The following is a 112355-nucleotide window of genomic DNA, read 5'->3' on the forward strand; positions in this document are numbered from 1 at the left end:
GGATCCCACCGGAGATTCTCCACAGCAGCAGAGAACTCGAAATGGAACGACAACACACGAGGGGGAAGGTGTGCAGACCGGACGGTTACATCCGGCCGATTAAAGCTGCAAGATAAAAGCGGCTCGCCGGTTGAACACCAAGCCATTGACATGGCTTACGTTCAACCGTGCCGGTCAGTCGAGCTGAGTGCCGCAATCGAGCTTTTTGTCAGCAAAGTCAAAGGCGATTTCGGCACTGATCGTAGTCTAGCGAACTCCGGCGAAGAACTCGGTTGAGCTACGCGCGAGTGCAGGATCTGCGACTCGGAGTGTGGGTTGACCGATCAATCGTGTTGCGCCGTCGTATCTCGGAGCCTTGGCCGATGCAGCCTGCATCAGCCCGGCATAGCCGGCAAGATGCGTCTCGGGATGTGCGCCGGTACGGTAGAATACAGCTGCTGGCGGCGCGTGCCCGGCAAAGGGACGATCGTCGCGGACATAGGTCCACACCCAGCCGGTGCGCGTCTTGTCCTTGGCGAGAACTGGCACCGTGGTGTCGTCGGCATGGATGCGCTCACCTGCGAGCAGGTGCACCTTGATCGCATCGACCAGCGGCATCAAGGTCGCAGCCGCTGCACCGAGCCAGTCGGCGAGCGTGGAGACGTCGAGCGCCACACCCTCATGCGCAAAGGTCGTGCTCTGTCGGGTGAGCGGCAGGTGCGGCCCGTATTTGGCGAACAGGATGTGCGCCAGCAGGCGCGGTCCCGCGCGTCCGCGCGCGATCGGATGGAACGGTGCCGGCGGCTGCGTGATCGCCTCGCAGGCGCGGCAGGAGAACTTCTCACGGACATGCTGGATCACCTTCCACTGCCGTGGCACGAGCTCCAGCGTCTCGCTCACGTCCTCGCGGATCTTGCGCAGCCTGTCGCCGCCGCAGCACGGGCAATAGGCCGGCGCAGGATGCACGATGCGCTCGCGCGGCAAGTGCTCGGGCAACGGCCGCCGTGCCGGGCGCCGCCGCTCGAACGGACGTACGTCGACCCTCTCGGCCTTGGCCCGCTCGGCTGCCATCTGCGCCGCAGCCTCATCCTCGGCCTCCTCGAGATCGGCGAGTTCGAGCTCGAGCTGCTCGAGCACCGACGCGCGCTCCGACGACGGCCCGTACAGCTCGTGCCTGAGCTTGGCGATCGTGAACTTCATCTGCTCGATCAGCAGCGCCCGGGCACGGACCTCGGCTTCCAGATTGCGCGCCTTGGCTTCTGCCGCGAGTTGGGCCGTCGTCGCCTCGGTGAGCGCGGCCTGGCCAGCGAGCACCAGCGCCTTCAGCGTCGCGACATCATCGGGGAGTGAATCGGCTGTGATCATCGCAGGAGATGGAATCACAGCTCCGTCCTGCGTGCATCAGCCTCGTCACGTTCAAGCGCTCAGCCAACGGCTTCCGGCCGCCACGTCCGCTGCGGATGACGCCAGTCGATACCTTCGAGCAGATAGCCGAGCTGTGCCGGCGTGATCGCCACCGCTCCATCCACGGGCTGTGGCCAGATGAATCGGCCGCGCTCCAGCCGCTTGGCGAACAGGCACATGCCCTGGCCGTCGTGCCACAGCATCTTGATCAGCCCGCCGCTGCGGCCACGGAACACGAACAGATGGCCGCCATGCGGATCGCGATTCAGCGTCTCCTGGACCAGCAGCGCAAGACCGTCGAAGCTCTTGCGCATGTCGGTATGGCCGGTCGCCAGCCAGACCTGGGTGCCGGAGAGGATCGGGATCGTCATCGCGAGCCCGCCCGAAGCGCCGCGATCACCGCCGTCACCGTCGCGGCATCCGCCGCGTCGCTGATCCGGATCTTCGCCTCCGCCCCGATCTCGACCTCGATCAGCCCCTGCGTACGGGCAGCCGGCGCGTGCGGATCGGCAGTGATCGTCACGGCGGCAAAGCCGGGCGGCGGCGTCTCCTTCCCGCACAGCTGCTGGCGCCAGCGGAACACTTGGCTGGAATGCACCCCGAACGCTCGCGCCACTCGTAGGATCGTCGCGCCCGGCTGAAGCGCTGCAGCAACGACACGCTCCTTGTCGGCCCGCGACCAATGCCGCCGTCGCCGCTCCGACGTGATCACTTCCACTTCCGCTTTGGCCATAGGACTAGTTCCGGGACTAGTCCTATGGCTTCAACAAGCGTCAGCTCCGGCGCAAGGCGGCCGTCGCCGGGGACTCACGATGAACTCACAGATTCAAATGCGGAGACGTGCCCCTTCGCAGACAGCCGGCACCTTGACCTGAGTTGCCGGCAGCGGCTGATATCGCCCATCTGTGCGGAGCGCGCTTGTTTGCCAACCGGCAAAATAGCCGCTGTGCCTCAATGGAGGAGAAAACTGCACGCATTCCAGCTAAGAGGAAAGCTTGGTCAGCTTCTGCAGGCAGCGCAGCTCCCGCGGCGGCTCGAGTGGCGGCTTGATGGACGGCCAGACCGCATTCGACACCTCGGCAACGTAGATGTCTCCGTGAGAATCGACCGCAACACCATGCGGTGCGATGAACTGACCGGGCGCTTCGCCGGCATGCAAATGGCCGAGCCGGACGACAGTCCCGCCACGGTTGTCGACGATGGTCACGCGGGGTCCGAGATTCGGAGCATTCTTGTTGACAGGAAGCGAGGGGCCGAGCTCACCAACGTAGCAGAGCTGCTTCTTTCCCGGCGGCATGTAAAGTCCGCATGGGCGATGGAGATTGTTCCATTGAGTCTCGTAGCGACCGTTCGCATCGAACACTTGGATTCGGTGATTCTCCCGATCCGCAACATAGACCCATCCCTCCGCGTCGCAGCAGATGTTGTGCACGATGTTGAACTGACCCGGGTCGCTGCCGGATTCTCCCCATGACATGAGGTGTTTCCCCGATGGCGAGAACTTGTGGCAGCATGCGTTGCCGTAGCCGTCGGACACGTAGATGTCGCCGTTCGGCGAGTGAGCCGTGTGCGTACAACGATGGAACGGCTCTCCACTCATGTAAGGGGACGGCCGCATCGGAATTCCGATCGTGAGCATAACCTTCCCATCCAACGTGCACTGTCTGATGGTATGATCGCCGTCGTCGGTCAGGAAAATCGTGTCGTCCGGTCCCATGTGCAGCCCATGCGGACGCGAGAACAGGCCTTCACCCCAGGACCGGAGAAACCGGCCGTCCTGATCATAGACGATCACGGGATGCGCGCCGCGGTTGAAGACGTAGACGTGATCCTTCTGGTCGACGCCGACCGCGGCTACGTCGCCATAAGACCAGCCGTCCGGCAGTTCGCCCCACCCCTCGGTGACCATGTAGCGGAAATCGCCGCTGCCCAGGATGACTGACATTCGGTGCTTCCTCCATTGATATGCGTTCCCGGCTGCTATTTGCGTTCGGCCACCAAGGCCTGGCCGGCCGTTACGCCGCCATCGACCACCACGGTCTGCCCTGTCACATAGGAAGCCATGGGAGAGCAGAGCCAGAGAACAGCCTGTGCGATCTCGTCCGGTTGTCCGATCCGGCCGAGTGGCGCGCGTGATCCGCGAGCGCTCAGTTGCTCCTCGGTCGGGTAGATGCTCCTGAGCATCGGCGTGTCCGTGCTGCCAGGGCTCACTGCGTTGACCCGAATGCCGCGGCGCGCGTATTGAAGTGCGGCCGACTTGCTGAGGCCGATGACGCCATGTTTGGTTGCGCTGTAAATGGCACTCTGGGCGTGTCCGATATGCCCCGCGACCGATGCGCAATTGACGATCGCGCCACCGCCTGACTCCAGCATCGCGCGAATCTCATGCTTGGTGCAAAGCCATGTTCCGCGCAGATTGGTCCCGACGACCTGATCGAAATTGTCGCTATCGTCCTCGTGCAGCGGAACGAAATTGCCGAACGTGCCTGCGTTGTTGAACGCAGCGTCCAGCCGACCAAACCGGCGGACGGTCATGTCGACGAGACGCGCGACGCTCTGCTCGTCTCGCACGTCGGTCGGCACGATCATCGTTTGATCTGGCGGTAGCGCGGCCAACGCCTGTTCGCAGGAGCCGGTCTGCCGTCCCGCCAGGACGACACGAGCTCCGCAGGCCGCGAATGCCAGCGCGGCGGCGCGGCCGATGCCTTGGCTGGCGCCGGTGACGATGATGACCTTGCCGCCCAACCCGTAGTCCGCTGATGGGCCGGCGACCCGCTCGGCCGTCGTCGTTCGTTCCGTGGTCGTCCAGTTCATATGAACAGCCCCCCATTGATGTCGATCACCGTCCCGGTGGTGTAACCCGCCTCATGCGAACACAGATGGATCACAACGGCAGCTGCCTCGTCCACAGTGCCCAGTCGCCCGATCGGAATGCGTTCGGTAATCGCTCGCCGCCGTTCAGGGCTATGCTTCGCCCAGGCTGCCTGGATGCGGTCGGTGGCGATCGGGCCGTGCGCGACTGCATTGACGCAGACGCCGTCGGGGGCAAGCTCATAGGCCGTTTGCTTGGTGAGCCCGATGACGGCCGCCTTTGCCGCGACATAGGCGGCGTTGCTGAAGTAGGAGTAGGTGCGGCCGGCGATCGATGCAAAGTTGACGATGCGACCCCACCGTCGCTGACGCATCGCTGGCGCACATAGACGCGTCATGGTGAAGGCGCTCGTCAGATTGTGTCTCATCGAGGTCTCCAGGTACGTTTCATCGAGGTCCGCAAGCAGGATGGAGTTCGCATCTCCTCCGACGGCATTCACGAGGATGTCCGGACGCTGTGCGTCCGAGAGACATTGGATGGCGTCGCTGACGGCTGCGATATCGGTGACGTCGATCGGCAGGCACGCGGCACGGTGATCGCCGATTTGACGGCGAATGGAGTTGAGTGCGGTCGTGTCCTTGTCGACCAGCAGGAGCCGCGCTCCCGCATCTGCAAGGCGGCGCGCGACCTCTGCGCCGATGCCGGCGCCCGCACCGGTGACCAGGGCCATTTTGTGTTCGATCAACGATGTCGTCATCCCCGAGCCTCAGCGTTCCAAGTTGTGACGCGCCGTTCTGCCTCGACGAGAGCGGAACGAGGTGTTGTCGCGACATGCGAAAAGGCGTGCCTTGCGTGCGCCCACAACGCCGGTCCCGGAACGAGACCGTGTCCGTGGCCATACAGTGGCGGCGCAAGATAGGTTTTGCGATCGATCGGGAAGGGTGGGATCGTCGTGTCGCGAGGAAACCATTCGTCTGCGCGCCCAACCTCGCACGCGCTGGCGTTGCGTAGCGATGTCGCGAGCGCGCGTCCCGCGGCCCAGAGCGGACCATGTTCGCCAACCTGGACGCCGATCTGATAGCCGAGGCCGGAATGAAACGCCGTATCGGCCAGGCCTGCCGCTCGAAGTGGGCCACCACATTTCGACACGCGGATATTGACGAGGTCGCAGGCGCGCTGGTCGATCGCCGTGGCGAGATCGTTCTCGTCCACGAATGATTCATCCAGCATCAAAGGGATCCTAGCCTCTTCGCGCAATTGCCGGAGGCCCGCCCAGTCCCTGGGCCGCAGCGGTTCCTCGAGCCATGCCACGCCATGACCCTGCAACTGCCGGCAGGCGGCAATCGCCTGTGGCAGGGTCCAAGCCGCGTTCACATCCACCGAAAGCGAGATCGATGGCGCAATCAGGTCGCGAAACCGTCTCACGCGTTCCACTGCCTGATCGCCATCCGCTCCGACTTTCAGCTTGACGTGCTTGATGCCGTTCGCGAGCGCAAACTCGCGCGCGACCATCTCCTCCGGAGAGGTCGAGAGGTCGACGACCAGAGCGGCTGAAACGGCGCAAGGCACGGGTCGTAACATGTCTTCGCCGAGGCCCGCGGCGTGCAATGCAGAAGCCATCGGTCGGCCGTGGAGTCGGCAGGCCACGTCGAGAAGGGCGGTCTCCAAGGCGCAGGCTGCAGCGGGCGACAGCCGACCACCGACGGATAGCATCTTCGGCAGCGCCAGAGCCTTCAGGCTTGCGACGACGGTCTGAAGCGAACGCCAGTCGATCTGCGCATCGAGTTCGTTCAATGCGCAAGAGGCGAGGGCCTTCAGAACGGTCGCGGTGGTTTCGCCAGTGACATAGGGACGAGGAGCTGCTTCGCCATAGCCGGTTACGCCATCGACGTCGACGCAGACAAGAATGCCGTCGCTCTCGTGGCGTGCCATGGTTGCATGAACGAATGTCCGGCGCATCGGCATCGCAATCGCGTAGACGTCCATCAATTGTATCATTGCATCCGTCCGATCTGCTGAGATCAGGACATTGCCAAACTGCGAAGCGAAGGTCGTTTTAGAATTTCTAGAACCGGGACAGGAAATCTAAATTGACGCTTTGCGCGAGCCGTCAGTATCAATCCCTGCGAGACGGCGGTGATCTACAAATGAAGATAGGTCGGACATCATGCAGGACCTCTCCACAGAACAGAGTCGAGTTTCCCGCATCCAGCATGGTGGAACGGCCGGCGTCCGAACGACGAGCGTCGGAGGCGCCGCCGACGACGTGAGCCGCATGGCCCGCTTTTGCGCACAGAGTGAGGCGGCGCTCGATCGTCAGCGCCTGATCTGTCAATCTCCGCATGCGACCGTTGGGACCGTCTTCCACGATGTGTTGCGCGAACTGACTGGAACGGCATTCGAGCGGGAGCACGCGCTCGCAGGTGTGTGCAGCTTCGATGAATTCAGGCGGGCAGTGCCGATCCGCAGTTACGGCCAGCTCAGGGGGTATATCGATCGACAGCTTGCCCGAGAGCGAAAGGTACTGACGCGGGACGATCCCTATGCGTTCCTGAAGACGTCAGGAACCACCGGCCAAGCAAAGCTGGTTCCGACGACACGGCATTGGCGGCTCGCCTATCGCGGACCGGCGCTTTACGCGCAATGGGGCCTCTATTTCAGGATGCTCCGGCTCGATACGCCGAAGGTTGAGAACGTGCTGGATCTGTCATGGGAGCCGCAGACGGCGAGGCAGAGCATTCATGGATTTCCCGTCTACAGCATTACACAGCGGCCGGAGCCGCTCGGGGAATCCGACTGGTTGCCGCCATGGTACGGCGCGCCCTGGTTCTCATGCGAGAGCGATCCCGACGGATATGCCGAGCGGCTCTATCAGCGGCTGTGCATGCAGGCATTCTGTGACGTGCGGCTGATTGTTTCGGTGAACCCGAGCAAGATCATCATGTTGGCAGAGACGTTGCGGCAATTCGCAACGCGGCTGATCCGTGACGTCAGGGGCAGCGCCTCGGCTGCGGGCGGCCAGGACCTCGCGCGCCGCCTGGAAGGGCAGCTCAAATTGCGCGGCGGTGAGTTGCTTCTCTCGGATCTGTGGCCCAATCTGTCGCTCATCGTCTGCTGGAACAGCGCGTCGGCGCAACTCTACGAGAATTGGCTTGATCGCCTGGTCCCCGATGCCACGCGGCTTCCCTTCAGCACGACGGGCACCGAAGGCATCGTTACGCTCCCGGTCGACATGCACCGCAGTGCCGGCCCTCTCGCGGTGACCCAGGGACTCTACGAGTTCGTTCCGGTCGATGATATTTTGGAGAACGTCGCTCCATCGGAAAGTGCCGAAACGCTGACTTTCGAGGAACTGGAGGTCGGGCGCTGCTACAGGCTCGTGATGACCCAGGCCAACGGTCTCTATCGGTATGACGTCGGCGACGTGTATCGCGTCGTGGGCTGGGTTGGGGCGGTGCCAAGGCTCGAATTCATCGGAAGAAGCGGCGCATGTAGTTCGTTCACCGGCGAAAAGTTGACCGAAGCTGATGTGTTCTCGGCGGTGTCGCGTACGATCGAATCTGGGTCGGCCGGGACGCCGAACTTCTGCTGCTTCCCGGTCTGGGGCACGCCGCCTCACTACGCTGTCGCGCTCGAGTGGTCGCCGAAGCTCGAGCTGATGCAAGCGACACTGGCAACGCGCATCGATGCAGCGCTCAGCAGGGTCAATCTGGAATATGCCGACAAGCTGTCCAGCGGCCGGCTGGCGCCGCTGACGATAGTCAAGCTGGTCCCCGGCGCCTTCGCCAGGCTTGCCGAGCACAAGATCAGCGGTGGAGTGGCTTCGGCGCAGGTCAAGCATCATTGGCTTCAGCGCGACGCCTCGGGGCTGAAGATCCTTCGCGATATTGGCATGCTGCTCGACGGGGCAGGCTCGTTCATCCCGTCATCGACGTGAATCGATCCATAGATGGAGTTGGCCACCATGACCGTATCAGGTTCGCGCACGCCTGCGCTCGACGCAGCCGACGTCGCTCGCTTCCAAGAGCAGGGATATCTGGTTGTCCGAGGTGTTCTGGATGAGGCGGATTTCGTTCCCGTGAGACGTGAGTACGACGAGCTGCTGCGGGAGCGAGTCAGGACATGGCGCGCAAAGGGACTGTTCTCGGGCGGTGAGGATCATGGCGGGCTGCCGTTCCAGGAGCACCTCAGGCGGCTGGTCGAGCTTCCGGGATTTCCGCTTACGCTGCTTGCCGAGCTCGATATCACGTTGCCGCACATGCCGTTCTCGTTCATCCAGGATGACAGCGAGTTTCATGTCGGCCCCGGCGTGTTGTCGCTACTCCAGAATCCGAAGGTGTTGGATGTCGTCGAGTGCATTCTCGGATCCGAGATCAACGCAAGCCCGAATCAGCATTGCCGGATCAAGCTGCCGGCGCGAGAGGTCCAGCAGTTCGGCGGCCGGAAGGGCGAGACGATCTACGCGCCGACCCTCTGGCACCAGGACGCGATGGGCCAGCTCCCGCAGTCGAACGAAACGACCGTGCTGACGGTCTGGATTCCGACGACCGACGTCGACGAGGAAAACGGATGCCTGGCGGTCGTGGGAGGCGAGCACAATGACGACACGTTGCTGCCTTGGCCGATGGATGCCGCGCTGATCGATCGCCTTGAGAGGAACAGCATCCCGTTGCCGGTCAAGTTCGGCGATATCGTGCTGTTGCACAAGAAGGCGCCGCATGGCTCCAGGTTGAACAAGACGGCACAGGTGCGCTGGAGCTTCGACTTCCGCTACTACCCGGCGCATCAACCGACCGATCGGCCGTGGTTCCCGAATATCCGCGTGCGCAGCAAGGCAGATCCCGGTTCTGCTGTGGTCGACGCAGGAGCATGGCGGAAATCCTGGGAGGATGCCCGCGCGATGCTTGCGGGTCAGAAGCTGCCGCTACCAGGGCGGCGTGAGTTCGCACAGGTCGTCGCGGACGGAATGATTCGGCGGTGGGAGGCCGGCGAATATCCGAGCTTTCCAGTGAAGGACGTTGCCGCAGCTTCGACTCCCGCAGCCTGAGGCGTCTGAGATGGAGGGGACGGCGATCAAGTGGATACGGGCGGTGGATGGCACCGAGCTTGCCCTACATTACTGGGCGCCTGCCGAGCCCCGAGCTGCCCTGTTCTACATCCACGGCATCCAGAGCCATGCCGGATGGTTGTTCGAGACCGGGCCGCAACTGGCGGCCAGGGACGTGGCAGTTGTCGCGCTGGACCGTCGCGGATCGGGACGGAGTGGCGGCGAGCGTGGTCACGTCGCCACGCTCGAGCTTCTGCTGTCGGACTATCTGATGGGTATAAAGGCCGCGCGGGAAGTGGTGCCGGATGCGCCGCTGGCGGTGCTGGGCCAGAGCCTGGGCGGCAGCGTTCTCGCTGGATTATGCACCAGTGGGCAGTTGCGCGCGGAGGCATTGATTTTCTGCGCGCCGGCACTGGGGCAGCAGCGGGCTCGCCATGATCCGGAGAAGCTCGGCCGCTTCCGCGCGTGCAGAGGTCTTGGCCGAGTCGCGGTCACGCTCAAGGACGAGGACTACACGGAGGAGGAGGTCTATCTGCGCTTCATGTCGGCGGATGCCCTGATGCTTCGCGAGGTTACGGACAGCACGCGGTCGACGCTGGTGCATCTCGAAGACGCATACGCGGAGACCGGAGCGACGCTGAGGGTACCCACGTTCCTCGCGGCGCCGGAGCGTGATCCGATCATCGATCTCGCCGTTGCGCGCCGTTGGCTCGGCAGGCTGATCGGGCCCTATCGTGAAACGGTGTTCGCAACGAGGCATCACTATATCGAGTTCAGCCGGCAACAAGAGAGCTATTGGGACTGGCTTGCGGCTTGCGCGATTCCAGTCGAGGAGTTGCAGAGATGACCGACGGAGGACATCTTGCCGTATCCGGGTCGCCTCTGCACGATCGCCGCGTCGACATCGCCGTTCCGGATTGCGGCGGCAACCCGGTCATTGAAGCAGCTTTCCGGCGACACCTGCAGGGGCAGGCCGGCGTGCTCATACATCACGACCGTCCGGAGGACGCCGATGCGCTGGCACGGCGGATCGGCGACGTGACAACGGTGCTCCAGTTCTTCTCGGCGCGCCCGCTGTCTGCCGGGGTGCTCGAGGCGTCGTCGGCCAAGCGGATCATTGTGGCGGGCCCGATCGGCGCGAGCGTCGATCTCGATGCGGCCGGACGCAGGAACATGGCGGTGTACGAGACCCCCGGGCTGGCGTCAGCCTCGGTTGCCGAGTACACGATCGCGCTGGCGCTCGCCATTGGCAGGCGGATGACGGATGGGTGCCTGGAGCTGAGATCCGGACGATGGCATGCGAGCTTCGGCCGAGGGCTGTTCGGCAAGACGGTCGGTATCGTCGGGCTGGGCCGCGTCGGCGGCCGTGTCGCTGAACTGTGTAAGGCGTTCTCCGCGCGGGTTGTCGCCTGGAGTCCGTCGCTGACGGATGGACGAGCCGCGGAACTAGGTGTCCGGCGAACAGAGCTGGACGAGCTCGCAGCCAGCAGTGACGTGATCAGTCTGCATATGAGATTGAGCCCGACGACCAAAGGCCTGTTCGATGCGCGATTGATCGATCTGATGCGACCCACGGCGTTTCTGATCAACACCGCCCGCGCCGGTCTCGTGGATGGGGAAGCATTGCGGCAGGCGTTGAACGCGCGTCGGATCGCCGGTGCGGCACTCGACGTTTTTGAGGATGAGCCGATCGGACCGGGATCGCCCTGGCTCCAGACCGACAACGTCCTGCTGTCGCCGCACATGGCATGGATGAGCGAGGAGGCGCTGGAGGCGTTTGTCGGTGCCGCGGTCGATTTTGCCATTCGTGGAGACGACTCGCGTGTCCGTCGTGTTGTCTGAGCCGGCGCAAGCCCGAGTAGCTGGCGCCACGGTGTTCGTCGGCAGCGACCGGGTTCTCGGCGACACCTTGGACCACGCGGCCGCAGCCTTGGGAGCGGCAGGTTGCAATGTTATCCGCGGCCACGCCGAACCGCCGCCACACCGCACGCGCTACGCGCTTTCGACCGCCCGACGATACTTCGAGGCGGCATCAGTGCTCCTGATCAGCTCGCGGACCATCATCGACGCGGCGATGCTCGAGGTCGCGCCTCGGCTACACGCTGTTGTCTTTGCCTCGATAGGCACGGATTCGATCGATCTGCCGGCGGCGACCGATCGCGGCATCATCGTCGCAAACGGCGCGACGGCCGAAAACGTCGAAAGCCTGGCGGAGGCAACCGTGATGCTCATTGCGGCTCTCCTGCTGGACCTGCCGCGCAAGCAGCGCCAGTTCGCGTTGCGGTCCGCCCGTGCGCGGGCGGATGAACTGTCGGCGCGCATGGTGTCCGGCAAGACCATCGGGCTGATCGGGTTCGGCCGCATCGCGCGCTCCGTCACGCGACGGTTGCAAGGCTGGGGCACCGAGATTCTGGCTTATGACAGACATCCGGATGAGACGCCGGTCGCCGGCGTGCGTTTCGTCGAGCTTGACGAACTGCTGGCGCGCAGCGACGTCGTCAGCGTTCACTTGCCGCTGACCGCCGAGACGCGCGGGCTGCTCGGAGCTGCGGAGTTCGCGCGCATGAAGCGCGAGGCCTGCGTCATCAACACCTCGCGCGGTGGCATCGTCGACGAGGCGGCGTTGGCGCAGGCGCTTTCCGCCGGACGGATCGCTGGCGCGGCCATCGACGTCTTTGAGACGGAGCCTCCCCCTGTGGATCATCCGCTTCGCGGGCTGGAGAATGTCATCCTCACCGAGCATACGGTCGGCTGTACGCGGGAGCTGTTCGCCTCGCTCGCGCCGACCGCGGTTGAGAACGTCATGCGCGTGATCCAGGGGCGGGATCCGCTGCACATCCGCAATCCGGCCGCGCTGCTCCGCTGGCGCGAACGATTTCGGCGCCAGTCGGCGCAGCAGGCCTGGCCTGGCGGCGACACGAATCTGCAGTACGGGACAGGGGAGTACCGATGACCGCGATGCCGTCGAAGATTGCGGGCCGCACCGACGCGCTCGCCGAGGACACGGAGGTCGTCCTCATTCGTCAAACCGGGGGACCGGAGGTGCTCTCCGTGGAGCAGTCGAGGCTCGATCCGCCAGGGCCGGGCCAGGTGAGATTGCGGCAGACCGCCATCGGCCTGAACTATGTCGATACTTACTACCGCACCGGGCTCTACAAGACGCCGCTGCCCAGCGGCATCGGCTTCGAAGCCGCGGGGATCGTCGAATGCCTCGGAGAAGGGGTGGCCGGTCTGCGGCCCGGAGATCGCGTCGTCTACGCGATTGCAAGCCTGGGCGCCTACGCCCGACTGCGCAACGTTCCCGCTGAGCGGCTGGTGAAGGTGCCCGATGACATCACCGATCATCAAGCCGCCGCCATCGCGCTTCAGGGCATGACCGCGCACTATCTGCTTCGGCGCGCCTATTCCGTGCAGCCCGGCGACACGATCCTGGTGCACGCTGCCGCCGGCGGTGTCGGTCTCATTCTCTGCCAGTGGGCGGCAAGTCTCGGTGCGACCGTCATTGGAACCGTAGGCACGGAAGAGAAGGCCGAGCTCGCGCGCGCCAACGGATGCACCCATACGATCCTGTATCGGAGCGAGAATCTGGTCGAGCGTGTCTGCGACCTCACCAAGGGTGCGAAGCTACGCGTCGTTTACGACTCGGTTGGCCGCGATACTTTCGTGAGCTCGATGGATTGCCTTCAGCCGTTCGGGCTGCTGGTCTCGTTCGGCCAATCCTCCGGGGCGATCGGGCCCTTCGAGACGCGAATTCTCGCCGAAAAGGGCTCGCTATACCTGACGCGGCCGACGCTTTGGACGTACATCGCACGTCGCGAGGATCTCGTGGCGTCTGCTTCGGAGCTGATGGCTGCCGTCTCGCGAGGAACCATCAAGCCGAGGATCAGCCAGACCCTTCCCTTGATGGAGGCGGCCCAGGCGCACCGTGATCTTCACAGCCGCAAGACGGTCGGAAAGACGCTTCTCATCCCCTGAGCAGCATCTGCCGCGGCCCTTGCCGGATGATCGGCTATTTCCTGTCCATGGCACGGGCCTGGGCGGCAACGATGAGCACGCCGATCACGACCAGCAGGCCGCCGGCCGACTGAATCGGCGACATCCTCTCGTCCAGCCCTAGATATCCTGAAACGACGGTGGCCACAGGGCCGAGGGCGCTGATCATCGCGACGCGGCTTGCGCCGATCCGGCGCAGCGCCTCGGCCATCATGAAGACCGGCATCACGGTACTGAACAGCGCCATGCAGAGGGCGAGCAGGTAGACCCGGGTGGGCAGCACGAGCGCGCTCAGCGGGCGGAGTGCCATGAACTGAACGATGCAATACACGCTGGCCGTGGTCGTGGCATAGGCCGTGAAGCGTATCGAACCGAGCCTCGGCACGACTTCGCCGCTTCCAACGAGATAGACCGAGAAACTCACCGCGCTCAGCATGACGAGCAGCGCACCGAGCCAGAAATTTTCACTGCTCTTGTCGAGCTGCCCCGAAAGAACCAGCGCGACACCGATATATGTAATCGCCAGCGCGATCAGCTCGCGCCGGGTAATCGGCTTCCTGAGGACGACCGAGGAGATCACCACCACGATGGTCGGATACACGAACAGGATCAGCCGGCCGACGCCGGCGGCGACATATTGCAGCCCGATCATGTCGAGGAAGCTTGACAGATAGTAGCCGACGAAGCCCAGGGCGGCGAGCGCCATCGCGTCGTGTGCGGTGATTGACGGAAGCGTCCGGCCGCCGGAAGGCCCCCGATACAGGACAACCGCAATGACGAAGAAGGGCAGTGAGAAGATCATTCTCAGGGCCAGCAGCGTCACAGGATCGCTCATGTCCTCATAGGCGAGCTTGACGAATATCGCGCGAAGGGAAAACGCCACCGCCCCGATCGCCGCCAGCGCTACGCCGACAATATTGTGTGTCCTGGACACGGTCGTCGTTGACGCGCCGGGGCCGAGCGCCTCCGGCGCAGGCCCGAGCGGCCGCGAGATTGCGAGGTCATGTCTTTCGGAGATTCCGGCCATAGTCCGTCTCACTGACTCCCAGGTGGCGGCAGGATGATGAGCCCTGCCGGAGAGCGCCAACGCTTTTTAGGCAAGGCACCCTTCGCGTTCGACGAAGGTCCGCCGGCCGCTACGGCGAGACATCGGACATCGAAGATCACTCACGCCCAGGAGGGATTTACGGTCTCTTTCGACCTTGACCGGGGTGTGGTGGGTCAGGCTTACTTACGGTAGTGCCGCGCACTGGCTGCGCGGGGGGCGGAGATCGTCGGGAGGATCGCTCATGGCCCACGGGAATTGAAGGACTGATGCGACAAATCAACAATCTCATCCGGCGTATCGATCTGACGTCGCTCCAGCTCTTCGTCGCGGTGTGCGAGGAGGGGACGCTGACGCGCGCGGCGTCGCGGGAAAACATTGCCATGAGCGCGGTGAGCAAGCGCCTTGCGGAGCTTGAAGAGGCGCTTGGAACCGACCTCTTTGTCCGGCACTCCAAGGGCATGATGCTGGCTCCCGCCGGGGAATCCCTGCTGCATCACGCGCGATCGATGCTGACGAGCGTCGAGAAGATGGGCGCGGAGCTCGACGAATACCGCATGGGCATCAGGGGCCACATCCGGATGCTCGCGAACGTATCGGCCATCGTCGAATTCCTTCCCGACGACCTGCCGGCCTTCTTCGCGACCCACAGTCTGGTCAAGATCCACCTTGAGGAAAGACTGAGTGCGGGTGTCGTCAAGGCCGTCGAGGAAGGGTATGCGGAAGTGGGCATCTGTGTGTCCACGACCAACAGCCGTGACCTGTTTGCGCGTCCCTATCGCAGCGACCGGCTTGCGCTGGCGGTGCCGCAAGATCATCCGCTGGCCGATCGGGCATCGATCGATTTCGTGGAAAGCCTGGATTTTGATCATATCGGCTTTCACGCCGATAGCGCGATCTACACCCGTTCGCGCGCGGCAGCCGCGGAGGCTGGAAAGGCGGTCAATCTGCGGATCAACGTACCGAGCTTTGATGCCATTTGTCGGATGGTGCAGTGTGGCCTGGGTGTCGGGTTGATCCCGGATCGGGCATTCGAAGTGCTGGCTTCGGGCATGGGCATCAAGGCGATTCCGCTCAGGGACGACTGGGCCTATCGGGAATTGAAGATCGTGACCCGCGATCCCGCCGGGCTCTCGACCGTGACCAAGATGCTCGTTGAGCATCTGGCGCAATCGGGCGGCAATCGCGCGCCTGCGTCAACGGCGGCAGCTTCGGTGTCGGCGCCGAGCCCCCGCCACGGTCGATGACGCGGCGGGGACATCATCGTTGGTCCAGCCTGACCGTCGGGGCGGTCCGGCGAAGCCAGATCGCCGCGACGAGCGGGCCGAGCAGGCCCATGAAGAGCGACAGCGCGACAATGACCGTGCCGGCGCCGTAACGGCCGGCGAATACGCTGACCAGGAGGCCGGCGAGAGGTTGGGACAGGTTGTTCAGCATGATGATCAGGCCCGTCGTCTTGCCGAGATCTTCCCGGGGAATGATCTTCATGCGCAGGCTGCGAATGAAGACACTGAACATCTTGTCGAAACCGACAACGAGAACGAAGCCGAGCGCGTAGACGTGGGCGTGGGAAGCCAGTCCGGAGACGGCGCCGCCGGCAAAGATCATCGCATAGCTGATGACGCCCAAGACCTGCAGGGACGCAGGCGCATGCGCGGTGGCGAACAAGATGACCACGGTCGCGATCGCGCCTGCGGCCTGAAGAACGGCATAGTAGGAGTCTGTTTCTCCGTGGACACCGGTCACCATTGCCGCTGACGTTGCGAGGGTCACGCCAATGATGAGGTTGACGGCGGCTGCGAGAAGGACGGTCTCGACCAGGCCCGGTCGTCCGATGACGTGCCGAAGTGCGGTTTTCAGCGGCAGTGTCCAGCCGCTTGGCGCCGGCGTCGGTTCGGCCAATGTCGGCCGGACGAATCGCTGCCAGATGATCATGGCGCCGTCAGCCGCCATGAACAGGGCGGTCGTCGAGATCACCACGTATTCCCAGGACCATAGCTTGAGAAGACCGGCGGCGACCAGCGGCCCGAGCACCATGCCGAGCTGATCGGCAATCTGGGTGTAGGAGGCGACCTTCTCGAACCTGTGCCGATGAAAGACTTGAGGCAGCAGAACCTCGCGCGCCATCAGCCCCTGCGTCGTCAGAACGCCGCAGGCCACAGATATCCCGATCAGCCAGCCGATTCCGCCGAAGCCCGCGTAGGCGATCATGCCTGCGAAGCAGGCCACGGCACGAAGCTGCTGACTAATGTGCAACAGCGCCAAAGGGGATTTTCGATCGCACAGCACCCCGCAGATCGGAAACGACAAATAGCGCGGCAATGTCTCGAGCAGGAATGCCGCTCCCGACCAGGCGACGCTGCCGGTCAACTGGAAGATGACGAGCGGGACCAGAAACAGAAGGATCTGGTCCGCGAGCCGTGAGAGGAAGAGAGAGTAGAAGAAGGCTTGATGCTTCAGTTCCAACGAGCAACCCCAACCAGCTGATGAACCGCCTTAGTAAGACGATCCGCTGTCGGCGTCGAGATTGTGCTGCTCGTGACCGGCAAGGGGCGGATTGAACACGCTCACCAGCACCAGATCCTGCGTCGGGCCGCCGCGCAGATAGTGTTCGTCATGTTCGTTGAGAACATAGATGCTGCCCGGGCGGAGCCGATACACATTGCCTTGCATGTCCTCGACTTCACCTTCCCCCGCGATGCAATAGCATGCTTCCAGGTGAGATCGGTATTGCAACCTTGATACTGTGCCGGCGCGAACCACGGTATGGCATACGGCGAAACCCATTCCATCGCTCGCCGTCAATAGCCGGTGGCTCGTGCCATTTCCCCACTCGACGAACCGGCCTGTTTTTTCGACTTCTTCGAGATCGCGTACAAACATGTTTCCTCAGTCATTTTGCACAACACGACGTGTAACGGAATTCTCCTACCATGAGCTGCGACTCTTTGTTATAAAAACTCATCCAGAGGTTGCGGGAGCTTCCGAGTGTGCCTTTTCCATCACTATATTGAACGCAGTGTTCGAGACTGCCCAGAGAAGATCGCGGTGAAGATCGATGGCGCGTGCGCGACCTATCGCGAGCTGGATGATATCGGCAATCAGGTCGCCGGTCGTCTCGTCGATGACGGCATCCGTGCTGGAGACAGGGTCGCGATCTATGGCGTGATTTCCATCCGTTTGCTCGGTGTTGTTCTCGGCATCTTCAAGGCCGGTGCAGTCCTCGTGGGAGTTCATCACACCTTCGGGCTCCGAAAGCTGATGTTCGAGCTTCGGGACTCCGGTGCTTGTGCGGTGATCACCGATCGGGCGGCCGAATTGCGGGAGCGCCAGTTAGATTATACAATCTATAGTTGTAACGATGATTTTTCTGCTGCCGTGCCAGAACGCGACTGCTCGTTTTTCCGGGAGGTGCGGGAAGAGGATATTTCAGTCATCTTCTATACGTCGGGCTCGACGTCGCGCCCGAAGGGCGTCGCCGTCAATCACAAGAATATGATTGCGGCGTTCGAATCGGTGACCGGCTATCTCAGGAACACGTCCGAGGATGTGGTTCTGAGCTATTCGACCTTGGGCTCCGACTACGGCTTCTATAATGTGATGATGCCGCTCATGTTCGGAGGGACCGCGCTCGTCGAGCGCGCGTTGCCGGACGATCCCGATGAGATCATCGATCTCATCGATGCCCACGGCGTGACTGGGCTGCAGGTGTTTCCTCCCTTCATCTTCCATCTGTTAAAGGCGAGCGCGCTGGGAAGGCGCGCGCCGAGATCGCTGCGTTATATCTCCACGAGCGGGCAGGCCCTGCCGGTGAAGCATATCCGCCGCTTGCGAGAGGCGTGGCCGGGCGTCCAGATCTTCTCGAATTATGGGCTCACGGAGTGCAAGCGCGTCTCGTTTCTGCCGCCCGACGAGATCGATCAACGGCCGCAGTCGGTCGGCCGGGCCATTCCCGGCGTGCGGACCTATCTGTTTGCCGAGGATCGCTCCCTCGTGACCGAGCCGGGGCAGGTCGGCGAGCTCGGTGTTGCCGGCGACCTGCTGATGCAGAAATATTGGAACATGCCGGACGAAACCTCCGCCCGAATGATTGAGGGGGCGGCCGGTGAAGCTCGGGTGTTCCTGACGGGCGACCTATTCCGCGTCGATGGCCAGGGGTATCTCTACTACGTCGCAAGGAAGGACGACGCTTTTGCGCGGAGCGGGTTCAAGGTCAATCCGCGAGAGATCGAGCAATTGCTGATGGCCCACCCCGCGGTTTCGGAAGCGGCTGTAGTCCCCGTCGCCGACGAATCCGTCGGACATCTCCCCAAGGCATTGATCGTTGCGGAGCAGGCGACGTCCATCACGAGCCACGAACTGGTCGAGTACTGCACGATGCATCTCGATTGGCACATGGTGCCCGCCTTCGTGGAGTTCGTACCGGCGCTGCCGCGGACCGCGTCGGGAAAGACCGCGACCCGCGCATTGTCCTGATCCCCATCCTCATCCTCATTCTCATCCTCGGCCCAGCATCAGTGGAGGTCTTCGGGCATGACCAATCGACCTGCGACCGACGTCGACGCCTATCTTCAGCAATCTTCGATGATCAGATTGGCGCAGCAATTCGAGCAGTTGGCGACCGGAGCGGCACAGGTGCCGCGGCAGCCAGTGCTGACGCGGATCCGCAACCGGATAGCGGATACCGACGTGCTGGAGTATCACGACCGGCTGGTACCGAAGGCGGGACCACTGTTCTCGCATTTCCTCGCCAGCATTCCAGGCATCCTCGAGGAAGTGTCGCGCGTGGGCGTGGCGCTGAGCCGTCTGTCGAGGCAGCGGGCCGAAAGCAGCGGTCGGCCCTGCCTGCTTTATGAGATCGATGCCTTCGACGGTTCCAACGGACGCACGCTTGCTGCGTTTTCCGGCGGCGCGGTCAAGACACTGACTTGTTCTCCGAACAGGGCGAACGAAGAGCATTTTGAGCGCTTTGCCGATCCGGCCCTGTCGAGATTCATTCCGACGTCGTTCCTCAAGCTCGACGGGGACGTACTTCGCACGCTGGTGGACGACGAGGATTTCCATGGCGGCTTTGACTATATCTACGAAACGGCCGCCTTTCAGTTTTACGGCAAGGACCGCGATTTCCAGATCGAGCAGGGCTGTCGCATGCTCAGGGACGACGGGCTGGTCTTCTTTCTCGAAAAGCTCGATCACACCGACCGCCTCGAGTACGAACGACGGGAGCGCGTCAAGGACGAGCAGCACAAGGCGCACTATTTTACGCCCGAAGAGATCGAGTGGAAACGGCAGCAGATGCTGCTGCGCATGTATGAGGGCGAGGTTCTCCTCGACGAGCTCGTGAGCTCGATTGGACGACACTTCTCGCACTGCTATCTGTTGTGGAATAGCACGAATTTCTACGAGTTCGTCGCCTCGAACGACGGGCAGCGCATCGAGGAGTTCGTCCGCCTTCTCGGCCCGCCCTTGATTGAAGATCAGTTCGTCTTCGAGCGGCCAATGTTGCGAAAGGTGCTGGAGCGTGCGCATGGATAGGCTGGACGGGACGGTCTATTGGGGAGCGGACCAGCCGTCGCTCGCGACGCTCTATGCGAGCGTCGAGGCGTTGTTGCCACGATGGCACAAACGTGCGGAGGAAGCCCGCAGGCTTGGGAAGCTGCCGCGCGAGTCCGTCGATGAGCTGTTCGACGCCGGATTGCTTCAGCTCGCGATGCCGAAGCGTTTCGGCGGCCTTGAATTGGATTGGCCTGTCCTTGCAGAAGTTGCAAGGCTCGCGGCGCGCGCGTGCCCTTCGACAGCATGGATCGTGGGCCTCGTTGGAGGACACATTCAGATCGTATCGCGATTTCCAGCGGAGGCGTTGAACGCGGTCTTCCGCGGCGGAGCTCGTCAACTTGTCACGACAGGATCGGCGACGGCGGCCGGCGGAATATCGCGGGACGGTGGCGCATATCGGGTCGATGGTCGCTGGCGGCTCGGCTCCGGCGTGGACTATGCGACATGGGTGATCGTGTCCGGCTCATGCCTGCATCCGTCTCGACGCGACGCCCGGACGGTTATGGCGCTGCTGCCAGCCATCGACATCGAGATCGGCGATGATTGGCAGGCCATTGGAATGGCAGGGACCGGGTCGCGCGACATCATTATCCGCGATCGTTCGCTTTCAGAAAGCTGGGCGCAGCCGCTGGACAATGTTCTCGGGCGTTCGGCGGAACGCGGCGGTCACTACTTGCAGTCGGTTTCTCTTATTCCCTATCTGACCAGCGTGATCGTCGGTCCTCTGCTCGGCTGTGCGGAGGGAGCGGTGGCGGCGGGACTTGCGATCATGCGAGAGCGGCATGGACGGCAGCCAAACGGGAACCAATGGGCGTTTGCCATGCGCGCCGGCGAGATCATCGCCGATATCGAATGCGCACGGCTTTTGTATCGCAGCATTTTATCGAGACTGCATGAGGCGGGCTGCAACGGCCGCGATCTCTCCGATAGAGACTACGCAGCGATCAAGCGCGACCGGGCCAGGCTGACCCGCTTATGCATGAACGCCGTGCAACAGCTGATGTCCCAGCTTGGAACTTCCGTCATCGCGCAGACGCACCCGGTGCAGCGCCACTGGTGCGATCTCCAGGTCATGGCTGCACACATGGATGTGAATTGGGATCGCGCGATGGCGGACTACGGCACGGCTCTTCTTGTGCAGCTCTGAAAACAAGTGATTGAATAGCGCCGTTGACCTAGGGATGGGATCGCCGGATGTATTTCTTGATCGCCTCCATCGTTTCGATACCTTCATTTACGATCCAGTCGCGAAAGCGTGCGATCTCGGGGCGCCGCGCGGCGGTGTCCTGACAGACCAGATAGTAGGACATTGGATTCGAGAGGCGCGCCGCAAATGGCGCCATCAGTCGTCCTGATGCGAGTGCAGAGATGACCAGCGGCGTTCGGCCGATGGCAAGTCCCAACCCATATTCGGCCATCTCGAGCGCGAGCGCAGAATTTTCGCAATGAAATCCTGAAGTGGTATCGAAATCCTCGAGTCCGGCCTCGACCTGCCAAGCTTGCCAGTCCGTCGGCCGAACGATGGTATGGACCAGTGAATGGCGACGAAGCAGGTCTGATCCAGCAGGAAGTGCGGCTTCGCGAAACAGGGTGGGCGAGCAAACGGGGAACAGCTCTTCGTTCATCACGAACGTCGAATGGAGCCCCGGCCAGGATCCGTAGCCTAGCCGCAAGGCGACGTCGATATCCTCTCTCGTAAAATCGACCAGGCGGAACGACGTTGAGACGGCGACGGCGATATCCGGAAACTGTTGCCGAAAGCCGATCAACCTCGGCGCCAGCCATCTCTGTGCGACGGTCGCCAGAAAGCTGGTTCTAAGTTTCAACGCGCTATGCGACGTCAGCCCTGTGACTGCCGACGAAATATCTGAAAATGTTCGGCAAAGTACGGGAAAGAGTTGCTGGCCGTTTTCTGTCAACTCTACGCCGCGGCCAACGCGGCGGATCAGGCGACGACCAAGTGCGTCTTCCAGAATCTTGAGCTGCTGCGTCACCGCAGCTGGCGTTACGCAGAGCTCGTCGGCTGCTTTCGTGACACTGAGGTTGCGAGCTGCTGCTTCGAAGGCGCGAAGCGCGTTCAACGGGGGGAGGCGAGGGCGCATCTGCCAGACCATTCCGAGAAGGCTCGTCCAAAACTCAACGCAGATCGAAAGCCCGCTGCAGAAACGGGCTCTATTGCTTGGCTCTAGCGATGGGCGCCAGCGTTGACTCACGGTTCAGTTTCCGTTGGAGTCCATTGTACGGCGAGTGCCCTCACCTTTCAATTGTGTGGTAATAGAATACAATCTTAAGATGGAATCAAGAGTTTCAAGTGAGGTGGCTTCATAAGACGCCAGTTTTGTTTTCGCGAGCTGCGCTGCCGTGGCCGATGCGCCTGTCCATCTGATCAAGGCGTATTGTTTCCTTCCAACAAACATCTGTTTCGGATCGATGCCCTCCGCGGCAAGGGCCGCCGCGGCTTCGAACAAGTGATGGAAGCCGCGGTTGGGGTGCTGGTGGTGTCGACGATTGCGAAGATCCGTCGCGCCTATTTTGTTCATGGTCAACCGGTCAAGGCGATCTGCCGCGAGCTTGGCGTATCGTGCAAAGTAGTACGCGAGGTCATCGGTTCCGAGGCAACGAAGTCCGATACGAGCGAGAGACGCAGCCGCTTCCGAAGATGAGCCTCTGGAGTGACGAGCTTGACCGGTTTCTGGTGAACGGCTGTTCGCCCCGGTGCGGCGCGTCACGGTGAAGGCGCGGATCGCTAGGCACAAGGGCCGGGCGTCCAGGTCAGCGCCCCTGGCGGCGCATCTCACCTATCTCAAGAGGGACGGGGTCACTCGCGATGGCCAGCCGGCACGGATGTTCGACGCCGCGGGCGATCAGGCGAATGAGGCTGCGTTCGAGGCGCTGGGCAGGGGTGACCGGCATCATTTCCGGTTCATTGTCTCTCCCTAGGACGCAGCCGACATGGAGAACCTCAGAGCGTTTACCCGCGATTTGATGCGGCAGATGGAGGCCGATCTCGCGACCAGGCTTGAGAGTCGGGTCTCTGGGGAATTGGTCTCCTCGGCTGACAACGCTTGTCCAAATTATCCTGGGATCAAGCGAGCCGATGTTCGTAGCTTATAGGCCAGGGCGCTCGGTTCTCTACAAGGATCCGTACGCTGAGGTCTTGGCAAGCAAGCATCCGGCACTCGGACGGGTGACCTGCCAATCATGCGCGGTTTCCTCCCTTGGAGGCTTTCGGGCGCAAGCCGCCCGCATATTCCACACCGTCACCGCTGCGGCCGGCATCCGCAATCCTTCACAAGAGCTGACGTCCCGCGGGACATCGGGAGCACAAGGTCTGGCTATTCGCATGCGTTATTTTCGATGGCCGCGCTCATTCGTGCCGAATCCTGAGCTACGATCCGAAAAGCTCAGGCGGGGCCTTCTCCTTCAAGGCTCCGCCGATATGCTTGTCGAGAAGCTTGGCGGCGCCTTCGAGCGAGCCCTTCTCCAGCAGATCGATGATGGCTAGGTGCTCGCCTGGTTGCCGCCATACCCGATCGCGGTCGAGCGTCTGACGGTATTCGATCAGGCGCCGCAATTCGTTCTGACGGGCGACGGTCTGGGCCAAGAACCTGTTACCCGACATAAGGGCGAGCGCCTCGTGGAAGTCGCTGTTCGACTTGAACAGCTCAACTTGGCCAAGCGTCTTGAACCCCGCGCTATGGAGAAATTCCTGCCGCTTGCGCTGCTCCGAAAGGACGGGACGATCGAGCTTGAAGGTCGAGGATCGCAAGCCTTGAGGCTCTAGGAGATTGAGGCCGGGCTGATTAACCTCACACTCGACAACATCCAAGCCCTGGCCGTCGCGCTAGGCGTTGAGCCCTCTGATGCTTGTGGCATCTATGGCACGGCATTTGAGATGGTTCCGCGCCTTCCCCGTGAGCGTGGGTGTGATCCGAGGCCGTCACTCTGGCAGGCCTTCGAGGTCGTCCCAGCCGAGCCCCACCTTTGGAGGGTGCGGGCGCCGCCAAAAATTCTCATTTGAAATCAAGGCGCCTTAAAAGTAGGTAGGGGGCCATAAGTCATTGATCTTGCTCTTGGCTTTCTCCCCTGTCGTACCCACCATCGAGTGCTGCGTGTGATTTGCCGTAATAGTGATCGCAGTACTGAAGGGGGTGTCGCTCCGCTTGTTTCCCCGGTTGGCAGCTTGAGAGGAGGCGGGCGGTCCATCGGGTCGGAGCAGCTATTTGAACTTCTCCGGCCAAAGCCCTGGTGCGATCGACTAGCTCTGCCGGGAGCTGCCAATGCTGTTGACGGGCGCAGATGTCGTTGCAGCGAATTGCTCAGGTGCAAGCCGAAGCTGGCCACCGGTTGACCACCGAAACCCCGTGAACAAACGGCGATAAAGGACGTCAATCGCGAGCAAACTTCATTGTTTTTGTTGATCTTTTCGCATGCTACTCGGGACGCAGGGGTCGCAGGTTCGAATCCTGCCGCTCCGACCATTTTTTCAGGCGCCTAGCTTTTCATCTCCCGAGAAGCGCAACGAAATCACACGGCGCCACCCTGCACCATCCGGCTATTCGTGAGCATTTCGCCGCGGCAGACGACAGCGCTTCATCAAGCGTCCAATTCCTCCGGCTTCCGGTAAAGCGTGCGCAGGCTGATGCCGAGGGGGTTTGCAAGCGATTCTCGATTGCCGCGATGCGTCAACAGGGCGGTCCGAAGCGCTCGCGCCTCGCGCTCCTTCGATGACGGCGGGTTCTCACCGACAGCAGGCGCCAGCTTTGTTGCGGTTCGCTGCACCCGGTCGCGTCCCTCAATGTTCGGCGATCGCAGCGTCAGAGCACGCTCGATCGTCGCGGCTGAGATGACATCGTCATCGCAGAGCAGGGCCGCGCGCTCCAACACGTTGCGCAACTCGCGAACATTGCCCGGCAAGGCGTCGCCCTCGAGCCGCTCGGGTGCCGGCTGGGACAAGGTGAGCCTTCGCTCCGGCGCCACGCGGGCAAGCAGCGCTGCGGCGAGAAGCGGTAGATCAGCGGCGCGCTCGCGCAATGCTGGCAGAAGGATCGGAAAGGTCGACAGTCGGTCGTAGAGATCGTTTCTCGACAATGCGCGACGCATGCGCGCGATCAATTCCGTGGACCAGCAGAGCGCGATCAGGAAGGCCGGTGCGCGACCATTCCGATCAGCGCAGAGCGGCCGTGATGGCCGCTGCCTTCGCTGAGCTCCGTCTCGTATTCGCGCAGTTCGATGATCTCCAACTCACGGAACGCCTCTCGGAGCATGGTTTCCGTATAGAGGTGCGAGAGGGCGGAAGGGCCGCCCGTCTTGTACTCCAACTGCTTGGGCGTATAGCCCTGCAGGATCAGCGTCCCGCCCGGCTTCAGGCTTGCGATCATGCGCGCGAACAGCCGTTTCCTCAAATCTGGGGCGGCGAACTGCACAAAAATCGCTGCGATGCCGTCATACGCCGCGCTTGGCCACGCGAAGCCGTCGCAATCGGCAAGCTGGTAGTTCACGCTCACTCCGGCTGACGCGGCAAGTTTGCTTGCTTTCGCCAGACCCACCTCCGAGATGTCGAAGGCGTCGACCTGAAATCTCTGCCGGGCGAGCCAGACGCTGTTGCGGCCTTCTCCGTCGGCGACGCAGAGAATGCGACTGCGGTACGGGAACGTGCCGACATGGCGGCGCAGCCATTGATTGGGTTCGGTTCCGAAAACGAAATCATCGCCTTCGAATCGTCGGTTCCAGCGGCCGGCGCCGGTGTCTGGCGGTACGTTCGTGACCATCGGCGGTCCCACTTTGAAGATGACAAGCGTGTTTGCTGGCAGCCGCAAGGAGCTTGCGAGCTCCTCGGTATCAGCCTGCGAACCCTTGATCGCAAGTTAGGTGAACTGGAAGCCGGATCGTAGTTCATCAGCCCGTCAGACGCGGCAGGCGCGTGAGCAGGGGACGATCGCTCCGGCGGCTCGATACCGTCTCGCACGAACCGCGCTGGGACAGGCTCGACCGCCTGTTTGTTATCGTCTCGCCAAAGTGATAGCAACACGGGGCGGCCTTGCGGCATGGCGCCGTGGCCGCCGATGTAACGGACCGAATTGGTCGATTGAGGAATATGCGGACGAATATGGCAACCAAGCGCGCACGCAGCAGGTCTTCGCTCGAGCCTGACGCGTTGCTCGAGAAGGCTCACAAGGCAAGCGAATTCCTCAAGGCGCTGTCGCACGAAGCGCGGCTTGCCATTCTGTGTCTGCTGCTTGACGGAGAGAAGTCCGTCAGCAGCATTGAGGATTCGCTGCAGCTCCGCCAGCCGACGGTGTCGCAGCAACTTGCCCGGCTGCGCGCGGACGATCTCGTCAAGGTGCGCCGGGACGGCAGGAACGTGTATTATTCGGTCTCGCGGCCGGAAGTGATCGAGGTCATGTCCGCTCTCTATCGCGCTTTCTGCTAAGTGGTGCTGATGGAGTCTCGCTGCCCGCGGAGATCGTCCGTCAGGCGGAGCCGGGGACGGCGGCGACTGTGTTTCCTGCGGTCACTCGATCGATGAACCCGGCTGCCGCGGCTATCACCGCGGAGGTCGCCTGTTGGTGGGGCGCATGTCCACAGCCTTCCAGCACGCAGGTCTCGATCCGGGCTGGCACGAGGGCGCGGAGCGTCTCAAGCTGAATATGCGTGAAGAACTCGTCTTCGCTGCCCTGAACAGCCAGCACCGGGGCGCGAACCCGTCCAACGTAGGGCTTGATCCCCCAGTCGCGCGCTTCTTCCCCAGTCCAAGCATCGACCAGCCGGCCAAAAAGATGATCGGTTCTGCTGCCATGATACCGTGCGAGCCGCGCCCTCAGGTCGCCGTGCTCGAAGTCCCTGATCTGGGCTGCGATGCCGTCAACCGTCCGCTGTTCGCGGAAGAGGTGAGGGGCGATCGCGACGACCCCGCTGACCTCATCGGGAAACGCGCCGGCAAACGTCAACGCGATCGCAGCACCGTCGGAGTGTCCGACCAGGATCGGGCGCCGCGCTCCGGTCGTCCGTAGCACTTCGGGCAGGGCATCCAGAGCCTCGGCGAGCAGATATTGCCGCGAATGGGGCGGCTCGAGCGGCTCCGAGTCACCCGAGCCCCAGCGGTCGAACACCAGGACGGAGCAGCCGGTCGCGGCCGCAAGCCGCTCGGGAAAATCGCGCCAGAGCCGGGCGCAGCCCAAGGCGTCATGCAGCAGGACGATCGGCGGACGTTCCGGTCGCGTCGCCACGAGCCAATGGCCGCGAAGCCTCCGGCCGGCCGCAACGAAGCTCAGCTGCCGCGCCGCCGCGACGACCACGTCGCGAATGTCCGACGGGCCGAGATTGACGAAGTCGGCCGACGTGCGCGAGAAGAAGTCCTCAACGAGGGATCCGGCATCGGCCAGTTCGGCGCCGCGCAGCGCCGCCTCGAGATCAAAGATGACGCGTGGCGGTGTGACGAAGAAATCGCCCGTGATCAGGGCTTCGCGAATTCGCCTGCGGTCTGGCCCCTCGAGGCGGATATCGGCGCGCAGGCTGCCGCCGCGCCGCGTCAGAGTGGCACTGACCAGCGAGCCGTCCACCTCGGGAGCGTCGACCATCTCGACGAAGTCGTCGCGGCCGATCTCGTCGCGATACAACTGGTCGGCGAGCTCTTCTTCGTGCATCGACGCCTGGCCCCATTGCGGAACAATGCCGAGGCCTTCCGCCAGGCCGTCGAGCAAGCCTCGCTGGATGGTGGCCAGATCAGGGAGCTTGTCGCCGAGGATCTCGCGCATGCTGACGACGCGCTGGTGGGCCGAGGCGAGGTCGCGCTTGGCGAGCTTTTCCACCGGCACTTTGAGCGCAGCGATCATCTGCTCGGGGTCGAAGTCGATCAGCAGTGTTCCCTGGTAGAACAGCGTATCGCCGTCAAAGAAGCCGCCGGTGCCGCTGATCTTGCGGCCGTCGACGTCGATGTCGTTGCGCGGGCGGTAGCGCGCGGGGACGCCGAGCTTGTTGAGCCCGAGTGCGACGCTTTCGCAGATCCGGCGTGTCGTTTCGGTGAGATTCATGGCGCCGAGGCTGGAGCGGCCGAACACGAGCTCCCATCCGATCTGACCCTCGTCGAGATAGAGACCTCCGCCTCCCGTGATCCGCCGGCCGATCTCGATTCCCTTGCTCCGGCAATAGTCGAGCCGGACCTCATGGCTCAGGATCTGATGGATTCCGACCAGCGCCGACGGACGAAACCGCAGGAAGCGGATGGTATCGGGAATCTGCCGTGCCTTGTGAGCGTCGATGAGCGCCTGGTCGAAGGCGATATTGGCGCGTCCGCCCCGAATCCCGGTGTCGATGACCCGAAATGACTTGGCGCTGCTGGCCATCGCATCTTCCTCCCGGTTATTTGGGTAGTCCGCGCCGGAGTTGGCTGCGCACGTGGCGAATGTCGCGGCGATCGGGCTTGAAAGGGTATGAAGCAATGTCGCGCGGCGGCGAGTCGCCATAGGGGCGGTCGCAGGCGGACACATCGGCGGCCTCCTTGCCCGGGCAGCCGGACGTGCGGAAGGCCACGCCCGCGTCGACGATCGCGTCGACTTCGTCCTGCGGCAGACCAAAATCGACGAGTTGGCCGCGCTCGTCGAAACGCATGTGCTGCAGGGAATGGCTTCGATAGTCGATGAGATAGCGGGCGAGCTGGATGCGTCGCCATTGCGGGCGCGGCGCCGGCGGGAGATGATCCATCAACGAGCCCTGTTCGGGAAAGAACGCGAACAGGTGGCTGTGGCCGCCGAGGTCGCGAATTCTCTGCACCTGCGAGAGAACGTCGTGGTCGCTCTCGCCCATCCCGACGATGAGATGGGCGCCGAAACGTTCCGGGCCAAATATCTCGGCGGCAGCCAGCAGGATCTCCCAATATTTGTTCCAGCTATGCGGCGATTGAACCCCGCGGCCGCGGGTGCGGTCAAAGATGACCGGGTTGGCTGCATCGAGCGCGACCGTAAATATCTCGGCGCCGAGATCCTTGAGCTCCTGCACATCCAGTCGCGTCATCGTCGTCGGGTTGGACAGGATGGACACGGGTACGTGCCTGATGCGTTCAACCCATTTCCGCAGGACAATGCGGGTGTCCTGGTCCGACCGCGGATGCGTGATCATGCTGATACACATGCGATGGAAGCGTCCGCCGTCGCCGCCCGATGCGACGATGTCAATCACCTGGTCGTAGGGCACCGCAGGCCAGTCGACCCGAATGAAGTTGCGGTCGGCATAGTTGCGCTCCGCTTCGCGATGGCGCGCAAGCCCGCAATAGGCGCAGTTGGCGCGGCAGCCCTCCGGGTAGGTCAGCAGCAGGTTCAGGCAACGGGTGCAACTGGTGCGATGCATGTACCCGTTCATGATGCCGAGGGTGATCGCCGCTGCCGTCGACATTTGCACGTACTCGGGCGACCGCATGTTCGGCGTCAGAACATTGTCGTTCGGCAGGTACGTGCCGACCGGCCGCACATCCTGCGCTCTCACGCGCCCGCCGTTGCGCGCTTCCGCCGGCACGGCGCCGGGCGCGCGCGGCTGCATGGCTTCGGCCGCGTTGAAGGTGCGCGTCTCCCCGGTGAGGAAATCCGGCACCGGATGCGTCGGTCCTTCGAGACAGCTCATGACGTCCTCCCCTGGTCCTGCATCTTCACGCCCAATAGTTCGGCGAACTGATCCACCCCTCGGCGAGCGCAGTCGCGTCGGGGCGGCGGCCGTCGCCATAGTGCGCCAGCACTTGCCGTCGTCGCCGCAATGCCCGGCTCAAGGCCGCATCGAAAATGTCGCCGAGCTCTTCGTCATAGTCATCGAGGGCGCCGCGGCGGCCGGACAGCATGTCTGCCGCGGCGTGCCCGGCGAGTGCCCCCGATTGCACGGCGGAGGCGATGCCGGCGCCGGTCACGGGGTTGGTCAGGCCTGCCGCATCGCCGGCCAGCAACACCTGGGTTGCGCCGAGCCGGCCTGTCGAACCCACCCTGCCGCCCACGGGTATCGCCCCGCCCGTCAACGCGAACGGGCGCGTTCCGATGCGGCGCGATGCCGACAGCGAGGCGAAGAGCGCGGCGAGCATCGGTTTCAGTCGCCGCCGGTCCTCTATCATGATGCCGACGCCGATATTGGCCACGGCGCCCTTGGGAAACAGCCAGCCATAGCCGCCGCGGTAGTCGGCGCTCAGGAAGATATCCGTGGCATCGTGCGGCACGATCAGCGGCGCGGTCAGTTGCCTCGTATCGACAAGCGCGCGATTGGTCTGGCCGATAGCCGCGCCGACGCGCGAGCGAGGGCCGTCGCAGCCGATGAGGACGCGCGGTTTCAGGGCAAGACCATCGGACGTATGAACTGTGCCGTCGAAATCGATGGCAACCACGGAGGTGCCGTATCGGCACGCGGTTCCCGCGTTCGCCGCCTCATCAGCAAGCATTCGATCGAAGGCGGCGCGATCGATCATCCAGCCGCAGAAGTCCCGCGTTTCCTCGCAATCCGTCGCTTCGGTGAAGGTCAGCATGCGCGTGATCTTCTGTTCGGCGACGGCCGTGATGTTCGGAACGTCCCGCTCGATCATGGCGGGCACGAACTCGGCACACTGGACCGGGCGACCCGCCTCGAGCCGGCGATCCACGGCGACGACGCGGTAGCCGGCCTTCGCGGCAATCGCAGCCGCACGGCTCCCGGCCGGTCCAAGCCCGACGACGACGATATCCGCTGCCTCGGCGTTCATGGTGCACCTCAGGCTGCGCAAGCCCGCCGTCCGGCGAGGCCGTCAAGCGCGATCGAGCAGCAGGCATGCTCCTGCTCGACCGGCCGGCCGATGGCGCGGGCGAGAGCCACGATGCCGTCCGCGGGATAGGCGATACCGTCAAATCCCGCCATGACGGCGTATGCGTCGGTCATCAGCTTATGGCGGCCCGCGGGGCGGATACAGCCAAGTTGAACCGGCGCGTGACTGATGCGTTGCCGCGCGGCGACCAGCACCTTCGCCACGTCGTCGGTGGATATCGTAGCGAAGGGCCGATCCGGCGGCGCATAAATCGGAGTCACCACCACCAGGATCAACGCGGCAACCGGATGGCGCGAAACGATGTCCAGAGCGGTCTCCTCGCCGAGTAGCCGGCCATAGTGCAGACCGATGACGATGTGTGGCACGACCTGCATCTTGGTGCCCGAGAGCGCGGCGAGCGTCGCCTCGAAATCCGCGACAGGACGGTCGAGGTGATAGACTTCGCGGATCGTCTGCTCCGAGCCGATCACGTCGAGCATCGCGACGTCGACCCCGGCGGCCTCCATGGATCGGGCGCGCCGTTCGTCGAGCAACGCGGAATGGACGGCGATGCGCAGATGGGGAAAGTCGCGCTTGAGCCTTTCGATGGTCGGATAGAAGCGATCGTACGGAACCTCGTTGCGGCGGTTGGATCCGCCTGAGAGCAGGAACCCGCGCAGATCCTTGAGCAGAATGAAATCGCGCACCTTGCGGTCGAGTTCGTCCGGTGTCGTTGCCGCGATCATCGGCTCGAGGATCTTCGCCTGACAGTGATCGCAATTCAGCGCGCAAACGCCGCCCGTGATGGAAAAGGCGGGAAAACTCGCTTTGCCGCAGCCCTTGAGTTCCTCGCTGGCATAGGCGCGGAACGTCGGCGTGTAGAACCGCATCGGTCCGAGTGCGCGCTCGCGGGCTGCCGCCTCGAGTGCATCGACGAGCCCATGATCAAAACGCAGGTCGTCGAGCGGTTCGATCTCCTGCAGCTTCTCATACCACGCCATTGCGTTCCTCGCTTTTCATATGCGAAAAAACATATATATTGTAGGTCCGCCGTCGGCTTCGGCCGTCATTGATGCCTCATCAGTTGTCGCGGTTCGCCATGAAGACACTCTGCGTCTTGCAGCATTTTGAGGCGGACTATCTCGGCTTGATGGAAGACCAGTTCGAAGGCCGCAACGTCGGCTTTCGCTATTGCCGGCCGTTTACGGCCGGAGGATCGATACCTGCGACGGCCGGGGATTTTGACGGCCTCGTTGTTCTTGGCGCCGGACCGCTCGGAGTCGTCAGCGGCAACCTGCTTCCGAGCCTTGGGCCCGAGTTGCGGTTGGTACAGGATTTCCTGGCGCGCGACCTGCCCGTCATCGGCATCGGAGCTGGCAGCTGCATAGTTGCAACCGCGTGCGGCGGCGGCACTCAGGAAGCTCCGCTCCGCTTCGTTGTGGAGACGGCCCGACGGGTCGATCCCGCGGCGCTCGGCGGTCATCTGCCGCAATCCTTTCCCGTCGCGATCTACATGCGCGATCGCCCGGTGCTGCCGGCCGATGCCCGTGTTCTCGCGATCGACGCTGCGGGGGAGCCGGCGGTGTTTCAGCTTCGTGATAACTGCTTCGGGTTCCTCGGCCATCCCGGAATCAAGTCGGCCATGATCGAGGATCTGATCATGGAATCCGAAGAATGTCCTGATCGCACGGCGGAAACGCTCGCCGACCTGCGCGTGGTGCAGCGCGAGATCGCTACGGCGCTCGGACCGCTGATGATTGGTTTGATCGAGTCGACGCATTTGATGCGGCCGCTCCCGTAGGACCGTTCTCCCGAGCAACGAATTATTTTCTTCAGCCTATAGATGTCATTCAAAAAATGGAATATGTTTTGTGCGTTCGTCCGACGGATTGGATGAATTCGATGTGAGCTTGTTGTTCACCCAGGACTTCGGTTCTTGGGCATGTTGATCTTCATCAACTCCAAGGTGATGCGCCTCAAGATAAACTTATTGTGCACGCTCGTGTGTCGATGTGCGTTGCGCACGCTCAATAGCAGATGATCGGGAGGACATCGTAAGAATGGCCAAAAAGCTCATCATCATCATGGTCAATACCGATCCTCGCAACGGCGAGGAACTGGGCGCGCCGTTCTTCCAGGCCACCGTTGCCGCGGCGATGGACTACGAGGTGGAGGTCGTCTGTACCGCGACGTCGGGGCAGCTCATGAAAAAGGGCGTGGCAGAGAAGCTCGTGGTCAAGCCCGGGTCTCCGAAAACCGTCTATGACTTCATCAAGGACGCGCACGGAGCGGGAGTGAAGTTCTATTGCTGCTCTCCGAACCTCGATCTGTTCGACATGACCGAGCAGGACCTGATCCCTGAATGCGAGGGCATCGTCGGGGGTGCAAAGGTCATCGAAGAGGTGATGGAAAACGATAATGCCAAGGTGCTGACCTACTGAGGAGAGCCGCCAGATGACGAGCGGAGCTTCAATCGAGCTGACCTCTATCGGCGACCCGGTCTCCGAGGCGCCGGTCGTTCCCTACGAGAAGCTGGAAGAGGTGTTCGACGACATTCGCTCGCACGTCCTCTACGATCATGAGCTGCATGGCTGTCTCAATTGCGGCATCTGCACCGCGACCTGTCCCTCGGCTCACTACTACGATTATTCACCCCGCGAGATCGTCCAGCTGCTGTGGACCGAAAATCTCGAAGGCATCTACGACGCGATGCAGGAGAAGATCTGGTCCTGCGCGCAGTGCTACACCTGTGCGGCCCGCTGTCCGTTCGAAAATTCGCCGGGCGGGCTCGTCATGATCATGCGTGAGGTCGCGATCAAGCACGGCATGCAGTCGGCGAAGGATGTACTGCGACCGTTCTCGCGGGTGCTTCTGAAGGTCATTTCCACGGGAAACCAGCTCGCGCCGAACATGATCACGCGCGATGCGTTTCCCGACTGGGGCCCGAACGTCGCCAAGGTCGACGCCCCGCTCAATATCCTGCGCAAGGCCATTCCGGTCCCGACCATGCACACCATGGACACGGCCTGGGAGGTCAACCTGAAGACGTCCGTCGAACTCTACACCATTTGGGAGGCGACCGGCGTGCTCGATCAGCTCGAGACGATCGACGAGAATCTGTTCGATGTCGTCAGTGACGTGATGGATGAGAAGCGCGAGGAGTACAACGAGTGGCTAGAAGAGCATCAGGAAGAATAGGCCGCTGAGATGACCACAACAGACGGCGAGATCAATCGCTGCGGTGGACGACGGAGGAAACGATGGACGAAAAGCGCAGTGACAGTCAGTCGGCTTACGCCGGCTTTGGCGCGGAGTGGCGCCCTTCCAATCTGACGCCGGGCGAGGCGCAGACAGCGACGGCCTGGGTGGAAACCCGGATCGACCGTCGCTCGATGCTGACCAACAAGGAGCGTGTCCACGACATCCGCGACGCGATGTGGGAGTTGGAGAAGGACGGCGAAATCGTCGTCCATCGGATCGACGAGCGCCACGAGCCGGTGGTGGCGCGCACGCTGTACGGCTGGGACAAGCGCATTCCCACCACCAACCTCTGGCAGCACAAGTCCTGCGGACAGTGCGGCAATATCCCCGGCTATCCGTCGAGCGTGATGTGGCTGATGAACCAGCTCGGCGTGCGCTATCTCGACGAGACCGATCAAACCTCTTGCACCGCCTGGAATTATCACGGCTCCGGGGTCGGCAATGTCGTCAGTTTGGCCGCCGTCTTCCTGCGGAACTTCCACCAGGCATACATGTCGGCCAAGGCGCAGGGGCTGCCGGTCGGAACCTACTTCCCGCTGGTCCACTGTGGCACGTCGTTCGGCAATTACAAGGAGATGCGCATCTTCTTGATGCATTCGGCTGAACTGCGCGAGCAGGTGAAGAAGATTCTCGGCAAGCTGGGCCGCCTGGTCGACGGCAAGCTGCTGATCCCCGAGGAGATCGTGCACTATTCCGAATGGCTGCACGTCATGCGTCATCGCATCCGGGAGCGGCAGGTCATAGACGTGAGCAGCCTTCGCGCCACCGTTCATCCGGCTTGTCACGTCTACAAGATGGTTCCGGAAGACGTGATCTATGACGACACCGTCATGGACGGCAATCGCGTCGCGGTATCGACCGGCCTGATGCAGGCGCTGGGTGCACAGGTGATCGACTACTCCACCTGGTACGACTGCTGCGGCTTCGGTTTTCGTCATATCATTGGCGAACGTGAGTTCACCCGCTCCTTCGCCATCGACCGCAAGATCAGGGTCGCGGTCGAGGAGGCGCGGGCGGACGTCATGATCGGCCACGACACGGGTTGCATCACCACGCTCGACAAGAACCAGTGGATCGGCAAAGCCGTCGACAAGGTCTACGCGCTGCCAGTCATGGCCGATTGCCAGTTCGCGGCGCTCGCCCTCGGTGCGCATCCATACAAGCTCGCGCAGCTTCATTGGCACGCCTCGCCGTTCGAGGGGCTGCTCGAGAAGCTCGGCATCGACTGGCAGAAAGCCAAAGCCGAATTCGAGGCCTACCTCGATGAAGTGAAGGCCGGCCGCATCGAGACGCTCTACGACCCCAAACGCGCGATTACGTCGGGCCCAGGCTATGTCAAGCCGACGGCGACCTTGTCAGGAGCCGCATCATGACCTGTCCCGTTCTCATCGTTGGCGGTGGGCCGTCGGGGCTTTCCGCCGCACATGCGCTGGCCGCGGCCGGCCAGCGCGTCGTTCTCGTCGAGAAGGCGGAGCAGCTCGGCGGCGCGCCGATCCAGTCGGGCTATGCCAAGCTGGTGCCGTCCGGCGAATGGGCCAAGGACGCCATCGGTGGCATGGTGCGCCGGGTCGAAACCGACAGCCGTATCGAGATCCGAAGGCGCGTCACGGTGAAGGCCTTCTCGGGCAGCCCAGGCGACTTTCGCGTGACGCTGTCGGATGGCACGGTGCTGGAGGCGGGGGCGGCGATCCTGTGCACCGGCTTCACGCATTTCGATTCCGTCAACAAGCCGGAATGGGGTTTCGGTACCTACCCTGATGTGGTCACGACGACCCAGGTCGAGCAGATGCTCTCCTCCGGCACGGGCGTGCGCTGTCCGTCCGACGGACGCGAGCCGGAACGGGTCGCGATCCTGCTATGCGTCGGCTCGCGCGACCGCCAGATCGGTCGCGAGTGGTGTTCGAAGATCTGCTGCACGGTCTCCGCCAACATTGCCATGGAGATCCGCGAGGCGGTGCCACGGTGCAACGTGTATATCTACTACATGGATATCCGCACCTTCGGCCTCTACGAAGATCTCTACTACTGGGAAAGCCAGGAGAAGCATCGGGTCAAATACATCAAGGCGCGGATCGCCGAAGTGACATCGGACGGCAGGCGGCTGATCGTGAAGGGCGAGGACACGCTGGTGAAGCGGCCGATCTCGATTCCGTTCGACATGGTGGTGCACGCCATCGGCATGGATCCCAATGTCGACAACATGACGTTGTCGGCGGTGTTCGACGTCAAACTGCAGAAGCACGGCCATATCCAGAAGGCATCGGTCTATTCCAACACATCGGCGACCTCGCGGCCCGGCGTCTTCGTCGCCGGCGCGGCGACCGGGCCCGAGACCATCGACGATTCCATCGCACAGGGCCAGTCGGCAGCGATGGCCGCGCTGACCCTGGTCCGCGGCGCCATGATGGAAGCGGCCGAGTGATGTGGCCGATCACCAGCCATAGAGGCAAGGCGGGGGCCGAGCCGATGCGGCCGGTGCTTGATCTGTCCGGCCCCAGGCTGCGGCGGGCGTTCGAGAACCTCGTGGAATCCGCCGACGACACCGGCGGCGTCGAGCGTTATGTCGGAGCGCTCGCGCTCAAGGCCTCGCTGTTCGAGGAGGTGCTGGGCAAGGGGCGGGTCAGCGAGCTGACGGAGGCCGAATTCTGCGACCTCGCCACGTTCATCACGCCGGTGCGCCGGCGTGTGGGTGCGTGGCTCGGCCGCAACGGATTTGTGGCGATGCGCAGCAGGCTCGAGGCCCTGCTGCGCGGATGGTCCGATCTCGGCACCACCGACCAGCGCGTCGCCGCGTTCGTCACGAGCTTTCCAGCCGATCGCGAGCACCGCTGGTCGCGCGATCTTGCCGCCGAGGTCCTTCATTTCACCGCGCCCGACCGCTATCCGCTGATGACGCGCTGGATGTGGGACGCCAGGGTCAATACCGGCGTGTTGCGCGAGATATGGTACGACGAGGATGCCGAGGCCGGTACGATCGCCGTCGGCGACGGCCTCGCCACTTTCACGATGCTACGCGAGGAGCTCGAAGGTTTCCTGCAGGCGAACGGTGTCTTCCGCGATCTGGCCTTCTACGTCGATCTGCTCTGCGCCCACACCTATGCAAATTATATCAACGACAAGGGCGGCCAGTTCCTGCACGCGGACTTCTGCGGCGGCTTCAAGGCAGACGCGATGGCACATACTCGGCGTCTCCTGGGACTCGATGCGGTCGATACCGAGTCGGGGCGCACCCGCCTGAAGCTGATCGATGGCAGGGCCTATGTGCTCGGGCAGCCCCGCCTGCTGAGCGAATGAGGGAACATCCATGCCGATTCACGAAAAATCGCTGATCCGGCCCGAGAATCTCGTCACGCATGAGCACCTGGAAATCGATGGCGTCGATGTCTCCGGGCACTGGAGCACGTTCATCACCTCGCGCGCCATCACCGACTACAACGAGCAGATGCAGGAGGAGATCGCGGCGCTCCCGGGGGGCGAGTTCATCCACCGCTGCTGGCAATGCGGCTCATGCACCAACGCCTGCACGATCAACGCCGTGAATCCCGACTTCAACCCGCGCTATTGGATCTACCTGATCCGCATGGGCTTCGAAAGCGAGCTGCTGCGTGACAAGGACATCATCTGGCAGTGCGTCTCCTGCAACAAGTGCACCTATGCCTGTCCGCGCGACGTCAGTCCCGAAGGCGTGATGAAGGCCACGGCACATTGGCTGGAGCTGAAGGGCTATACGGAGAAGAAGCCGTCCACCGCGTTCGATGAGGTCTTCTCCGAGCAGGTCTTCGCCACCGGCAAGATCGAGGAAGGCCGCGTGTTGCGCCAGTTCTTCGCGCGGACCGGGCAGTCCCTGTCGCAGGGCTGGCTTGTCGAACTGATACGCAGTCTCGCCAGCCGATTGCCGGTCGGCCTCCTGGTGAAGTTGGGACTTGCCAGCGTGATCCGTCCCCGCACGCGCGGATGGCGGGGCGCCAGCCTCGCGATCGACGAGTATGTCCGTGAGTGCGAAGCAGCTGCCCGCAAGGCGCTTCGACTGGACGTTCAGGGAGCTGAGTGATGAGCGACAAACACAAGCAGGTCGCCTACTATCCGGGCTGCGCGCTCGAAGGAACCGGGCACGCCTACAACCGCTCGACCAAGGAGGTCGGCAAGGCACTCGGCCTCGATCTGGTCGAGCTCAAGAACTGGAACTGCTGCGGCGCCATGGAGGTCAAGAACATCGATCCCAAGCTGCAGACCTATCTGTCGGCCCGCAACCTCTCGATCGCCGATGCGATGGGGTTCGATACCGTGATGGCGCCGTGCAATGGCTGCTATCACAATCTCAAGAAGGCCGAATACGACCTCGCCAAGGATCCCCCGTCGCGCGAGGTGACGGACCGACTGTCGCGCAAGGCCGGCCACGCGACCTACGAAGCCGGCAAGGTCACGACCATTCACGCGCTCGACTGGATCAAGGAATCGGTCGGCGAACAAGGCCTCAAGGCACGCGTGAAGAACTCGCTCAAGGGCCTGAAGGTCGCCAACTACTATGGCTGCATGTACACGCGGCCGCGTCACATCTTTCCGGAAAAGGACAAGGGGCCCGGCTCGGAGTCGACCTCCAAGCCCCATTTCATGGACGACCTGCTGGCCGCGGCGGGGGCCGAAAATGTCGAGTACCCCCTCAAGACGGCATGCTGTGGCGGCGCTCACACGCTGTCCGACAGTGACACCTCGACCAAGCTCGTTCTCAACCTGCTCACGACGGCCGAGGCCTGCGGCGCGGACGTGATCGCCACCGAATGCCCGACCTGCCACACCGGGCTCGAAATGCATCAGGTGCGCGCCGAAAAGGTCTTCGGCCGCAAGACGAGCGTCAAGATCCTGTACTTCACCCAGCTCCTCGGCATGGCGCTCGGGCTGTCGGCGCGCAGGGTCGGCGTGCAGGAGAACTTCTCGGATTCGACCGGTCTGTTGCGTGCACGGGGGCTCGGCTGATGGCGGATATCGGTATCACGAGCCTCGACAACGTCGCGATGCGGCTCGACGGCATGTTGGCCGCGTCCGATGCCGCACTCTCGGCGGCCGCCGCGCCGCTTGCCGAGGAGTTGCTGCAGCTCGGCGAAACGATTCTCGAAACATGGCTCGCTGCGCACGGCGAGATCGCGACCGATCGCAAGGTCGAAACCTTCCGCTTGCTGGCGCTGCATCGGCAGGGTGCGCGCGGCGATGCAAGCTTCAATGCTTGCCGCGAGACATGCCGCGAGCTCGTCTATCACTATAATCTGGTGCGCCTCGAGCCAGGCCACGCGGAGGTCGCCCGGCGGCTGCGGCTGGGCGCCATGGTCGCGCGGCACCTTATGCTGTTCATCGGAGGCAAGCTGGAGGTGGCCGGGCTCGGCGACTTCTGCTGCGCGTCCCGGCCGCTACGTCAACTCGATGCATCGATGCAGACCAACGAAACTGTTTGAGACAAGGAGAAGACGATGCCCATCGTCCGCGGCTGCAACCTTCCCGACGACCTCCTCTACGACGTCGAAAACAACATCTGGTATCGCGAGAACGCCGACGGCACCGTGACGCTCGGGATGACCGCCGTGGCAGCGGCCATGGCCGGTCAGCTTGTCGCCTTCACACCAAAGAAGGCCGGCCGGTCGGTCGATGCGGGCAAGTCCTGCGCCACGATCGAATCCGGCAAGTGGGTCGGCCCGGCAAAGGTCGCCTTCAATGCGGAAATCGTCGAGGTCAACGATGCAATGAGCGCAGCGCCCAAGCTCGCCAACACCGACCCATATGGCGAGGGATGGATGGTCAAGGTGCGCCCGAAGGACTGGGCTGCTGCCAAGGCCGGCCTCGTGCCGGGCACGGCGGCCGCCGCCCCTTACGAAGCGAAGATGGCTGCCGAGAATTTCGCTGGCTGCGCGTAAGGAAGTGGATAGGCCGTGACTGAGACCGTCGCAATCAGGACATCGATGATAAGTCGCGGCCTCGCGGCCTTCATGTCGCTGCCGACCTATTTCCCGGGTGTCCTGGCCAGTCTGATCATCGCGATCGCTGCAACCTTCCTGTCCGAGCACTATGGCGGGCCGGTCATGCTGTTCGCCTTGCTGCTTGGGATGGCCTTCTATTTCCTGTCGCAGGAGGGGCGCTGTGTTGCCGGCATCGAACTCGCCTCGAAGCACATCCTGCGCGTCGCCGTCGGCCTGCTCGGGGCGCAGATCACGATTGCCGAGATCATGAAGCTCGGTCCGACGCCCGTGATCACGGTCGTCGGCGCGGTGATCCTGACCATCCTGTTCGGCGCGCTGGCCTCCCGTGCCATGGGTTTGAGCCGGCGGTTCGGAATCCTCACCTCCGGGGCTGTGGCGATTTGCGGAGCGTCGGCGGCGCTCGCGATCTCGTCGGTGTTGCCCAAGGGGGAGCAGCACGAACGCGACACGGTCTTTACCGTGATCGGCGTGACCGCGCTCAGCACGATCGCGATGATCGTCTATCCGCTGGTGATCGCAGGATTCCATCTCGATCACGCTGCAGTCGGCATGTTTCTTGGCGGCACCATTCACGACGTTGCGCAAGTGGTTGGCGCCGGCTTCAGCGTGTCGGAGGAGACCGGAAACGTCGCGACCTTCACCAAGCTGCTCCGGGTTGCCATGCTGCTGCCTGTCGTGGTGATGCTGTCCTACGTGTTCCGCGCCCATCACGTCGGTAAGGCCGGGCGACAATTGCCGGGGTTCCTGGTGGTGTTCGCCGTTCTGGTGATGCTCAACAGCGCCGGCGTCATTCCCGCATTCCTGCTTGCCCTCATCAAGGACGTTTCAAGGTGGTGCCTGGTGACGGCGATCGCAGCGCTCGGGATGAAGACGTCGCTCAAGGCGATGGCCGATGTCGGCGGCCGGGCGATCGCGCTGATCGTCGCCGAGACGTTGTTCCTCGCAGTCCTCGTGCTGATGGTCGTGCGTTGGAAAGCAGGAATCCAGTAATGCGCGCGGTTGCGCCTGCGAGAGACCGAACGGAGAGATGCAATGGCCGATGATAACAATACCAAGCGCATGTCGATGATTGTCACCAAGGGCACGCTGGATTGGGCCTATCCGCCCTTTATCCTGGCCACGACAGCGGCGGCCATGGGCCTCGAAGTGACCATGTTCTTCACCTTCTACGGCTTGACGCTGCTCAAGAAGAATCTCGACCTGAAGATTTCGACGCTCGGCAATCCGGCCATGGAGATGCCGATGTTTGGAATGCACATCGGCATGCCGAATCTCGTATCGGCCATCCCCGGCGTCGACGCGGCGGCGACGACAATGATGAAGAACCTGATCAAGAAAAAGGGGGTCGCATCGATAGAGGAGTTGCGCACGATGGCCATCGAAGCCGAAGTCAAGATGATCGCCTGCCAGATGACCATGGATCTATTCGAGTACACCAAGGACGACATGATCGAGGGGCCGGTGCTCGGCGGCGCTGCGACCTACATCGAGACGGCGACCAAGAGCGACATCAACCTGTTCATTTGAATGTATCACGAAGCCAGCACCAGAAATTACGGAGAGACAGGATGGCTGACCAGGTTCTCGATGCCAAGGGACTGAACTGCCCGCTGCCGATCTTGCGCGCGAAGAAGGCACTCAAGGACGTGCCGATCGGTGGGACGCTTCAAGTGCTCGCCACCGATCCCGGCGCTGTGAAGGACTTCGAGGCGTTTTGTCGCACGACCGGAAATGATCTCTTGGAATCCAAGTCGGAAGGCAAGCAGTTCGAGTTCCTGATCAGGCGAACGTCCTGACGCTACGCAATCTCTGCCACGCCGGAGTGCCTTTCGGTTTGACCGAGAGCGGAACCGCAACCAACGGAGGGGGACCGGTGCAGTCTGCGCGCTCCGCCGCCGGCGTTTCGCCGCCGTTTGCCCACGCTGCAAGGCGTACGACTGTGAAACGTCACCCTTGCGTCTTCGCTGGGGCGTCCTCGATCAGATGGTCCGCAATGATCTCCACCAGGCTCGCGAGCCCGCCTTCCCACTTCCAGTGGGCCTTGCTCTCGTCCATGGTCAGCCGGCAGTTCGAGCATGCCGAGACCATCGTCTTTGCACCGGTCTTCTCGACCTGATCCATTTTGATCTTGAATACCTTGTGGCGAAGATCGGCAGCGCGCGCGATCGCCTGCACGCCGCCTCCGCCACCGCAGCACCAGTTGAGATTTCCGGTCGGGGTCATCTCGCGGAAGTCCTTCGCGAAATCCTGCAGGAGGAATCGCGCATCTTCGGTCGCGCCGCCACGACGGGAGATCTGACAGGGATCGTGATAGGTGATCGACTCCTCGATCGGCTTCAGCCTCAGCCTGCCGTCCCGCTTGAGTTGCGCCATGAATTCCGAAATGTGCACGACTGCGAAGGGCAGGGGGCGGCCGAGCATGTTGGCGCCCGACCAGCGCAGTGCACCGAACGCGTGGCCGCACTCCGGAATCACCACCGTCTTGGCTCCCACCGCCTCGGCGGCCTCGGTGATCCGCTGAACCATGATCCTGGCGACGTCCGCCTTGCCGGCCAGATAGCCAAAATTCGTGGCTTCATAGCCCTTCGTGCTCAGCGTCCAGTCAACGCCCGCGTGGTTGAGCAGCTTGGCCATGGCCACCACGGAATCGGGGTATTTCATCGTCTCGACGGACGAGAGCGTCAGCAGAATGTCGGCCTTGTCCTTGTCGAGCGCGATGGGCACGTCGTGCTCATCTTCGAGCCATTCGATACGATCGCGCAGCTTTTCGGCCGTCACGCCCAGCGGGCTTCCATGATCGCGCGAATTGTCGGCGGCCTGCAGAAGGTCTTTCGGTCCAAGTCCCGCCTTGACGAAGGCCTGCCGCGCGCCGCCCACGATGGAAGCGATGTCGATCCCCATCGGACAGATCGTGGTGCAGCGACCGCACATGGTGCAGGTATCGAACAGCAGTTCCTCCCATTCCCTGAGGTCCTCTTCCGTGACGCGGGGGGCGAAGAGCGAGAGCGGGAATTTCTGCCGGCGATAGGCCTTGGCAATCGGAAACAGCTTGTAGGCGGGCGTGTGCCGTGGATCTCCGGAGGCCTGATAGAAGTGGCAGGCTTCGGCACAGTTCCCGCAATGGACGCAAGCCTCGAGATAGCTGACCAGATGTCCCTCGGTCCGCGCCAGGAACGTTCTGCTGGCTGCTTCGACGTCGATTTCGCCGCCCATCGCCTTACCTCACCCGCAATTGTATCAGCTCTTCGCCTTCCGGATCGATCACATGCACCGCGCACGCAATGCACGGATCGAAGCTGTGTATCGTGCGCTGGATCTCGAGCGGCTGCCGAGGATCGTGGAGTGTGTGGCGATCCATCAATGCCGCTTCGTAAGGTCCGGGCTGGCCCTTGGAATCACGCGGTCCCGCGTTCCAGGTCGAGGGCACCACGGCCTGATAATTATCGATGCGCTTGTTCTTGATCACCACCCAATGCGCCAGCGCCCCACGCGGCGCTTCCATGAAGCCGACACCCTTGGCTTCGGTGGGCCAAGTTGAGGGATCCCACTTGTTCGAATTGTGAACGTTCAGATCACCCGCGCGGATGTTGGAAAGAAGACGGTCGTACCAGGTCGACATCTGGTCGACGACGATCTTGCTTTCCAGGGCGCGCGCCGCAGTGCGTCCCATGGTCGAGAACATCGCCGTCAGCGGCAGTTCGAGCTTGCCCAGCGCGTAGCCGGCCAGTTCGCGCGTCGGCTCGTGACCTTTGGCATGGAGCATCAGCACGCGCGCGAGCGGGCCGACCTCCATGACATGGCCCTTCCAGCGAGGCGCCTTCAGCCAGGAATAGCTCGCACCGACATCGAGCTGCTCGAAGGGAGGCTTGGGACCGCTGTAATGCAGATTGGTCTCGCCCTCGTAAGGATGCAGGCCTTTGTCCTTGCCGGTTGCATAGTCGTACCAGGAATGGGAGACGAACTCCTGGATTTCCTCCGAATTGTTCATGTCGACGGGATGGATCGTGGTCAGGTCGCGATTGAGGATGGCGCCCGCCGGGATCAGCCAACTGGCCGGGTCGTCCATGCCCTTTTCGGGAAAGTCGCCGTAGGTCAGGAAGTTGCCCACGCCTTCGCCGCGCGCGAACCAGTCCTTGTAGAAGGATGCGATGGCCAGCGTGTCCGGCAGATAGACCTGCTCGACAAAATCCTTCATTCGGCCGATCACGGTCTTCACCGTCTGCAGACCGTCGATGCCGATGGCGGTGCCGCCGGTGTTCAGGCTGATCGCCGACGGGGCGCCGCCGACCAGGAAATTCGGATGCGGATTCTTGCCGCCGAAGACGGTATGGAGCTGCACCACCTCGCGCTGCCAGGCGAGCGCTTCCAAATAGTGCGCGACCGCCATCAGGTTTGCTTCGGCCGGCAGCTTGAATCCGGGATGTCCCCAGAATCCACCTGCAAAGATGCCGAGCTGGCCGCCTTCGACGAAGGCTTTCAGTCTCTTCTGCGTGTCTGCGAAATAGCCCGGGCTCGACTTCGGAAAGCTCGAGATCGATTGCGCCAGTTGCGACGTCGCCGCCGGATCGGCCTTCAACGCCGACACCACGTCGACCCAGTCGAGCGCGTGCAGATGATAGAAGTGCATGACATGGTCGTGCACATATTGTGCGGCAATCATCAGGTTGCGGATGAGTTGCGCGTTCGGCGGAATGGCGTATCCCAGCGCATTCTCCACGGCACGGACGCTGGCGATGCCGTGGACCAGCGTGCACACGCCGCATATTCGCTGCGCGAAAGCCCAGGCCTCGCGCGGATCGCGTCCTTTGAGGATCAGTTCGATGCCGCGCACCATCGTGCCGGAACTGTACGCACCGGTGATGGCGCCCTGGGGATCTGTTTCCGCCTCGATCCGCAGGTGCCCTTCGATGCGCGTGATGGGATCGACCACGATGCGCTGGTTCATATCTCAACTCCCCGGCGGCTGTAGAAGATCCCGGTCTCGCTTCTGGTCAGGAAGACGAGGAAGGCATGCATGAGCTTGCCGAACGGGAACCAGATCAGGAACAGGCACACGGTCAGGATGTGCACGGACAAGAGCGTTTCATACGGCGCCCACAGGTGGCTCACAGCGATCAGCCCTGTCACGACCGGAAGGAACGTCACCAGCCAGCTGAAGTAGTCGTCAAGCGTCGAAAGCAGTCTTAAGACGGGATTCGTCATCCGCCGCGCCAGCGCAGCCAGGAGCGACGCGAGCGTGAGCACCGACGCGGCCGAGATCACGCCGGTGGGCAAATTCGGCCATGAAAAGCCGAACAATCCGCGCAGGAATAGAATGTGCTGCGCCAGTCCGAACACGACGATGGCAAGGCCGACGTGAAAGACATAGCCGTTCACCGTGCTGAACAGCGACGCGCGCAGATGGGTGTTCGCGGGCCATAGGTGACGCACGAAGCCCCGGAACGCGCCAACCACCGCATGCGGTGCACCGGCTCGCTTCGCCGATCTGTCGTTGGTCCAGGGCAGGAGCAACAGTGACGCGAGCCGCCACACCACGCCGCCCACGAATATCGCGATTGCAATCTCGATCGCGGGCCCGCGCACGAAATCCAGCAGGCTCATGGCTGGGTCTCCCTCTCCGCTCGTTGTTTGCGCCGGCGCGCCAGCCATGCGCTGGCAATCCCGACCGCCGCGCCCGCAGCTGCGGCGCCGCCGATGATCTCCGGATCATTCAACGTGTTTGAGGAAAGCGGCTGGTAGAAGCTGCCGCGATCCCAGAAATTCGGTTCGGAACACCCCAGACAGCCGTGTCCGGACTGGATCGGGAAGGAGACGCCACCATTCCATTTCACGGTCGCGCACGCATTGTAAGTCACGGGCCCCTTGCAACCGACTTCATAGAGGCACCAGCCCTTGCGTGCTCCCTCATCGTCGAACTGCTTGGCGAACTGCCCCTTGTCGTAGAACGGTCGGCGATAGCAGCGGTCATGAATCGTATCGCCGAAAAACGCTTTCGGCCTGCCCTTGTCGTCGAGCTCGGGAAGCTTGTTGAAAGTCACGAAATACGCAACCGTGCCCGCGATGGCTTCCGGAATGGGCGGGCAACCGGAGACATTGATCACCGGTTTGTCGGTGATGATGTCGCTGACGGCAACTGCGCCGGTGGGGTTGGGATTTGCGTGCGGGATGCCGCCAAAGGCCGCGCAGGTCCCGACTGAGATCACGGCGGCTGCATCTGCGGCCGTCTCCTTCAGCACCTCGAGGTTGGTCTTGCCGGCGTTGGTGGAGTAGACCCCGCCATCTCTCGTCGAGACTGAGCCGTCGACTACGACGACATATTTGCCCTTGTTCTCCTTCATGGCAGCGAGGCGGGCCGCTTCCGCGGCAGCACCCGACACCGCCATCAGCGTTTCGTGATAGTCGAGCGAGATGAGATTGAAGATCATGTCCTCGATGGTCGGACCGAAAGAACGCGTCAGCGATTCCGTACAGCCCGTGCATTCCTGAAATGAGAGCCAGATCACGGATTGGCGCCGCGTATTTGCCAACGCCTCCGCCATGCCCTTCGCGGCCATCGGGGGCAACGCCAGAAGGCTGGCAAGATAGGTCGTATATTTCAGCAGGGCGCGGCGGGAGACGCCCCGGCGCGTCAAGAGCTCGCCGATTGTCTCGGTTTCATGCATCTTCGGCATCCTCTGAAGAGACGCGGTCGATCAGATCTTCAGACAGTTTGTTGCTGGCCGCAGCGATGTCGGCCGCATGGCTTGTCAGGATCTCCGGCGACGCCGTGATTTCGATGCGTTCGGCGGCGAGCTTGTCCCCGGCGCCCAGGTGGCGAACCCACCACACGCCGGCATAGCGCGTCTCCCAGATTTCGCTGATGCCGGCTGCGGTCAAAACGGCCTCCAGGTCACCATGGCCCAACCGCTCTTCCAGTTCGCTGCGGTCCGCAACCGTGAGAGGCAGGCTGCACAGATCGATCGCCGCGCAAGCGCCGGTCTTGGCAAGCACATCGAGGTGATGGGCGATCTCGCGGAGCAGGCTGTCGGTCATCCCGGTGCGGAACCCCGCTGCGGCATCCGCTTCAACTGTCATGGTGCCACCTGCTGAGTAGCGCTTTGATCTGCTGACATGCGGTGGGAATGGCCGCGCCAACCGCGGGCGTCAGCGACAGGCCCCATTGCGTGGATTCAGGTTGAACCGCGACGAGCGCCCGACGCGCCGGCTCGCAGCCGGTCAGCCGCGCCGCCGACATCAGGTCGGCAAGCGCGACCTCATGAGCCGTCCGCTTCTTTCCCGTCAGTTGCCGGTCCATCTCCGGACCTTGAAAGATCTTTACGGTGCCGGGCTTCGCGCCCAGTTCCACGGCGTCGACGGCGATGAGCGAGCCGAAATCTTCGATCTCCGAAAACAGGGATAGCCCGAGCGTCCCGCCATCCCGCAGAGCAACACGATGCGGTATCTCGCCCGCACATTCCAGTGCATCGAGGGCCCGAATGACGTGCACGCCAATGCCGTCATCGCTCAGCAGGATATTGCCGATTCCGAGCACCAGCGTGGTGGTCGCCGCGACATTCGTCCGCATGGAAATCCCCGCGAGATCAGGCGCCTCATATTCTATGCAGCGAATATGATGCTCTTATCTTGATCCACGTCAAATCGAGTTCATCGATCGGGCTATGATTTATCACCCAAGTAATTGCGTGGAACCGACATGTGCCTTGGCATCCCGATGCGGGTCGTGGAGTGTGACGGAGTCATGGCGCGATGCGAGGCCAAAGGCATCGAGCGCATGGTGAGTCTGTTTTTGCTTCAGCATGAAACGATCGATCCCGGCGATCACGTCGTGGTTCATGTCGGTTACGCCATCCGGAAGATGTCAGAAGCCGAAGCGTCGAGTGCATGGGATCTCTTCGACGAACTGCTTGCGGCGGAAGACGCGATGCGCGGCAATGCATGAACGCGCCGTGCGGGCCGCCTGCGTCAGCCGGACTAACGTACGGGCACGCCGTCAGCGATCGAAGTCGCGCTGCTCGATCGGGCGTTTCATGCCGCGCGCATGGTCGCTCCGAAGCACGACGACGTGCATTTGCATGCCACGATGGCATGGACTCTGCGGACCGTTGGCCTCGATCGTCGCGGCGCGGTTCAGGGCATCCGCTTCGGGCTGGCTTTCTGCGAGGCCTCAGGCAACCGGCTGGTGCGCTGATCAGGTAATGACGAAGCATCGATCGATTTCAGAAGCAGACAGCCAGGCCGGCCATCTTGAACGACTTTGTTCTCAGGGTGGCTTCGCGAGCGTATGCCCTCAAGCCGAGATCATCGGAAAAGTTGGAGCTGCTCTTACCGAAACGCCGCAACGAATCGCCACGAATCGGGCGAAACGAGCGTGCGCTTGCTACCCTGGCCCAGCGTAGCCGGATTCGACGAGGTGTTTTCCACATGACAGCGCGATCTCCACGCGAGGCGCCGCTTGCGCGACGAACCGGAACAGCATGGCGGCACGCCAATGTCGGCCGGCTGCTCAACAATGCGGTGCGCAGGTTCGAATCCCGGGTCCTCCAATTGATGGCCGAGGGCGGTCATGGCGGGACGCGGATCGCCCATGTCAGCCTCACCCGCAATCTCGACGTCGAGGGCACCCGGCTGACCGAGCTCGCGCGGCGGGCCTCGATGAGCAAGCAGGCGATGGGCGAGCTGGTCGATCAATGCGTCGAGCTGGGTCTGGTGTCGCGCGAGGCCGATCCGAGCGACCGGCGCGCCCGACTGGTCCGCTTCACGCCGGCCGGACTGAAATGGCTGGAGGCGTTCGGCGATGCCGTCGATGTGGCCGAAGCCGAGATGCGCAAGGAGATCGGCAAGGCCGTGATGGACGCGATCCTGCAAGGACTGTCGGCCTATGGCGCCCGCTTCGATACGCTCGACGATGTCAGATAGTCAGGTTACTTGACTATTGTGCCGGGCGCGGTAGCATTCCTCCGTTGCGAGGAGAATCGCCGTGATCGAACGTCTGAGCGCCTCGGTGCTGATCGTGGGCGGCGGTCCGTGCGGGCTGATGCTGGCCAACGAGCTTGGTCGCCGCGGCGTGTCCGCAATCCTGGTCGACGAGAAGCCGGGAACGGCCTTCAACCCGCAGGCCAACGCGACGCAGGCGCGGACGATGGAGCATTTCCGCCGGCTCGGCTTCGCCGACGAGGTCCGGCGCGCCGGCCTGCCCGCGGACTACCCGACCGACGTCGCCTATTTCACGCGCTACACGGCGCATGAGCTGGCACGTTTTCAATTGCCGTCCGCAGCACGCGCGACGGAACTGGTGAAGGGTCTGTCCGGCTCGTGGAGCGCAGCAGAGCTGCCGCACCGGGTGTCGCAGAAATTCGTCGAGGCGATCCTGCGTAGGCACGCGGCGCAGCTTGCGGGCATTCAGTTGCGCTACGGACATCGGTTGATCGGCTACGTCGCGGATGACGGCGGCATTGCCGCCGACGTCGAGCGCGTCAGCGACGGCGCGCGCTGCGAGGTCGCGGCCGATTTCCTGATCGGCGCCGACGGTCCGCGCTCCCCGGTGCGACAATCGCTCGGGATCTCCTACGGCGGAACGACGGGAATACGGCGCGATTTCATGGGCGGCCGCATGCTCGCGGTCTATCTCCGCTCGCCGGAGTTCTACGCCAGTGTCCCGCATGCGCGGGCCTGGATGTATGTCTGCTTCAATCGAGACCGCCGCGCCTTCATGGCCGCAGTGAACGGACGCGACGAGTTTGCCTTCCACACCCAGCTGCGGCCCGGCGAGGACGAAAGCGCGATCACTGCCGATGATGCAAGGACAGCGTTCCAGCGCGCCTGCGGTGCGCCCATTCCCTGCGAGGTGCTTTCGCACCTCACCTGGACCGCGGGTCATGCGCTGGTCGCCGAGCGCCTGCAGCGCGGCCGGGTCTTCCTTGGCGGCGATGCGGCGCATCTGTTCACGCCGACCGGCGGACTCGGCTACAACACCGCGATCGAGGACGCGGTCAATCTGGGCTGGAAGCTCGCGAGCGTCGTCAAGGGAACGAGCCCCGTCTCGCTGCTCGACAGCTACGAGGCCGAGCGCCGTCCGGTGGCGCTGCGCAACACCGGCTACGCGCGCGGCTTTGCGGATTCGCTCGGCCTGTTTGCCGCGGTGCCCGAGATCGAGGACGCGACCGCGGCCGGCGACGAGGCACGGCGCATCGCCAGCGCCTATCTCGATCAGCATGCGCGCGCCGAGTTCAACATCCCCGGCGTCACCTTCGGCGGCCGCTATGATGGCTCACCGATCATCGTCCCCGATGGCACCCGGCCGCCGCCGGATGCGGCCAACGCCTACGTGCCGAGCGCCTGTCCCGGCGGCCGCGCGCCGCACGCCTGGCTGGAGCAAGGTATCTCGCTGTACGACCGCTTCGGCTTCGAATGGACGCTGCTGCGGTGTGAGGGCAGCGACCTCGATGAGGATCAACTCCGTGAGGCCATGGGGCCGCTGCGTGCCGATGTCGAGATCGTCACCTTGCCGCGGGCCCTGCGCGATCTCTACGAGGCCGACCTCGCGTTGATCCGTCCCGATCAGATCGTGGCGTGGCGCGGGAGCGCGGCGCAGGCCGGCCTGCTTCGACGCGTGCTGGCTCGGGCGCTCGGAGGAGATGCACGTTCTCACTGAGAGCTGTCTAGCGCGGGTCCGATACCGAGAAGTCATCGACGTCGTGCTGCGGGGGCGTGCCGCAGCATTTGGAACCCGCCGCGTAGTTGCGCGCGGAAGCATTCTGCAGGGCCGCCACGCGGGGCTTAGGAACGATCGTCGGGCGAGGCTCTTGCCGTCGGAACGATCAGGAGCCAACCCCTCGGAGATCAACGATGAGCAGGATGATCCACAACCATCAGACGAAAGCGATCCGAATTGCCATGGCCGCCTCTGCCGTGACCGTGTTGGTGGCCGGCGGCGCGGTCGCCGCTCCGAAAGGTCAGTCGCCCGCCAAGGATCAGCATTTCATGACCGAGGCGATCGAGGGCGACATGTCCGAGGTGAACATGGGCAAGCTGGCGCAGCAGAAGGGGCAGAGCGATCAGGTCAAGCAGTTCGGGCAGGCCTTGCAGCAGGACCATAGCGAGCATCTGCAGAAGGCGCAGCAGCTTGCGAGCCAGAACGGGATGAAGGTGCCGTCCGAGCCGAGCAAGAAGCAGAAGGCGATCTACAACCGGCTGGAAGGCATGTCCGGCGGTCGGTTCGACCAGGCGTTCGCGCAGGCGATGGTTCGCGATCACCAGGAGGATATCAAGAAGTATCAGAAGCAGGCCGCGGCAAACTCACCGCTGTCGGACTTCGCCCAGCAGACCGTGCCGGTGCTGCAGAAGCACCTCGACATGGCGAAATCATTGGCGAAATGACATGGGCCAGAGCGACCACGATGCCTCAGCCTTGTCCGGGCGTCGTGATCGCCAATGATCGCGCCATCTGAAGAACAAGTTTGCCGACCACGAGGCCAATGCAACGCTGGCTGAGACGCTGGCGAAGCAGCCTCGCAAGATGGCCGAGCCGGGACCGGCGGAAAATCGCACGTCGGCACTGCGTGTTCGGCATCGGAGTGCCGTCTGCCCGAGCATTGCCCGACCTTCGTCCGGCTGCTAGCGTTCTCCCATGAGGCACGGGCAAGCGATAAGACGATGACCGACGTGATGACCGAATCGGAAAAGGCGCAGCAGATCGTGGCTGCGCTGAGGGCGGCGGAGGCGAGCCCCCCGGAAGCGGCACTGCAGACGTTGAACGGCCTGATGGGCCTCGTCCGCAGCCCGAGCGCGGAGCAGCCGCTCGAGGTGGAGGAGGCGCGCTCGGCGGCCTTCATGTCGATCTGCGAGGTCGGCAAGGCACTGCATCGCGGGCAGCCGACGGAGGCGCTGTGGCCGACGGCGCTGTCGGCCAGCGAGCGCTGGCTGGCGCTTGCCAAGTGAGCAAGGGCGAGTGAGGAAGAACCAGACCGGTGCGGGCCGCATGAGTTGGCGTGCCATGGCGCCAAGCGATCTTGCTGATGTCGATGGGATCGCAGCCCGCGTGCACCCGGACTATCCCGAGGACAGGAGTGTTTTCGCGGAGCGCCTGCGTCTCCACCCTGATGGATGCCGCGTGCTGCGTGGGACCGGCGCCGGCATCGCCGGCTATGTGCTCAGCCATCCCTGGCATCTCGACCGGCCGCCGGCCTTGAACCGGCTGATCGGAAGCATTCCGTCGGCTGCATCGACCTACTACATCCACGATCTCGCTTTGCTGCCCGGGGTTCGCGGCCGCGGCTCGGCGACCGTGATCGTCGAGGAACTGATCCGACACGCGCGTGCGCTCGGCCTGGAGTCGCTGTCGCTGATCGCCGTCAACGGCTCGACGCCATTCTGGGAGAGGCAAGGATTTGCGGTCGACAAGGCGGCCGCCGCGGATCCGACCGGCAGCTATGGCAGCGACGCGAACCTGATGATCCTGCGGCTCGCCTGAATTGCGCGCGCTTCTTTCGCGGCGGGGGTACAATGCGTAGCGGCCCGGCGATGGGTCGGACCGCTCGCTGTTCTTGACGTGCTCTATTCCGGCATCGACATCGGCCGCCGCCACATGTCGCGCCGCCGGCTGAAGCGGTTGGCGTGCAGCATCCATCCGGTGACAGGCTTGCCGTCGCGGTGACGGCCACCGCTCTCCGCAGCCGCCCAGGCGGCGACGGCGCCGAGCAGCAGCGCGGTGGCCACCGAGAACGCCAGGATGACGGTACCGGCGCGCGTGCGCGAGATCGCGGTCTTGGCTTCTGCGATCACGCTGTCCACCCGCCGCTCGGCATCGGGAGCAGCGAGACCGGTCGTGCCGCTGACGAGCTGCACGAGATAGCTGCGATCCTCCGGGCTGACGCCATTGTGGCTCGACGCCGTGAGCAGGATGCGGCCGGCCTCACTGCGCGCGGGGGCGAGATCCGGGCTGGGTGCTCGCCGCGGCGCGCGGAACAGATGGTCGAGCTCATAGCTCAGGATCGATGGTTCATTGGCCGTCGCCGGCGCAGTCAGTGGATTGGTCCGCGTCGCCGCGGACGCGCCGAGCACGGCCAGGATAGCGCCGAGCACGACGGCCAGCGCCCAGGCTGAGACGCCATGCAGGCCGTCGCGCTTTTCGATCTCTTCGCTTTCGGCAAGCCCGTGCGTTGCGCGCAAGCGGCCCGCCATGTAGCCGCCGCAGCCGAAGCTGATCAGCGCCTGCAGCACCAGATAGAGGCCGGACAGGAGCCAGAGCGCCACCGAGGCGTCGCGCCATGTCGGCGCGGTGGAGCTGACACCGAGGCCGACCGACATGGCAAAGCTGATCAGGATCGAAGAGACCGCGGCGGCGGTCAGGGCTCCTGCAACGACCGGCGTCCATTGCAGGGTCCAGCTATCGGCCGTCGCGCTTGAAAGGGGTGATGTGACGACCGGCGCAGTTTCCATGGCCATGATGTCGTCTCAGCGCAGACCGAAGAACGACAGAACGGCCATGATGACCACGATCAACCCCACGAGATAAATCAGTCCGTCCATGATGATCCTCCTCCGGTTCGACATTGGTCGCCGTATAAGCAACAGCGAGGCGCAATGTTCCGTGCACGTATCAGCGGAGGAGGAGAGGACGCGTGACCGCCGGCCTCGGATGGGACTTGCCGCAACAGCTAACGGATCATGAGGCAAAGGATCATGGTGCCGTTGCGCGATGCAATAGAGCAGGGCCAGGGGAGGCGTGGCGGCCAGAGATGTCGCCGCCAGCCATGTTTCAATTGTTGCCAGGTTTGGATGGATCGCGCGGCTCATTCCCCGCGCGAGGGCTGACGCAATGACCCGCGGTCAATAGCGTGGGTCGTAGCCGCGCTGCCGGGCATAGGCGTAAGCGGGGTTGATGCCGCAGCCCGCATCGGTCCCCGAGGCCGCCGCCTGGCACTGACGATAGGTGGAGAACTGACAGTTGCCCGGATAGCCCCACATCCTGCCCTGCAGGCAGAAGCGGTCTTGCGCGGCGGAAGCCGGTGAGATCGCGGCGAAGCTCGCGAGGACGGCGGTGGCAGACAGCGAGGCAAATAACAGGCGGCGCATGCGTTTATCCTTGCGTTGAAAAGTACTATTGCAACGCGAGGGGGCGCAGGCCCGTTCCTCGCGCGCAACATCAACTGTTTTGTGTCGGCGGCGCAGCGACGCGTTCACAGGCCGACGAAATTGTCTGGATGTTGGCGCTTGCCCGAGTTGGCCTTTTGAAGATCAGAGGACTCCACCGTTGCGGAGCTTGGCAACGCGCGTCATGGCGTGATGCCGGAACATTCGTCCACCGCTCCGGTTGCTTTTGGCCGCTGGTGATGGACCGATCCCATGTTTCGCCGATCCAAGACGTCAGACGCCGCACATCGCGACTCTTCGAGCGTTTTCGCGAGCCGCCCGCGCGCACCTGGCACCGGCGGGATGCTGGCTCTGCTCGGGTTCGCGTTCCTGATCCACTATTTCGATCAGCGGCCCGAACAGACGGAAGGCTCGGGAGGCGCGCGCCGGTCCGGCGCTGGACACGGCCGGCTGGCGCGTTCGCCCGCGGAGCTTCCCGCGCGCGGCTGGAAGGACGTCCTGTTCCGGGTCTATGAAAACGTGACCGAGCACAGGATCGTTGCGCTCGCCGCAGGCATGACGTTCTACACCCTGCTGGCGATCTTTCCGGCGCTGGCCGCGTTGGTGGCGATCTACGGCCTGTTCTCCGATCCGGCCAAAATCACCGGACATCTGGAACAGTTGCAGGGCGTGATGCCCGGCGGCGCCATCGACATCGCGCGCGACCAGTTGACGCGCGTCTCTGCCAACGGCCGTCAGGCGCTGGGCATCACCTTCCTCGTCAGCCTCGCGATCTCGCTGTGGAGCGCCAATGCGGCGATGAAGTCGCTGTTCGACACGCTCAACATCGTCTATCGCGAGCCCGAGAGGCGCGGCTTCATCAAGCTGAACGCGATTTCGCTGCTGTTCACCGGCGGCGCGATCCTGTTCGCGCTGCTTGCGATCGGCGCCGTCGTCGTGCTCCCGGTGCTGCTGAACTATCTCGGCATGTCCGGGGCCGGCGACCTGGTGCTGCGGATCGGCCGCTGGCCGGCGATCTTCATCTGCGTCGCGCTCGGACTGGCCCTGATCTATCGCTACGGGCCGGACCGCGAGGAGCCCAGATGGCGCTGGATCAGTTGGGGCAGCGCGCTGGCGGCGGCGCTGTGGCTCGCGGGCTCGGCGCTGTTTTCCTGGTATGCGGCGAATTTCGGCAGCTTCAACGCGACCTACGGCTCGCTCGGCGCCGCCATCGGCTTCATGACCTGGATCTGGATCTCCGCCATCGTGATCCTGATCGGTGCTGAGCTCGATGCCGAATTGGAGCATCAGACCCTGCGCGACACCACCACCGGCGCCGCACAGCCACTTGGCACCCGCGGCGCCACGATGGCTGACACGGTGGGCCGTGGGAGCTGATCTGCCGTCGGCTGAGAATGCAGGTGCGATCGGCTCGGCCATGCGAGATGCCGCACGGGGATCGCAACGCACGGGGCCCGCGCCACGGCGATCTCGTGGAACCGCCCGCCTGAGACGGAACCCGGGAACCCGAGGCGGATCCGCTGTGTTCCTATCGGGTCGTCGCGAAGCCCCGAATTGTCGGGTTCGCTGCGGCGTCGTCTCGATTGTCACGACGGAGCTTATGCATGACGGAGCAGCCTGTTCGCGGAAGCGACGAGGGTGGGCCCAGGGATCTGCCGCGCATTTCCACCGGAAGTGAAGGCCTCGACGACATTCTCGGCGGCGGCTTCGATCCCAATCGCCTGTATCTGTATGAAGGCCGTCCCGGCACCGGGAAGACCACCATAGCGCTGCAGTTCCTGCTCAAGGGCGCAAGTTGTGGCGAGCGCGTGCTGTACATCACGCTGTCGGAAACCCGGCGCGAGCTGGAGGTCGTGGCGCGGCGCCATGGCTGGTCGCTCGCCGGCGTCGACATGTTCGAGCTGGTGCCGCCGGAAACGACGCTCGACCCGGAGCGCGAGCTCACCGTGTTCCATCCGGCGGAGGTGGAGCTCAGCGAGACCACCGGTCTGATGTTCAACGAGGTCGAGCGCATCAATCCCAGCCGTGTTGTGATCGACAGCCTGTCGGAGCTCCGGCTGCTGGCCCAGAGCCCGCTGCGCTATCGCCGCCAGGTGCTCGCGCTGAAGCACTTCTTCACCAAGCGCAACTGCACCGTCGTCCTGCTCGACGACCTGTCATCCTCGCAGGACGACCTGCAGCTCCACTCGGTCGCGCATGGTGTCGTGATGCTGGAGCAGCTCGCGATCGAATATGGCGCGGAGCGCCGCCGGCTGCGCGTGATCAAGATGCGCGGCATCTCGTTCCGGGGCGGCTTCCATGATTTCACGATCGCCTCGGGCGGGCTCAGGATCTTTCCGCGCCTGGTCGCCGCGGAGCATCACCGATCCTTCGCCGGCGATTTCACCTCGAGCGGCAACGCCGAGCTCGATCAGCTCCTGGGCGGCGGGCTGGAGCGCGGCACCAATGCGCTTCTCATCGGTGGGGCCGGTGTCGGCAAATCCTCGGTGGCGCTGATCTACGCCATCGCGGCGGCCCAGCGCGGCGAGCACGCGGTCTTCTTCGCATTCGACGAGGGCCGCGGCACCGTGGAAGCCCGTGCCCGGACGCTCGGCCTGCCGCTCGAACGCCATATCGAATCCGGGCGCATCCATTTCCAGCAGGTCGACCCGGCCGAGCTGTCGCCGGGCGAATTCGGCGCCATCGTTCGGCAGAGCGTCGAGCAGGACGGCGCCCGCCTGATCGTCATCGACAGTCTCAACGGCTATCTCAACGCGATGCCCGACGAGCGCTTTCTCATCCTGCAGATGCATGAGCTGCTGACCTATCTCGGCCAGCAGGGTGTGCTGACCATCCTCGTGCTCGCGCAGCACGGTCTGGTCGGGCCGATGGATACGCCGCTGGACATCAGCTATCTCAGCGATGCCGTGCTGATGCTGCGCTATTTCGAGGTGGGAGGGGCGGTGCGACGCGCATTGTCGGTGGTCAAGAAGCGCAGCGGTCACCACGAGCACAGCATCCGCGAGTTTCGCCTGAGCAGCTCCGGCATCACCCTCGGCCCGCCGCTCAGGGAATTCAGCGGAATATTTTCCGGCAATCCGCGCTTCACCGGAACGGATATCCCCGACATGGACGTGCGGGATGGGCATTGAGCGAGATCACCGCGTCCTCGTCTTCGCGCCGATCGGGCGGGACGGGCCGGCATCGGCAGAGCTGCTCCGCAGTGCAAGAATCGAGACGACCGTCTGCTCTGACCTCACGCAGCTGCTCGGTGAGTTGAGCGCGGGCGTGGGCACGGTCTTCGTTGCCGAGGAAGGGTTGTTCGCAAAGGACACCGCCGCCCTCACGCAATGGGTCGAGCGGCAGCCGGCCTGGTCCGATTTGCCCTTCATCGTGCTCACGAGTCACCGCGAGCAGAGTGCCGTCGTCACGTGGCGGCGCAATCTGGTAAGCGCGCTGCGCAATGTCTCGCTGCTCGAACGGCCGATCCAGCCGATCACGCTCACCAGCGCCGTTCAGTCCGCGCTGCGGGCGCGACGTCGTCAATACCAGATTCGCGCTCTCATCCAGGCGCGCGAGCAGGCGGCGCAGCAGCTCGAGCAACTCGTCGTCGAGCGGACGCGGGCGCTCGCGGAATCGAACGAGCATCTTCGCATCGAGATGGCCGAGCGCGCGCGGGTCGAGGAGACCCTGCGCCAGACGCAGAAGATCGAGGCCATCGGCCGGCTGACCGGCGGCGTCGCGCACGACTTCAACAATCTGCTGATGGTGATCTCCGGCGGGCTCGACATGCTCGACCGCCAGAGCGATCCGGCGCGGCGTCGCCGCCTGATGGACGGCATGATCCAGGCGGCGCAGCGCGGCGCCAGCCTGACCCGTCAGTTGCTCGCGTTCTCGCGCCGGCAGGAGCTGCGGCCCGAGCCGGTCGACATCGCCCGCCAGATCGGCGGCATGCGCGAGCTGCTTGACCGCAGCCTGCGCGGCGACGTGCACGTCGAGTTCGATTTCCCCGAGGCGCTCTGGCCAGTCGAGGTCGACCCCGGCGAGCTCGAGCTCGTCGTGCTGAATCTCGCCGTCAACGCTCGCGACGCGATGCCGACCGGCGGCACGATCGTGGTTCGGGCCGAGAACCTCCGCAATGTGCAAGACGATCAGATCGCCGGCGACTACGTCCGCCTGTCGGTGATCGACACCGGCACCGGCATGACGGAGGAGGTTCGCGTCCGGGTGTTCGAGCCGTTCTTCACGACCAAGGACGTCGGCAAAGGGTCCGGCCTCGGGCTGGCCCAGGTCTATGGATTCGTCACCCAGTCACGCGGCACCGTCCGCATCGACTCGGAGCCGGGCAAGGGGACGACGATTGCGCTCTACCTTCCGAGGTCCGAGCACGCGGCGTCCAGGGAGCCGCACCATCTGATCGATCTGCAGCGGCCCCAGGCCCGCCAGCGCAACGAAGGCCGCGTGCTGCTGGTCGAGGATGACGATGAGGTCGCTGCGCTCGTCGGCGAGATGCTCCGCCAGCTCGGCTATGAGGTGACCCGCGCCTCCAGCGCGGCCGCGGCGCTCGGTGCGCTGGCCGACGGACGAGCCGTCGATCTCGTGTTCTCCGACGTCATGATGCCGGGGGGCATGAACGGTGTCGAGCTGGCGCGCGAGATTCAGAAACGGCGCGGCGACATGCCGATCCTGCTGACCAGCGGCTATTCGGGCGCTGCCGTTCACGCCGCCAAGGAGGCGGGCGTCCGCATCCTGTCGAAGCCATATCGCATCGACGAACTGGCGACCGCACTCGATGCGGTGAAGATGGACCACGTCTGGTCGCAGGCGCGCATCTCGTGATACGGGGGCTGATGGCGAGCTGCTGATAGCGAGCTGCGGTCTCGGACCTCTCCAGTTCGCGATCAACCGCGCTCGATCAGCACCGAAACCGTGACATGCCCGACCTCGCCGTCATCGGAGCTGACCTTGAGGCGGACGTTCGTGGAGGAGGGATCGAGCCGGTCGCGCGCGATTGCAAGCGCGGTGTCCGCCGTCTGCATCAGCACCGTCTCGACATCATCGAAATCGACGCCATCGCCGCGCATTTCGCCAGGACTTGTCACATAGAAGCGCATCTCGTTCGTCCTGATCTGCCGTCACCCGAAGGCGGGAGCCGTCGATCTGGTGGAGATATGCGGGATCGAACCCTCCAGCAGCCACGACCATCTCAAAATCGAACATTGTGACAAGGTTCCTGCGGATGTCCGGAACACCCTGAACGCGGAACTCCTGAAGCACCCGCTTCACATGCACCGTGCTGAGACGGAGGGCTTCGGCGAGCGCAGGCTCGTAATCGGGAACTGATACTCGTTGTCGGCGACAAGACCGACCTCCGCCAGGCGTTGTCGCAGCTCAGCGACGAGATGCGCCACGCGTGCCGCTGCCGAGCCAACGCCGAGGTGCCGCGGTGTCGATGGTGTTCAGCTCGTGCCGTCGCAACCGGCGGGTCAGGATCGTCATGGGATGCCTGACCCGCTCGCGATGGCGAAGCTCAAGACCATCGGCTTGAGGCAGGGTCTGCAGGACCGGAGGCGATCATCGAAAACGGCCGAATGCGAGGTCTGTTCCTCGCGGATCAGTTTTTTGCCGGCAGCCAGCCGCGACCGAGCCGGTGCTCACCGCCGGTCGTCCATCCAATTGACAGATCCGCAGGCGGTACAATTGAACAGACGCGCCGCTTCGCCGGTTCGTGGGTTCAGGATGCTCTGAACCGCGCGCGCCGGTTGGCCGCAGCCGCGGCAGCGCGCCGGCTCGGTCCGACCGCTGTGGGAGTCACTGCTCTGATCCGACACGTCTGCCATGGCTGCCCCGAAACGGACGAGAGCGGGCGGTGGATCAGGTCGACCGCGCACGCCGGTCTGAGATGGGAGTGGGGGCGCCCGACGCTGGCCTTTTCTGGTCGATCCGCGGTTCCCCGCACCCGGCCGCGCTGCGATGACCCGCCGAGAAAATAGATGGCGTCGGTGTCGGACCGCCGAACCTTGCATCGTCCTCTGCGAAGGACACGGAGGACTCCAGACATGACCCCCAGAATAGTCACTGCGGACGAATGGACCGAAGCGCATCGCGCCCACCTCGCCCAGGAGAAGGCCTTCATCAGGCAGCGCGATGCGCTGGCTGCCGCCCGCCGGGCTTTGCCGTGGGTCCGGGTCGAGAAGGACTATGTCTTCCAGGCGGCGGACGGACCCGTCAGCCTGGGCGATCTGTTTCAGGGACGGAGCCAGCTGATCGTCTATCATTTCATGATGGCGCCGGGCGATCCGCACCGCTGTCCCGGCTGCTCGTTTCTGTGCGACCACATCGACGGCGCCAACCAGCACCTCCGCCACCACGACGTCAGCCTGGTCGTCGTGTCGCGTGCGCCGCTCGCCGAGATCGCGCCATTCAAGGCGCGCATGGGCTGGGCGTTCGACTGGGTGTCATCCGAGGGCAGTGATTTCAACTTCGACTTTCAGGTCTCGTTCTCGGACGAGCAGATCGCGACGGGCAAGGCCGCCTACAATTTCGCACCCTTGACGAGCAGGTCGCCCGAGCTCCCGGGCCTGACCGTGTTCACCAAGGACGACGCCGGTAACATCTTCTGCACGTTCCAGGTCCGCTCCCGCGGCGGCGATCCCCTGATCGGCGCCTATCACTATCTCGATCTCACGCCCAAGGGCCGCAACGAGACCGGCCGCGGCAACCTCTCCGATTGGGTGCGCCTGCACGATGAATATGAGGAAAGCGGCGCGCGAGACTGTCATTGCGGCCGGTAGATCGAAACGAGTAGGGCGGATCAGCGCAGCGTGATCCGCGGCGCCGTCAGTGCCGCCATGCGGACACAGGAAATCGTGAAGGGTCCTCATAGGATCGATGCCCGGTCGGCGGACTTGTCGCGCGTGATGACGCATTCGAGGAGGCTTCCATGCGCCGAGCCATGTTGCGACTGACGATATCAGCCCTGGTTTTTGCCTGCGGCACCGCCGCCGCTCTGGCGCAAAGCCAGACCACGCCGGATCAGCAGAAGATGCCGCCTGCGATGGCCCCGGGAACCGGCTCGCCGATTGGCGGCATGATGGGCGGCGGCATGATGGGGCATATGCCCGGCCCGATGGGACGCGGCGGGATGGGCGGCGGCGTCATGGGCCCGGCATTGATGCGCATGGTGTTCGCACTTGTCGACACCGACGGCGACGGCACGATCTCGCTGCAGGAATTCCAGGCGGCGCATGAGCGCATCTTCAAGGCCATGGACAGCAACAAGGACGGCAAGTTGACCCCGGAAGAGATGCAGGCGTTCATGCACGGGCCGCAATGACCGGCGTCAAACCGGCGTGATGGCCGGGCCTGCGCTGGCGCGAGTCCGGCAAGTGCGGCCATTTCGCTGATCTCGATCAAGTGCCCGCCGCACGGACGCGCAACAGTGCCGCCGTCAGATCCGATCGCCGCGTGCGACGAACTGCGTCGACGCGGCGGCAGACCAGCCGGAAAAGAGGCGAGCATGACCTACTATTTTGCCAAAGCGGTCAATCTATCGTTCGACGCGGCGATCGAGCGGGTGACGGCCGAGCTGAAGGCACGCGGCTTTGGCGTTCTGACCCGCATCGATGTGCAGGCGACGCTGCGCGAGAAGATCGGCGCCGACTTTCGGCCCTACACCATCCTGGGCGCCTGCAATCCGAAGCTGGCGCATGAGGCATTGCAGGCGGAGAGCCGGATCGGCACCATGCTTCCCTGCAACGTCATCGTCCAGGAGATCGGCGGGAAGGTCGAGGTCGCCGCCGTGAATCCCGTCGCCTCGATGCAGGCCATCGAGAATGCGGCGCTCGCGACGCTCGCCACAAAGGTCTCTGACGCTTTGAAGGCGGTGGTCGAGGCGGTGTAGCTCTGCCGTCCAACGGGACCACCGCTGATCGGAGGATCGCCGGCCCAGGTCCATGACGACACCAGGGATGATGGACCGCGGTGATCGCCCGCGCGCATCAGGCGTTCTTGCAGTGGCGGTTGCTCCCGGCGCCGAGGTCCTGCGAGCTGGTGCGGCTGTTCGGAGAGGAGCTGCACGCCAACAAGGCGACGCCCCACGATCTCCGCGCCACGCGCCCGATTGTCGACGCTCCGGGGGCCGCAGCGCAGCTTCCGCGCGACGTTATTGTATGTCGGACGTCATGTCACAGCGGTAGAACTACGGAAAAGCCGGAATTCTCAACGCGCTTTAACGAGAGTGGAACAAGTTGCATCAATTTTTGCGCAGACATGTCGCCGGGCGCGCGGGACGATCGTCGTCGCCGCCGACCATCTGCAAACGAACTATTCATCTGGAGGTTATCTTGTTGTTTCGATCGAACAGCCGCTCGGACGCGGAAGCACAGCTTGCAGCAATCAGTCGCGCGATGGCCGTGATCGAATTCCAGCTCGACGGCACGATCATCACCGCGAACAAGAACTTCCTGAACGCACTCGGCTATCAGCTAGAGGAAATCCAGGGCAGGCATCACAGCATGTTCGTGGAGCCTTCCGAACGCGACGGTGCCGCCTACCGCGAGTTCTGGGCGGCGCTGAGCCGCGGCGAGCTCAAGGCCGCCGAGTTCAAGCGCATCGGCAAGGGCGGTCGCGAAATCTGGATCGAAGCGTCCTATAATCCCGTCCTCGACAGCGCCGGCAAGCCGGTGAAGGTCGTCAAGTTCGCGACCGACATCACCGAGAAGAAGCTGCGCAGCATGGCCGACGGCTCCAAGCTTGCCGCCATCGATCGCGCGCAGGCCATGATCGAATTCAAGCTCGACGGCACCATCGTCAGTGCCAACAAGAATTTCCTGGATGCGCTGGGCTATCGCCTCGACGAGATCCAGGGCAAGCATCACAGCATGTTCGTCGAACCCGCGCTGCGCGACAGCGCGGCCTACCGCGAGTTCTGGGCAGCTCTCAATCGCGGCGAATATCAGGGCGGCGAATACAAGCGCATCGGCAAGGGCGGCAAGGAAGTGTGGATCCTCGCCACCTACAATCCGGTGCTCGATGCGACGGGCAGGCCGATCGGAGTCGTCAAGTTCGCAACCGATGTCACCGCGCAGAAGCTGAAGAACGCCGACCTCGCCGGCCAGATCGAGGCCATCGGCAAGTCCCAGGCCGTGATCGAGTTCAACATGGACGGCACGGTCATCACCGCGAACGACAATTTCCTGCACGCGCTCGGCTACACGCTGGCCGAGATCCGGGGCAAGCATCACAGCATGTTCGTCGAACCGTCCGAGCGGGAGAGCGCCGCCTACCGCGACTTCTGGGCCAGCCTGAACCGTGGTCAGTACCAGTCGGCCGAATACAAGCGCATCGGCAAGGGCGGCCGGGAGGTCTATATCCAGGCCTCCTACAATCCGATCCTCGACCTCAACGGCAAGCCGTTCAAGGTGGTCAAATACGCGACCGACGTCACCCGGCAGGTCTTCGTTCGCATGGGCAACGAGCGCGTGCGCGCCATGATGGAATCGGTGGCGGCGGGCGCGGAGGAGCTCAACGCGTCCGTGCGCGAGATTTCCGAAGCCATGACGAAGTCGCGCGAGACCGCCATGGGCGCGGTGGACCGTGTCACCTCAGCCGATGCGCAGGCGCAGCGGCTCTCGGATGCCGCTCAGTCGATGAGCGGCATCGTCGAGATGATCCACAACATCACCGGCCAGATCAATCTGCTGGCGCTGAATGCCACCATCGAGTCCGCCAGGGCCGGCGAAGCTGGCAGAGGCTTTGCCGTGGTTGCCTCCGAGGTCAAGAACCTTGCCACCCAGGCAAAGACCGCCACCGACAAGATCGCGACCGAGATCGACAGTCTCAACAATATTTCCGGGGGCGTCGTCACGTCTCTCGGCTCGATCAAGCAGGCGATCCAGAACGTCAGCGAGTATGTGACGTCGACGGCCGCCGCCGTCGAGGAGCAGAGCACCGTCACGAGCGAGATGTCGTCCAGCATGGCGCGCGCCGCGGCCGAGGCTCAGGCTCTGGCCGAGCGCGCCGCGGCTTGAGGTCGGATCGGAAAGCACCGATCGCGCGGCGGCCTGTCAATCCAGGCCGCCGCGCCGTCGCAGGCAATGCCGCCGCCCCGCACGTCATGCGCCTGTCGTCTTCGCCGAATTCCACCTTTCCCATCGGGGCGATCCGTGGCAGATATCCTCGCATTTCCCGCCCGGGCCCCGTTGCGTATCATCGACGCGAGAGCAGAACGGCGGCGCGATGCGGTGGTCACCAGCGAGATCGGACGGCTGCGGCGCGAATTGGAGGCTTGGCGAAGCGCGGTCGACAATCTGGAGCGATGCATCAGGTCGGATCCGGCCCTCGCATCGCTTGCTGCCGAGTGCGACAAGATCCGCGACCTGGTCTCCGTCACCGCGGGCAAGCTTGAAACATTGCTGTAGAACCGGCCGCCCCAGGGGTCGCGAGGAGTCGTGGTCAGGCTGGGACCGGCTGCTCCGGGCAGTTCGTCAGCCGAGCCGGCGCGCCCACGGCGGTGCAGCCCGACGGCACATCGGTGGTGACGACGGCACCGGCGCCGATCTTGGCAAAGTCGCCGATCGCGACGTCGCCCAGCACGGTCGCGCCCGAGGCGAGCAGCACGCCGCGGCCGATCCGCGGGGCGCGGCCGGGCAGCGCGTCGTGTCGCCCGATCGTAACGTTCTGCAGAATGGTGACGTCGTGGCCAATGCTGCTGTGGGCGCCAATGACGATGCCGGTGGCATGATCGAGAAACACCGCGGTCCCGAGCCGCGCCGAGGGATGGATGCTCACCTGCAGGGATGTTGACGAGTCCGCCTGTAGCAGGAGCGCCAGGTCGGGTTGCCCGTTGCTCCAGAGCCAGTGCGCGACGCGATGCGCCTGCAGCGCGACGTAGCCTTTGTAGTTCAGCAGCGGCGGCAGCAGCGCCGTCGTCGCTGGATCCTGCGCCGCGATCGCCCCGAGGTCGCGACCCGCCGCCTCGACGAGCTCAGGCGCGGCGGCATACGCCTCGCGCGCGACCGCGGCAAATCGGGCGCGCGCGGCATCGCCGCTGCCGAGGCGGATGCCAATCTGCTGCGCGACGGCGCTGCCGAGATCAGAATGGTCGAGGATTGCAGCCGACAGGGCGCGGCTGAACACGGGATCGGCCGCGGCGATGCGCCGGGCCTCGTGCTGGATCGACGGCCAGAGCTCGGGACTGGATGGGTGTGTGTCGGCCATGGCAAAGCCTGCTCGATAACAGGTGACGGCGGCAATATAGCCTGACCTGCGCGTTGCAGAAACCTGGACGACGCCTCGCGGGCGTCGTCATCCGATGTGGCCGGCGACAATCCCGGCCGAAGGTCGCAGCCCGTTCAGTTCTGCGCCGTCCGCGCCGCCGCGGCGGCGACGCCCGCACCGATCAGAAGGGTGCCGCCCGCCTTGTTGAAGATGCTGATCACCTTCGCGCTCCGTACGAGCGCGCGGGCGCGCGAGGCGATCAGCGCATAGCCGACGGCGTTGGCGAAGGCGAGCACGACGAAGGTCGATTCGAACACCACCATCTGCGTGAGGAAGCTGCCGTTCGGACTGAGGAACTGCGGCAAGAACGCGACGAAGAAGGTGATGCTCTTCGGGTTCAGCGCCGTGACGATCCAGGCGTGACCGAGCATCTTCAGCGCCGAGGTCCTGTCGGTCCGCGGCACGGCGTTCAGCGCGCCGCCGGCCTGCCACAGCTTGATCCCGAGCCAGACGAGATAGGCCGCGCCGATCCATTTCAGCACGGTGAACAGCAGCGCCGAGGTCGCCAGCAACGCACCGACGCCCAGCATGGACAAGGTCATGGCGGTGAAGTCGCCCAGCGCGACGCCGACGGCCGTCGGCAGCGCGGTTCGCCACCCCTGGCCCAGCGCATAGGAGACCACCAGCAGAACCGTCGGCCCCGGGATCACCAGGAGGATGATGGACGTTCCCGCAAACGCGAACCAAGTCTCGATCGTCATGCTGATCGTCTCTCGCGAGGACATATGCGACGTTGGTATATCGAGGCGGATAGGGCCGCAATGATCTTTGTTGCGAGGGCCGCTTTGCCGTTTTCCTCGACGATCACAATCCGTCTGCCAACGAAGACGTGTCATGAACGACCTTCGGTCGCTGCGGCGCTCCAAAAAAAAGCGCTTTCGCTTTTCCAGAAAATGTGCTCTACTGCATCCATCCTGCTTCGCCACGAGGGGCGTATCGCGATCGTCACGACACGTGAGGCGGGGAGGCGATGGCCGCTCATCTGCCGCGGCGTGCTTGCACGCGGACGAACGGCAGCTGGCGGACGTGAAGTCGTGTGGTCCTGGCGCCGCGACGCTGGCGCTAAGCTTTCGGGCGATGAGTCCGAGGGCGACGGTGGCTAAAGAGCCGTACACCGGGGAGATCACGGTATAAGCGTGAAGACCATCGCGCGGGGAATGCCGGGATGTCTCGGCTGAACCTGTGGTTCCTGCCGCCTGCATTTTTTTCCGCAGGCGGGCCATGGGGGCGGCCAGCTCCCGGCATTCCCTGCGCCCTCGTGTTTCGCGAGGGTTCATCGATCTCATCAGCCCGGGCGCGTTGCGTCGCGGGATCGCGCCGATGCGCGCCAGAAGGCTCAGCCGGCGCGCGCGAAACAGAACGAGCGGGAGGACGCCTCCGTGCGCCGACGAGCGACCTGCCCAGTGGCCGTTTGCCCAGCGCGCGGGTGCTCGCGCCGCAGCCGGATTTGATCTACACGGGGGCGTTTACGATGGACCATTCATGACGTCTCGCGTGCACCGGTGCGTGGGACAATCCGGAGTTGCATATGTCGCCCAGCCAAGCATCGCCCCTGACACTCGTTGTCGAAACGGCCGAGATCCTGACCTCGCTCGGCGTCGCGCCGGAGCGGCTGCGCGGTGGGACGCGCGCCGCCCGTTCGCCCGTGACCGGCGAGGTGTTGGCCCATGTGCATGACGACAGCAGGGCGGATGCGACCGCGGTGATCGCACGCGCGCATGCCGCGTTCCTGCAGTGGCGGCTCAAGCCGGCACCGAAGCGCGGCGAACTGGTGCGGCTGTTCGGCGAGGAGCTGCGCGCCCACAAGGCCGCGCTCGGCCGCCTGGTCTCGATCGAGGCCGGCAAGATCGTCTCCGAGGGGCTCGGCGAGGTCCAGGAGATGATCGACATCTGCGACTTCGCCGTCGGCCTGTCACGCCAGCTCTATGGCCTGACCATCGCCACCGAGCGCGCCGAGCACCGGATGATGGAGACCTGGCATCCCCTGGGGGTCACCGGCGTGATCTCCGCCTTCAACTTCCCCGTGGCGGTGTGGGCCTGGAATGCAGCGCTGGCGCTGGTGTGCGGCAACAGCGTCGTCTGGAAGCCGTCGGAGAAGACGCCGCTCACCGCGCTCGCGACCGACGCGCTGCTGGCGCGTGCGCTGCAGCGTTATCGTCGCGAGGGCGGCGAGGCGCCGGAGGGGCTCGCCGGCCTGCTGCTCGGCGGCCGCGCGGTCGGCGAGATGCTGGTCGACGATGCCAGGGTACCGCTGGTGTCGGCGACCGGATCGACCGCCATGGGCCGCGTCGTCGGCGCCTGTCTTGCCGGCCGCTTTGCCCGCGCCATTCTCGAGCTCGGCGGCAACAATGCCGCGATCGTCACGCCCACGGCCGACCTCGATCTCACCCTGCGCGCCGTGGCGTTCGCGGCGATGGGCACCGCGGGCCAGCGCTGCACCAGCCTGCGCCGCCTGTTCGTGCATGCCGACGTCTACACCCAGTTCGTGCCGCGGCTGAAGCAGGCCTACGCCTCGGTGGCGATCGGCAATCCGCTGGAGCAGGGCACCTTGATCGGCCCGCTGATCGATCGCGGCGCCTACGACGCCATGCAGGACGCGCTGAGCGCCGCGCGGGATCACGGCGGCCGCGTGTTCGGCGGCGAGCGCGTCGCGGTCGGCGGCTTTGCGGAGGCGTACTACGTGCGGCCGGCCCTGGTCGAGATCGAATCGCAATCCGGCCCGGTCGAGCGCGAGACGTTTGCGCCGATCCTGTACGTGATGCCGTATCGCGATCTCGATGCCGCGATCGAGCTGCACAATGCGGTGCCGCAGGGGCTGTCGTCCTCGATCTTCACCAATGATCTGCGCGAGGCCGAACTGTTCGTGTCGTCGCGCGGCTCCGATTGCGGCATCGCCAACGTCAATATCGGCCCCTCGGGCGCCGAGATCGGCGGCGCGTTCGGCGGCGAGAAGGAGACCGGCGGCGGCCGCGAGTCCGGCTCGGATTCATGGAAGGCCTATATGCGCCGGGCCACCAACACCGTGAACTACGGCCGCAGCCTGCCGCTGGCGCAGGGCGTCAAGTTCGACCTCGGCTGATCGATGCGATGGGGCTCCCTCATCGGCGGAACCGCTTCGCTGCGTCGTGCGTTGCGCGCTGATAAGGAGATGCACCATGGCAACGAAGAAGAAAGCCTCGACCGCAAAGTCAGCGCGCGGACGCAACCAGGATCGCGCCCGCGTCGCGGGTGGACAGGACCACGAAGTCCGCTACGAAGCCAAGAAGAGCGGCCGCTCGGCGTCCGCGGTGAAGAAGGCGGTCAAGAAGGTCGGCAACAGCCGCAAGAAAGTCGAGCGCAAGCTGACGCGCCAGTGACGTCAATGCTGCTTCGGCCGCTCCGGCGGCCGAAGCGATCCCCTCGCCCAGCGGAGCGCCTTGGGCGAGTGCAGCGGATCGGGCCCATCGCAGGTCGGGCAAGCAAGCTCGCGGCGCCCGCCCTTGCCCTCGCGAACCGCGAGCGCACGGCCGCAGGTCGGGCATGGCTTGCGCAGCAGCCACGGGACCGGATGATTCGGCATGATTGCGTCTCCCGGTGGAGGCCTCAGGCTAGGGCATCTCGGGGTAGCTACGGAATCACTTATTTGAATCATGGCGGATATTCCGGCTCTCCGTGCCGTGAACAATCAGGGCAGGTGTCGCCGGTCGCGGCCAGGACGGCCTCGATCGCCGCGAGCGCGTCCGAACTACACAAGCCGCGTGGCGGATCGTCGCGTGCGATGCGAAGCGCCCGCGCCAGCGCATGCGGGTCGCCGCGCTCGCGCATCCAGCCGTGCTGTTCGCATTCGACGATCGCGCCGGCCTCGCGCAGGGTGGCGACCGCCCAGCGCTCGAGACGCTGGCTCGCGGAATGGTGTGTGACGGCAGTCTGCATCGGCCACGCTCTCCCGCCAGGAGAATCCATGAATCGGCGGGTGTTTCCAGGCCCATCCTGCAGGGCAGGGATTCCAAAATGGAGGGGCTGGCTTGCCGCGGATTATTCGGCGGCCCGGCTTGAGATCGCCGCGGCTTGGGGCCATCCTTGATGGAGTACGCGTGAAACGGATGCAGACCGGAATGCAGATCAGGGCCAACGAGGATTTGCTGCTCATCATCGATGTGCAGAACGATTTTTGTCCCGGCGGCGCGCTCGCCGTGGCCGACGGCGATGCCGTGGTGCCGGCGATCAACCGGCTGAGCGGGATGTTCGATCACGTCGTCCTGACCCAGGACTGGCACCCGGCGGGACACAGCTCGTTCGCCTCGAGCCACCCCGGCAAGGCGCCGTTCGAGAGCGTCACGATGCCCTACGGGCCGCAGACCTTGTGGCCGGACCACTGCATCCAGGGCACGCCGGGCGCCGCCTTCCATGCCGAGCTTGCGACCGACAAGGCGCAGCTCATCATCCGCAAGGGCTTTCGTGCCGCGATCGATTCCTACTCGGCGTTCTTCGAGAACGACAAGACCACGCCCACGGGCCTCGCCGGCTACCTGCGCGAGCGCGGCCTGAAGCGGGTTTTCCTGGTCGGTCTCGCCACCGATTTCTGCGTGCACTATTCGGCGGTCGATGCGCGGCGGCTCGGCTTCGCGGCCATCGTCATCGACAACGCCTGCCGCGGCATCGACCTCGGCGGCTCGATGGCGGCGGCCAAGGCGCAGGGCGCGGAGGCCGGGGTCGAGCGGATCGCCGAGCTGGCGTAGCGACGATGGACTACGCCGCCGCGCCGATGGTCGGCTCGGCGATGGCGCCGGCGACGCGGACGCGGACGCGCAGCGCGTTGCCGGGGAGGTAGGCGATCGGCATGTCCTCGACATCGACCGTCTTGAGCGTGTCGCGGTCGGCGCCGGCCTGCACCGCGCGCTCCTCGGCGATGGCCCGCGCCGCCGCGATGGCCTCGTCGCGGGTCAGGTCGCGGAAGACCTGGTCGGCCTCGCCGGAGACCTGGGCGATGGCGGCGCCGACCGCGTTGGCGCAGTCGCCATGGTCGACGCGCACGATGGTGGAGATGCCGGCAAGGCGCTCCGGCACCAGGAAGGCGCCGCCGCCCACCGCGAGCAGCGGCACGTCGCCGGCCTCGGTCTTCATGCGGTCGATGTCGCCCTCGAGCTTGCGGTGGGCGTCGGCGAGCGCGGCGTCGATCAGGCTTTTCGGCAGATGCGCGACGCGCGATCTGTCGCCGATGTCGATCAGCCCCGCCGCGACCGCGATGTCGGTCGCGGTCAGGCGGTTGCCGCCAAACACCAGCGCGTCGGATGTCAGCCGGTATCCGACGCTGAGCGGGCCGACGCGGACCGGATCCTGCTCGACATGGCTGCCGCCGCCGAGCCCGATCGAGAGCAAATCGGGCATGCGGAACAGGGTGCGGACGCCACCGACCTCGACGACGGTGTTGGCCTCGCGCGGAAAGCCGTGGCGCAACTGGCCGATGTCGCTGGTGGTGCCGCCGACGTCGACGACCATGGCGTCGTCGAGGCCGGAGAGATACGCGGCGCCGCGCATCGAGTTGGTGGCGCCGGAGGCGAAGCTCATGACCGGGAAGGCGGTCGCGATCTCCGCCTGCATCACGGTGCCGTCGTTCTGCGTCAGGAACAGCGGCGCATCGATGCCGGACTCCGCGATCGCCTTGCGGAAGGCGGCGACCGTCGTGACCGCGAGGTCGTGGAGCGCGGCATTGAGCAGGGCGGCGTTCTCGCGCTCCAGCAGTCCGATGCGGCCGAGGTCGTGCGAGAGCGTGACGGCCACATCAGGGCAGATCTCGGCGAGGATTTCCCGCGCCGCGATCTCACAGCTCGGGTCGAGCGGCGAGAACGACGAGGCGACCGCGACCGCGCGCAGGCCCTTGGCCTTGATCGCGCGCGCGGCGGCTTTCAGGCCGCCGATGTCGAGCGGCATGAATGGGCGGCCATCATAATCGTGGCCGCCTTCGAGCATGAAGGTCTCGCCGCTGACCAGCGCGGCGAGATCGCCCGGCCAGTCGCAGAACGGCGGCAGCGAGGCGGAGGCGGGCATCCCGATGCGGATCGCGCCGATCTTCTGCAGGTGCCGCCGCTGCACCACCGCATTGATGAAATGCGTGGTGCCGATCACGACCGCGTCGACCGGCACGGCCGCCGCGGGATTTTCTCGCAGCGCCTTCAGCGCCGCGAGGATGCCGGAGGTGACGTCGGCGGTGGTCGCAGCCTTGACGGAGTGGACGACCTGGTCGTCGGCAATCAGGACGGCGTCGGTGTTGGTGCCACCGACGTCAATGCCAATCCGCTTCATTCTCAGGGAGCTCCAGGGGTCGCAAACAGCGACCGGAAATCGAGGTCGTAACCGAAGGCGCGGGGGCCGACGAATTCGAGCCCGCGCGGGCTGGTCAATACGGCGGGCGCGGGCAGCGCGATCACGGTGACGCGCTGGCCGTAGCGCGCCGTCTCGGTGCCGATGCCGTGGCCGTTGACGCTGTCGAGCACGCAGATCAGGTCTGGCGACATCGCGATCGCTTCGCCATCGCGCCAAGCCACGATCCATTCGTTCTGGAACGACAGCTTGAGCCGGGTGCCGCGATCGTCGTCGCTGCCCTCCACGACGGCGCTGCCGCGCAGAAAGCCCTCGGTGGTGCGGCGCTCGACGTCGACGATCTTGCCGCTGAACAGCCGCTGGCCGCCCTCGCAATCGAGGATCGCCGCGATCGGATCCTGGTGGCTCCGGTTCGCTGCCTCGACCGCACGGCCGATCGCGATCGCCTTGGTGGTCGTGAAATGGATGCCCCAGTCCTTGACCTCGCGGCCCGTGCGCGGCGCCTTGCTGGTCGAGGCGATCGAGCCCATCTCGACGCAGATCTTGCGGCTGGCGCGCTCCATCCACTTCCAGCTCGGCACCTTGGTCACGACGGCCTCGATGCCGCGCGGATCGTAGAGCGTGCAGGGATAGGGCTTGAGGTCGCCGATCGCGACCGACGTCATCTGCGCCTCGGGAAAGGCGCGGCCCATGCAGTCGGCGTCGACCACGGGGATGTTCAGATGCGCCGCCGCCATCAGCGCCTGCATGCCGTTGCCGCCGCCGATCTCGACCGACATCACGGCGCGAAATGTGATGCCGTTGATCTCCTCCTGCATGCGCACCGCACGCGCGATGCTGCGGCTGTCGGCCAGCCGTTCCTGCCCGACCAAGGGGGCGCCCATGTTGGAGACCACCGCGACCCAGTCGTCGTCGGCGAGGTCGAGCGGCGATATCATCTGCACGCGACGCCCCTCCGCATAGAGCCGGCGCAGGTTGAGCAGGCCGAGATAGGGACTGCCGCCGCCGCCGGTGCCGAGGATCCAGGCGCCGACCGCGAGCGCCTCGATGTCGTCGAGGCTGATCGTCTTCATGCCGGCTGCGCTCACGGCACAAGCTCTTCGACGTCGCTCTGTGACTGCGGCGCACGGTACTGCTGCGGGAATAGGAATATAACGCTCACAATATCAATCCTCGAGAATGACGAGATCGGCCGGACGCCAGTCGAGCGTGACCGTTTGACCCGGCGCGTGGAGAGGACCAGCTCCGGAATTCGGCTGTTGCGCCAGCACGTGCTGTCCGCACTCCAGGGCGATGCGGTACAGCACCGCGCCGCCGAGGAAATTGGTGCTCTCGACTGTGCCGCGCGCGGACATGCCTGTCCGCTTGGCATCGGCCACCTCGGCTGGCGATACCGAGATCTTCTCCGGCCGCAGCGCGACCGACAGAACCTCGGCCTCGGCTGCTGCAACTGTGTCCGCCAGGGCCAGCACCAGACCGTTGCCGACGGCTATCCCGACGCCCTTGTCCAAGGTCACGCGCTGACCACGAAAAATGTTGGTGTCGCCGATGAAATCGGCAACGAAACGCGTCCGCGGCTGATCGTAGATCTCGAGCGGGGTGCCGATCTGCTCGACGCGGCCGGCGTTCATGACCGCGATGCGGTCCGACATGGCCAGCGCCTCCCCCTGGTCGTGGGTGACGAACACGAGGGTGAGGCCAAGCGTCTTCTGCAGCCGCTTGAGTTCGAACTGCATCTGCTGGCGCAATTTCTTGTCGAGCGCGCCGAGCGGCTCGTCGCAGAGCAGCACGCGGGGCGAGATGACGATGGCGCGGGCGAGCGCGACGCGCTGCTGCTGGCCGCCGGACAGTTGCGCCGGCCTGCGGTTCTCCAGGCCTCCGAGTTCAACCATCGCCAGCGCTGCCTTCACCTTCGCGGCAATCGTCGCCTTGTCGATCTTGCGCATGCGCAGGCCGAAGGCGACGTTCTCGGCCACGGTCCGGTGCGGGAACAGGGCGTAGTTCTGGAACACCATCGCCATGTCGCGCTTGTGCGCCGGCACGTGGGTGATGTCGGCGCCGTCGAGGCGGATCTCGCCGGCGCTTGGGCTGTCGAAGCCGGCGATCATGCGCAGGGTGGTGGTCTTGCCGCAGCCGGACGGGCCGAGCAGCGAAAAGAACTCGCCAGGCCTGATGTTCACGGCAACCGCGTCGACTGCGCGTACGCCGCCGTCATAGATCTTGCTGACCGCGGCGATCTCGATGGCAGCGCTCATGCGCGGAATATCCGGTTGACCCGGCTGTCGATCTCGTCCTTCCGTGCGTTGTACCACTTCCAGTCGACCTGGATCAGCTTGCCGACCTTCTCCGGCGTCGTCAGCAGCTTGGCGTCATACTTGGAGTCGAGCTTGACCTTCTTGTTGGCCGGCGAATACCAGACGGTCTCAGCGAGGCGCTTTTGAACCTCGGGGCGCAGCATGTAGTTGATATAGGCGTTGGCGAGATCCTTCACCTTGCTGCCAGGCGTGATGCTCAGCACTTGCTCGAGCGACAGCACGCCCTCGTTTGGCGTGACGAAGTCGACCGGCTGGTTCTGGCCGTCGTAACGATAGATGCCGGAATCATGCAGGATGCCGAGGCCGACCTCACCGGACAGGATCAGCTTCTCCATCGCGCCGGTGAAGTCGACCAGCTTGATCGGCTTCAGCTTCTCCAGCGCTGCATAGGCGGCGTCGAGGTCGGTCTGGCCCTTGCCATACAGGGCGCCGCACATCATCACGAACGCCTGTCCAAGGCTATTGGCAGGGATCACATAGCCGCCGCGCGCGCCGTTGAATTTCGCATCCCAGTAGTCTTTCCACGACGTGACGCTCCCATAGCCCTTGTCGGTGCGCATGCCGAGCCCGATGGCGCTGGTGAAGATGCAGACGCCGACGATCTTGTCGCTGACGGCGTAAGGGTAGACGTCGGCAATGTTCGGAACCAGCTTGGGGTCGACCTTGGGCTCGACGAGACCCATCTCCACGGCCGCCCACTGCTCGTTGGAGTTGGTGTGCAGCACGTCGTAGATGGGAGCCGAGCGCGAACTCGCCTGCAGCTTCGGCAGGAATGGCAGCGCGGTGTCGGTCTTGAGCTTGCACTTGAACTCGCTTTCGAAGGCCGGGCCGATCTCGGCCTTCATCACGTCACCCCATTTGCCGCCCCAGCCGGTGACGTTGAGAACGGGCTCGTCCGCACGCGCGACAAAGGGAGCAGCGACAACGCCGGCGCCGAGCGACGCAGCCGCGGTCAGCAGGCGGCGGCGGCTCAGGGGAAAACGACGCGATGAGGCGGTCATGTCCGGGATCTCCCTTAGAGTTTGACGTAGGAGCGAAGACCTACGGTGCGGTCGAGCGCGATGACGACGATGAAGGCGAGCAGGATCGAGACCACCGAGGCCGCGCCGATGGTGCCGTCGAGATCGAACTTCAGATAGTTGAACAGCGTGATCGGCAAGGTCTCGCTGCCCGGCGCGACCAGGAACAGCGACACCGGAAACTGGTCGAACGAGACGATGAAAGCAAAGATCGCGCCTGCCAGAACGCCGGGCTTCACCAGCGGCAGCGTGATCTCGAAGAAGGTCCGGGTGGGGCTGGCGCCGAGATTCTGCGCGGCTTCCTCCAACCTGACATCGAAATTGTGCAGCACGGCGAGCGTGGTCCGCACCACGTAGGGAATCGTCACCAGCGTGTGACCAGCCACCAGCCCCCACACCGGGCGTCCGACGTCGAGCAGTACGTAGGACTGGAACAGCGCAAGACCGGTCAGGATCGCCGGCAGCATGAGCGGCGACAGCATGGTCGCCACGATCAGCCGGGAGCCTGGCAGGTTGCCGCGGGCGATCGCCAGCGCGGCCGAGGCGCCCAGCACGGTGGCCGCGACCGTGGTCATGGCCGCGACTTCGATGCTGAACAGCAGCGCGTGCATGAAGTCGCCCGAGGCGAAGAATTTCTCGAACCAGCGAAAGGAGATGCCGACTGGTGGAAACTGGATGAAAGGCGTCGGGTTGAGCGCGAACACGATCACGATCGCAATCGGCGCCAGCAGGAAGACGAGGATGGCGGTGTTGGCGGCGAGATAGAGCCTGCGGCCCCACCGGAGCGGCCGCGCCTTGCTGCGAAGGGCAGGTGTGGCCGCCAGACCGATTGGCGCAGCGAGCGGCGGCCGCGATCCCGGAGCAAGGCTCGTCATCTGCGCCCTCATTGCAGCTCGCGCTGGCCCGAAACGAGGCCGAGCACGTGATTATACGCGATGACGAGCGAGAGCGAAATGATGAGCAGCACCATGCCGAGCGCAGCCGCGAAGCCGACGTTGAAGTTGGCGGAGATCTGCTGGTAGATCAGGATCGGCAAGGTCATGACCTGGAAGCCGCCGAGCAGGATCGGGGTGACATAGGCGCTGATCGCGAGCGCGAAGATGAGCAGCGAGCCGGCGAGGATGCCGGGCAGGCTGAGCGGCAGGGTGACCTCGAGAAATGCGCGCCATGGGCTGGCGCCGAGATTCTCCGCCGCCTGCTCCAGCCGCTCGTCGATGCGACCGATCACGCCGGTGAGCGTCAGCACCATGAAAGGCACATAGATGTGGACCAGGCCGATGATGATGCCCGTCTCATTGTACATCAGCTGCAACGGCCTTGTGACCAGCCCGAGCGAGGCCAGGATCTGGTTGATGACACCCTTGTCGGACAGCAGCGTCATCCAGGCGAAGGTACGCACCACGATGCCGGTCAGCATCGGCGCCAGCACGGCCATCAGCAGCAGCGCATGGCCGGTGCGGCTCTTGATCCGCGCCATCCAATGCGCGAGCGGGTAGCCGATCACGAGCGCGGCGAGCGTCGTCCAGAGGCCGATCCGGATCGTGGTCCAGATCACCTCGAGATAGTAGCCGTCATTGCCCATGCGGGCATAGTGCCTGGCTGTGAGGGCGACGTTCGGCATGACCACGGGGTTGCCGGTCAGGACGCTCATCACCGCCATCAATCCGATCGGCAGAAAGAAGAACAACGCAAACAGCAGCGCGCTCGGCAGGATCAACAGCGCCAGGCTGTTGACGCGCGGCGCGCTGCTGCTCGTCATCAGGAGGCCAGTCCGGCCAATTGCTCGATGGTCTGGCCGAGCGGATCGCCGGTCATGCGCCGCAGCTTTGCGGCCATGCTGCCGAGCTCGCGGCGGACATTGGCACGCTCGATCTCGGTGGTGGCCTGGACCGAGTAGGAGACGGCGATGCCGATCAGCTCACCGCTCTCGCCGCTCGTCAGCGCAAAGCCCTGCGAGCCGACGCCCTCGATGGCCTCGTCGGCGGCGTCCGAGATGCCGGTCCGGCGGATCTCGTTCAGCCGCGCCATCAGCTCGGTGAAGTTCTGCGGCGAGTTGGCCGGGACCTTCGGGTAGTCGAGCGGCACGCGCGCCCGGATCTCCTGGTCTGTCAGACGCGCCAGCATAGCGCGGCCGTTCGAGGTGATGATGGCCGGCGTGCGCTGGCCCGGCGGGTTGACGACGCGCAGCGGATTGGAGCCGGGCACGATGCGCAGCACCACCTGCTGATAGCCGTCGAGCACGGCGATGTAGCCGGTGTGGCCGGTGCGCGCGCAGACATCGCGCAGCTCGCGCTCGGCGGTGGCGATCAGGTCGTCATGGGCCCGGTGCAGCCGCCCGAGCTCGAAGGTGAGCAGGCCCGGCCGGTAGCGGCGGCTGTGCGGATCCTGCTCGAGCAGGCCGCAATCGCGCAGCGAGCGGAGCAGGCGGGAGGTCGAGCTTTTCGGTTTGCCGGTCAGGACCTGGACGTCGGCAAAGGAGAGGTCGGGCCGCGCGGTCGAGAAACAGCGCAGGATGTCGATGGCGTTGGTCAGAGCGCTCATGATGATACCGTTTGTTCCATTTTTTGGAACGTAGTCCCAAATTCTAGAAGCGGCAGACCGTCTGCCGCAAGGCGAAATTACTGGCAACGAGGTGCCCGAATGCGCGTCAGGGTGGTGGTCGGGGCGCCGGGCGCAGACGGAGCATGCTCAGCCTCACTGCGCCACGGTGGATCTGATGCGACCGACGGCGGCGTCGACGCCCGTCCAGGCCGGCTTGTCCGGAGCAAACTGCTGACGAAGATAGGCGACGAGTTCGGCGATCTGGACGTCACTGAGATGGTCCTTGAACGCCGGCATGTAGCCGAGATCGGACGAGACCGGCTTCATGATCCCGTGCAGGATCACCTGGATCAGATTGTCGGGTGTGGCGCTGTGCAGGTTGCTGTTCAGCGCCAGCGAGGGCCGACTGCCGAACAGCGGCAGGCCGCCCACCTCGTGACAGACCGCGCAGGCGCCGAGATAGAGCCGTGCCGCCGGAGACGCCGTCGAGGTCGCCTTGGTGCGCGCTTCCAACTCCGCGGCCATCGCCTCCAGCTTCGCTGCCTCGGGCGAGGGCGTCTGGAACGAGGCGAGATAGATCGCCATGGCCCGAATGTCCGCGTCGGGCAGCGTCGCGAGATCCTTCACGATCGGCGCCATCGGACCGGCCGCGACACCATGGAAGCGCGATTGCCCCGAGCGCAGATAAGTGTAGAGCTCGTCCTCGGTCCACGGGATCGGGGCAGTCGAGAGCGCGGTCAGCGCAGGGGCTTCCCAGCCATCGGCGAAGCCGCCAGCCAGATGTGCGTTGCGCTGCTCGGCGCCGAGCGCGTTGCGCGGCGAGTGACAGGCGCTGCAATGGCCGAGGCTTTCGACGAGATAGAAGCCGCGATTCCACTGCTCCGATTGTGTCGGATCGGGCCGGAACGGCTGCGTGTCGTGAAACAGAGCGTTCCATCCGGCGACCAGCGGCCGCAGGTTGAATGGGAAGCGCAGCGCGTTGTCAGGCGCCTGCTGTCTCACTGGCGCCTGTGCCATCAGGTAGGCGTAGAGCGCCTGCAGGTCGGCATCATCGGTTCGCGCGAAATGCGTGTAGGGAAACGCCGGATAGAGCTGCCGGCCGTCGCGATGCACGCCCTCGCGCATCGCGCGCTCGAAGGCGGGATAGGACCAGGCGCCGATGCCAGTCTCGACGTCGGGCGTGATGTTGGTGCTGAACAGCGTGCCGAACGGCGTCTCCAGTGCGCGGCCGCCGGCATTGATCAGGCCGCCATCCGCGGTATGGCAGACAGCGCAATTGCCGAGCGCCGCGAGCGCCTCGCCTCGCGCGATCGTCGCTGCGGAATAGACCGAGGGATCGGGGCGCGTGATCGGCGCGATGGCGCGCCAGGGCAACACGGCGGTGGCGACGCCGATCGCCGCGGCGCAGGCCGCGACGGCGGTGGCGATCACGCCGCCCCGCTTGGCAAAGGGCTTGGGCCACGTGGTCGCCGGTCTTTCGGGGGCGGGCAGCGACTGCGGCGCCGGCGTCTCCGCCCGTTCGCCGCGCAGGCCTTTCAGGATGCGCTCCGGCGTGAATGGCGGCTCGCGGAAGCGGACGCCGGTGGCGTCGTAGATCGCATTGGCGATCGCGGCGGCGCTGGGCACGGACGCGGACTCGCCGACGCCGAGCGGCGGCTGATCCGGCCGCGGCAGCATCAGCACGTCGATCTCAGGCACGTCGGGGAAGGTGATGATCGGATAGGCGCCCCATTCCCGTGCCGCGACCTTGCCGCGCGTGAAGGGAATCTCCTCCATCAGCGCACGGCTGGTGGATTGGATGACGTTGCCTTCGATCTGGTGGCGTACCCCGTCGGGATTGATCATCAGGCCGGAGTCCTGGCCTGCAATGACCCGCGTGACGCTGACATCGCCGGTGGTCGTATTCACGGCGACGTCGGCGATCCACGCCGACCATGCCGCGCCGTAGCCGGGAAACTTGCTGTGGACGTAGAGCGCGTAGGCGAAGCCGCGGCCATGGACGACGCCGTTCTCAGGCGTCTTCTCCTCCCGCACGGGGCGCGGCGTCCAGCCGGCGCGCTCGGCCACGGCGTTCACGAGATCACGTGCGCGCTCGTCCTTCAGATAGCGCAGCCGGTATTCGATCGGGTCGACGCCGGCCTCGGCGGCGAGCTCGTCGATGTAGGACTCGTGCGCGAAGGTGTTGGGCAGCGCCGAGACACCGCGGATCCAGGACGCACGCACGATCGGCGGCATGTCATGCGCCGTGACGCGCATGTGCTCATAGTCGTAAGGCGGGATCGCGGTGCGGTCGCCCATCTCGAACACCGCAGGCTCCGGTCCGATGCGCCCGGTCAGCAGCAGCGCCAGCGTCGGCGCGCCGTTCGAGGGATAGCGCGTGGCGAACTCATAGGCCGCGACCGAGCCGTCGGCATTGAGGCCGCCATTGACGTCCATCAGCTGCGCGGTGCCCTTGGGCTCCCACAGATGCTCCTGCTCGCGCGACAATTGCACCCGCACCGGGCGGCCGACCGCACGCGACAGCAGCAGCGCATCGGCCGTGACGTCGTCAGCGCAGTTGCGGCCGTAGCAGCCGGCGGCCTCGAGGCGGATCAGCTCGATCTGGTGTTCGGGGCAGTCGATCAGCTTGGCGAGATCGCCGCGCAGGATGTGCGGATTCTGCGTGCCGGAATAAATGCGGATCTGCCCGTCGCGATAGTCGGCGACAGCGCACGACGGCCCGATCGAGCCGTGCATCTGGTAGGGCCAGAGATAGGTCCTCCGCATCGGCTTGGCGGCGCCGGCGATGGCGGCATCGACATCGCCCTTGTCGAGCAGCCGGCGCGGCTCGGACGGATTGGCCCGCAGTGCGTTCTCGACATCGTCGAGGTCGCGCAGGGTCGGCACCGGCTTCCATTTCACCTCGAGGCGCTCGGCGGCACGGATCGCATTCTCCTCGCGCTCGGCGACGACGCCGATGAAGTCGCCGATGACGACGACGTCGACCAGGCCAGGGACATCGCGCACTGACTCCCTATCGACGCCAAGAAGGCTGGTCCCGATGAAGGGGCCGGCATCGACGCCGGCATAGGGCGGACGCACGACGCGGCCGTGTAGCATGCCGGGGACGCGAACGTCATGCACGTAAGTGAGCTCACCGGTCGCCTTCGCCGGCAGGTCGACGCGCGGCACCGAGCGGCCGACGACCTGATAGTCGTTCACCGACTTGACGAGGATATCGTCGGCGAGCTCGAGGCGGATCGTCTCATCGCCGATCAGCTCGCCATAGCTGAGGACGCGGTTGTTGGGCCCGCGGACCAGTCCGTCCTCGACCGTCAAGTCCTGAACGTCGAGGTCGAGCTGCGTCGCCGCCCGCGCCAAGAGGAAGGCGCGCGCCTGCGCCGCCGCCTTGCGCAGGGGTACGGCGGTGATCTGAATTGTCTCGCTGGCGATGGTCGCGCCCTGGTTCGGCACGACCGCGGTGTCCCCGAGCACGACCACGACCCGAGCGAAGGAGACGTCGAGCTCTTCTGCGACGATCTGTCCCAGCGCGGTGCGGATGCCGGTGCCGAGATCGACATGGCCGTTGAAGGCGGAGACCTCGCCTGCCGCCGTGATCCGGATGAAGGTTTCGAACTGGCCATCGTTGCCGGCGATGGGACGTTCGACAACCAGCCAGCCGCGAGGCGTGTCGGCGTTCTTGGTGAGGCGATCGTTCATCAGTCCAGCGCCTCGAGCGTGTGGCCGGCCGCGCGCATCGCCGCGCGGAGGATTTCGACATGCGCACCGCAGCGGCAGAGATTGTAGCGCAGCGCCTGCTTGATCTCGTCGGGTGACGGATCGGGCTTGATCGCCAGCAGCGCCTTGGTCGTCATGATCATGCCGTTGAGGCAGTAGCCGCATTGCGCGGCCTGCTCGGCGATGAAGGCCTGCTGCACCGGATCGGGCGCCTCGCGCGAGCCCAGTCCTTCCAGCGTGGTGACGTCGCGGCCGATGCAGCCTTCCACCGGAATGACGCAGGAGCGGGCGGCGCGGCCGTCGATCAGTACGGTGCAGGCGCCGCATTCCCCCAGGCCGCAGCCGTATTTCGGACCGTTCAGAGCGAGGTCGTTGCGCAGCACATGGAGCAGGGGCGTGTCCGGCGCGGCCGCGACGTCATGCGTCCGTCCGTTCACGGTCAGCCGAATCGTTGCTGGCGTCATGCCCTTCTGTCGTCCGCTATGCTATCGTTAACGAGGATGCGATAGTGATCGCTCCGAGCGTATCGTTTGTATACTAACATGCAAGTGGCACGTATTGCGCTGCAGCGTATGCACGATTTGTCGTCATTGTGCAGGGCAAACTGATCGTTTATCCGGCAATCGTGCTTTTCGTTCGCGGTGGCGCTTGACAGTCGGCGGAGGGGCGCGACATCATTCGTATACGAACGAATTGCCGCGGCGTGTGGATGGCTGCCGCCAACTCCGATCCAAGATGGGCTTCTCTGCATGGTGACTGAGACGGCGAGCGACGGTGCAGGTGACAAGATCCGCTGCGATGCCTGCCCGGTGATGTGCTACATCAAGCCGGGCGCGGCAGGTGCCTGCGACCGCTATGCCAATCAGGACGGTGTGCTGGTGCGCGTCGATCCGCATATCCTGCTGGAGCGTACGGTGTCGCATGGCGGCAAGCTGGTGCCGTTCCAGGCGAGCGGCGACTGGGACGGCAAGATCGTGCATCAGCCGGAGCTGTTCGTCACCGCGATCGGCGCCGGCACCACTTATCCCGACTATAAGCCGGCGCCGTTCATCGTGTCATCGGTCGTCGATGGCGTCGACATGGTCACGGTCGTGACCGAGGGCATCTTCAGCTATTGCGGCGTCAAGGTGAAGATCGACACCGACCGCTATCTCGGCCCGGAAGCGGCGACGGTGCGCGTCGACGGCGAAGCGGTCGGTCACGTCACGACCAGCGAATACGGCTCGCAGATGCTGTCGCTCGGCGGCGTGCATCATCTCACGGGCGGCTCCAAGAAGGAGGGGCGTGTCACCTGTGACGCGCTGATGGACCTCAGCAACCGCAAGGCCGTGGAACTCGTGGTCGACGGCGGCTCCAGCGTGATGGTGCAGGCGGGGCAGCCCCCGATCGTCAACGGCGTCAAGGAAGAGCGCATGCGCGTCGGCTGCGGCTCGGCCACGATCGGCATGTTCGCCAAGCAATGGCAAGGCAAGGTCGACGAGGTCGTCGTGGTCGATGATCACATCACCGGCGTGCTGTCAGAGCACCAGGCCGGCAAGCTGCTCGACATTCCCGCGACAGGCATCAAGATGAAGGGACGACGCTCGACGCCGGGCCGCTACTTCCAGGTGGCGCAGCCCGGAACCGGCTGGGGCGGCACCGACATCTCCGATCCGCTGTCGATCCTCGGGCCATTCGATCCCAAGACGGCGAAGCCGGGAACGACGCTGCTGATGGTGTCCACGACGGGCGAGCATGCCGGATACTACGTGCTCGACGAGACGCTCAGGCCGGTGCAGCGCGAGATGCCGCCGGAGCTGCAGTTCTCGGTCGAGCGCATCCAGGAGAACTGCGAGCCGGCGCTGTGCACCGTGCTGTTCATGGCCGGTGCCGGCGGCTCGCTGCGCGCCGGCGTCACCGACAATCCGGTGCGGCTGACGCGTTCGGTCAAGGATACGCTGACGCGGGTGACGAGCGGCGGTGCGCCGGTCTATGTCTGGCCGGGCGGCGGCATCACCTATATGGTCGACGTGACCCAGATGCCGGCCGGCGCCTTCGGCTATGTGCCGACGCCGGCGATCGTCGCGCCGATCGAGTTTACGCTGAGGCTATCGGATTATGCGGCGCTCGGCGGGCACATGGATTACGTCCAGCCGCTCGCTTCGCTCAAGGATGTCAGCAAGGACATTCGCCAACTGCCGTGGCCGAGGCCGGGTGCATGACCCGGCAGCCACAGATCGCCTTGTTGCCCGACCGGCGGCTGCATCTGCAGGACGGCCCGATCGATCTGATCATCGGCGCCGACGCGGTCGATGGTGATATCCGCGCGGCCTATCGGGCGGCGGTCGAGCGTTTCACGGGTCTCTTGGACGAGCTGTGTACGGAACTGTCCGATCTGCGCAGGGGCGCCGATCACGATCGATGCCGATTGAAAGGTGTCGTCGCGCGGCGGATGCATGCGGCCGTGTCGCCGTTCGCGCGCGAAATGTTCATCACGCCGATGGCCGCGGTTGCCGGGAGCGTGGCCGAGGAGATCCTCGGCGCCATGCGCGGCGCGACGAAGCTGACGCGGGCCTATGTCAACAATGGCGGTGACATCGCACTCCATCTGCGGGATGCCGCCACCTTCAGCGTCGGGCTGATGGACCGTCCCGACGGCGCAGGTGTGATGCGCAGGATGACGCTTCGTGCTGCCGATGCGATCGGCGGCGTCGCCACGTCGGGCCGCCACGGCCGCAGTTTCTCGCTGGGCATTGCCGACGCGGTGACGGTACTCGCGCGCAGCGCGGCGCAGGCGGATGCGGCGGCGACGGTGATCGGCAACGCGGTCGATCTTCCGGGTCATCCGGCCGTGCTTCGCCGACCCGCCTGCGAGTTGCAACCGGAGACCGATCTCGGTGATCGCCTCGTCACATGCGAGGTCGGAGAGCTCCGTGATGTCGAGGTTGCCGAAGCGCTGGCCGCGGGCGAGCATCGTGGGCAGTCGCTGCTGTCGGCCGGTCTGATCGAAGGCGCCGTTCTGCAGCTTCGCGGCAACATTCGCGTTGTCGGTCCGCGCGCGATCGAGATCGTTCGTCGGCCGCAGTTGCGAGCGGCGGCGGCGTGAGGTTTGATGCATGATGTGCAGGAACACGAAGGATCATCGATGAGCGCCGTCATCAGAAAGATCGTGACCGTGGTCGAGGAAGTCCATCAGGAGATGGGCCGGTCCGTCTCGCCGCCGACGCGGCGGGCTGCGGCAGTGGCGGTGATCGAGAATCCGTTTGCCGGCCGCTATGTCGAGGACCTGTCGCCTCTGATTGCGATCGGCGAGGAGCTGGGCGAGATGCTGGCCAAGCGCGCCGTGGCCGCGCTCGGCATCGAAGGGCCGGCCGCGCACAGCTACGGCAAGGCGGCCGCCGTCGGCAGCGACGGCGAGCTGGAGCATGCGGCCGCGATCCTGCATCCGAAAATGGGCGCGCCGGTGCGCAAGGTACTCGGCAAGGGCGCGGCGCTGATCCCGTCGTCGAAGAAGCGCGGCGGCGTCGGCTGCACGCTCGACATTCCGCTCGGCCATAAAGATGCGGCCTTCGTGCGCAGTCATTTCGATGGCATGGAGGTGCAGATCAACGACGCGCCGCGCGCCAATGAGATCATGGTCGCGCTCGCGGTCACCGACAGCGGCCGTCCGCTGCCGCGCGTCGGCGGGCTCACGGTCGCCGAGATCAAGGGCGAGGACGGTCTACGGTAATTCGACTCAACATGGAGGCTGAAGGGATGCGACGGAGAACGATGCTTGCGGCAGGCCTGGGCCTTGCCGTCGCGGGATTGACGGGCGCGGCGCGCGCCGAGGACGTCATCAAGATCGGCGAGATCAACAGCTATTCGCTGCTGCCGGCCTTCACCGAGCCTTATCGCAAGGGCTGGCAGCTCGCAGTCGAGGAGGTCAACGCGGCCGGCGGCATCAACGGCAAGAAGCTCGTCGTCGTCTCCAAGGACGACAGCGGCAAGCCGGCCGACGCGCAGACCGCAGCCAACGAGCTGGTGTCGAGCGAGAACGTCGCGATGCTCGCCGGCACCTTCCTGTCGAACATTGGACTCGCCGTCAGCGACTTCGCCAACCAGAAGAAAGTGTTCTTCCTGGCGGCCGAGCCGCTGACCGACGCCATCACCTGGGCGAAGGGCAACAAATACACCTTCCGCCTGCGTCCGTCGAACTACATGCAGGCGGCGATGCTGGTGGAGGAGGCCGCCAAGCTTCCCGCCAAGCGCTGGGCCACCATTGCGCCGAACTATGAATATGGCCAGTCGGCCGTCGCCGTGTTCAAGAAGCTCTTGTCGGAGAAACGGCCCGACATCCAGTGGGTGGACGAGCAGTGGCCGCCGCAGGGCAAGATCGACGCCGGTCCGGTGGTGCAGGCCGTCGCCGCCGCCAATCCGGAGGCGATCCTCAACGTCACCTTCGGCGCCGATCTCGTGAAGCTGGTCCGCGAGGGCAACACCCGCGGCCTGTTCAAGGACCGCAAGGTCGTCAGCTTCCTGACCGGCGAGCCGGAATATCTCGATCCGCTCAAGGAGGAGACGCCCGAGGGCTGGATCGTCACCGGCTATCCCTGGTATTCGATCAAGACGCCCGAGCACGACGCGTTCCTGAAGGCGTATCAGGCCAAATATAACGACTATCCGCGGCTTGGTTCGATCGTCGGCTACCAGACCATCAAGTCGGCAGCCGCCATCCTCGCCAAGGCCGGCTCGACCGATACCGACAAGCTGATCGCCGCGGCCGAGGGACTGTCGGTGCCGTCGCCCTTCGGTGAAATCACGTTCCGCAAGATCGATCACCAGTCGACGCTCGGCGCTTACGTCGGCAAGACTGCGCTGAAGGACGGCAAGGGCATCATGGTCGACGCCGTCTATCGCAAGGGCTCGGACTACCTGCCTGGTGACGCGGAGGTCGGCAAGCTCCGGCCGAAGGACTGATCCACACGATCCTGCTTCTCCCTCTCCCGCAGGGGGAGAGCGGGCGGGGTGAGGGAATACGACGCCTGATCTGCAGGTTCGGGCCGAGATCCCTCACCCCACGCTTGCTCGCCAGCTCTTTGAGGGAGCGCCGAGCGCAAACGCGGCTCATCGATTCGACGATCTCCTCACGCGGACCGCCCATGGCCTTCTATTTCGTCCAGTTCCTGACCGGCCTTGCCAGTGCAGCCTCGCTGTTCCTGGTGGCGTCGGGACTGTCGATCATCTTCGGCGTCACCCGCATCGTGAATTTCGCCCATGGCGCGTTCTACATGCTCGGCGCCTATGTGGCCTTTTCGCTCACTGAGAGGCTGTCCGGTCCGCTCGGCTTCTGGGGCGGCATCGTCGTGGCAGCGCTCGCGGTCGCGGCCGTCGGCGTGCTCGTCGAGATCGTGCTGCTGCGCCGGATCTATCACGCGCCGGAGCTGTTCCAGCTGCTCGCGACCTTCGGCTTGACGCTGATGGTCGAGGATCTCGTTGTGCTGATATGGGGGCCGGACGACCTGGTCGGCCGCCGCGCGCCAGGATTGAAAGGTGCGGTCGATTTCTTCGGCCAGAACATTCCGAGCTACGACCTGTTCCTGATCGCGCTCGGTCCGATCGTGCTCGGGGTGCTGTGGTTGCTGTTCCAGCGCACCCGCTGGGGCATCCTGGTGCGCGCGGCGACGCAGGACCGCGACATGGTGGCCGCGCTCGGCGTCAACCAGAAATGGCTGTTCACCTCGGTGTTTGCGGTCGGCGTCTTCCTCGCCGCGCTCGGCGGCGCGCTGCAGATCCCGCGCGACGCGGTCCATCACGCGATGGATCTGCGCATCATCGTCGAGGTGTTCGTCGTCGTCGTGATCGGCGGCCTCGGTAGCATCCTCGGCGCCTTCGTTGCCGCCGTGCTAGTGTCCGAATTGAATGCGTTCGGCATTCTCATTTTTCCGACGATCTCGCTGATCTTGGTGTTCCTGGTGATGGCCGTGGTTCTGGTGGTCCGTCCCTGGGGCCTGTTCGGCAAGAAGGAGGCGCCGGCGCGCCGCACGCCGGGCCTCACCGTCATTCCCTGGCGCCCGCTAAGCTCGGTCGAGCGGCTGGCGTCCCTCGTCGCTCTCGCGCTGGCGGCGATGCTGCCCTTCATCGCCGGCAACTACGCGCTGACCGTGGGCGCCGAGATCGCGATCTTCGTGATCTTCGCGGCGTCGCTGCATTTCCTGATGGCGGTCGGCGGGCTCGCCTCGTTTGGTCACGCCGCCTATTTCGGCCTCGGCGCTTATGGCGTCGCCTTCCTCGCGAAGATGGCGGGGCTGCCGATGATCGCCTGCCTCTTGCTGGGGCCGCTGCTCGGCGCGCTTGGTGCGGCCGTGTTCGGCGCCTTCGCCGTCCAGCTCTCGGGCGTGTATTTCGCGATGCTGACCTTGGCCTTTGCGCAGATCGTCTGGTCGATCGCGTTCCAATGGGTCGCGGTCACCGGGGGTGACAACGGCATTCTCGGGCTCTGGCCGGAGAAATGGGCCGCGTCGCCGTCGCACTTCTACTGGCTCGCGCTCGGCGTCTCCGCGTTCGTCGTCAGCGTGCTGCGCCTGATCACCTTCTCGCCGTTCGGCTACGCCTTGCGCGGCATGCGGGACTCGCCGCTGCGCAGCGAGTCCATCGGTATCAACGGCAAGCGCATCCAGTGGACGGCTTTCATCATCGCCGGCACGACGGCCGGCATCGGCGGCGCGCTGTTCGCCTATCTCAAGGGCAGCGTCTTCCCTGACAACATGGGCATCTCGCTCTCGGTCGATGCGCTCGTGATGGTGTTGCTCGGCGGCGTCGAGACGGTGCCCGGCGCGATCTTCGGCGCCATCGTCTACAAGGCGCTCAACATCTGGCTGGTCAGCCAGACCGACTGGTCGAAGCTCGTGCTCGGCATCTTCATCGTGCTGATCGTGGTGGTGTTCCCGAAAGGCATCGTGGGCGTGGTCGAGACCGTCATGCATCGGCGCCGCGCAATGTCCCCCAAGGGGGCTTCGCTGTCGGCCAAGATGGAGGGCGCACAATGAGTCTCGGCGTGTCGCTGCTCTCGGTCGAAGGCCTGTCTAAATCCTATGGCGGCATTCACGCCGTCCGCAACGTGTCGTTCACGCTGCGGGCCGGCGAGATCCTGGCGCTGATCGGCCCGAACGGCGCGGGGAAAAGCACCTGCTTCGACATGCTCAACGGCCAGAACGTGCCGGATAGCGGCCGCATCACGGTGATGGGGCAGGAGACCACCGGGCGCAAGCCGCGCGAGGTCTGGCGGCTCGGGGTCGGCCGCACCTTCCAGATTACCGCGACCTATCCGACCATGACCGTGCGTGAGAACATCCAGGTCGCGCTGGTCTCGCATCATCGCCGCCTGTTCGATTTCTGGAGCCCGATGGTTGCCATCGAGCGCGACGAAGCCGATCGCCTGCTCGATCTCGTCGGCATGGCCGGCTATGCCGAGCGTCCCTGCGGCGAGCTCGCCTATGGCGACCTCAAGCGGCTGGAGCTCGCGATCGCGCTCGCCAACCAGCCGAAGCTGCTGCTCATGGACGAGCCGACCGCCGGCATGGCGCCGCGCGAGCGTGTCGAGCTGATGCGGCTGACGGCTGGAATCGCGCGTGAGCAGTCGATCGGCGTCCTCTTTACGGAGCACGACATGGACGTGGTATTCGAGCATGCGGACCGCATTCTCGTGCTCAATCGCGGCAGCCTCATTGCCGAGGGATCGCCAGCCGAGGTGCGCGCCAACCGGGAGGTGCAGGCGATCTATCTCGGCGAAGGCCTGCTGTATGATGCCGATCATCGCGAGGGAGCTCCGGCATGAAGCTGTCCGTCGCCAGTCTCAACAGCCACTATGGTCCGGCGCATATCCTGTTCGACATCGGCCTCGAGGTCGGCGAGGGCGAGGTGGTGGCGCTGCTCGGGCGCAACGGCGCCGGCAAATCGACGACGTTCCGCTCGATTGTCGGCCTGGTCGAGCTGCGCGAGGGCCAGATCATGTTCGAGGGCAAGGACATCTCGTCCGCGCCGACCCATGAGATCGTCCGCGCCGGCCTCGGCTATGTTCCGGAAGAGCGCCGCATCTTCACCGAGCTGACGGTGGAGGAAAACCTCGAGGTCGGTCGGCAGAAGCCGCGGCCCAATGCGCCGCAATGGACGCGCGAGAAACTCTATCAGTTGTTCCCCAATCTCGGCGAGATGAAGAACCGCCCGGGCGGGCGCATGAGCGGCGGCGAGCAGCAGATGCTCACCATCGCCCGTACCCTGATGGGCAATCCGTCGCTGGTGCTGCTCGACGAGCCCTCGGAGGGTTTGTCGCCGAAGATCGTCGAGCAGATGGTCGATGCGATCCTGACCATGAAGAAGGAAGGCGTCTCGCTGGTCGTCTCCGAGCAGAACCTGCATTTCGCCAAGCTGATCTCGGACCGCGCCTATATCATCGAGCGCGGCCGCATCTGCTTCTCCGGCACCATGGCCGAGCTCGACGCGCGGCCCGACATCCGCGACGCGCATCTGTCGATCTGAGGCGAGGGAAGATATGGCCAAGAGCGCCACGCTGAAGCGATCGGCAAGGACCGCAACGAAGACCGCGCCGAAGCCGCAGGCAAAGGCCGCCGCGAAGGCCACGGCCAAAGCGGCGAAATCAAATTACGTGCTCGACGATCAGATCGGCTTCATCCTGCGTCAGGTCTGGCAGCGCCACACGATGATCTTCGCGCGCGACATCGGCAGCAACCTGACGCCAACGCAATGGGCGGCACTGTCGAAGCTGGTCGAGACCGGGCCGTGCTCGCAGAACCAGCTCGGACGGTTCACGGCGATGGATGTCGCGACGATCAAAGGTGTGATCGACCGGCTGACCGCGCGCGGTCTCACCGAAACCAGCCCGGACCCGCAGGATGGTCGCAGGCTGCTCGTCAGCCTGACCCGCGCCGGCCAGCAGCTCGCGGAGAAGACCGCACCGCTCGCGCTCGCCATCTCCAAGGAAACACTGGCACCGCTGGATGCGAAGGAACGCGAGACGCTGCTGGGGTTGTTGAGCCGGCTGCGGTAGCCCTTCCTCCAGGTCATTCCGGGGCGTCGCGAAGCGACGAACCCGGAATCCCGAGCAGAGGGAAAGAACAGCGCAGGCCAATCTCGGGATTCCGGGTTCGCCCTTTGGGCGCCCCGGAATGACTGTGTATGCCGCTCTACGACGATATTACTTCGCCACGATCTCCGGGATCTTCGTGGCCGGCGGCGTGTTGCGGCTGCGCTGGGTGCGGACGATGCCGTCGATGATGGTCATGCCGATACCCGGGAGATCGCCGAGCTGGACGCTGTCGAGCAAGGTCGTGGCCGGTGAGTGCTGCGCCTTGTCCATGATGACGAAGTCGGCGGAGCGGCCGATCTCAATCAGGCCGCAGTCGAGCTCGCGCATCCGCGCTGTGTTGCCGGTAGCGAAGCAGAACGCGATCTCGGCGGGGACGTCGCCGAGCGACGACAGCAGCGACACCATGCGCAGGATCCCGAGCGGCTGCACGCCGGAGCCGGCCGGCGCGTCGGTGCCGAGGATGACGCGGTGGAGATCGTTCATCTCGCGCGCGGTGCGCAAGGTGAACAGCGCCGAGCGCTCGTTGCCGTTGTGCACCAGCTCGAGCCCCGCCTTGCAGCCCTCGCAGATGCAGCGGATCTGATCGTCGGGCAGGGCGGTGTGGCCGCCATTGATGTGTCCGATGACGTCGGTGCCGGCCTCCAGCACGACGTCCTTGTCGATCAGGCCGGAGCCGGGAATCGACGGACCGCCGGTGTGGATGGTGCTCTGGATGCCGTATTTGCGCGCCCAGCCGACCATCTTGCGCGCGGTCGGGCCGTCCTTGACGCCGCCGAGGCCGACTTCGCCGAGCAGCTTGACGCCGGCCGCCGCGAGCTCCTTGAAATCGTCCTCGACCATCTCGCATTCGATCACCGGCGCGCCGGCATGCACCTTCACGCCGCCGGGGCGGAGCGTCCAGAATGCGCGCTGCGCGAAGATCGCCATCGCCTTCAGGCCGACCACGTCGCGCGGGCGACCGGGCATGTGCACCTCGCCGGCGGAGATCATCGTGGTGACGCCACCGTGCAGATAGGAGTCGATCCAGTTGGTCTGGTTCTGCCGCGGCGTCCAGTCGCCGGCGACCGGATGAACATGGCTGTCGATCAGGCCTGGCGCCACCGTCGTGCCATGGGCGTCGACGATCGTGGTCGCGCCTTCGGTGTCGACGTCCTTGAAGCGGCCGATGCCCGTGATCTTGCCGTTCTCGGCGACGATTGTGTCGGCGTCCAGGATGGGCCGTTCCAGTGCGCCGGACAGCATCAGGCCGATGTTGCGGATGACCAGCTTGCTGGGACCGGTTGCTTGCGGCGCGTCATGGGCCATCGGGATGTCCTTCTTTCCTGGCAAGGTATTTGCGGCAGTTTGCGCCTGCACGCGGCGCAGCATCAAGCCGGTTTCGGTCATTCGTACACGAATGATCGGGTCCGGCAAGCTGCGGCCTGCACGAAGATTTGGCGCGGGTTGCCTACCCTTGAGACACTGCGCGGGCCCTATGAGCGCGGCGACATTCTCGGCTTCGGTCGCGAGTTCGACGTTCCCGTCCCCTGTGCTTGTGGCGGTGGTCTACGCGCTGGTGACGAACCGCACCCCTGGACGTTGCCGCCGCAATCCGGCATCACCTCGTGCGATTTTTTTTGCGACGTGGGTGACGGCAGATGAGCGACGACCTCCACATGATCGGCGCGGGCGGCATCACCGCCTCGGTCAAGGCTGATGGCGCCGAGCTGTGCTCGTTGAAGACGGCCGGGGGCCTGGAGTTGCTGTGGCAGGCCGGAGCCGTCTGGCCGCGCCATGCGCCATGGTTGTTTCCGATCGTCGGCCGACTCAAGAATGACCAGCTCCACCACCGCGGCCGGACCTATCCGATGACCCAGCACGGCTTCGCCCGCGACCTGCGATTCACCTGGCTGGAGCGCGGGGCCGAGTCGTGCGTGTTGCAGCTGACCGACGACGAGACGACGCGGGCGCGCTATCCGTTCGCCTTCCGTCTCACGGTGAGCTACCGGATCACCGCTGATGCGCTGGACGTGGCGGTCGAAATCGCCAACCCCGGCGCGGAGGTTCTGCCCGCCTCGTTCGGCGGCCATCCCGCCTTCAACTGGCCGCTGCTCCCCGGCCAGCCGAAGGAGAGCTATCGGCTGATTTTTGCAGAGCCGGAGCCGGCGCCGATCCGCCGTCTGACTGGCGGTTTGCTGCGCGAGCGGCCGGAGCCCTCACCGATCGAGGGCCGCGTGCTCCCGTTGAGCGAACGTCTGTTCGACGATGATGCCGTCATCCTCGATCAGCTGGCCAGCCGTTCGGTTCGCCTCGTCGGAACCACAGGACCGGCGCTTGAGTTAACTTGGGATCATTTTCGTCAGCTTGGAATCTGGTCGAAGCCCGGCGGCGTGCCGTTCCTGTGCATCGAGCCGTGGCGCGGTTTCGCCAGTCCGCTCGATTTCGACGGCGAGTTCGCGGGCAAGCCTGGCGTAATGCATATCGCGCCGGGCGTCGCCGAGAGGCTGCGTTGCCGCATCAGGATCGAATTCTCCAATTAGTATGACTTATCTCGGCAGCGCCCGTTTGCGTGCACAGCGGTAACCGTGATCAGCAGTTTTGGGCCTGGAAATGACGGCGCCGTGACCTACATGAGGGACGAGCGCGGAACTTTGGCTATGATGCGTCGAACGACCGGCGGTTGGCGGGCGCTTTCTCCGAACTGATAACGGTCGATTATCGAACATGATGCGTGGCGCGAACTCAGGCGCTCGCAGCCGGTTCTTGCAGCCGTGCGCGTTTGCCGTCAGCGGGCGTGCGGAGATCTCATGGCAGGGGGCGCGCGTAAGGTGGCGTTACGCGGGGGAACGGGAGGATGGGATGGTGTTGAGAGCTGTTGTCGGCACGATTACATGCGCCGTGTTGCTCGCAGCGACCGATGCTGTGGCAGGGGCCTATCAGCCGGGTGACTTCCTCAAGCTCGATTTGTCGAAGGCCGTGTTGTCGCCGGAGCCGCTCGGCCCCGAGGCGCATTTCGAACCTGTGCCCATCGAAGCCAAAACAGATCGACCTGCGGTCGCCGTCCGTTCTGCTGTTGACCCCGACGTCAGCTCCGGCATCCCGCGCGCCGTCGCCACCCGGCGGGCTCATGGCACGAGGACGGTCGAGCGGCCCCGCGGCGCCGCCCGCACCAAGCTCGTCCATCGGCGCGGCAATCCGCTCGACGCGCAGGCGATGGATACGCGCATTCAGACCTGGCCGTGCCGGCCTGGCAGCGGCGGCATCTGTAACTGGCGCTGATCGGCGGGGCTACCCCGCGCGCCCGTCGCGTTCAGGAACCTCGCTCCCGACATCTTGATTGAGGCGGATGCCGGCTCGCTTGAACTCGCAAGCGGAGCAAAGGCAAGTTGAGCGCTTCCCGCCAAGGTCTTGATGTTTCGAGGCTGCCGCCGGCGTTTGCTGGCGGATGGCTCGCGCGATTCCAGGAGATTTCATGAACGCCATCGACACCCAGGGTATCCGTCTGCCCAAGCTCGGGCTCGGCACCTTTCGCATGCAGGGCACTGTCTGCCGCGAGGCCGTCGAGAGCGCGCTTGCGCTCGGCTACCGCCACATCGACACCGCGGAGATGTATGCCAACGAGGACGCGATCGGTGCTGCACTTGCGGCAACAAATCTGCCGCGCGCCGAATTGCACGTCACCACCAAGGTCTGGCCGGAGAACCTCGCGCCGGACGCGATCCGTCGCGCATTCGATACGAGTCTGAGGAAGCTCAGACTGGATTTCGTCGATCTCTATCTCATCCACTGGCCGGCCAAGGGGATGAACCTGCCGGCCGCGCTGGAGACGCTGTTGAAGCTGAAGGAGGAGGGGCGTACGCGCGCGATCGGCGTCGCCAACTTCACCGTCGCGCTGCTGAAACAGGCGGTGGAGGACGTCGAGGCACCTGTTGCCTGCAATCAGGTCGAGTATCATGTGATGCTCGACCAGTCGAAGCTGATGGCCTACATGGCGAGCCGGTCGATTCCCCTGGTGGCCTATTGCCCGCTGGCGCAGGGACGCGCCGCCGCCGACGAGACGCTGGGGGCCATCGGCAGGAAGCATGGCGCGAGCGCCGCCCAGGTCGCACTGAAATGGCTGTTGGACCAGGATGGGGTGGCGGCGATCCCCAAGGCCGCGCGTCCGGAAAGTCAGCGTGCGAACTGGGATGCGATGAAGCTTCAACTCGATGATGAGGATCGTGCCACCATCGCGTCCCTCCCGAAGGACAAGCGCTTCGTCAATCCGGCCTTTGCGCCGGAATGGGACCGCTGACCACCACGCGGAGCCCCTGCGAGAACGGACGTCAGAACGAACGCCACAGAAAATGGCCCCTCTCGGGGCCATTGCTGTGTCGAAGTTGCAGATCAGTCGCGCCGGATGATCACGGTGCGATCGTGATGGCGGTGGAACGGCCGGACATAGCGGTGAGGCCGGTACTCACGATGCATGCGGTATTCGGCGTGGGACCGATCCCAGCCGTGGTGGTAGTGATGGCCGCCACGCTTGATGACCACCGTCTCGGCGTTGGCGATCGACGGTGCCGCGAGCGCGACGACCGCAAGGGAAGCGAGCGCGAGAGCGATTTTCTTCATGTTGTCCTCCAGAATGAAAGTGCGGGATCAACTTGAAGTGTGAAAGAACGTTCCGCAGGAACTTCCACGAAGTTGCTGAATACACGTTCAGATTTGGTCTTCACGCTCGCGCGCGAACCGTGCCGTCCCCTCGAGCCTGCCGCGTCAGTCGCACTTCCTGAGCGCTGGCGTCGGCTTGCCGTTGGCGACGAAGCGGCCGTCACGAATGGTGTAGCTGTCGTCCTCGCCGCGATTGAACGCGGAGCGGATGTTGCCGTCGGCGGTCCGGGTGATCCCGTTCTCTCGCGTCTGGCGTGCTTTGGGCAGCACGATCGAGAGCACCAGCGTCTGGTCCGCCTCGACGCGTGCGCTCGCCACCTGGTTGACGTCGGACGGATCGTGGTCACGACGATAGATCAGGTGACCATCGTCAGTGACTTCGTAGGAGATGATGGCGCCGCGGCCCTTGACCGCGGGTGCGCTGCAGTCGGCGGCCCAGGTTCCGATCAGGCCCCAGGTCCGAGCAACCTCGACGGTGTCGTCGGCCCGGGCGGCAGACGCTGATGATGCGCAGAGGACGATTGCGATGAGAGGGCGGGAGATCGAAATCATGCGGTCTCGCGGGGATGACTGCCGTGACATCTTAATGCACTGCGTCAACGGCGCAACGACAGACCCGCGCCGAGATCGTTGGCACAAAGTCTCATTCTTTCCGGGCCGGCCTTGCTGGCGAGGGGGACAAGGCGCATGCTCCCCGCAACTACAAACAAGCGTGGGGAGGCTGACCATGTCTGCGCTGTCGCGCCGCAAATTCCTGCTGTCGTCCGGAGCGGCCGCCATGGCCGCGCTATCGGGTCCTGCCGGCGCCGCGGTGGGGCCGGCCGACAAGTTCGATCTGGTGATCAAGGGCGGCGACGTGATCGATCCAAGCCAGTCGCTCCGAGCCAAGCGCGACATCGGGATCCGCTGGGGCGTCGTCGAAGCGGTCGAGCCCGAGATACCGGCCGAGCGGGCGCTGCGGTCGATCGACGCCAACGGCCGGTTGGTGACGCCGGGCCTCATCGACCTCCACAGCCATGTCTATCCCTATGGCTCGGCGATCGGGATCCCGCCCGACGAACTGGTGCAATTCCAGGGCACGACGACGGTCGTCTCGGCCGGCGATGCCGGCGTCAACAATCTTGCGGCGTTGCGCCGCTTCATCGCCGCCCAGTCGCGGGCACGCATCTACGCCTTCGTCCACATCGCCAACAACGGCCTGTCGGCGTTTCCGGTGGCCGAGCTCTACAACATCGACAATGCGCAGGTAGACGCCTGCGCCATGGCGCTGGCGGAGAACCCGGACTTCCTGCTCGGGGTCAAGGTGCGAATGTCGGAGAACGTGATCTTCAAGCATGGGCTGGAGCCGCTGAAGCGCGGCATCAAGGCCTGCGAGCTGTGCGGCTGGCCGGCGCGGATGATGGTGCATATCGGTGGGGTCGAGACCGGCGAGTTGATGTCGCAGATCCTGGACCTGCTGCGCCCCGGCGACATCCTGACCCATGCCTATTCCGGCGCGCCGAATATGGGCGGCGCCTTCACCAACATCGTCCAGGACGGCAAGCTGCTGCCCGCGGCGCTCGCCGCCAAGCAGCGCGGCGTGCTGTTCGATGTCGGCCATGGCGGCGGCAGCTTCGATTTCACCGTGGCCGAGGTCGCGATCCCCGGCGGCTGCGGCCCGGACACCATCTCCTCCGACATCCATGTCTTCTCCGGCAACAGCCCGGGCATGCCGTTCCTGCCCAACGTGATGGCGAAATTCATCGCTATGGGATTTTCGTTGGAGCAGGTGGTGAGCATGGCCACCTCGGCGCCGGCCAAGATCATCAACCGTGCGCCGAAGATCGGCAGCTTGCAGGTCGGTGCGCCGGCCGACGTCGCAATCATGGACCTGGTCGAGGGGCCCGTCAGCTTCGTCGATACCCGCGGCAACAAGCGCGAGGGCAAGCTGCAGCTCAAGCCGGTGCAGACGGTGATCAACGGCGTGCCGTTCGGGCGGCCCTACCAGTCGCCCTTTTCGGTGCGGTGAGCAGCGCGCGATCACTCGATCGCGCGCGTCCGCTCCACATTGGATGAGCGCAATGGGACGCCGAACTCCTCCCGGCAGACGTCGGCGAGGATTGCGATGCCCTCGCGGATCTCCTGATGCGAGGGGCTGGCGAAGCACAGCCGCAGGCGGCTCCGCGCATGCGCGGCGTCGGTGGACCATTCCGGTCCCGGATTGATCGAGACGCCGCGTTTGAGCGCTGCCTGTGACAGCTTCATCGCGTCAACCTGGTCCGGTAGCTTGACCCAGAGGAAGATCCCGCCCTTGGGCGGCGCGAACTCGGCCGCGGTGCCGAACTCGGCGTTGAGCGCCTCGATCAGGGTGTCCAGCTTGGCGCGCAGTCCCCGCACCAACTGCGGCACGTGGGTCGCGAAATGCGGCCTGCAATATTCCGCGAGCACCATCTGCTCCAGCGCACCCGAGCCGGCATCGGTCTTGAGGGACAGCAGCACCGACATGATCTCCCAGGGGGCGACCAGGAAGCCGACCCGCAACGCCGGCGCGACCGACTTCGAGAACGATCCGAGGTGGATCACACCGCCATGGTCGGACATGCCGTGGATCGCGCGGGGCCGTTTGCCGTCCCAGATCAGGTCGGCGTAGCAGTCGTCCTCGAACACCGGTACGCCATAAGCGCGCGACAGCCACAGCAGCTCGGCCCGCCGGCTTTCCGGCATGATGGTGCCGGTCGGGTTCTGCACCGTCGGAATGGTATAGATGTATTTCGGCCGGATGCCGCGATCCCTTAGATCGGCCAGCACCGTCGCCAGCGCATCCGTTCGCATGCCGTCCTGGTCGAGCGGGATGCCGATGACCTTGACGCCCAGTCGTGCCAGCCGCGTCAGCGTGCCCTGGTAATTGTCCTGTTCGACCAGCACGGTGTCGCCGCGCGTGAGCAGCGCCTGGTTGACGAGGTCGAGGCCCTGCAGCGAGCCGGACAGGATCATGATGTCGTCGGCGCGCGCCGACATGCCCGCGTCCCGCGTCAGCTTGGCGGCAAGAAAGTCCCGCAGCGGCCGGTAGCCTTGAGGCCCGTGCGCGAGGCCGTAGGTGGCGAGCGCCCGTCCCTCGCGGGCGAGCACGGCGTCGGCGGCCGCGCGCAAGCCCTCCACGGGCACGGCATCGGCGTCGTTGTTGCCGCCGACGAAGCTGTATTTTGCGAGTCCCGTCCAGCGCGCGGCGGGTGGGGGCAGGCCGGGGCTGAGGAGGGGTGCAAAATCGAATGCGGCCATGAGGCGCGGCTCCCTTGTTCTCGATTTGAGGCGACTTTAAACAGATACCAGGGCGCTTGTCCTGGCAGGGCCGGTCCTTTTCCCGGGGAAGGCGACCTTCGAGCGGCGGTTCCGCCGCTCTGGCGCGCGCCTGCGATCCCGGCTAAAGCAGCCCGGAAAAGCAGCGAGACTTGCAATGGCCGACTCGATCCAGGAAGTTCTGTACGCCTTCGCCAAGGGCGAGATGGTCGTCGTGACCGACGACGACGACCGCGAGGGCGAGGGCGATCTCATCGTCGCCGCCTCGCTCTGCACGCCCGACAAGATGGCGTTCATCATTCGCCATACCTCGGGCATCGTCTGCGCGCCGATCACGGCCGACGACGCGCGGCGGCTGCGGCTCGACCCGATGGTCGCGCACAATGATTCCAACCACACCACGGCCTTCACCGTTTCGATCGACTACAAGCCGGACGGTGGCACCGGAATCTCGGCCGAAGAGCGCGCCTCCTGCTGTCGTGCGCTCGCCAACCCGAATGCCGGTGCCGCTGATTTCGCGCGCCCCGGCCATATCTTCCCGTTGATCGCGCGTGACGGCGGCGTGCTGCTGCGCTCCGGCCACACCGAGGCGGCGGTCGATCTCTGCAAGCTCGCCGGGCTCCCGCCGGTCGGCGTCATCTCCGAGTTGATGAACGACGACGGCACGGTCATGAAAGGCGAGCAGGTCATTCGTTTCGCTGCGGCCCACAATCTCAAGCATGTCACCATCGCCGATCTGATCTCCTACCGGCAGGCGCGCGAGAAGCTGATCGAACGGGTGTCGACCTTCACGACCGACAGCCCGATCGGGCCGCTGCAGGGCTTCGCCTACCGCTCGCCGTTCGATCCGATCACCCACGCCGCGTTCGTCTATAACGGCATCGGCGACGGCAAGAACGTGCTGACGCGGCTGCACAAGCCCAACATCGTGAAGGATCTGATCGCAGGTCCGCAGCGTATCCAGGCGGTGCTGCAGCACTTCAAGCGGGCCGGTCGCGGCGTGCTGATCTATCTGCGCGACGGCGCGGCCGGCGTTCCCGTCGAGCCGGTCGAAGAGCCGCATACCGCGGAGGCCGATCGCCATCGGCAGTGGCGCGAGGTCGGCGTGGGTGCGCAGATCCTGCGTGATCTCGGCGTGACCTCGATCCGGAACCTGACGTCGTCGGTGCATGACTACAAGGGCCTGTCGGGTTTCGGCATCGAGATCGTCGCCAACGAGCGGCTTGAAGGCTGAACTTCCAGGATTTAACCTCTCAACTGCTGCGACCCGTGCGCAGCGAGACGCGAAAGGACCATTCATGAGCGCGCGCCCTCAGGCAAAGGACAAGCCGGCCCAGTCGAGCTTCCAGTGGGACGATCCCTTCCTGCTGGACGATCAGCTGACCGAGGACGAGCGCATGGTGCGTGACACCGCGCGCGCCTACGCCCAGGACAAGCTGCTGCCGCGTGTGACCAAGGCCTATCTCGAGGAGAAGACCGACCGCGAGATCTTCAACGAGATGGGCGAGCTCGGCCTGATCGGCATCACCTTGCCGGAGGAATATGGCTGCGCCAATGCGAGCTACGTCGCCTATGGCCTCGTGGCACGCGAGATCGAGCGCGTCGATTCCGGCTACCGCTCGATGAACTCGGTGCAGTCCTCGCTGGTGATGTATCCGATCTATGCCTATGGCGACGAGAGCCAGCGCAAGAAATATCTGCCGAAGCTCGCCAGCGGCGAGTGGGTCGGCTGCTTCGGCCTGACCGAGCCGGATGCCGGCTCCGATCCGGCCGGCATGAAGACGCGTGCCGAGAAGGTGGCCGACGGCTATCGCCTGACCGGCAGCAAGATGTGGATCTCGAACGCGCCGATCGCCGACGTGTTCGTGGTGTGGGCCAAGTCGGCCGCGCATGACAACCAGATCCGTGGCTTCATCCTCGAGAAGGGCATGAAGGGCCTGTCGGCGCCGAAGATCGGCGGCAAGCTCTCCTTGCGCGCCTCGATCACCGGCGAGGTCGTGATGGACGGCGTGGTGGTGCCGGAGAGCGCGCTGCTGCCCAATGTGTCCGGCCTCAAGGGGCCATTCGGCTGTCTCAACCGCGCCCGCTACGGCATCTCCTGGGGCGTGCTCGGTGCCGCCGAGGATTGCATGCATCGCGCTCGCCAGTACACGCTCGACCGCAAGCAGTTCGGCAAGCCGCTGGCTGCCACGCAGCTGGTCCAGAAGAAGCTTGCCGACATGGAGACCGAGATCGCGCTCGGCCTGCAGGCCTCGCTTCGCGTCGGCCGCCTGATGGACGAGGGCAAGATGGCCCCGGAGATGATCTCGATCGTCAAGCGCAACAATTGCGGCAAGGCGCTCGACATCGCTCGCGTCGCGCGCGACATGCACGGCGGCAACGGCATCTCGATCGAGTATCAGGTGATGCGCCATGCCGCCAACCTCGAGACGGTCAATACCTACGAGGGCACGCACGACGTCCACGCGCTGATCCTCGGCCGCGCCATCACCGGCATTCAGGCGTTTTTCTAATTCGCCTGGTCGTTCTCGGGGGAGGGGCCTTGAGTCCTGAACTGTCATCGTCCGCAAAGGCGGACGATCCAGTACGCCGAGACGAGAATGTTCAGCCGAGAAGTGACGGAGTACTGGATACCCCGCTTTCGCGGGGTATGACGGCGGAAAGTGGGGCAGGCGATCTACCCCTTGCAAAGGCAAGCCACGGTATGGCCGACAACGACGATGTCCCGTTCAACCGCAACTTCCCGCTTCGGGCGGGCGTCGTCGAGCAGGTCCGCCCGGGCATTCGCCGCGTCCTCTGCAACAATCCGAGTCCGTTCACCTTCACCGGCACGGTCAGCTACATCGTGGGGACCGGCAACGTCGCGATCATCGATCCGGGTCCGGACAACGAGGCCCATGCGCAGGCGCTGCTCGATGCCATCAGAGGCGAGACCGTCACGCACATCCTGGTGACGCACACGCATCGCGATCACTCGCCGAACACCGGCCGGCTGAAGGCCGCGACGGGCGCCACCGTCTATGCCGAGGGCCCGCATCGCGCCTCGCGGCCGCGCTACGAGAGTGAGAAGCACAGTCCGGAATCCGGCGTCGACCGCGACTTTGCGCCGGATGTCACCGTTGCTGACGGCGATGTGATCGAAGGGCGGGGCTGGCGGGTCGAGGCCGTGGCGACGCCGGGCCATACGGCCAACCATCTCGCCTTCGCCTGGACCGAGCGCAGCACCACCTTCGTCGGCGATCACGTCATGGGCTGGGCGACGTCGATCGTGGCGCCGCCCGATGGTTCGATGGTCGACTACATGGCTTCGCTGGAGCGGCTCGCCGCGCGGCCCGAGGAACTGTATTTCTCAGGTCACGGTCCGGAAATTCCGGAGGGACCGCGCTACACGCGCTTCCTGATGCGCCACCGCCAGGCCCGCGAGGCCTCGATCCTGCACCGCCTCGCCAAGGGCGAGGCCGACATCCCGACCATGGTGCGCGCGATCTATATCGGCATCGATCCACGGCTCACCACCGCGGCCGGCTATTCCGTGCTGGCCCATCTGGAAGACCTCGTCGCCCGCGGCGTAGTCGCGACGGAAGGTGATCCGGTGATCGGCGGGACGTATCGGCTGGTGTAGCGAATAGGGAATAGCGAGTAGGGGAAGAGTGCGAGCCGGGAAGACTTCATTCCCTATTCGCTACTCCCTATTCGCCATTCGCCCCGCTCACTTCTTCACCGTCTTCGCATTGCCCTTCGCCGCTACCGGCGGCGGCGTGACCTTCTTCACCGGCTTCTGCGCCTCGGCCTCGCCGGCGTTGGACAGGTCCTCGATCAGCTTGGCCACGCGCGCGGCATTGCTGCCGATATCTGACTCGAAATAGCGCGAGGCGGAGCGGACGTCGACGCGGGAATCCTCGCCGTCGGGCTGGATGCGGATCGAGATGTCCTCGCGGAAGCCCATGATCGGCGTGCGTGCGACCGCCTCGATGCGGCCGATGCGGCGCGGCGGCTGCGGCGCGCGTTCGTCGACCACGAACCATTTGCGCCGGTTGACCAGCTTCAGGGCGATCGCGTAGGCGCGATCGGGCGGCAGTTCGATCTGCACCGGCTCGATGTCCGGATAGAATTTCTGCTGCTGCTCGGCTGAATACAGCCCGGCATAGACGGCCGTGTTGGTGCCGTCGCCGTTGCGGAGCGGCGCCAAAGCCTCGAAGCGCGGCGGATCGATCGGGTCGGTGGTGATGTCGTAGATCTTCGGCAGCTTGCGGTACTGGAGCGCGAGGTAGGCCGGATAGGCCAGCACCACGGCATCGATCATGAAGGCGAGCAGGATCCGGCTCATGCCGCGGCTGCCGTTGCGCCAGATCGCGACGAAGGCGGCAAGCCCGAGCAGGATCGACAGCACGGCGAGCCCCAGCGCGCCGAAGAACGTCGCCAGCGCCGGCTTCATCTCCAGAAAATCGAAGCGCAGGATCAGGATCGAGACCAGCACGGCGACGACCGAGAACACCGCCAGATTGCGGGTCCAGGTCGCGAGGCTGGAGATCGGCTCCGACAGATAGGGGGCGTGAAACCTGCGTGCCATCGTGTCAGGAACTGCCGGGGTTGGGCCGCTGCCTGCGTTGCCGGGCGGCCGGATCACCCCGTGTGAGACCACGCGGATGGCGTAAATTCAAGAGGCGTTTGGCCCGGAGAAGGCGGTTGATGCGGAGACCGCGTCAGACGGCTCGGTCTGGGCGGCTGCGCAACGCCGTCAGCATCAACAGGACGGTTGCGATTGAGAAGGCTGCGCCGGTCGTGAACGTCGCCTGCGACCCATAGGCGTGCCACAGCGATCCCGCCAGCAGGCTCGCGATCAGCAGCGCAGCGCCGGTCACAAGGTTGAACAGGCCGAACGCGGTGCCGCGCAGATCCGGCGGGGCGGTATCGGCGACCATTGCCGACAGCAGCCCCTGCGACAGCCCGAGGTAGAGGCCCCACAGCGCGACGCCGATCGCGGTGCCGATCAGGCCGGGCACGAAGGCCAGCGTCAGGTCGGCGGCTGTCAGCACCACGAGGCCGCAGGTCAGCACGTTGTTGCGGCCGATGCGGTCGGAGAGGATGCCGGCGGGCATGGCGACGCCGGCATAGATCAGGTTCATCAGCACGTAGACCAACGGGATCAGGGCGAGAGCGAGGCCGTCGGCCTGCGCCTTCAGCACCAGGAACGCCTCGCTGAAGCGGGCCAACGCGAACACCGCGCCGGTGGCGACCACGATCCAATAGGCCGATGGCAGCCGGCGCAGCTCGCGCGCATGGACCGGCCAGTCCCGGCGCGCCGCAGGCGCGGTCTGCGCCGGCTCGCGCAGGCCGAACAGGATCAGCAGCACGGCAAGCGTGGCCGGCAGCGCCGACCACCAGAACACCGCCCGGAAGTCGTCGGCGTAGAGCGCCATCAGCGCCACGGCGAGGAGGGGACCGGCAAAGGCGCCGATCGTGTCGAGCGCCTGGCGCAGGCCGTAGCTCGCGCCGCGGATGCCTTCCGGCGTGACGTCGGCGATCAGCGCGTCGCGCGGCGCCTCGCGGATGCCCTTGCCGATGCGGTCGACGAAGCGCGCCGCGAGGATCTGCCATGATGTGCTGGCGAGCGGAAACACCGGCTTGGTCAAAGCCGCCAGCCCATAGCCGATTGCGACCAGCAGCTTGCGCTTGCCAATGCGGTCGGACAGTGCGCCGGAGAATACCTTGGTGATTGCGGCGGTCGCCTCGGACACGCCTTCGATCAGGCCGATGGTCACCGTGGAGGCGCCGACCACGGTCGCGAGGAAGACCGGCAGCAGCGCATGGATCAGCTCCGAGGAGATATCCATCAGGAGCGATACCAGCCCGAGCGTCAGCACCGTCGACGGTATGTCGCGCCATGTCGTGGACGCTGGGAGGCGCGCTCTTGAACTCATGCCCACCTTCTAGATGCGGTCCGGCATGCCCGCCTTGCGCCACGTCAACGCCACGGCGGCACGCAACGCCACGGCCCCGCCAAAGGGGAAGGGGCCGCGGCTGTCTTGGTCAGGCTTGCGCCGGATGCTCAGTGCGAATGCACCAGCGGGCAGGCGGACTCCGAAAGCTTGCCGAACGCCTCCTCGCCGGACATCGTCTGGATCAGCTTGTAGTAGTCCCAGGGGTACTTCGACTCCTCCGGCTTCTTGACCTGCATGATGTACATCTCATGCTCCATCAGGCCGTCGGCGCGGATCTTGCCGTTCGACGTGAACATGTCGTCGATCTTCATATTGCGCAGCTGGTCCATGACCTTGTCGGACTCGGTGGTGCCGGCCGCCTTCACGGCATTGAGATAGGTGATCGTCGCCGAGTAGTAGGCGGCCTGGTTCATGGTCGGCTCGCGCTTGGTCTTTTCGTAGTAGCGCTTCGCGAAGGCGCGGGTCTTGTCGTTGAGGTCCCAATACCAGCCGGTGGTGAGATAGAGACCCTGCGCGGTCTTCAGGCCGAGACTGTGGATGTCGCTGATGAAGGCGAGCAGCGCCGCCGGCTTCATCGTCTTGGCGATGCCGAATTCATCCGCGGCCTTGATCGAGTTCGTGAAGTCGTTGCCGGCATTGGCGAGGCCCAGAACCTGCGCGCCCGAGCCCTGCGCCTGCAGCAGATAGCTGGAGAAGTCCGACGTGGAGAGCGGCACGCGGACCGCTCCGACCACCTTGCCGCCATTGGCCTCGACCACCTTGGACGCGGCTTCCTGCAACTGGGTGCCGAAGGCGTAGTCGGCGGTCAGGAAGAACCAGCTCTTGCCGCCCTGGCTGACCATGGTCTTGGCGGTGCCGTTGGCGAGCGAGGTCGTATCGTAGGCGTAGTGGACGGTGTAGGGCGTGCAGTCCTTGCCGGTCAGCGAGGCGCCGGCGGCACCGATCGCGATGAACGGTATTTTCTTCTCCTTGGCGGCGTTGGCCATCGCGAGGCTGACCCCCGTGTTGGAGCCGCCGAGGATCATGGTGACCCCGTCGCGATCGGCCCACTCGCGCAACTTCTGGGCGCCGACGTCCGGCTTGTTCTGATGATCGCTCTCCATGAACTCGATCTTGTTGCCGAGCACGCTGCCGCCGAAATCCTCGATCGCCATCTTTGCAGCCTCGACCCCGCCCGGCCCGATCACGTCGGCATAGAGCCCGGACATGTCGTCGATGTCGCCGATCACGACCTTGTTGCCAGCGGCGTGAGCGGCCGTGGCGGCCAGTGATGCTCCCAGCAGCCAGGGCAGCAGGCGGGTTGATCTTAGCATGGTGGCGTTCCCTCGTTTTTTATGGTGCCGGACCTTAGGAACGCTCCCATGGGCTTCCTATTCGCCTTTGGTCGAGGCGAGGGCGATGGAACTTTTTGCGCGGAACGCAAACGGCCCCCGCGGGGCGCAGGGGCCGTGAGTCTCGCGCGGAGCGGGAGTGGTTGCTAGGCAGCGGCGTTGGGGAAGCGATAGCTCTTGAACTGGTCGCGCAGCGCAGTCTTCAGGATCTTGCCCGTTGCCGTGTGCGGGATGCCGTCGACGAAGGCGACGTCATCGGGCATCCACCATTTGGCGATCTTGCCTTCCATGTATTTCAGGATGTCCTCGCGCGTCGTGGTCTGGCCGGGCTTCAACTGCACGATCAGCAGCGGGCGCTCGTCCCATTTCGGATGATAGACGCCGATGACGGCAGCCTCGGCGACGGCGGGATGGCCGACGGCGAGATTCTCGAGGTCGATCGAGGAGATCCATTCGCCGCCGGACTTGATGACGTCCTTGGAGCGGTCGGTGATGCGCATGTAGCCATGTTCATCGACGGTGGCGACGTCGCCGGTGTCGAAGAAGCCTTCATCGTCGAGGATGTTGCTGTCGACCTTGTAGTAGGCCTTCGACACCGCGGGACCGGACACCTTGAGCCGGCCGAAGGTCTTGCCGTCCCACGGCAACTCGGTGCCGGCATCGTCGGTGATCTTCATCTCGACCCCGAACGGCGGGAAGCCCTGGGTCTGCAGCACATCGAGCTTGGCGTCGCCGTCGGCGGCGAGGAACGGCGGCTTCAGGGTGGCGAGCGTGCCGATCGGGCTCATCTCGGTCATGCCCCAGGCATGGCGCACGCCGATGCCCATGTCGAGGAAGGCCTGGATCATCGAGCGCGGCATCGCCGAGCCGCCGCACACGACCATCTTCAGATGCGGCAGTTTGAGGTTATGCGCCTGCATGTGCTGCAGCAGCATCAGCCACACCGTCGGCACGCCGGCGGTGTAGGTCACCTTCTCGGTGTCGAGCAGCTCGTAGACGGACGCGCCGTCGAGCTTGGGGCCGGGCATCACCAGCTTGGTGCCCATCGAGGGAGCGGAGAAGGCAATGCCCCAGCTGTTGGCATGGAACAGCGGAACCACCGGAAGCATTGTGTCTGCTGCGGACGTACCGAGTGAATCCCGGCTATTGGCCATCAACGCATGCAGCACGTTGGACCGATGCGAATACAACACACCTTTCGGATCACCGGTGGTCCCGGACGTGTAGCACATCGCGGCTGCGGTGTTCTCGTCGAAGGTCCCCCAGGCGAAATCGCCGTCGGCCTCGCCGATCCACGATTCGTAGGCGACGGCATTCTTGAGCGTCGTCTGCGGCATGTGCGCGGCGTCGGTCAGCACGATGTAGCGCTCGACGCTCGGCAGCTTGTCGGCGAGCTTCTCGAGGATCGGCACGAACGTCAGATCGGTGATGACGATGCGGTCCTGGGCATGGTTGATGATCCAGCCGATCTGCTCGGGAAACAGGCGCGGATTGACCGTGTGACAGATCGCGCCGATTCCCATGATGCCGTACCAGACCTCGAGATGACGGCCGGTATTCCAGGCGATGGTGGCGACGCGGTCGCCCAGCTTGATGCCGTCGCGCGTCAGCTTCTGCGAGACCTTGAGAGCGCGGTCGTGGATTTGCCGATAGGTGGTGCGAACGATGGGGCCTTCGACCGAGCGGGTCACGACCTCCTGGGAGCCGTGGATTGTCGCCGCATGCTCGATGATCCGGTGACAAAGCAGGGGCCAGTCTTGCATCAAACCAAGCATCAGGTCGTTCCTCCGGTATTCGCTTGCAGCGAGGGTCTTTTGGTCTCTTTGGTCAATTTTAGCGCGCGCCGCACCCGACGCAAATGGGCTTGTGATGGCCACGACGTCGCGCCGGGCGTGATGGTTAGCGCTGTGGCCGTGGCGATCGCATTGAGCTGGCTCATGGCGGTGCCGGCGGCGGCCGCGAAATCGGCGCACCGCAGCCCGCCCGCGGCCTCTGAGCCCGCAGCGAAGCCGGCCGACGACGTTGCCAAGGTGCCGCTTCCGCAGCCGCGGCCAGCCGACGCGCCGGCGCGGCAGGCGGCCAAGGGTGAGGATGCCGCTCCGCGCGACGCGGCCAGCGGCGGTCCGAAGGCGGATGCCCAAGCCCCGCCGCCGCCTTCGGCCTGCCGGCTGGCCCTGACCGAAGAGGTCGCGATCGCGCCATCGATTCCGCCGATCAAGGGGCCTGGCGGCTGCGGCGGCGAGGACCTGGTGCGGCTGGAGGCGGTGGTGCTGCCTGACAAGCGCAGGGTGGCGCTGACGCCCGCGGCGACCATGCGTTGTCCGATGGCGACCGCGGTCGTCAACTGGGTGCGCAACGATGTGGCGCCGCTGGCGGAACGGCTCGGCAGCGCGGTCACCGCGCTCGACAATTTCGATTCATATCAGTGCCGCGGCCGCAACAATGTCAGCGGCGCGCAGCTATCGGAGCACGGCCGTGCCAATGCGCTGGATGTCCAAGGGTTCAAGCTGGCCGACGGCCGCCTGGTCGATCTCACCGACCGCACCCAGCCGCGCGATTTGCGCGAGGCGGTGCTGCACGCGGTCTGCACTCATTTCTCCACGGTGCTCGGCCCCGATTCCGACTGGTACCACGAGGACCACATCCATCTCGACCTGATGGAGCGGCGGAACAATTACCGGATCTGCCAATGGGACGTGCTGGATCCGCTGCCGAAGGTCGCGCCCCTGATGCCCGCCGCCAGACCCGAAGACGCGCCGCCACGCGAGACCGCGCAGGCCGGCACCGAAAACGCCCGGAAGAGCCCGAGCACCAAAGCCGAGCACAACGACGGCGGTCGCGCCGGCGCCGACGAGAGGAAGGCCGACCCCTCGGCCGCAGCGGAGAATCCTTCTGCTGACGACAGCTCCCGACGGGCCGACGCGGAAGCAGGGCCTCCGGCCACAAAGCCCGCTGCAACGGCCCGCAGCCGGCGGACCGCGTCCCAGTCGGCGCCTGAACAGCAAGAGCCCGGAAGCTCCGCGGCAGAGGCGCGCGCGCCGACCGCAGCTTCCGACACGGTGCGGAATGCAGCCGGGCGGGACCAGCGCGCACAGAACAGTCCCCGCGTGGGTCGGGCTTCGCCGTCGAAGCCGGCTTCTCGGACGCGCCATCACAGCCGTCGTGGCTGGGATCCTTTCCGCGGATTGTTCTAGCCCCCAAAACAAAAGGCGCCGGGTGACCGGCGCCCTTGGAAAGGCTGCTAAACGCGTTTCTCGGCTTTTTGATATCGTGCCGGCTTCAGCCGAGGCTCACTGCATCGCAGCGTAGGTGCCCCCGCCCTGCAGCGCCATCTGCGGCTTGTAGGGCGAATCACCCTTCTTCGGATCGAGTACCACGACGATGGTGCCGACCTTCACCCGGTTATAGAGGTCGATCGCGTCCTCGTTCGTCAGGCGGATGCAGCCCGAGGAGATCGAGGCGCCGATATATTCCGGCTGGTTGGTGCCGTGGATGCGGAACAGCGTGTCCTTGCCGTTGGCATAGAGGTACATCGCGCGCGAGCCCATCGGATTGTCGGGGCCCGGGGCGACGAAGGTCGGAACGCCCAGACGCTCGATCTCGCCCTTGGTCGGATGCCAAGCCGGCCACTCGGTCATGGCGCCGACCTTGGCAATGCCCGACCAGGCCATGGCCTCTTCGCCGACGGTGATGCCGTAGCGGATCGCCTTGCCGCCATCCAGCACGTAATAGAGGTAGTGGCTGTCGGAATCGACGACGATCGAGCCCGGAGCTTCCTTGCGGTGATAGTCGACGATCGCGCGCCGATAGGGCTCGGCCACCGGCGTGTTGGTGTAGCGGATCTTCGCGAGAAGTTCCTTGTCCTTCGGCTTGAAGGCCTGGGTGTTGGTCGCCTCGTACGTCGTGGCCTGCATGCAGCCCGACAGCATCAGGCCGGCGGCCAGGAGTCCGAGTTTCACCTTCAGCGACATGTCACCAATTCCAATCGACAGCTGACGTTGCAATGACACGGCCGCGCCACTGCAGCGCGATTCCACATGTCCCATTATCGTCAAAATCGTTCTCAATTCCAGCCGATACACGCACAGGTCACGCTGCAGCGCCGCGATTGTTGCTTTTTTGCCGCAAAGTTGCGGGCAGTCGTCCACAGCTGTGCTTCGAATGGCACGGTCAGCTCCCCCTCGGCGCCGCGCGAGAGGCCGCGGAGCATTGGCGCGAAAAGCCGATGGACCGGACTCGCAAGCTGCGTCACAAGGCGGCAGCATCCCACCGCTAAGTCCCCGAAATTCAGGTTTCGCGATTCGGAGTTTGTCCATGTTCTCGGTGTTCGTCCCGTCCGAAACCGCGCTGAAGAAGATGGCGATCACCGATCCCGCGGCTCTGCCGGACAATGCGGTCTGGGTCGACCTGGTGAACCCGAGCAGTGCCGAGGATCGGGCCGTCGAAAAGCTGGCCGGGATTGCGGTGCCGACGCGCGAGGATATGCAGGAGATCGAGATCTCCAGCCGCCTCTATATCGAGAACGGCGCCCGCTACATGACGGCTACGCTGATGTGCCACTCGGACTCCGATATGCCCAGGACCACCGCCGTCACCTTCATCCTGGCGGGCCACCGTCTGGTGACGGTCCGCTACGACCAGCCGCGACCGTTCGCCGTGGTGGAGGCAAAGCTCGCTCGCAACTGTGCGCCCGGGATCACCGGCGAGATGGTGCTGATGGAGTTGCTCGATGCGGTAATCGACCGCTGCGCCGACATTCTCGAGAAGGTCGGGGCTGATATCGACCAGGTCAGCCACGAGATCTTCGAGCCGAACAATGAGCGTCACGGACACGCCAAGCAGTATTCGCAGATCCTGATCGCGATCGGGCGCAAGGGCGACCTGACCTCGAAGGTGCGTGAGAGCCTGGTGTCGATCGGCCGTCTCGTCACGTTTCTCTCTGCGGTCGTCGAAGGCGTGAAGTGGTCGAAGGATATGCGCGAGCAGCTCAAGACCATGCAGCGCGACGTCGCCTCGCTGACCGACCACGCGTCCTATCTCGCGGGCAAGATCACCTTCGTGCTGGATGCGATGCTCGGTGTCGTCAACCTCGAGCAGAACAACATCATCAAGCTGTTCTCGGTGATGGCGGTGGTGCTGATGCCGCCGACCTTGATCGCATCGATCTACGGCATGAACTTCAAGATGATGCCGGAGCTCGAATGGGTGCACGGCTATCCGATGGCGCTGGTGCTGATGCTGATCTGCGCGATCGTGCCGTACTACATCTTCAAATTGAAGAAGTGGCTGTAGTGCCGCGGGCCTGAAAATCCAGGCTCTGTCGACAGATCTGGGCGAGGCCTGCGGCATTGTGCCGTCATTCCAAGTGATGCCTCATTCGCGCCCCGTTGTTAGCAGCGGGACAGAGTCCGTCGCTATGCACCTCAGGTGACACAAGCGGTGAGATGCAACACATAATGGGAAATACTTGTTAGGCCGGCTGCAATGCCGCTGCAAAGCCGCCCCAATTCCTCAGGTAAAATTTGATGGGAACGCTGAACGTTTGATCGAAACTTCTCTGCGATAAATCTGCACCAGCATGACAAACAACGAGCGCCTCGGCGCGTGGCATGCAAGGCAGAGCTCGAGGGCGCGTTCATCGCGCCTTATCCAAGAGGCGGCGGCAATGGTTGAGAAACGCATAATGGCATCGAACAACGTGATCGATCTTGCCAGCTATCAGCGCAGCCGCGCCGACATCGTCGTGGCCCATGCGCTGTCGCCGCGCACCTGCCGCTACTGCGGCGCCGATCTCGAGGAGGACGAGCGCGACGATGATTGCTCCAGCGCCCTCAACGTCGAGTCCGACCGCCTGCGCTGGCGCGCCGCGCAGATTCTGCGCGGTTTGGTGTGCGAAGGCTGAACGACCGTTCTCGACCGGACGGTATTCAGGCAATGCCGCCCGCGCAGCCAGCGACTGGAAATTCAGTACGCCGATCCCATCCCATGAACAGCGTTCCCTCCGGGAGCGCTGTCTTGTTTGTGGTGGTCGGTAGGTCCGTATCGATCTTCGGAGATGGCGTTAATCACGCCTTCGCGCGGTCATCGGGAACTTGCCGAACGTGGCAAGCCGCCATGAACCAAATCGAACACGGGCAACCGTCTCTGCGCCGAATGGCTCAGACGTGCTGGCCGCCGTTGATGTGGATCTCGGCGCCGTTCACGTAGGAGCTGGTCTCCGAGCACAGCACGTAGATGATCTTGGCGACCTCGTCGGGCGTGCCGAGGCGCTGCATCGGGATCTGCTCCTGCACGATCTTCTCGGTGCCCGGCGACAGGATCGAGGTGTCGATCTCGCCCGGCGCGATCGAGTTGACGCGGACGCCGACCCGGCCGAAATCCGACGCCATCTCGCGGGTCAGGGCGGCCAGCGCCGCCTTGGAGGTCGCGTAGGCCGCGCCGGCGAAGGGATGCACGCGTGAGCCGGCGATCGAAGTGACGTTGACGACGGAGCCCTTGGCCGCCTTCAGCTCCTTGATCAGGCCGCGCGCCATCATGATCGGCGCGAAGAAGTTGACGCGGAAGACGTGATTCCAGGTGTCGAGGTCGGTGTCGACGGTGCCGAGCCGGGCACCGCCCGCGCCCTTCGGCGAGATCGCGGCGTTGTTCACCAGCGCGTGCAGCTCGCCGCCGTCGATCCGCTGTTTGATCTCGGCGATCGCGCGCACGGTGTCCTGGGGATCGGACAGGTCGACCTGGACGTGGTCCTCGGGGCCGGCGCCCCACGGGCATTCTTCGGGAAAGGGGTGCCGCGAGCAGGTGAGGACGCGCCAGCCGGCTGAGGAGAAGCGGATCACGGTGGCATGGCCGATGCCGCGGCTGGCGCCGGTCAGCAGCATCGTACGCCGTGGCTGATTGGAAGAGGTCGGCATGAACTGCGTCTTTCACGATCCCGGACGGATCAACTTACCACAATGGTTTGTGCGTTAGGCGCCTGATTCACGCGCGCGATGGCGATTCGTTGGCGCGTCGGACGCCGAGAGGCCGGGCGCAAGCCCGCGCGGCGATCCTCTACGGAT

General features: G+C 64.7%; 111 protein-coding genes and 4 pseudogenes (1 of these 115 running past the window's edge). 62 read left to right on the top strand and 53 right to left on the bottom strand.

The genetic code is table 11. From position 1 onward, the window contains the following. Positions 1 to 246 precede the first annotated feature (246 nt). The 7 genes from tnpC to QX048_RS33240 form a co-directional block, all read right to left on the bottom strand. Positions 247 to 1344 carry an IS66 family transposase gene (gene tnpC, locus QX048_RS33210; protein WP_316159601.1) on the bottom strand — a complete coding sequence of 366 codons (1098 nt, stop codon included), beginning with the start codon at positions 1342 to 1344 and terminating at the stop codon, positions 247 to 249. A 59-nt stretch (positions 1345 to 1403) separates the two neighbouring features. After that, on the bottom strand, positions 1404 to 1754 hold the full coding sequence (gene tnpB / locus QX048_RS33215; RefSeq protein WP_172179940.1) for an IS66 family insertion sequence element accessory protein TnpB: 351 nt from the start codon (positions 1752 to 1754) through the stop codon (positions 1404 to 1406). Further along, on the bottom strand, positions 1751 to 2116 hold the full coding sequence (gene tnpA / locus QX048_RS33220) for an IS66-like element accessory protein TnpA (protein ID WP_172179942.1): 366 nt from the start codon (positions 2114 to 2116) through the stop codon (positions 1751 to 1753). Before tnpA ends, tnpB begins: the two co-directional genes overlap by 4 nt. Positions 2117 to 2365: 249 nt before the next feature. Next, the gene (locus QX048_RS33225) at positions 2366 to 3328 is read right to left on the bottom strand and encodes a peptidyl-alpha-hydroxyglycine alpha-amidating lyase family protein (protein ID WP_172179944.1); all 963 of its coding nucleotides are present in this window, start codon (positions 3326 to 3328) and stop codon (positions 2366 to 2368) included. 35 nt (positions 3329 to 3363) lie between these two features. Beyond that, complete coding sequence (locus tag QX048_RS33230; protein WP_172179946.1) at positions 3364 to 4197, bottom strand: SDR family NAD(P)-dependent oxidoreductase; 834 nt, start codon at positions 4195 to 4197, stop codon at positions 3364 to 3366. Continuing rightward, the gene (locus QX048_RS33235) at positions 4194 to 4952 is read right to left on the bottom strand and encodes an SDR family NAD(P)-dependent oxidoreductase (RefSeq protein ID WP_172179948.1); all 759 of its coding nucleotides are present in this window, start codon (positions 4950 to 4952) and stop codon (positions 4194 to 4196) included. The genes QX048_RS33230 and QX048_RS33235 overlap by 4 nt, the downstream gene beginning before the upstream one ends. Beyond that, the gene (locus tag QX048_RS33240; protein WP_316201040.1) at positions 4949 to 6181 is read right to left on the bottom strand and encodes an enolase C-terminal domain-like protein; all 1233 of its coding nucleotides are present in this window, start codon (positions 6179 to 6181) and stop codon (positions 4949 to 4951) included. Before QX048_RS33240 ends, QX048_RS33235 begins: the two co-directional genes overlap by 4 nt. A gap of 181 nt (positions 6182 to 6362) precedes the next feature. On the opposite strand from QX048_RS33240, the gene QX048_RS33245 reads away from it, so the two are divergent. From QX048_RS33245 to QX048_RS33270, 6 genes are read left to right on the top strand one after another with little or no spacing between them, the layout of a single operon-like run. Then, positions 6363 to 8132 (top strand): GH3 auxin-responsive promoter family protein, encoded by a 1770-nt coding sequence (locus QX048_RS33245; protein WP_210261705.1) that lies wholly within the window; start codon positions 6363 to 6365, stop codon positions 8130 to 8132. A 27-nt stretch (positions 8133 to 8159) separates the two neighbouring features. Then, on the top strand, positions 8160 to 9242 hold the full coding sequence (locus QX048_RS33250; protein ID WP_315752133.1) for a phytanoyl-CoA dioxygenase family protein: 1083 nt from the start codon (positions 8160 to 8162) through the stop codon (positions 9240 to 9242). Between the two features lie 10 nt (positions 9243 to 9252). Continuing rightward, complete coding sequence (locus tag QX048_RS33255) at positions 9253 to 10089, top strand: alpha/beta hydrolase (protein ID WP_172179954.1); 837 nt, start codon at positions 9253 to 9255, stop codon at positions 10087 to 10089. Then, positions 10086 to 11084: an NAD(P)-dependent oxidoreductase gene (locus QX048_RS33260; protein ID WP_172179956.1), complete on the top strand. Its 999-nt coding sequence runs from the start codon at positions 10086 to 10088 to the stop codon at positions 11082 to 11084. The genes QX048_RS33255 and QX048_RS33260 overlap by 4 nt, the downstream gene beginning before the upstream one ends. Further along, the gene (locus QX048_RS33265) at positions 11065 to 12195 is read left to right on the top strand and encodes a 2-hydroxyacid dehydrogenase (RefSeq protein ID WP_172179958.1); all 1131 of its coding nucleotides are present in this window, start codon (positions 11065 to 11067) and stop codon (positions 12193 to 12195) included. The genes QX048_RS33260 and QX048_RS33265 overlap by 20 nt, the downstream gene beginning before the upstream one ends. A gap of 5 nt (positions 12196 to 12200) precedes the next feature. After that, positions 12201 to 13217, top strand: a complete 1017-nt coding sequence (locus QX048_RS33270; protein ID WP_172180200.1) for a quinone oxidoreductase family protein — start codon at positions 12201 to 12203, stop codon at positions 13215 to 13217. Positions 13218 to 13251: 34 nt separating this feature from the next. Here the strand turns inward: QX048_RS33270 and QX048_RS33275 are convergent, their stop codons facing one another. After that, positions 13252 to 14262, bottom strand: a complete 1011-nt coding sequence (locus QX048_RS33275; protein ID WP_172179960.1) for a DMT family transporter — start codon at positions 14260 to 14262, stop codon at positions 13252 to 13254. A 287-nt stretch (positions 14263 to 14549) separates the two neighbouring features. Here QX048_RS33275 and QX048_RS33280 point away from each other — a divergent pair, with 287 nt between their 5' ends. Continuing rightward, on the top strand, positions 14550 to 15527 hold the full coding sequence (locus QX048_RS33280) for a LysR family transcriptional regulator (RefSeq protein ID WP_315752132.1): 978 nt from the start codon (positions 14550 to 14552) through the stop codon (positions 15525 to 15527). A 13-nt stretch (positions 15528 to 15540) separates the two neighbouring features. On the opposite strand, the gene QX048_RS33285 is transcribed toward QX048_RS33280, so the two are convergent. Continuing rightward, positions 15541 to 16746 carry an MFS transporter gene (locus QX048_RS33285; protein ID WP_172179964.1) on the bottom strand — a complete coding sequence of 402 codons (1206 nt, stop codon included), beginning with the start codon at positions 16744 to 16746 and terminating at the stop codon, positions 15541 to 15543. A 30-nt stretch (positions 16747 to 16776) separates the two neighbouring features. Continuing rightward, the gene (locus QX048_RS33290) at positions 16777 to 17163 is read right to left on the bottom strand and encodes an ectoine synthase (protein WP_172179966.1); all 387 of its coding nucleotides are present in this window, start codon (positions 17161 to 17163) and stop codon (positions 16777 to 16779) included. A 105-nt stretch (positions 17164 to 17268) separates the two neighbouring features. On the opposite strand from QX048_RS33290, the gene QX048_RS33295 reads away from it, so the two are divergent. Genes QX048_RS33295 through QX048_RS33305 form a run of 3 tightly spaced genes read left to right on the top strand, consistent with a single transcriptional unit; the run spans position 17269 to position 20983 of the window. Continuing rightward, positions 17269 to 18756, top strand: coding sequence for a class I adenylate-forming enzyme family protein (locus QX048_RS33295; protein ID WP_315752131.1), 1488 nt, complete (start codon positions 17269 to 17271; stop codon positions 18754 to 18756). Positions 18757 to 18813: 57 nt separating this feature from the next. Continuing rightward, entirely contained in the window at positions 18814 to 19815 is a 1002-nt protein-coding gene (locus tag QX048_RS33300) for a hypothetical protein (protein WP_315752130.1), read from the top strand. After that, on the top strand, positions 19808 to 20983 hold the full coding sequence (locus QX048_RS33305) for an acyl-CoA dehydrogenase family protein (RefSeq protein WP_172179972.1): 1176 nt from the start codon (positions 19808 to 19810) through the stop codon (positions 20981 to 20983). Before QX048_RS33300 ends, QX048_RS33305 begins: the two co-directional genes overlap by 8 nt. A gap of 28 nt (positions 20984 to 21011) precedes the next feature. Here the strand turns inward: QX048_RS33305 and gcvA are convergent, their stop codons facing one another. Next, entirely contained in the window at positions 21012 to 21950 is a 939-nt protein-coding gene (gcvA, locus tag QX048_RS33310; protein WP_172179974.1) for a transcriptional regulator GcvA, read from the bottom strand. 375 nt (positions 21951 to 22325) lie between these two features. Between gcvA and QX048_RS33315 the strand changes: the two are divergent. Beyond that, positions 22326 to 22531: pseudogene (locus QX048_RS33315) on the top strand (IS21 family transposase); the annotation flags it as partial. Then, positions 22528 to 22860 (top strand): annotated as a pseudogene (locus QX048_RS33320) (type VI secretion protein); the annotation flags it as partial. The pseudogenes QX048_RS33315 and QX048_RS33320, both read left to right, overlap by 4 nt. A gap of 364 nt (positions 22861 to 23224) precedes the next feature. On the opposite strand, the gene QX048_RS33325 reads toward QX048_RS33320, so the two are convergent. The 3 genes from QX048_RS33325 to QX048_RS33335 all read right to left on the bottom strand — a co-directional run bounded on the left by QX048_RS33325 (position 23225) and on the right by QX048_RS33335 (position 25655). After that, positions 23225 to 23665 (bottom strand): FCD domain-containing protein, encoded by a 441-nt coding sequence (locus QX048_RS33325; RefSeq protein WP_315715441.1) that lies wholly within the window; start codon positions 23663 to 23665, stop codon positions 23225 to 23227. A gap of 767 nt (positions 23666 to 24432) precedes the next feature. Next, positions 24433 to 24939, bottom strand: a complete 507-nt coding sequence (locus QX048_RS33330) for a helix-turn-helix domain-containing protein (protein WP_315828029.1) — start codon at positions 24937 to 24939, stop codon at positions 24433 to 24435. A 35-nt stretch (positions 24940 to 24974) separates the two neighbouring features. Continuing rightward, positions 24975 to 25655: a class I SAM-dependent methyltransferase gene (locus QX048_RS33335; RefSeq protein ID WP_315828030.1), complete on the bottom strand. Its 681-nt coding sequence runs from the start codon at positions 25653 to 25655 to the stop codon at positions 24975 to 24977. Positions 25656 to 25945: 290 nt separating this feature from the next. Between QX048_RS33335 and QX048_RS33340 the strand changes: the two genes are divergently transcribed. After that, entirely contained in the window at positions 25946 to 26269 is a 324-nt protein-coding gene (locus tag QX048_RS33340; protein ID WP_315715794.1) for a metalloregulator ArsR/SmtB family transcription factor, read from the top strand. 40 nt (positions 26270 to 26309) lie between these two features. On the opposite strand, the gene QX048_RS33345 is transcribed toward QX048_RS33340, so the two are convergent. Genes QX048_RS33345 through QX048_RS33360 form a run of 4 tightly spaced genes read right to left on the bottom strand, consistent with a single transcriptional unit; the run spans position 26310 to position 31584 of the window. Continuing rightward, positions 26310 to 28181 (bottom strand): alpha/beta fold hydrolase, encoded by a 1872-nt coding sequence (locus tag QX048_RS33345; RefSeq protein ID WP_315828031.1) that lies wholly within the window; start codon positions 28179 to 28181, stop codon positions 26310 to 26312. Between the two features lie 16 nt (positions 28182 to 28197). Further along, on the bottom strand, positions 28198 to 29421 hold the full coding sequence (locus QX048_RS33350) for a radical SAM protein (protein ID WP_315828032.1): 1224 nt from the start codon (positions 29419 to 29421) through the stop codon (positions 28198 to 28200). 55 nt (positions 29422 to 29476) lie between these two features. Beyond that, complete coding sequence (locus QX048_RS33355; RefSeq protein ID WP_315828033.1) at positions 29477 to 30544, bottom strand: NAD(P)/FAD-dependent oxidoreductase; 1068 nt, start codon at positions 30542 to 30544, stop codon at positions 29477 to 29479. 8 nt (positions 30545 to 30552) lie between these two features. Continuing rightward, positions 30553 to 31584 carry a radical SAM protein gene (locus QX048_RS33360; protein WP_315828034.1) on the bottom strand — a complete coding sequence of 344 codons (1032 nt, stop codon included), beginning with the start codon at positions 31582 to 31584 and terminating at the stop codon, positions 30553 to 30555. Between the two features lie 98 nt (positions 31585 to 31682). Here QX048_RS33360 and QX048_RS33365 point away from each other — a divergent pair, with 98 nt between their 5' ends. The 13 genes from QX048_RS33365 to QX048_RS33425 all read left to right on the top strand — a co-directional run bounded on the left by QX048_RS33365 (position 31683) and on the right by QX048_RS33425 (position 41606). After that, entirely contained in the window at positions 31683 to 32384 is a 702-nt protein-coding gene (locus tag QX048_RS33365; protein WP_316172180.1) for a hypothetical protein, read from the top strand. A gap of 259 nt (positions 32385 to 32643) precedes the next feature. Beyond that, positions 32644 to 33024 (top strand): DsrE/DsrF/DrsH-like family protein, encoded by a 381-nt coding sequence (locus tag QX048_RS33370; RefSeq protein ID WP_315752123.1) that lies wholly within the window; start codon positions 32644 to 32646, stop codon positions 33022 to 33024. Positions 33025 to 33037: 13 nt separating this feature from the next. Beyond that, positions 33038 to 33781 (top strand): 4Fe-4S dicluster domain-containing protein, encoded by a 744-nt coding sequence (locus tag QX048_RS33375; RefSeq protein WP_315828036.1) that lies wholly within the window; start codon positions 33038 to 33040, stop codon positions 33779 to 33781. A 62-nt stretch (positions 33782 to 33843) separates the two neighbouring features. After that, on the top strand, positions 33844 to 35217 hold the full coding sequence (locus QX048_RS33380) for a heterodisulfide reductase-related iron-sulfur binding cluster (protein WP_315828037.1): 1374 nt from the start codon (positions 33844 to 33846) through the stop codon (positions 35215 to 35217). Next, entirely contained in the window at positions 35214 to 36266 is a 1053-nt protein-coding gene (locus QX048_RS33385; RefSeq protein WP_315828038.1) for an FAD-dependent oxidoreductase, read from the top strand. Before QX048_RS33380 ends, QX048_RS33385 begins: the two co-directional genes overlap by 4 nt. Beyond that, entirely contained in the window at positions 36263 to 37138 is an 876-nt protein-coding gene (locus QX048_RS33390) for a hypothetical protein (RefSeq protein ID WP_315828039.1), read from the top strand. Before QX048_RS33385 ends, QX048_RS33390 begins: the two co-directional genes overlap by 4 nt. 10 nt (positions 37139 to 37148) lie before the next feature. After that, positions 37149 to 37895, top strand: a complete 747-nt coding sequence (locus tag QX048_RS33395; RefSeq protein WP_315828040.1) for a 4Fe-4S dicluster domain-containing protein — start codon at positions 37149 to 37151, stop codon at positions 37893 to 37895. Continuing rightward, positions 37895 to 38818 (top strand): CoB--CoM heterodisulfide reductase iron-sulfur subunit B family protein, encoded by a 924-nt coding sequence (locus tag QX048_RS33400; protein WP_315828041.1) that lies wholly within the window; start codon positions 37895 to 37897, stop codon positions 38816 to 38818. The genes QX048_RS33395 and QX048_RS33400 overlap by 1 nt, the downstream gene beginning before the upstream one ends. Next, entirely contained in the window at positions 38818 to 39291 is a 474-nt protein-coding gene (locus tag QX048_RS33405) for a hypothetical protein (protein ID WP_315828042.1), read from the top strand. The genes QX048_RS33400 and QX048_RS33405 overlap by 1 nt, the downstream gene beginning before the upstream one ends. A 15-nt stretch (positions 39292 to 39306) precedes the next feature. Next, the gene (locus QX048_RS33410) at positions 39307 to 39747 is read left to right on the top strand and encodes a glycine cleavage system protein H (RefSeq protein WP_315715458.1); all 441 of its coding nucleotides are present in this window, start codon (positions 39307 to 39309) and stop codon (positions 39745 to 39747) included. 45 nt (positions 39748 to 39792) lie between these two features. Beyond that, positions 39793 to 40800, top strand: coding sequence for a YeiH family protein (locus tag QX048_RS33415; RefSeq protein ID WP_315828124.1), 1008 nt, complete (start codon positions 39793 to 39795; stop codon positions 40798 to 40800). 42 nt (positions 40801 to 40842) lie between these two features. Beyond that, positions 40843 to 41337 carry a sulfur carrier protein DsrE2 gene (dsrE2, locus tag QX048_RS33420; RefSeq protein ID WP_315715461.1) on the top strand — a complete coding sequence of 165 codons (495 nt, stop codon included), beginning with the start codon at positions 40843 to 40845 and terminating at the stop codon, positions 41335 to 41337. A gap of 41 nt (positions 41338 to 41378) precedes the next feature. Continuing rightward, entirely contained in the window at positions 41379 to 41606 is a 228-nt protein-coding gene (locus tag QX048_RS33425; RefSeq protein ID WP_315715462.1) for a sulfurtransferase TusA family protein, read from the top strand. Between the two features lie 151 nt (positions 41607 to 41757). On the opposite strand, the gene QX048_RS33430 is transcribed toward QX048_RS33425, so the two are convergent. The 7 genes and pseudogenes from QX048_RS33430 to QX048_RS33455 form a co-directional block, all read right to left on the bottom strand. Beyond that, positions 41758 to 42687, bottom strand: coding sequence for a (Fe-S)-binding protein (locus QX048_RS33430; protein WP_316159605.1), 930 nt, complete (start codon positions 42685 to 42687; stop codon positions 41758 to 41760). Positions 42688 to 42711: 24 nt separating this feature from the next. After that, positions 42712 to 43023 (bottom strand): annotated as a pseudogene (locus QX048_RS35315) (4Fe-4S dicluster domain-containing protein); the annotation flags it as partial. 4 nt (positions 43024 to 43027) lie between these two features. After that, entirely contained in the window at positions 43028 to 44755 is a 1728-nt protein-coding gene (locus QX048_RS33435; protein WP_315828045.1) for a nickel-dependent hydrogenase large subunit, read from the bottom strand. Further along, complete coding sequence (locus QX048_RS33440; protein ID WP_315828046.1) at positions 44752 to 45411, bottom strand: hypothetical protein; 660 nt, start codon at positions 45409 to 45411, stop codon at positions 44752 to 44754. The genes QX048_RS33435 and QX048_RS33440 overlap by 4 nt, the downstream gene beginning before the upstream one ends. Continuing rightward, entirely contained in the window at positions 45408 to 46472 is a 1065-nt protein-coding gene (locus tag QX048_RS33445; RefSeq protein WP_315828047.1) for a hydrogenase small subunit, read from the bottom strand. The genes QX048_RS33440 and QX048_RS33445 overlap by 4 nt, the downstream gene beginning before the upstream one ends. Beyond that, positions 46465 to 46884, bottom strand: a complete 420-nt coding sequence (locus QX048_RS33450; protein WP_315828048.1) for a hydrogenase expression/formation C-terminal domain-containing protein — start codon at positions 46882 to 46884, stop codon at positions 46465 to 46467. The genes QX048_RS33445 and QX048_RS33450 overlap by 8 nt, the downstream gene beginning before the upstream one ends. Then, positions 46874 to 47374, bottom strand: coding sequence for a HyaD/HybD family hydrogenase maturation endopeptidase (locus QX048_RS33455; protein WP_315828049.1), 501 nt, complete (start codon positions 47372 to 47374; stop codon positions 46874 to 46876). The genes QX048_RS33450 and QX048_RS33455 overlap by 11 nt, the downstream gene beginning before the upstream one ends. Before the next feature lie 129 nt (positions 47375 to 47503). Here QX048_RS33455 and QX048_RS33460 point away from each other — a divergent pair, with 129 nt between their 5' ends. The 7 genes and pseudogenes from QX048_RS33460 to QX048_RS33490 all read left to right on the top strand — a co-directional run bounded on the left by QX048_RS33460 (position 47504) and on the right by QX048_RS33490 (position 52279). Beyond that, complete coding sequence (locus QX048_RS33460) at positions 47504 to 47749, top strand: HypC/HybG/HupF family hydrogenase formation chaperone (RefSeq protein WP_315752106.1); 246 nt, start codon at positions 47504 to 47506, stop codon at positions 47747 to 47749. Positions 47750 to 47929: 180 nt separating this feature from the next. Further along, positions 47930 to 47995: pseudogene (locus QX048_RS33465) on the top strand (adenosine-specific kinase); the annotation flags it as partial. 236 nt (positions 47996 to 48231) lie between these two features. After that, positions 48232 to 48726: a MarR family winged helix-turn-helix transcriptional regulator gene (locus QX048_RS33470; protein WP_315752105.1), complete on the top strand. Its 495-nt coding sequence runs from the start codon at positions 48232 to 48234 to the stop codon at positions 48724 to 48726. Between the two features lie 61 nt (positions 48727 to 48787). After that, positions 48788 to 50461, top strand: a complete 1674-nt coding sequence (locus QX048_RS33475) for an FAD-dependent oxidoreductase (protein WP_315828050.1) — start codon at positions 48788 to 48790, stop codon at positions 50459 to 50461. Positions 50462 to 50655: 194 nt separating this feature from the next. Continuing rightward, on the top strand, positions 50656 to 51186 hold the full coding sequence (locus QX048_RS33480) for a DUF4142 domain-containing protein (RefSeq protein WP_409999281.1): 531 nt from the start codon (positions 50656 to 50658) through the stop codon (positions 51184 to 51186). Between the two features lie 288 nt (positions 51187 to 51474). Then, complete coding sequence (locus tag QX048_RS33485; RefSeq protein WP_315715796.1) at positions 51475 to 51747, top strand: hypothetical protein; 273 nt, start codon at positions 51475 to 51477, stop codon at positions 51745 to 51747. A gap of 55 nt (positions 51748 to 51802) precedes the next feature. After that, entirely contained in the window at positions 51803 to 52279 is a 477-nt protein-coding gene (locus QX048_RS33490) for a GNAT family N-acetyltransferase (protein ID WP_315828126.1), read from the top strand. A gap of 83 nt (positions 52280 to 52362) precedes the next feature. Here QX048_RS33490 and QX048_RS33495 read toward each other — a convergent pair whose 3' ends face one another. Genes QX048_RS33495 through QX048_RS33505 form a run of 3 tightly spaced genes read right to left on the bottom strand, consistent with a single transcriptional unit; the run spans position 52363 to position 53883 of the window. Further along, positions 52363 to 53253, bottom strand: a complete 891-nt coding sequence (locus tag QX048_RS33495; RefSeq protein WP_315828051.1) for a hypothetical protein — start codon at positions 53251 to 53253, stop codon at positions 52363 to 52365. Between the two features lie 9 nt (positions 53254 to 53262). Beyond that, the gene (locus QX048_RS33500; protein ID WP_315828052.1) at positions 53263 to 53604 is read right to left on the bottom strand and encodes a hypothetical protein; all 342 of its coding nucleotides are present in this window, start codon (positions 53602 to 53604) and stop codon (positions 53263 to 53265) included. Positions 53605 to 53637: 33 nt separating this feature from the next. Further along, positions 53638 to 53883, bottom strand: coding sequence for a DUF3551 domain-containing protein (locus QX048_RS33505; RefSeq protein WP_315715474.1), 246 nt, complete (start codon positions 53881 to 53883; stop codon positions 53638 to 53640). Positions 53884 to 54243: 360 nt separating this feature from the next. Here QX048_RS33505 and QX048_RS33510 point away from each other — a divergent pair, with 360 nt between their 5' ends. The 3 genes from QX048_RS33510 to QX048_RS33520 all read left to right on the top strand — a co-directional run bounded on the left by QX048_RS33510 (position 54244) and on the right by QX048_RS33520 (position 58719). After that, positions 54244 to 55278: a YihY/virulence factor BrkB family protein gene (locus QX048_RS33510; protein WP_315828053.1), complete on the top strand. Its 1035-nt coding sequence runs from the start codon at positions 54244 to 54246 to the stop codon at positions 55276 to 55278. A 227-nt stretch (positions 55279 to 55505) separates the two neighbouring features. Then, on the top strand, positions 55506 to 57032 hold the full coding sequence (locus QX048_RS33515; protein WP_315752100.1) for an ATPase domain-containing protein: 1527 nt from the start codon (positions 55506 to 55508) through the stop codon (positions 57030 to 57032). Next, entirely contained in the window at positions 57022 to 58719 is a 1698-nt protein-coding gene (locus tag QX048_RS33520) for a response regulator (protein ID WP_315828054.1), read from the top strand. Before QX048_RS33515 ends, QX048_RS33520 begins: the two co-directional genes overlap by 11 nt. 62 nt (positions 58720 to 58781) lie before the next feature. Here the strand turns inward: QX048_RS33520 and QX048_RS33525 are convergent, their stop codons facing one another. Continuing rightward, positions 58782 to 58994: a hypothetical protein gene (locus QX048_RS33525; RefSeq protein ID WP_315752098.1), complete on the bottom strand. Its 213-nt coding sequence runs from the start codon at positions 58992 to 58994 to the stop codon at positions 58782 to 58784. A 945-nt stretch (positions 58995 to 59939) separates the two neighbouring features. Between QX048_RS33525 and QX048_RS33530 the strand changes: the two genes are divergently transcribed. From QX048_RS33530 to QX048_RS33550, 5 genes are all read left to right on the top strand, one after another. After that, positions 59940 to 60674, top strand: coding sequence for a thioredoxin family protein (locus QX048_RS33530; protein ID WP_315715480.1), 735 nt, complete (start codon positions 59940 to 59942; stop codon positions 60672 to 60674). Between the two features lie 149 nt (positions 60675 to 60823). Then, positions 60824 to 61216 carry an EF-hand domain-containing protein gene (locus QX048_RS33535; RefSeq protein ID WP_315715481.1) on the top strand — a complete coding sequence of 131 codons (393 nt, stop codon included), beginning with the start codon at positions 60824 to 60826 and terminating at the stop codon, positions 61214 to 61216. A gap of 183 nt (positions 61217 to 61399) precedes the next feature. Beyond that, on the top strand, positions 61400 to 61783 hold the full coding sequence (locus QX048_RS33540; protein WP_315715482.1) for a DUF302 domain-containing protein: 384 nt from the start codon (positions 61400 to 61402) through the stop codon (positions 61781 to 61783). Positions 61784 to 62288: 505 nt separating this feature from the next. Next, the gene (locus tag QX048_RS33545) at positions 62289 to 63911 is read left to right on the top strand and encodes a PAS domain-containing methyl-accepting chemotaxis protein (protein WP_316188125.1); all 1623 of its coding nucleotides are present in this window, start codon (positions 62289 to 62291) and stop codon (positions 63909 to 63911) included. Between the two features lie 135 nt (positions 63912 to 64046). After that, the gene (locus QX048_RS33550) at positions 64047 to 64301 is read left to right on the top strand and encodes a hypothetical protein (RefSeq protein WP_315828056.1); all 255 of its coding nucleotides are present in this window, start codon (positions 64047 to 64049) and stop codon (positions 64299 to 64301) included. Positions 64302 to 64335: 34 nt separating this feature from the next. Here the strand turns inward: QX048_RS33550 and QX048_RS33555 are convergent, their stop codons facing one another. Continuing rightward, entirely contained in the window at positions 64336 to 65100 is a 765-nt protein-coding gene (locus QX048_RS33555; protein WP_315828057.1) for a serine O-acetyltransferase, read from the bottom strand. Between the two features lie 134 nt (positions 65101 to 65234). Then, positions 65235 to 65861, bottom strand: coding sequence for a LysE family translocator (locus QX048_RS33560; RefSeq protein ID WP_315715486.1), 627 nt, complete (start codon positions 65859 to 65861; stop codon positions 65235 to 65237). Between the two features lie 827 nt (positions 65862 to 66688). On the opposite strand from QX048_RS33560, the gene QX048_RS33565 reads away from it, so the two are divergent. Then, positions 66689 to 68239, top strand: a complete 1551-nt coding sequence (locus tag QX048_RS33565; protein WP_315828058.1) for an aldehyde dehydrogenase family protein — start codon at positions 66689 to 66691, stop codon at positions 68237 to 68239. Between the two features lie 76 nt (positions 68240 to 68315). Next, positions 68316 to 68516, top strand: coding sequence for a DUF3606 domain-containing protein (locus QX048_RS33570; RefSeq protein WP_315715488.1), 201 nt, complete (start codon positions 68316 to 68318; stop codon positions 68514 to 68516). A gap of 2 nt (positions 68517 to 68518) precedes the next feature. On the opposite strand, the gene QX048_RS33575 is transcribed toward QX048_RS33570, so the two are convergent. Next, positions 68519 to 68719, bottom strand: a complete 201-nt coding sequence (locus QX048_RS33575; protein ID WP_315715489.1) for a hypothetical protein — start codon at positions 68717 to 68719, stop codon at positions 68519 to 68521. Positions 68720 to 68787: 68 nt separating this feature from the next. Further along, the gene (locus tag QX048_RS33580; RefSeq protein ID WP_315715490.1) at positions 68788 to 69072 is read right to left on the bottom strand and encodes a hypothetical protein; all 285 of its coding nucleotides are present in this window, start codon (positions 69070 to 69072) and stop codon (positions 68788 to 68790) included. Positions 69073 to 69242: 170 nt separating this feature from the next. On the opposite strand from QX048_RS33580, the gene pncA reads away from it, so the two are divergent. Further along, a complete protein-coding gene (gene pncA / locus QX048_RS33585) occupies positions 69243 to 69878 on the top strand; it encodes a bifunctional nicotinamidase/pyrazinamidase (protein WP_315752148.1) in 636 nt (211 codons plus the stop codon). 10 nt (positions 69879 to 69888) lie between these two features. On the opposite strand, the gene QX048_RS33590 is transcribed toward pncA, so the two are convergent. The 9 genes from QX048_RS33590 to QX048_RS33630 all read right to left on the bottom strand — a co-directional run bounded on the left by QX048_RS33590 (position 69889) and on the right by QX048_RS33630 (position 81516). Beyond that, positions 69889 to 71442, bottom strand: coding sequence for a hydantoinase/oxoprolinase family protein (locus QX048_RS33590; RefSeq protein ID WP_315828059.1), 1554 nt, complete (start codon positions 71440 to 71442; stop codon positions 69889 to 69891). Between the two features lie 2 nt (positions 71443 to 71444). Continuing rightward, entirely contained in the window at positions 71445 to 72548 is a 1104-nt protein-coding gene (locus tag QX048_RS33595; RefSeq protein ID WP_315828060.1) for a DUF917 domain-containing protein, read from the bottom strand. 78 nt (positions 72549 to 72626) lie between these two features. Next, entirely contained in the window at positions 72627 to 73715 is a 1089-nt protein-coding gene (locus tag QX048_RS33600; RefSeq protein ID WP_315828061.1) for an ABC transporter ATP-binding protein, read from the bottom strand. Continuing rightward, positions 73712 to 74776, bottom strand: coding sequence for an extracellular solute-binding protein (locus QX048_RS33605; RefSeq protein ID WP_315828062.1), 1065 nt, complete (start codon positions 74774 to 74776; stop codon positions 73712 to 73714). The genes QX048_RS33600 and QX048_RS33605 overlap by 4 nt, the downstream gene beginning before the upstream one ends. A 14-nt stretch (positions 74777 to 74790) precedes the next feature. Beyond that, a complete protein-coding gene (locus QX048_RS33610) occupies positions 74791 to 75669 on the bottom strand; it encodes an ABC transporter permease (protein ID WP_315715496.1) in 879 nt (292 codons plus the stop codon). 8 nt (positions 75670 to 75677) lie between these two features. Beyond that, positions 75678 to 76553 carry an ABC transporter permease gene (locus QX048_RS33615; protein WP_315828063.1) on the bottom strand — a complete coding sequence of 292 codons (876 nt, stop codon included), beginning with the start codon at positions 76551 to 76553 and terminating at the stop codon, positions 75678 to 75680. Next, positions 76553 to 77335: an IclR family transcriptional regulator gene (locus QX048_RS33620; protein ID WP_315828064.1), complete on the bottom strand. Its 783-nt coding sequence runs from the start codon at positions 77333 to 77335 to the stop codon at positions 76553 to 76555. Before QX048_RS33620 ends, QX048_RS33615 begins: the two co-directional genes overlap by 1 nt. A 153-nt stretch (positions 77336 to 77488) precedes the next feature. Next, on the bottom strand, positions 77489 to 81034 hold the full coding sequence (locus QX048_RS33625) for a molybdopterin cofactor-binding domain-containing protein (protein ID WP_315828065.1): 3546 nt from the start codon (positions 81032 to 81034) through the stop codon (positions 77489 to 77491). Beyond that, on the bottom strand, positions 81034 to 81516 hold the full coding sequence (locus tag QX048_RS33630) for a (2Fe-2S)-binding protein (protein WP_315715500.1): 483 nt from the start codon (positions 81514 to 81516) through the stop codon (positions 81034 to 81036). The genes QX048_RS33625 and QX048_RS33630 overlap by 1 nt, the downstream gene beginning before the upstream one ends. 285 nt (positions 81517 to 81801) lie before the next feature. Between QX048_RS33630 and QX048_RS33635 the strand changes: the two genes are divergently transcribed. The 8 genes from QX048_RS33635 (at position 81802) to QX048_RS33670 (ending at position 90077) form a co-directional block, all read left to right on the top strand. Next, a complete protein-coding gene (locus QX048_RS33635) occupies positions 81802 to 83253 on the top strand; it encodes a 6-hydroxynicotinate reductase (RefSeq protein ID WP_315828066.1) in 1452 nt (483 codons plus the stop codon). After that, entirely contained in the window at positions 83250 to 84137 is an 888-nt protein-coding gene (locus tag QX048_RS33640) for a UPF0280 family protein (RefSeq protein ID WP_315828067.1), read from the top strand. The genes QX048_RS33635 and QX048_RS33640 overlap by 4 nt, the downstream gene beginning before the upstream one ends. Positions 84138 to 84176: 39 nt before the next feature. Beyond that, entirely contained in the window at positions 84177 to 84761 is a 585-nt protein-coding gene (locus QX048_RS33645) for an amino acid synthesis family protein (RefSeq protein WP_315715503.1), read from the top strand. 26 nt (positions 84762 to 84787) lie between these two features. After that, entirely contained in the window at positions 84788 to 85990 is a 1203-nt protein-coding gene (locus QX048_RS33650) for an ABC transporter substrate-binding protein (RefSeq protein WP_315715504.1), read from the top strand. Positions 85991 to 86172: 182 nt separating this feature from the next. Continuing rightward, positions 86173 to 88059, top strand: coding sequence for an ABC transporter permease (locus QX048_RS33655; RefSeq protein WP_315828068.1), 1887 nt, complete (start codon positions 86173 to 86175; stop codon positions 88057 to 88059). Then, positions 88056 to 88847 (top strand): ABC transporter ATP-binding protein, encoded by a 792-nt coding sequence (locus tag QX048_RS33660; protein WP_315828069.1) that lies wholly within the window; start codon positions 88056 to 88058, stop codon positions 88845 to 88847. The genes QX048_RS33655 and QX048_RS33660 overlap by 4 nt, the downstream gene beginning before the upstream one ends. Next, the gene (locus QX048_RS33665) at positions 88844 to 89548 is read left to right on the top strand and encodes an ABC transporter ATP-binding protein (protein WP_315715507.1); all 705 of its coding nucleotides are present in this window, start codon (positions 88844 to 88846) and stop codon (positions 89546 to 89548) included. Before QX048_RS33660 ends, QX048_RS33665 begins: the two co-directional genes overlap by 4 nt. A gap of 13 nt (positions 89549 to 89561) precedes the next feature. After that, on the top strand, positions 89562 to 90077 hold the full coding sequence (locus QX048_RS33670) for a MarR family winged helix-turn-helix transcriptional regulator (protein ID WP_315752079.1): 516 nt from the start codon (positions 89562 to 89564) through the stop codon (positions 90075 to 90077). Positions 90078 to 90224: 147 nt separating this feature from the next. Here QX048_RS33670 and QX048_RS33675 read toward each other — a convergent pair whose 3' ends face one another. Next, on the bottom strand, positions 90225 to 91421 hold the full coding sequence (locus QX048_RS33675) for an amidohydrolase family protein (protein ID WP_315752147.1): 1197 nt from the start codon (positions 91419 to 91421) through the stop codon (positions 90225 to 90227). 332 nt (positions 91422 to 91753) lie between these two features. On the opposite strand from QX048_RS33675, the gene QX048_RS33680 reads away from it, so the two are divergent. The 3 genes from QX048_RS33680 (at position 91754) to QX048_RS33690 (ending at position 94389) form a co-directional block, all read left to right on the top strand. Beyond that, positions 91754 to 92635, top strand: coding sequence for an aldose 1-epimerase family protein (locus tag QX048_RS33680; protein ID WP_315828070.1), 882 nt, complete (start codon positions 91754 to 91756; stop codon positions 92633 to 92635). A 319-nt stretch (positions 92636 to 92954) separates the two neighbouring features. Further along, positions 92955 to 93374, top strand: a complete 420-nt coding sequence (locus QX048_RS33685) for a hypothetical protein (protein WP_315828071.1) — start codon at positions 92955 to 92957, stop codon at positions 93372 to 93374. Positions 93375 to 93567: 193 nt separating this feature from the next. Further along, complete coding sequence (locus QX048_RS33690) at positions 93568 to 94389, top strand: aldo/keto reductase (protein ID WP_315828072.1); 822 nt, start codon at positions 93568 to 93570, stop codon at positions 94387 to 94389. A gap of 92 nt (positions 94390 to 94481) precedes the next feature. Here QX048_RS33690 and QX048_RS33695 read toward each other — a convergent pair whose 3' ends face one another. Together QX048_RS33695 and QX048_RS33700 are read right to left on the bottom strand one after the other, a co-directional pair. Continuing rightward, on the bottom strand, positions 94482 to 94709 hold the full coding sequence (locus tag QX048_RS33695; protein WP_315715512.1) for a hypothetical protein: 228 nt from the start codon (positions 94707 to 94709) through the stop codon (positions 94482 to 94484). A gap of 144 nt (positions 94710 to 94853) precedes the next feature. Then, complete coding sequence (locus QX048_RS33700; RefSeq protein ID WP_315752075.1) at positions 94854 to 95300, bottom strand: hypothetical protein; 447 nt, start codon at positions 95298 to 95300, stop codon at positions 94854 to 94856. 175 nt (positions 95301 to 95475) lie between these two features. Between QX048_RS33700 and QX048_RS33705 the strand changes: the two genes are divergently transcribed. Beyond that, complete coding sequence (locus QX048_RS33705) at positions 95476 to 96756, top strand: amidohydrolase/deacetylase family metallohydrolase (protein ID WP_315828073.1); 1281 nt, start codon at positions 95476 to 95478, stop codon at positions 96754 to 96756. Positions 96757 to 96767: 11 nt separating this feature from the next. Here QX048_RS33705 and QX048_RS33710 read toward each other — a convergent pair whose 3' ends face one another. Next, entirely contained in the window at positions 96768 to 98006 is a 1239-nt protein-coding gene (locus QX048_RS33710; RefSeq protein WP_316192118.1) for a PLP-dependent aminotransferase family protein, read from the bottom strand. 175 nt (positions 98007 to 98181) lie between these two features. Between QX048_RS33710 and ribB the strand changes: the two genes are divergently transcribed. The 3 genes from ribB to QX048_RS33725 all read left to right on the top strand — a co-directional run bounded on the left by ribB (position 98182) and on the right by QX048_RS33725 (position 101646). Then, positions 98182 to 99258: a 3,4-dihydroxy-2-butanone-4-phosphate synthase gene (ribB, locus tag QX048_RS33715; protein ID WP_316192117.1), complete on the top strand. Its 1077-nt coding sequence runs from the start codon at positions 98182 to 98184 to the stop codon at positions 99256 to 99258. 64 nt (positions 99259 to 99322) lie between these two features. Beyond that, positions 99323 to 100537 carry an acyl-CoA dehydrogenase gene (locus tag QX048_RS33720; protein WP_315715517.1) on the top strand — a complete coding sequence of 405 codons (1215 nt, stop codon included), beginning with the start codon at positions 99323 to 99325 and terminating at the stop codon, positions 100535 to 100537. Between the two features lie 191 nt (positions 100538 to 100728). Next, complete coding sequence (locus QX048_RS33725) at positions 100729 to 101646, top strand: MBL fold metallo-hydrolase (RefSeq protein ID WP_316192116.1); 918 nt, start codon at positions 100729 to 100731, stop codon at positions 101644 to 101646. Positions 101647 to 101733: 87 nt separating this feature from the next. Here QX048_RS33725 and QX048_RS33730 read toward each other — a convergent pair whose 3' ends face one another. The 4 genes from QX048_RS33730 to QX048_RS33745 form a co-directional block, all read right to left on the bottom strand. Then, positions 101734 to 102594, bottom strand: coding sequence for a DUF1499 domain-containing protein (locus QX048_RS33730; protein ID WP_315828076.1), 861 nt, complete (start codon positions 102592 to 102594; stop codon positions 101734 to 101736). 133 nt (positions 102595 to 102727) lie between these two features. Then, entirely contained in the window at positions 102728 to 103945 is a 1218-nt protein-coding gene (locus QX048_RS33735; RefSeq protein WP_316192115.1) for an MFS transporter, read from the bottom strand. Positions 103946 to 104073: 128 nt separating this feature from the next. Further along, the gene (locus QX048_RS33740; protein WP_315715521.1) at positions 104074 to 105279 is read right to left on the bottom strand and encodes an ABC transporter substrate-binding protein; all 1206 of its coding nucleotides are present in this window, start codon (positions 105277 to 105279) and stop codon (positions 104074 to 104076) included. A gap of 164 nt (positions 105280 to 105443) precedes the next feature. Continuing rightward, positions 105444 to 107072, bottom strand: coding sequence for a fatty-acid--CoA ligase (locus tag QX048_RS33745; protein WP_315752068.1), 1629 nt, complete (start codon positions 107070 to 107072; stop codon positions 105444 to 105446). Between the two features lie 150 nt (positions 107073 to 107222). Between QX048_RS33745 and QX048_RS33750 the strand changes: the two genes are divergently transcribed. Continuing rightward, positions 107223 to 108491 carry an extensin family protein gene (locus QX048_RS33750; RefSeq protein ID WP_315828078.1) on the top strand — a complete coding sequence of 423 codons (1269 nt, stop codon included), beginning with the start codon at positions 107223 to 107225 and terminating at the stop codon, positions 108489 to 108491. Between the two features lie 96 nt (positions 108492 to 108587). Here the strand turns inward: QX048_RS33750 and QX048_RS33755 are convergent, their stop codons facing one another. Next, positions 108588 to 109268, bottom strand: coding sequence for a L,D-transpeptidase (locus tag QX048_RS33755; protein ID WP_011925214.1), 681 nt, complete (start codon positions 109266 to 109268; stop codon positions 108588 to 108590). Positions 109269 to 109611: 343 nt separating this feature from the next. Between QX048_RS33755 and QX048_RS33760 the strand changes: the two genes are divergently transcribed. Both QX048_RS33760 and QX048_RS33765 read left to right on the top strand, forming a co-directional pair. After that, on the top strand, positions 109612 to 110589 hold the full coding sequence (locus QX048_RS33760; RefSeq protein ID WP_315715525.1) for a magnesium transporter CorA family protein: 978 nt from the start codon (positions 109612 to 109614) through the stop codon (positions 110587 to 110589). Positions 110590 to 110980: 391 nt separating this feature from the next. Then, on the top strand, positions 110981 to 111199 hold the full coding sequence (locus tag QX048_RS33765; protein ID WP_409998659.1) for a hypothetical protein: 219 nt from the start codon (positions 110981 to 110983) through the stop codon (positions 111197 to 111199). Positions 111200 to 111455: 256 nt separating this feature from the next. Here QX048_RS33765 and QX048_RS33770 read toward each other — a convergent pair whose 3' ends face one another. Continuing rightward, on the bottom strand, positions 111456 to 112208 hold the full coding sequence (locus QX048_RS33770) for an SDR family oxidoreductase (RefSeq protein WP_315715526.1): 753 nt from the start codon (positions 112206 to 112208) through the stop codon (positions 111456 to 111458). A 139-nt stretch (positions 112209 to 112347) separates the two neighbouring features. After that, positions 112348 to 112355, bottom strand: partial view of a pyridoxamine 5'-phosphate oxidase gene (pdxH, locus tag QX048_RS33775; protein ID WP_316201041.1) — the 3' portion only. The gene runs 643 nt beyond the window's last position; 8 of the gene's 651 nt are visible here — the last part of the coding sequence; its start codon lies beyond the right edge, outside the window; the stop codon is at positions 112348 to 112350.

This window comes from Bradyrhizobium sp. SZCCHNS30572, assembly GCF_032484415.1.
GTDB lineage: Bacteria > Pseudomonadota > Alphaproteobacteria > Rhizobiales > Xanthobacteraceae > Bradyrhizobium.

Coding starts and splice junctions, on each gene's coding strand:
- QX048_RS33745 (WP_315752068.1), bottom strand. CDS start 107,072: ATGCTTGGTTTGATGCAAGACTGGCCCCTGCTTTGTCACCGGATCATC.
- QX048_RS33530 (WP_315715480.1), top strand. CDS start 59,940: ATGACCCCCAGAATAGTCACTGCGGACGAATGGACCGAAGCGCATCGC.
- QX048_RS33470 (WP_315752105.1), top strand. CDS start 48,232: ATGACAGCGCGATCTCCACGCGAGGCGCCGCTTGCGCGACGAACCGGA.
- QX048_RS33250 (WP_315752133.1), top strand. CDS start 8,160: ATGACCGTATCAGGTTCGCGCACGCCTGCGCTCGACGCAGCCGACGTC.
- QX048_RS33760 (WP_315715525.1), top strand. CDS start 109,612: ATGTTCTCGGTGTTCGTCCCGTCCGAAACCGCGCTGAAGAAGATGGCG.
- QX048_RS33510 (WP_315828053.1), top strand. CDS start 54,244: ATGCTGGCTCTGCTCGGGTTCGCGTTCCTGATCCACTATTTCGATCAG.
- QX048_RS33680 (WP_315828070.1), top strand. CDS start 91,754: ATGAGCGACGACCTCCACATGATCGGCGCGGGCGGCATCACCGCCTCG.
- QX048_RS33645 (WP_315715503.1), top strand. CDS start 84,177: ATGAGCGCCGTCATCAGAAAGATCGTGACCGTGGTCGAGGAAGTCCAT.
- QX048_RS33225 (WP_172179944.1), bottom strand. CDS start 3,328: ATGTCAGTCATCCTGGGCAGCGGCGATTTCCGCTACATGGTCACCGAG.
- QX048_RS33640 (WP_315828067.1), top strand. CDS start 83,250: ATGACCCGGCAGCCACAGATCGCCTTGTTGCCCGACCGGCGGCTGCAT.
- QX048_RS33615 (WP_315828063.1), bottom strand. CDS start 76,553: ATGACGAGCAGCAGCGCGCCGCGCGTCAACAGCCTGGCGCTGTTGATC.
- QX048_RS33540 (WP_315715482.1), top strand. CDS start 61,400: ATGACCTACTATTTTGCCAAAGCGGTCAATCTATCGTTCGACGCGGCG.
- QX048_RS33485 (WP_315715796.1), top strand. CDS start 51,475: ATGACCGAATCGGAAAAGGCGCAGCAGATCGTGGCTGCGCTGAGGGCG.
- QX048_RS33555 (WP_315828057.1), bottom strand. CDS start 65,100: ATGGCCGACACACACCCATCCAGTCCCGAGCTCTGGCCGTCGATCCAG.
- QX048_RS33690 (WP_315828072.1), top strand. CDS start 93,568: ATGAACGCCATCGACACCCAGGGTATCCGTCTGCCCAAGCTCGGGCTC.
- QX048_RS33305 (WP_172179972.1), top strand. CDS start 19,808: ATGGATAGGCTGGACGGGACGGTCTATTGGGGAGCGGACCAGCCGTCG.
- QX048_RS33740 (WP_315715521.1), bottom strand. CDS start 105,279: ATGCTAAGATCAACCCGCCTGCTGCCCTGGCTGCTGGGAGCATCACTG.
- QX048_RS33695 (WP_315715512.1), bottom strand. CDS start 94,709: ATGAAGAAAATCGCTCTCGCGCTCGCTTCCCTTGCGGTCGTCGCGCTC.
- QX048_RS33400 (WP_315828041.1), top strand. CDS start 37,895: ATGAGCGACAAACACAAGCAGGTCGCCTACTATCCGGGCTGCGCGCTC.
- QX048_RS33290 (WP_172179966.1), bottom strand. CDS start 17,163: ATGTTTGTACGCGATCTCGAAGAAGTCGAAAAAACAGGCCGGTTCGTC.
- tnpB (WP_172179940.1), bottom strand. CDS start 1,754: ATGACGATCCCGATCCTCTCCGGCACCCAGGTCTGGCTGGCGACCGGC.
- QX048_RS33525 (WP_315752098.1), bottom strand. CDS start 58,994: ATGCGCTTCTATGTGACAAGTCCTGGCGAAATGCGCGGCGATGGCGTC.
- QX048_RS33675 (WP_315752147.1), bottom strand. CDS start 91,421: ATGGCCCATGACGCGCCGCAAGCAACCGGTCCCAGCAAGCTGGTCATC.
- QX048_RS33260 (WP_172179956.1), top strand. CDS start 10,086: ATGACCGACGGAGGACATCTTGCCGTATCCGGGTCGCCTCTGCACGAT.
- QX048_RS33385 (WP_315828038.1), top strand. CDS start 35,214: ATGACCTGTCCCGTTCTCATCGTTGGCGGTGGGCCGTCGGGGCTTTCC.
- QX048_RS33300 (WP_315752130.1), top strand. CDS start 18,814: ATGACCAATCGACCTGCGACCGACGTCGACGCCTATCTTCAGCAATCT.
- QX048_RS33535 (WP_315715481.1), top strand. CDS start 60,824: ATGCGCCGAGCCATGTTGCGACTGACGATATCAGCCCTGGTTTTTGCC.
- QX048_RS33380 (WP_315828037.1), top strand. CDS start 33,844: ATGGACGAAAAGCGCAGTGACAGTCAGTCGGCTTACGCCGGCTTTGGC.
- QX048_RS33270 (WP_172180200.1), top strand. CDS start 12,201: ATGCCGTCGAAGATTGCGGGCCGCACCGACGCGCTCGCCGAGGACACG.
- QX048_RS33610 (WP_315715496.1), bottom strand. CDS start 75,669: ATGACGAGCCTTGCTCCGGGATCGCGGCCGCCGCTCGCTGCGCCAATC.
- QX048_RS33435 (WP_315828045.1), bottom strand. CDS start 44,755: ATGAACCAGCGCATCGTGGTCGATCCCATCACGCGCATCGAAGGGCAC.
- QX048_RS33710 (WP_316192118.1), bottom strand. CDS start 98,006: ATGGCCGCATTCGATTTTGCACCCCTCCTCAGCCCCGGCCTGCCCCCA.
- QX048_RS33670 (WP_315752079.1), top strand. CDS start 89,562: ATGGCCAAGAGCGCCACGCTGAAGCGATCGGCAAGGACCGCAACGAAG.
- QX048_RS33340 (WP_315715794.1), top strand. CDS start 25,946: ATGGCAACCAAGCGCGCACGCAGCAGGTCTTCGCTCGAGCCTGACGCG.
- QX048_RS33560 (WP_315715486.1), bottom strand. CDS start 65,861: ATGACGATCGAGACTTGGTTCGCGTTTGCGGGAACGTCCATCATCCTC.
- QX048_RS33450 (WP_315828048.1), bottom strand. CDS start 46,884: ATGACAGTTGAAGCGGATGCCGCAGCGGGGTTCCGCACCGGGATGACC.
- QX048_RS33460 (WP_315752106.1), top strand. CDS start 47,504: ATGTGCCTTGGCATCCCGATGCGGGTCGTGGAGTGTGACGGAGTCATG.
- QX048_RS33575 (WP_315715489.1), bottom strand. CDS start 68,719: ATGCCGAATCATCCGGTCCCGTGGCTGCTGCGCAAGCCATGCCCGACC.
- QX048_RS33625 (WP_315828065.1), bottom strand. CDS start 81,034: ATGAACGATCGCCTCACCAAGAACGCCGACACGCCTCGCGGCTGGCTG.
- QX048_RS33635 (WP_315828066.1), top strand. CDS start 81,802: ATGGTGACTGAGACGGCGAGCGACGGTGCAGGTGACAAGATCCGCTGC.
- QX048_RS33545 (WP_316188125.1), top strand. CDS start 62,289: ATGGCCGTGATCGAATTCCAGCTCGACGGCACGATCATCACCGCGAAC.
- QX048_RS33405 (WP_315828042.1), top strand. CDS start 38,818: ATGGCGGATATCGGTATCACGAGCCTCGACAACGTCGCGATGCGGCTC.
- QX048_RS33755 (WP_011925214.1), bottom strand. CDS start 109,268: ATGTCGCTGAAGGTGAAACTCGGACTCCTGGCCGCCGGCCTGATGCTG.
- QX048_RS33515 (WP_315752100.1), top strand. CDS start 55,506: ATGACGGAGCAGCCTGTTCGCGGAAGCGACGAGGGTGGGCCCAGGGAT.
- QX048_RS33705 (WP_315828073.1), top strand. CDS start 95,476: ATGTCTGCGCTGTCGCGCCGCAAATTCCTGCTGTCGTCCGGAGCGGCC.
- QX048_RS33730 (WP_315828076.1), bottom strand. CDS start 102,594: ATGGCACGCAGGTTTCACGCCCCCTATCTGTCGGAGCCGATCTCCAGC.
- gcvA (WP_172179974.1), bottom strand. CDS start 21,950: ATGGTCTGGCAGATGCGCCCTCGCCTCCCCCCGTTGAACGCGCTTCGC.
- QX048_RS33360 (WP_315828034.1), bottom strand. CDS start 31,584: ATGGCGTGGTATGAGAAGCTGCAGGAGATCGAACCGCTCGACGACCTG.
- QX048_RS33255 (WP_172179954.1), top strand. CDS start 9,253: ATGGAGGGGACGGCGATCAAGTGGATACGGGCGGTGGATGGCACCGAG.
- QX048_RS33630 (WP_315715500.1), bottom strand. CDS start 81,516: ATGACGCCAGCAACGATTCGGCTGACCGTGAACGGACGGACGCATGAC.
- tnpA (WP_172179942.1), bottom strand. CDS start 2,116: ATGGCCAAAGCGGAAGTGGAAGTGATCACGTCGGAGCGGCGACGGCGG.
- QX048_RS33665 (WP_315715507.1), top strand. CDS start 88,844: ATGAAGCTGTCCGTCGCCAGTCTCAACAGCCACTATGGTCCGGCGCAT.
- QX048_RS33230 (WP_172179946.1), bottom strand. CDS start 4,197: ATGAACTGGACGACCACGGAACGAACGACGACGGCCGAGCGGGTCGCC.
- QX048_RS33720 (WP_315715517.1), top strand. CDS start 99,323: ATGAGCGCGCGCCCTCAGGCAAAGGACAAGCCGGCCCAGTCGAGCTTC.
- QX048_RS33235 (WP_172179948.1), bottom strand. CDS start 4,952: ATGACGACATCGTTGATCGAACACAAAATGGCCCTGGTCACCGGTGCG.
- QX048_RS33685 (WP_315828071.1), top strand. CDS start 92,955: ATGGTGTTGAGAGCTGTTGTCGGCACGATTACATGCGCCGTGTTGCTC.
- QX048_RS33505 (WP_315715474.1), bottom strand. CDS start 53,883: ATGCGCCGCCTGTTATTTGCCTCGCTGTCTGCCACCGCCGTCCTCGCG.
- QX048_RS33590 (WP_315828059.1), bottom strand. CDS start 71,442: ATGAAGCGGATTGGCATTGACGTCGGTGGCACCAACACCGACGCCGTC.
- QX048_RS33580 (WP_315715490.1), bottom strand. CDS start 69,072: ATGCAGACTGCCGTCACACACCATTCCGCGAGCCAGCGTCTCGAGCGC.
- QX048_RS33455 (WP_315828049.1), bottom strand. CDS start 47,374: ATGCGGACGAATGTCGCGGCGACCACCACGCTGGTGCTCGGAATCGGC.
- QX048_RS33480 (WP_409999281.1), top strand. CDS start 50,656: ATGAGCAGGATGATCCACAACCATCAGACGAAAGCGATCCGAATTGCC.
- QX048_RS33275 (WP_172179960.1), bottom strand. CDS start 14,262: ATGGCCGGAATCTCCGAAAGACATGACCTCGCAATCTCGCGGCCGCTC.
- QX048_RS33415 (WP_315828124.1), top strand. CDS start 39,793: ATGATAAGTCGCGGCCTCGCGGCCTTCATGTCGCTGCCGACCTATTTC.
- QX048_RS33410 (WP_315715458.1), top strand. CDS start 39,307: ATGCCCATCGTCCGCGGCTGCAACCTTCCCGACGACCTCCTCTACGAC.
- QX048_RS33765 (WP_409998659.1), top strand. CDS start 110,981: ATGGCATCGAACAACGTGATCGATCTTGCCAGCTATCAGCGCAGCCGC.
- QX048_RS33330 (WP_315828029.1), bottom strand. CDS start 24,939: ATGCGTCGCGCATTGTCGAGAAACGATCTCTACGACCGACTGTCGACC.
- QX048_RS33660 (WP_315828069.1), top strand. CDS start 88,056: ATGAGTCTCGGCGTGTCGCTGCTCTCGGTCGAAGGCCTGTCTAAATCC.
- QX048_RS33495 (WP_315828051.1), bottom strand. CDS start 53,253: ATGGCCATGGAAACTGCGCCGGTCGTCACATCACCCCTTTCAAGCGCG.
- QX048_RS33370 (WP_315752123.1), top strand. CDS start 32,644: ATGGCCAAAAAGCTCATCATCATCATGGTCAATACCGATCCTCGCAAC.
- QX048_RS33395 (WP_315828040.1), top strand. CDS start 37,149: ATGCCGATTCACGAAAAATCGCTGATCCGGCCCGAGAATCTCGTCACG.
- QX048_RS33365 (WP_316172180.1), top strand. CDS start 31,683: ATGAAGACACTCTGCGTCTTGCAGCATTTTGAGGCGGACTATCTCGGC.
- QX048_RS33355 (WP_315828033.1), bottom strand. CDS start 30,544: ATGAACGCCGAGGCAGCGGATATCGTCGTCGTCGGGCTTGGACCGGCC.
- QX048_RS33445 (WP_315828047.1), bottom strand. CDS start 46,472: ATGCATGAAACCGAGACAATCGGCGAGCTCTTGACGCGCCGGGGCGTC.
- QX048_RS33500 (WP_315828052.1), bottom strand. CDS start 53,604: ATGAGCCGCGCGATCCATCCAAACCTGGCAACAATTGAAACATGGCTG.
- pncA (WP_315752148.1), top strand. CDS start 69,243: ATGCAGACCGGAATGCAGATCAGGGCCAACGAGGATTTGCTGCTCATC.
- QX048_RS33570 (WP_315715488.1), top strand. CDS start 68,316: ATGGCAACGAAGAAGAAAGCCTCGACCGCAAAGTCAGCGCGCGGACGC.
- QX048_RS33245 (WP_210261705.1), top strand. CDS start 6,363: ATGCAGGACCTCTCCACAGAACAGAGTCGAGTTTCCCGCATCCAGCAT.
- QX048_RS33655 (WP_315828068.1), top strand. CDS start 86,173: ATGGCCTTCTATTTCGTCCAGTTCCTGACCGGCCTTGCCAGTGCAGCC.
- QX048_RS33240 (WP_316201040.1), bottom strand. CDS start 6,181: ATGGACGTCTACGCGATTGCGATGCCGATGCGCCGGACATTCGTTCAT.
- QX048_RS33725 (WP_316192116.1), top strand. CDS start 100,729: ATGGCCGACAACGACGATGTCCCGTTCAACCGCAACTTCCCGCTTCGG.
- QX048_RS33375 (WP_315828036.1), top strand. CDS start 33,038: ATGACGAGCGGAGCTTCAATCGAGCTGACCTCTATCGGCGACCCGGTC.
- QX048_RS33700 (WP_315752075.1), bottom strand. CDS start 95,300: ATGATTTCGATCTCCCGCCCTCTCATCGCAATCGTCCTCTGCGCATCA.
- QX048_RS33490 (WP_315828126.1), top strand. CDS start 51,803: ATGGCGCCAAGCGATCTTGCTGATGTCGATGGGATCGCAGCCCGCGTG.
- dsrE2 (WP_315715461.1), top strand. CDS start 40,843: ATGGCCGATGATAACAATACCAAGCGCATGTCGATGATTGTCACCAAG.
- ribB (WP_316192117.1), top strand. CDS start 98,182: ATGGCCGACTCGATCCAGGAAGTTCTGTACGCCTTCGCCAAGGGCGAG.
- QX048_RS33345 (WP_315828031.1), bottom strand. CDS start 28,181: ATGGCCAGCAGCGCCAAGTCATTTCGGGTCATCGACACCGGGATTCGG.
- QX048_RS33605 (WP_315828062.1), bottom strand. CDS start 74,776: ATGACCGCCTCATCGCGTCGTTTTCCCCTGAGCCGCCGCCGCCTGCTG.
- QX048_RS33770 (WP_315715526.1), bottom strand. CDS start 112,208: ATGCCGACCTCTTCCAATCAGCCACGGCGTACGATGCTGCTGACCGGC.
- QX048_RS33425 (WP_315715462.1), top strand. CDS start 41,379: ATGGCTGACCAGGTTCTCGATGCCAAGGGACTGAACTGCCCGCTGCCG.
- tnpC (WP_316159601.1), bottom strand. CDS start 1,344: ATGATCACAGCCGATTCACTCCCCGATGATGTCGCGACGCTGAAGGCG.
- QX048_RS33520 (WP_315828054.1), top strand. CDS start 57,022: ATGGGCATTGAGCGAGATCACCGCGTCCTCGTCTTCGCGCCGATCGGG.
- QX048_RS33735 (WP_316192115.1), bottom strand. CDS start 103,945: ATGAGTTCAAGAGCGCGCCTCCCAGCGTCCACGACATGGCGCGACATA.
- QX048_RS33620 (WP_315828064.1), bottom strand. CDS start 77,335: ATGAGCGCTCTGACCAACGCCATCGACATCCTGCGCTGTTTCTCGACC.
- QX048_RS33650 (WP_315715504.1), top strand. CDS start 84,788: ATGCGACGGAGAACGATGCTTGCGGCAGGCCTGGGCCTTGCCGTCGCG.
- QX048_RS33600 (WP_315828061.1), bottom strand. CDS start 73,715: ATGAGCGCTGCCATCGAGATCGCCGCGGTCAGCAAGATCTATGACGGC.
- QX048_RS33440 (WP_315828046.1), bottom strand. CDS start 45,411: ATGAGCCTGCTGGATTTCGTGCGCGGGCCCGCGATCGAGATTGCAATC.
- QX048_RS33280 (WP_315752132.1), top strand. CDS start 14,550: ATGCGACAAATCAACAATCTCATCCGGCGTATCGATCTGACGTCGCTC.
- QX048_RS33565 (WP_315828058.1), top strand. CDS start 66,689: ATGTCGCCCAGCCAAGCATCGCCCCTGACACTCGTTGTCGAAACGGCC.